At 44.0% G+C, this 112,573-nt stretch carries 116 protein-coding genes, 5 tRNA genes and 3 pseudogenes (1 of these 124 only partly in view); 88 read left to right on the forward strand and 36 right to left on the reverse strand.

Annotated elements, in window-relative coordinates:
• Positions 1-230: 230 nt before the first annotated feature.
• Entirely contained in the window at positions 231-1,757 is a 1,527-nt protein-coding gene (ilvA, locus tag EP181_RS04960; protein WP_127470673.1) for a threonine ammonia-lyase, biosynthetic, read from the forward strand.
• Positions 1,758-1,902: 145 nt separating this feature from the next.
• Here ilvA and EP181_RS04965 read toward each other — a convergent pair whose 3' ends face one another.
• Entirely contained in the window at positions 1,903-2,664 is a 762-nt protein-coding gene (locus tag EP181_RS04965) for a DUF4395 domain-containing protein (RefSeq protein ID WP_127470674.1), read from the reverse strand.
• A 404-nt stretch (positions 2,665-3,068) separates the two neighbouring features.
• Between EP181_RS04965 and arfB the strand changes: the two genes are divergently transcribed.
• The 5 genes from arfB to EP181_RS04990 all read left to right on the forward strand — a co-directional run bounded on the left by arfB (position 3,069) and on the right by EP181_RS04990 (position 8,227).
• Positions 3,069-3,482: an alternative ribosome rescue aminoacyl-tRNA hydrolase ArfB gene (arfB, locus tag EP181_RS04970; RefSeq protein ID WP_127470675.1), complete on the forward strand. Its 414-nt coding sequence runs from the start codon at positions 3,069-3,071 to the stop codon at positions 3,480-3,482.
• Between the two features lie 291 nt (positions 3,483-3,773).
• The gene (locus tag EP181_RS04975; protein WP_127470676.1) at positions 3,774-4,145 is read left to right on the forward strand and encodes a DUF6627 family protein; all 372 of its coding nucleotides are present in this window, start codon (positions 3,774-3,776) and stop codon (positions 4,143-4,145) included.
• 172 nt (positions 4,146-4,317) lie between these two features.
• Complete coding sequence (locus EP181_RS04980; protein WP_172959696.1) at positions 4,318-5,286, forward strand: PA2778 family cysteine peptidase; 969 nt, start codon at positions 4,318-4,320, stop codon at positions 5,284-5,286.
• Between the two features lie 183 nt (positions 5,287-5,469).
• On the forward strand, positions 5,470-7,752 hold the full coding sequence (locus tag EP181_RS04985) for a Tex family protein (RefSeq protein WP_127470678.1): 2,283 nt from the start codon (positions 5,470-5,472) through the stop codon (positions 7,750-7,752).
• Positions 7,753-7,882: 130 nt separating this feature from the next.
• A complete protein-coding gene (locus EP181_RS04990) occupies positions 7,883-8,227 on the forward strand; it encodes a DUF4156 domain-containing protein (protein ID WP_127470679.1) in 345 nt (114 codons plus the stop codon).
• A gap of 77 nt (positions 8,228-8,304) precedes the next feature.
• Here EP181_RS04990 and dcd read toward each other — a convergent pair whose 3' ends face one another.
• The 4 genes from dcd to purM all read right to left on the reverse strand — a co-directional run bounded on the left by dcd (position 8,305) and on the right by purM (position 11,744).
• On the reverse strand, positions 8,305-8,919 hold the full coding sequence (gene dcd, locus EP181_RS04995) for a dCTP deaminase (protein WP_127470680.1): 615 nt from the start codon (positions 8,917-8,919) through the stop codon (positions 8,305-8,307).
• Between the two features lie 251 nt (positions 8,920-9,170).
• Positions 9,171-9,914 (reverse strand): DUF3108 domain-containing protein, encoded by a 744-nt coding sequence (locus EP181_RS05000; protein ID WP_127470681.1) that lies wholly within the window; start codon positions 9,912-9,914, stop codon positions 9,171-9,173.
• A gap of 9 nt (positions 9,915-9,923) precedes the next feature.
• Complete coding sequence (purN, locus tag EP181_RS05005) at positions 9,924-10,595, reverse strand: phosphoribosylglycinamide formyltransferase (protein WP_127470682.1); 672 nt, start codon at positions 10,593-10,595, stop codon at positions 9,924-9,926.
• Between the two features lie 99 nt (positions 10,596-10,694).
• Entirely contained in the window at positions 10,695-11,744 is a 1,050-nt protein-coding gene (purM, locus tag EP181_RS05010) for a phosphoribosylformylglycinamidine cyclo-ligase (RefSeq protein WP_127470683.1), read from the reverse strand.
• Between the two features lie 282 nt (positions 11,745-12,026).
• Between purM and hda the strand changes: the two genes are divergently transcribed.
• The 8 genes from hda to EP181_RS05045 all read left to right on the forward strand — a co-directional run bounded on the left by hda (position 12,027) and on the right by EP181_RS05045 (position 17,116).
• On the forward strand, positions 12,027-12,734 hold the full coding sequence (gene hda / locus EP181_RS05015) for a DnaA regulatory inactivator Hda (RefSeq protein WP_127470684.1): 708 nt from the start codon (positions 12,027-12,029) through the stop codon (positions 12,732-12,734).
• A gap of 87 nt (positions 12,735-12,821) precedes the next feature.
• A complete protein-coding gene (locus EP181_RS05020; RefSeq protein WP_127470685.1) occupies positions 12,822-13,352 on the forward strand; it encodes a TlpA disulfide reductase family protein in 531 nt (176 codons plus the stop codon).
• A gap of 19 nt (positions 13,353-13,371) precedes the next feature.
• Complete coding sequence (locus EP181_RS05025; protein ID WP_127470686.1) at positions 13,372-13,932, forward strand: thioredoxin family protein; 561 nt, start codon at positions 13,372-13,374, stop codon at positions 13,930-13,932.
• A 41-nt stretch (positions 13,933-13,973) separates the two neighbouring features.
• Complete coding sequence (locus tag EP181_RS05030; protein ID WP_127470687.1) at positions 13,974-15,341, forward strand: TolC family protein; 1,368 nt, start codon at positions 13,974-13,976, stop codon at positions 15,339-15,341.
• 10 nt (positions 15,342-15,351) lie between these two features.
• Positions 15,352-15,927: an efflux RND transporter periplasmic adaptor subunit gene (locus EP181_RS05035; RefSeq protein ID WP_232023529.1), complete on the forward strand. Its 576-nt coding sequence runs from the start codon at positions 15,352-15,354 to the stop codon at positions 15,925-15,927.
• 40 nt (positions 15,928-15,967) lie between these two features.
• Positions 15,968-16,237, forward strand: a complete 270-nt coding sequence (locus EP181_RS05040) for a hypothetical protein (protein ID WP_127470688.1) — start codon at positions 15,968-15,970, stop codon at positions 16,235-16,237.
• Positions 16,238-16,268: 31 nt separating this feature from the next.
• The gene (locus EP181_RS12330; RefSeq protein WP_232023530.1) at positions 16,269-16,472 is read left to right on the forward strand and encodes a hypothetical protein; all 204 of its coding nucleotides are present in this window, start codon (positions 16,269-16,271) and stop codon (positions 16,470-16,472) included.
• Positions 16,445-17,116, forward strand: a complete 672-nt coding sequence (locus EP181_RS05045; RefSeq protein WP_232023531.1) for a PilZ domain-containing protein — start codon at positions 16,445-16,447, stop codon at positions 17,114-17,116. The genes EP181_RS12330 and EP181_RS05045 overlap by 28 nt, the downstream gene beginning before the upstream one ends.
• Positions 17,117-17,153: 37 nt before the next feature.
• Here the strand turns inward: EP181_RS05045 and EP181_RS05050 are convergent, their stop codons facing one another.
• The 5 genes from EP181_RS05050 to EP181_RS05070 form a co-directional block, all read right to left on the reverse strand.
• A complete protein-coding gene (locus tag EP181_RS05050) occupies positions 17,154-17,846 on the reverse strand; it encodes a dienelactone hydrolase family protein (protein ID WP_127470689.1) in 693 nt (230 codons plus the stop codon).
• Positions 17,847-17,859: 13 nt separating this feature from the next.
• Positions 17,860-18,552 (reverse strand): phosphoribosyltransferase, encoded by a 693-nt coding sequence (locus EP181_RS05055; protein ID WP_127470690.1) that lies wholly within the window; start codon positions 18,550-18,552, stop codon positions 17,860-17,862.
• Positions 18,553-18,811: 259 nt separating this feature from the next.
• The gene (gene ylqF, locus EP181_RS05060) at positions 18,812-19,756 is read right to left on the reverse strand and encodes a ribosome biogenesis GTPase YlqF (RefSeq protein WP_127470691.1); all 945 of its coding nucleotides are present in this window, start codon (positions 19,754-19,756) and stop codon (positions 18,812-18,814) included.
• Between the two features lie 90 nt (positions 19,757-19,846).
• On the reverse strand, positions 19,847-20,686 hold the full coding sequence (locus EP181_RS05065; protein WP_127470692.1) for a cobalamin-binding protein: 840 nt from the start codon (positions 20,684-20,686) through the stop codon (positions 19,847-19,849).
• Between the two features lie 103 nt (positions 20,687-20,789).
• Entirely contained in the window at positions 20,790-22,751 is a 1,962-nt protein-coding gene (locus EP181_RS05070; protein ID WP_127470693.1) for a glycoside hydrolase family 17 protein, read from the reverse strand.
• Positions 22,752-23,345: 594 nt separating this feature from the next.
• Here EP181_RS05070 and EP181_RS05075 point away from each other — a divergent pair.
• The 5 genes from EP181_RS05075 to EP181_RS05095 all read left to right on the forward strand — a co-directional run bounded on the left by EP181_RS05075 (position 23,346) and on the right by EP181_RS05095 (position 27,541).
• Positions 23,346-24,473 carry an MlaE family ABC transporter permease gene (locus tag EP181_RS05075; RefSeq protein WP_127470694.1) on the forward strand — a complete coding sequence of 376 codons (1,128 nt, stop codon included), beginning with the start codon at positions 23,346-23,348 and terminating at the stop codon, positions 24,471-24,473.
• A gap of 1 nt (position 24,474) precedes the next feature.
• On the forward strand, positions 24,475-25,260 hold the full coding sequence (locus EP181_RS05080; protein WP_127470695.1) for an ABC transporter ATP-binding protein: 786 nt from the start codon (positions 24,475-24,477) through the stop codon (positions 25,258-25,260).
• A gap of 51 nt (positions 25,261-25,311) precedes the next feature.
• Positions 25,312-26,250: an MlaD family protein gene (locus tag EP181_RS05085; protein WP_127470696.1), complete on the forward strand. Its 939-nt coding sequence runs from the start codon at positions 25,312-25,314 to the stop codon at positions 26,248-26,250.
• 1 nt (position 26,251) lies between these two features.
• Positions 26,252-26,890, forward strand: coding sequence for an ABC-type transport auxiliary lipoprotein family protein (locus tag EP181_RS05090; protein ID WP_127470697.1), 639 nt, complete (start codon positions 26,252-26,254; stop codon positions 26,888-26,890).
• A gap of 90 nt (positions 26,891-26,980) precedes the next feature.
• Entirely contained in the window at positions 26,981-27,541 is a 561-nt protein-coding gene (locus tag EP181_RS05095; protein WP_127470698.1) for a DUF2058 domain-containing protein, read from the forward strand.
• Positions 27,542-27,637: 96 nt separating this feature from the next.
• Here EP181_RS05095 and EP181_RS05100 read toward each other — a convergent pair whose 3' ends face one another.
• Positions 27,638-28,645, reverse strand: coding sequence for a S49 family peptidase (locus EP181_RS05100; RefSeq protein ID WP_127470699.1), 1,008 nt, complete (start codon positions 28,643-28,645; stop codon positions 27,638-27,640).
• A gap of 53 nt (positions 28,646-28,698) precedes the next feature.
• Here EP181_RS05100 and uvrC point away from each other — a divergent pair, with 53 nt between their 5' ends.
• The 5 genes from uvrC (at position 28,699) to EP181_RS05125 (ending at position 31,798) form a co-directional block, all read left to right on the forward strand.
• Positions 28,699-30,582, forward strand: coding sequence for an excinuclease ABC subunit UvrC (uvrC, locus tag EP181_RS05105; RefSeq protein WP_232023532.1), 1,884 nt, complete (start codon positions 28,699-28,701; stop codon positions 30,580-30,582).
• Between the two features lie 188 nt (positions 30,583-30,770).
• Positions 30,771-31,343, forward strand: coding sequence for a CDP-diacylglycerol--glycerol-3-phosphate 3-phosphatidyltransferase (pgsA, locus tag EP181_RS05110; RefSeq protein ID WP_232023533.1), 573 nt, complete (start codon positions 30,771-30,773; stop codon positions 31,341-31,343).
• 134 nt (positions 31,344-31,477) lie between these two features.
• Positions 31,478-31,552 (forward strand) — tRNA-Gly (locus EP181_RS05115).
• 2 nt (positions 31,553-31,554) lie between these two features.
• Positions 31,555-31,628, forward strand: a tRNA-Cys gene (locus EP181_RS05120).
• An 83-nt stretch (positions 31,629-31,711) separates the two neighbouring features.
• Positions 31,712-31,798: transfer RNA gene (locus EP181_RS05125), tRNA-Leu, on the forward strand.
• 243 nt (positions 31,799-32,041) lie between these two features.
• On the opposite strand, the gene EP181_RS05130 is transcribed toward EP181_RS05125, so the two are convergent.
• From EP181_RS05130 to EP181_RS05140, 3 genes are all read right to left on the reverse strand, one after another.
• Entirely contained in the window at positions 32,042-33,211 is a 1,170-nt protein-coding gene (locus tag EP181_RS05130; protein ID WP_127470700.1) for a cupin domain-containing protein, read from the reverse strand.
• Positions 33,212-33,329: 118 nt separating this feature from the next.
• Positions 33,330-34,730 carry an adenylosuccinate lyase gene (gene purB, locus EP181_RS05135; protein WP_127470701.1) on the reverse strand — a complete coding sequence of 467 codons (1,401 nt, stop codon included), beginning with the start codon at positions 34,728-34,730 and terminating at the stop codon, positions 33,330-33,332.
• Positions 34,731-34,828: 98 nt separating this feature from the next.
• On the reverse strand, positions 34,829-35,308 hold the full coding sequence (locus EP181_RS05140) for an FKBP-type peptidyl-prolyl cis-trans isomerase (RefSeq protein WP_127470702.1): 480 nt from the start codon (positions 35,306-35,308) through the stop codon (positions 34,829-34,831).
• A 106-nt stretch (positions 35,309-35,414) separates the two neighbouring features.
• Here EP181_RS05140 and EP181_RS05145 point away from each other — a divergent pair, with 106 nt between their 5' ends.
• From EP181_RS05145 to EP181_RS05225, 17 genes are all read left to right on the forward strand, one after another.
• Positions 35,415-35,837: a CopD family protein gene (locus EP181_RS05145; protein WP_127470703.1), complete on the forward strand. Its 423-nt coding sequence runs from the start codon at positions 35,415-35,417 to the stop codon at positions 35,835-35,837.
• 199 nt (positions 35,838-36,036) lie between these two features.
• Positions 36,037-36,297 carry a hypothetical protein gene (locus EP181_RS05150; RefSeq protein WP_127470704.1) on the forward strand — a complete coding sequence of 87 codons (261 nt, stop codon included), beginning with the start codon at positions 36,037-36,039 and terminating at the stop codon, positions 36,295-36,297.
• A 104-nt stretch (positions 36,298-36,401) separates the two neighbouring features.
• Positions 36,402-37,775: a 30S ribosomal protein S12 methylthiotransferase RimO gene (rimO, locus tag EP181_RS05155; RefSeq protein WP_127470705.1), complete on the forward strand. Its 1,374-nt coding sequence runs from the start codon at positions 36,402-36,404 to the stop codon at positions 37,773-37,775.
• A gap of 263 nt (positions 37,776-38,038) precedes the next feature.
• Positions 38,039-38,692 (forward strand): peroxiredoxin, encoded by a 654-nt coding sequence (locus EP181_RS05160; protein WP_127470706.1) that lies wholly within the window; start codon positions 38,039-38,041, stop codon positions 38,690-38,692.
• A gap of 86 nt (positions 38,693-38,778) precedes the next feature.
• Entirely contained in the window at positions 38,779-39,285 is a 507-nt protein-coding gene (locus tag EP181_RS05165) for a hypothetical protein (RefSeq protein WP_127470707.1), read from the forward strand.
• A 15-nt stretch (positions 39,286-39,300) separates the two neighbouring features.
• Complete coding sequence (locus EP181_RS05170) at positions 39,301-39,843, forward strand: DNA-deoxyinosine glycosylase (protein WP_127470708.1); 543 nt, start codon at positions 39,301-39,303, stop codon at positions 39,841-39,843.
• Positions 39,844-39,889: 46 nt separating this feature from the next.
• Positions 39,890-41,443, forward strand: a complete 1,554-nt coding sequence (trhP, locus tag EP181_RS05175) for a prephenate-dependent tRNA uridine(34) hydroxylase TrhP (RefSeq protein ID WP_127470709.1) — start codon at positions 39,890-39,892, stop codon at positions 41,441-41,443.
• Positions 41,444-41,453: 10 nt separating this feature from the next.
• On the forward strand, positions 41,454-41,711 hold the full coding sequence (locus tag EP181_RS05180; RefSeq protein WP_127470710.1) for a YfhL family 4Fe-4S dicluster ferredoxin: 258 nt from the start codon (positions 41,454-41,456) through the stop codon (positions 41,709-41,711).
• A 136-nt stretch (positions 41,712-41,847) separates the two neighbouring features.
• Positions 41,848-42,705: a hypothetical protein gene (locus tag EP181_RS05185; RefSeq protein ID WP_127470711.1), complete on the forward strand. Its 858-nt coding sequence runs from the start codon at positions 41,848-41,850 to the stop codon at positions 42,703-42,705.
• On the forward strand, positions 42,702-43,625 hold the full coding sequence (locus EP181_RS05190; protein ID WP_127470712.1) for a prenyltransferase: 924 nt from the start codon (positions 42,702-42,704) through the stop codon (positions 43,623-43,625). Before EP181_RS05185 ends, EP181_RS05190 begins: the two co-directional genes overlap by 4 nt.
• 82 nt (positions 43,626-43,707) lie before the next feature.
• Positions 43,708-44,601, forward strand: a complete 894-nt coding sequence (gene cysM / locus EP181_RS05195; RefSeq protein WP_127470713.1) for a cysteine synthase CysM — start codon at positions 43,708-43,710, stop codon at positions 44,599-44,601.
• 2 nt (positions 44,602-44,603) lie between these two features.
• Positions 44,604-45,104, forward strand: coding sequence for a CYTH domain-containing protein (locus tag EP181_RS05200; RefSeq protein WP_127470714.1), 501 nt, complete (start codon positions 44,604-44,606; stop codon positions 45,102-45,104).
• The gene (locus tag EP181_RS05205; RefSeq protein ID WP_232023534.1) at positions 45,088-46,473 is read left to right on the forward strand and encodes a TolC family outer membrane protein; all 1,386 of its coding nucleotides are present in this window, start codon (positions 45,088-45,090) and stop codon (positions 46,471-46,473) included. The genes EP181_RS05200 and EP181_RS05205 overlap by 17 nt, the downstream gene beginning before the upstream one ends.
• A 27-nt stretch (positions 46,474-46,500) precedes the next feature.
• Positions 46,501-48,057: an ABC transporter substrate-binding protein gene (locus EP181_RS05210; protein WP_127470715.1), complete on the forward strand. Its 1,557-nt coding sequence runs from the start codon at positions 46,501-46,503 to the stop codon at positions 48,055-48,057.
• Positions 48,057-48,581, forward strand: a complete 525-nt coding sequence (locus EP181_RS05215; protein WP_197723401.1) for a L,D-transpeptidase — start codon at positions 48,057-48,059, stop codon at positions 48,579-48,581. Before EP181_RS05210 ends, EP181_RS05215 begins: the two co-directional genes overlap by 1 nt.
• Entirely contained in the window at positions 48,578-49,501 is a 924-nt protein-coding gene (nikB, locus tag EP181_RS05220; RefSeq protein ID WP_127470716.1) for a nickel ABC transporter permease, read from the forward strand. Before EP181_RS05215 ends, nikB begins: the two co-directional genes overlap by 4 nt.
• A 57-nt stretch (positions 49,502-49,558) precedes the next feature.
• Positions 49,559-50,374, forward strand: coding sequence for an ABC transporter permease (locus EP181_RS05225; RefSeq protein ID WP_232023535.1), 816 nt, complete (start codon positions 49,559-49,561; stop codon positions 50,372-50,374).
• 93 nt (positions 50,375-50,467) lie between these two features.
• Here the strand turns inward: EP181_RS05225 and EP181_RS05230 are convergent, their stop codons facing one another.
• Positions 50,468-50,917 (reverse strand): MOSC domain-containing protein, encoded by a 450-nt coding sequence (locus tag EP181_RS05230; RefSeq protein WP_127470717.1) that lies wholly within the window; start codon positions 50,915-50,917, stop codon positions 50,468-50,470.
• Between the two features lie 288 nt (positions 50,918-51,205).
• On the opposite strand from EP181_RS05230, the gene nagZ reads away from it, so the two are divergent.
• Positions 51,206-52,279, forward strand: a complete 1,074-nt coding sequence (nagZ, locus tag EP181_RS05235) for a beta-N-acetylhexosaminidase (RefSeq protein WP_127470718.1) — start codon at positions 51,206-51,208, stop codon at positions 52,277-52,279.
• A gap of 124 nt (positions 52,280-52,403) precedes the next feature.
• On the opposite strand, the gene ykgO is transcribed toward nagZ, so the two are convergent.
• Positions 52,404-52,529: a type B 50S ribosomal protein L36 gene (gene ykgO, locus EP181_RS05240; protein WP_127470719.1), complete on the reverse strand. Its 126-nt coding sequence runs from the start codon at positions 52,527-52,529 to the stop codon at positions 52,404-52,406.
• Between the two features lie 316 nt (positions 52,530-52,845).
• Between ykgO and EP181_RS05245 the strand changes: the two genes are divergently transcribed.
• From EP181_RS05245 to EP181_RS05265, 4 genes and pseudogenes are all read left to right on the forward strand, one after another.
• Positions 52,846-54,882 (forward strand): DNA repair helicase YoaA, encoded by a 2,037-nt coding sequence (locus EP181_RS05245; protein ID WP_127470720.1) that lies wholly within the window; start codon positions 52,846-52,848, stop codon positions 54,880-54,882.
• Positions 54,866-55,675 (forward strand): tRNA (adenosine(37)-N6)-threonylcarbamoyltransferase complex dimerization subunit type 1 TsaB, encoded by an 810-nt coding sequence (gene tsaB, locus EP181_RS05250; protein WP_127470721.1) that lies wholly within the window; start codon positions 54,866-54,868, stop codon positions 55,673-55,675. Before EP181_RS05245 ends, tsaB begins: the two co-directional genes overlap by 17 nt.
• A gap of 216 nt (positions 55,676-55,891) precedes the next feature.
• Positions 55,892-56,280, forward strand: a pseudogene (locus EP181_RS11975) (universal stress protein).
• A gap of 33 nt (positions 56,281-56,313) precedes the next feature.
• Entirely contained in the window at positions 56,314-57,159 is an 846-nt protein-coding gene (locus EP181_RS05265) for a hypothetical protein (RefSeq protein WP_127470724.1), read from the forward strand.
• A gap of 230 nt (positions 57,160-57,389) precedes the next feature.
• Here EP181_RS05265 and EP181_RS11905 read toward each other — a convergent pair whose 3' ends face one another.
• Positions 57,390-57,554, reverse strand: coding sequence for a hypothetical protein (locus tag EP181_RS11905; protein WP_172959697.1), 165 nt, complete (start codon positions 57,552-57,554; stop codon positions 57,390-57,392).
• 184 nt (positions 57,555-57,738) lie between these two features.
• Between EP181_RS11905 and ycaO the strand changes: the two genes are divergently transcribed.
• A complete protein-coding gene (gene ycaO, locus EP181_RS05270; protein WP_127470725.1) occupies positions 57,739-59,463 on the forward strand; it encodes a 30S ribosomal protein S12 methylthiotransferase accessory factor YcaO in 1,725 nt (574 codons plus the stop codon).
• A 77-nt stretch (positions 59,464-59,540) separates the two neighbouring features.
• On the opposite strand, the gene EP181_RS05275 is transcribed toward ycaO, so the two are convergent.
• Positions 59,541-60,281 (reverse strand): DUF481 domain-containing protein, encoded by a 741-nt coding sequence (locus EP181_RS05275; protein WP_127470726.1) that lies wholly within the window; start codon positions 60,279-60,281, stop codon positions 59,541-59,543.
• 214 nt (positions 60,282-60,495) lie between these two features.
• On the opposite strand from EP181_RS05275, the gene EP181_RS05280 reads away from it, so the two are divergent.
• From EP181_RS05280 to EP181_RS05305, 6 genes and pseudogenes are all read left to right on the forward strand, one after another.
• Positions 60,496-61,449, forward strand: a complete 954-nt coding sequence (locus EP181_RS05280; RefSeq protein WP_127470727.1) for an acetyl-CoA carboxylase carboxyltransferase subunit alpha — start codon at positions 60,496-60,498, stop codon at positions 61,447-61,449.
• Between the two features lie 61 nt (positions 61,450-61,510).
• Positions 61,511-63,013, forward strand: a complete 1,503-nt coding sequence (gene tilS, locus EP181_RS05285; RefSeq protein WP_127470728.1) for a tRNA lysidine(34) synthetase TilS — start codon at positions 61,511-61,513, stop codon at positions 63,011-63,013.
• A gap of 160 nt (positions 63,014-63,173) precedes the next feature.
• Positions 63,174-64,811 (forward strand): CTP synthase, encoded by a 1,638-nt coding sequence (locus EP181_RS05290; RefSeq protein WP_127470729.1) that lies wholly within the window; start codon positions 63,174-63,176, stop codon positions 64,809-64,811.
• 1 nt (position 64,812) lies between these two features.
• Positions 64,813-65,648 (forward strand): annotated as a pseudogene (kdsA, locus tag EP181_RS05295) (3-deoxy-8-phosphooctulonate synthase).
• 106 nt (positions 65,649-65,754) lie between these two features.
• Positions 65,755-67,038: a phosphopyruvate hydratase gene (eno, locus tag EP181_RS05300; RefSeq protein ID WP_127470730.1), complete on the forward strand. Its 1,284-nt coding sequence runs from the start codon at positions 65,755-65,757 to the stop codon at positions 67,036-67,038.
• 68 nt (positions 67,039-67,106) lie between these two features.
• Complete coding sequence (locus tag EP181_RS05305; RefSeq protein WP_269471166.1) at positions 67,107-67,394, forward strand: FtsB family cell division protein; 288 nt, start codon at positions 67,107-67,109, stop codon at positions 67,392-67,394.
• Between the two features lie 70 nt (positions 67,395-67,464).
• On the opposite strand, the gene EP181_RS05310 is transcribed toward EP181_RS05305, so the two are convergent.
• Positions 67,465-67,959, reverse strand: a complete 495-nt coding sequence (locus EP181_RS05310; protein ID WP_172959698.1) for a Smr/MutS family protein — start codon at positions 67,957-67,959, stop codon at positions 67,465-67,467.
• A 170-nt stretch (positions 67,960-68,129) separates the two neighbouring features.
• Here EP181_RS05310 and surE point away from each other — a divergent pair, with 170 nt between their 5' ends.
• From surE to EP181_RS05330, 4 genes are all read left to right on the forward strand, one after another.
• Complete coding sequence (gene surE / locus EP181_RS05315; protein ID WP_127470733.1) at positions 68,130-68,918, forward strand: 5'/3'-nucleotidase SurE; 789 nt, start codon at positions 68,130-68,132, stop codon at positions 68,916-68,918.
• A 185-nt stretch (positions 68,919-69,103) separates the two neighbouring features.
• On the forward strand, positions 69,104-69,754 hold the full coding sequence (locus EP181_RS05320; protein WP_127470734.1) for a protein-L-isoaspartate(D-aspartate) O-methyltransferase: 651 nt from the start codon (positions 69,104-69,106) through the stop codon (positions 69,752-69,754).
• Positions 69,751-70,329 carry a YqaA family protein gene (locus tag EP181_RS05325; protein WP_127470735.1) on the forward strand — a complete coding sequence of 193 codons (579 nt, stop codon included), beginning with the start codon at positions 69,751-69,753 and terminating at the stop codon, positions 70,327-70,329. Before EP181_RS05320 ends, EP181_RS05325 begins: the two co-directional genes overlap by 4 nt.
• Positions 70,330-70,456: 127 nt before the next feature.
• The gene (locus tag EP181_RS05330) at positions 70,457-71,227 is read left to right on the forward strand and encodes a M23 family metallopeptidase (RefSeq protein WP_172959699.1); all 771 of its coding nucleotides are present in this window, start codon (positions 70,457-70,459) and stop codon (positions 71,225-71,227) included.
• On the opposite strand, the gene EP181_RS05335 is transcribed toward EP181_RS05330, so the two are convergent.
• The gene (locus EP181_RS05335) at positions 71,171-71,644 is read right to left on the reverse strand and encodes an Mth938-like domain-containing protein (RefSeq protein WP_127470737.1); all 474 of its coding nucleotides are present in this window, start codon (positions 71,642-71,644) and stop codon (positions 71,171-71,173) included. The two genes, EP181_RS05330 and EP181_RS05335, sit on opposite strands and share 57 nt — an antisense overlap.
• A 303-nt stretch (positions 71,645-71,947) precedes the next feature.
• Here EP181_RS05335 and alaC point away from each other — a divergent pair, with 303 nt between their 5' ends.
• The 7 genes from alaC to EP181_RS05370 all read left to right on the forward strand — a co-directional run bounded on the left by alaC (position 71,948) and on the right by EP181_RS05370 (position 79,293).
• Positions 71,948-73,156: an alanine transaminase gene (gene alaC, locus EP181_RS05340; RefSeq protein ID WP_197723402.1), complete on the forward strand. Its 1,209-nt coding sequence runs from the start codon at positions 71,948-71,950 to the stop codon at positions 73,154-73,156.
• On the forward strand, positions 73,153-74,457 hold the full coding sequence (locus EP181_RS05345; protein ID WP_127470739.1) for a homoserine dehydrogenase: 1,305 nt from the start codon (positions 73,153-73,155) through the stop codon (positions 74,455-74,457). The genes alaC and EP181_RS05345 overlap by 4 nt, the downstream gene beginning before the upstream one ends.
• A gap of 287 nt (positions 74,458-74,744) precedes the next feature.
• A complete protein-coding gene (locus EP181_RS05350) occupies positions 74,745-75,338 on the forward strand; it encodes an ANTAR domain-containing response regulator (RefSeq protein ID WP_172959700.1) in 594 nt (197 codons plus the stop codon).
• A gap of 108 nt (positions 75,339-75,446) precedes the next feature.
• The gene (locus EP181_RS05355; protein WP_127470741.1) at positions 75,447-76,889 is read left to right on the forward strand and encodes a circularly permuted type 2 ATP-grasp protein; all 1,443 of its coding nucleotides are present in this window, start codon (positions 75,447-75,449) and stop codon (positions 76,887-76,889) included.
• 54 nt (positions 76,890-76,943) lie between these two features.
• Positions 76,944-77,885 carry an alpha-E domain-containing protein gene (locus EP181_RS05360; RefSeq protein WP_127470742.1) on the forward strand — a complete coding sequence of 314 codons (942 nt, stop codon included), beginning with the start codon at positions 76,944-76,946 and terminating at the stop codon, positions 77,883-77,885.
• Between the two features lie 55 nt (positions 77,886-77,940).
• Positions 77,941-79,020: a zinc-binding metallopeptidase family protein gene (locus EP181_RS05365; protein WP_127470743.1), complete on the forward strand. Its 1,080-nt coding sequence runs from the start codon at positions 77,941-77,943 to the stop codon at positions 79,018-79,020.
• A gap of 30 nt (positions 79,021-79,050) precedes the next feature.
• Positions 79,051-79,293, forward strand: coding sequence for an NAD(P)-dependent oxidoreductase (locus EP181_RS05370; RefSeq protein ID WP_127470744.1), 243 nt, complete (start codon positions 79,051-79,053; stop codon positions 79,291-79,293).
• A 4-nt stretch (positions 79,294-79,297) separates the two neighbouring features.
• Here the strand turns inward: EP181_RS05370 and EP181_RS12335 are convergent, their stop codons facing one another.
• Entirely contained in the window at positions 79,298-79,588 is a 291-nt protein-coding gene (locus EP181_RS12335) for a DUF3087 family protein (RefSeq protein WP_232023537.1), read from the reverse strand.
• Positions 79,585-79,818: a DUF3087 family protein gene (locus EP181_RS12340; protein ID WP_232023538.1), complete on the reverse strand. Its 234-nt coding sequence runs from the start codon at positions 79,816-79,818 to the stop codon at positions 79,585-79,587. The genes EP181_RS12335 and EP181_RS12340 overlap by 4 nt, the downstream gene beginning before the upstream one ends.
• A gap of 125 nt (positions 79,819-79,943) precedes the next feature.
• Between EP181_RS12340 and phnN the strand changes: the two genes are divergently transcribed.
• A complete protein-coding gene (gene phnN / locus EP181_RS05380) occupies positions 79,944-80,558 on the forward strand; it encodes a phosphonate metabolism protein/1,5-bisphosphokinase (PRPP-forming) PhnN (protein ID WP_232023539.1) in 615 nt (204 codons plus the stop codon).
• Between the two features lie 27 nt (positions 80,559-80,585).
• On the opposite strand, the gene dnaQ is transcribed toward phnN, so the two are convergent.
• Positions 80,586-81,290, reverse strand: coding sequence for a DNA polymerase III subunit epsilon (dnaQ, locus tag EP181_RS05385; protein WP_127470745.1), 705 nt, complete (start codon positions 81,288-81,290; stop codon positions 80,586-80,588).
• 66 nt (positions 81,291-81,356) lie between these two features.
• On the opposite strand from dnaQ, the gene EP181_RS05390 reads away from it, so the two are divergent.
• Entirely contained in the window at positions 81,357-81,782 is a 426-nt protein-coding gene (locus EP181_RS05390) for an FKBP-type peptidyl-prolyl cis-trans isomerase (RefSeq protein ID WP_127470746.1), read from the forward strand.
• Positions 81,783-82,006: 224 nt separating this feature from the next.
• Here the strand turns inward: EP181_RS05390 and EP181_RS05395 are convergent, their stop codons facing one another.
• The 6 genes and pseudogenes from EP181_RS05395 to EP181_RS05420 form a co-directional block, all read right to left on the reverse strand.
• The gene (locus tag EP181_RS05395) at positions 82,007-83,293 is read right to left on the reverse strand and encodes an NAD(P)/FAD-dependent oxidoreductase (protein ID WP_127470747.1); all 1,287 of its coding nucleotides are present in this window, start codon (positions 83,291-83,293) and stop codon (positions 82,007-82,009) included.
• Positions 83,294-83,315: 22 nt separating this feature from the next.
• Positions 83,316-83,615 (reverse strand): c-type cytochrome, encoded by a 300-nt coding sequence (locus EP181_RS05400; RefSeq protein WP_127470748.1) that lies wholly within the window; start codon positions 83,613-83,615, stop codon positions 83,316-83,318.
• Positions 83,616-83,843: 228 nt separating this feature from the next.
• Positions 83,844-84,574, reverse strand: a pseudogene (locus tag EP181_RS12860) (LrgB family protein).
• Positions 84,571-84,954, reverse strand: coding sequence for a CidA/LrgA family protein (locus tag EP181_RS05410; protein ID WP_127470749.1), 384 nt, complete (start codon positions 84,952-84,954; stop codon positions 84,571-84,573). The pseudogene EP181_RS12860 and the gene EP181_RS05410 overlap by 4 nt, the downstream one beginning before the upstream one ends.
• A 150-nt stretch (positions 84,955-85,104) precedes the next feature.
• Positions 85,105-86,391: a 6-phosphofructokinase gene (locus EP181_RS05415; RefSeq protein ID WP_127470750.1), complete on the reverse strand. Its 1,287-nt coding sequence runs from the start codon at positions 86,389-86,391 to the stop codon at positions 85,105-85,107.
• Positions 86,392-86,463: 72 nt separating this feature from the next.
• Positions 86,464-87,681 carry a ribonuclease D gene (locus tag EP181_RS05420; protein ID WP_127470751.1) on the reverse strand — a complete coding sequence of 406 codons (1,218 nt, stop codon included), beginning with the start codon at positions 87,679-87,681 and terminating at the stop codon, positions 86,464-86,466.
• Here EP181_RS05420 and mpl point away from each other — a divergent pair.
• On the forward strand, positions 87,680-89,164 hold the full coding sequence (gene mpl, locus EP181_RS05425; protein ID WP_232023542.1) for a UDP-N-acetylmuramate:L-alanyl-gamma-D-glutamyl-meso-diaminopimelate ligase: 1,485 nt from the start codon (positions 87,680-87,682) through the stop codon (positions 89,162-89,164). The two genes, EP181_RS05420 and mpl, sit on opposite strands and share 2 nt — an antisense overlap.
• 83 nt (positions 89,165-89,247) lie before the next feature.
• Here mpl and EP181_RS05430 read toward each other — a convergent pair whose 3' ends face one another.
• On the reverse strand, positions 89,248-90,321 hold the full coding sequence (locus EP181_RS05430; RefSeq protein ID WP_127470752.1) for a 3-deoxy-7-phosphoheptulonate synthase: 1,074 nt from the start codon (positions 90,319-90,321) through the stop codon (positions 89,248-89,250).
• 242 nt (positions 90,322-90,563) lie between these two features.
• On the opposite strand from EP181_RS05430, the gene EP181_RS05435 reads away from it, so the two are divergent.
• Positions 90,564-90,872 carry a DUF3579 domain-containing protein gene (locus EP181_RS05435; protein ID WP_127470753.1) on the forward strand — a complete coding sequence of 103 codons (309 nt, stop codon included), beginning with the start codon at positions 90,564-90,566 and terminating at the stop codon, positions 90,870-90,872.
• A 177-nt stretch (positions 90,873-91,049) separates the two neighbouring features.
• On the opposite strand, the gene EP181_RS05440 is transcribed toward EP181_RS05435, so the two are convergent.
• The 3 genes from EP181_RS05440 to EP181_RS05450 form a co-directional block, all read right to left on the reverse strand.
• The gene (locus EP181_RS05440; RefSeq protein ID WP_127470754.1) at positions 91,050-91,868 is read right to left on the reverse strand and encodes a prepilin peptidase; all 819 of its coding nucleotides are present in this window, start codon (positions 91,866-91,868) and stop codon (positions 91,050-91,052) included.
• An 86-nt stretch (positions 91,869-91,954) separates the two neighbouring features.
• Entirely contained in the window at positions 91,955-92,332 is a 378-nt protein-coding gene (gene queD, locus EP181_RS05445) for a 6-carboxytetrahydropterin synthase QueD (RefSeq protein ID WP_127470755.1), read from the reverse strand.
• A 113-nt stretch (positions 92,333-92,445) separates the two neighbouring features.
• The gene (locus tag EP181_RS05450; RefSeq protein ID WP_127470756.1) at positions 92,446-93,339 is read right to left on the reverse strand and encodes a polyprenyl synthetase family protein; all 894 of its coding nucleotides are present in this window, start codon (positions 93,337-93,339) and stop codon (positions 92,446-92,448) included.
• A gap of 392 nt (positions 93,340-93,731) precedes the next feature.
• On the opposite strand from EP181_RS05450, the gene EP181_RS05455 reads away from it, so the two are divergent.
• From EP181_RS05455 to EP181_RS05530, 16 genes are all read left to right on the forward strand, one after another.
• Positions 93,732-94,364: a CBS domain-containing protein gene (locus EP181_RS05455; RefSeq protein ID WP_127470757.1), complete on the forward strand. Its 633-nt coding sequence runs from the start codon at positions 93,732-93,734 to the stop codon at positions 94,362-94,364.
• A 124-nt stretch (positions 94,365-94,488) separates the two neighbouring features.
• The gene (locus EP181_RS05460; RefSeq protein ID WP_127470758.1) at positions 94,489-95,205 is read left to right on the forward strand and encodes a DUF502 domain-containing protein; all 717 of its coding nucleotides are present in this window, start codon (positions 94,489-94,491) and stop codon (positions 95,203-95,205) included.
• 107 nt (positions 95,206-95,312) lie between these two features.
• Positions 95,313-97,100: an aspartate--tRNA ligase gene (gene aspS, locus EP181_RS05465; RefSeq protein WP_197723404.1), complete on the forward strand. Its 1,788-nt coding sequence runs from the start codon at positions 95,313-95,315 to the stop codon at positions 97,098-97,100.
• Between the two features lie 4 nt (positions 97,101-97,104).
• Positions 97,105-98,187 carry a quinolinate synthase NadA gene (gene nadA, locus EP181_RS05470; RefSeq protein WP_127470760.1) on the forward strand — a complete coding sequence of 361 codons (1,083 nt, stop codon included), beginning with the start codon at positions 97,105-97,107 and terminating at the stop codon, positions 98,185-98,187.
• Positions 98,188-98,238: 51 nt separating this feature from the next.
• Positions 98,239-98,757 carry a crossover junction endodeoxyribonuclease RuvC gene (ruvC, locus tag EP181_RS05475; protein WP_127470761.1) on the forward strand — a complete coding sequence of 173 codons (519 nt, stop codon included), beginning with the start codon at positions 98,239-98,241 and terminating at the stop codon, positions 98,755-98,757.
• Positions 98,758-98,767: 10 nt separating this feature from the next.
• Positions 98,768-99,406 carry a Holliday junction branch migration protein RuvA gene (ruvA, locus tag EP181_RS05480; protein WP_127470762.1) on the forward strand — a complete coding sequence of 213 codons (639 nt, stop codon included), beginning with the start codon at positions 98,768-98,770 and terminating at the stop codon, positions 99,404-99,406.
• Entirely contained in the window at positions 99,407-100,420 is a 1,014-nt protein-coding gene (gene ruvB / locus EP181_RS05485) for a Holliday junction branch migration DNA helicase RuvB (RefSeq protein ID WP_127470763.1), read from the forward strand.
• 200 nt (positions 100,421-100,620) lie between these two features.
• Positions 100,621-101,310: a protein TolQ gene (gene tolQ / locus EP181_RS05490; RefSeq protein ID WP_127470764.1), complete on the forward strand. Its 690-nt coding sequence runs from the start codon at positions 100,621-100,623 to the stop codon at positions 101,308-101,310.
• A gap of 108 nt (positions 101,311-101,418) precedes the next feature.
• Positions 101,419-101,880 carry an ExbD/TolR family protein gene (locus tag EP181_RS05495; RefSeq protein WP_127470765.1) on the forward strand — a complete coding sequence of 154 codons (462 nt, stop codon included), beginning with the start codon at positions 101,419-101,421 and terminating at the stop codon, positions 101,878-101,880.
• Positions 101,880-103,121, forward strand: coding sequence for a cell envelope integrity protein TolA (gene tolA / locus EP181_RS05500; protein ID WP_127470766.1), 1,242 nt, complete (start codon positions 101,880-101,882; stop codon positions 103,119-103,121). Before EP181_RS05495 ends, tolA begins: the two co-directional genes overlap by 1 nt.
• A gap of 11 nt (positions 103,122-103,132) precedes the next feature.
• Positions 103,133-104,488, forward strand: coding sequence for a Tol-Pal system beta propeller repeat protein TolB (gene tolB, locus EP181_RS05505; protein ID WP_338064747.1), 1,356 nt, complete (start codon positions 103,133-103,135; stop codon positions 104,486-104,488).
• Between the two features lie 188 nt (positions 104,489-104,676).
• Positions 104,677-105,237, forward strand: a complete 561-nt coding sequence (gene pal / locus EP181_RS05510) for a peptidoglycan-associated lipoprotein Pal (RefSeq protein ID WP_127470767.1) — start codon at positions 104,677-104,679, stop codon at positions 105,235-105,237.
• Positions 105,238-105,427: 190 nt separating this feature from the next.
• Positions 105,428-106,201 (forward strand): tetratricopeptide repeat protein, encoded by a 774-nt coding sequence (locus tag EP181_RS05515; protein WP_127470768.1) that lies wholly within the window; start codon positions 105,428-105,430, stop codon positions 106,199-106,201.
• Positions 106,202-106,924 (forward strand): 7-cyano-7-deazaguanine synthase QueC, encoded by a 723-nt coding sequence (gene queC, locus EP181_RS05520; protein WP_127470769.1) that lies wholly within the window; start codon positions 106,202-106,204, stop codon positions 106,922-106,924. It begins immediately after the preceding gene.
• Positions 106,925-107,013: 89 nt separating this feature from the next.
• Positions 107,014-107,089 (forward strand) — tRNA-Lys (locus tag EP181_RS05525).
• Positions 107,090-107,123: 34 nt separating this feature from the next.
• Positions 107,124-107,199, forward strand: a tRNA-Lys gene (locus tag EP181_RS05530).
• Between the two features lie 145 nt (positions 107,200-107,344).
• Here EP181_RS05530 and EP181_RS05535 read toward each other — a convergent pair.
• Positions 107,345-108,130 (reverse strand): hypothetical protein, encoded by a 786-nt coding sequence (locus tag EP181_RS05535; protein WP_127470770.1) that lies wholly within the window; start codon positions 108,128-108,130, stop codon positions 107,345-107,347.
• A 123-nt stretch (positions 108,131-108,253) separates the two neighbouring features.
• Between EP181_RS05535 and EP181_RS05540 the strand changes: the two genes are divergently transcribed.
• The 4 genes from EP181_RS05540 to EP181_RS05555 all read left to right on the forward strand — a co-directional run bounded on the left by EP181_RS05540 (position 108,254) and on the right by EP181_RS05555 (position 111,975).
• Positions 108,254-108,514: a hypothetical protein gene (locus EP181_RS05540; RefSeq protein WP_127470771.1), complete on the forward strand. Its 261-nt coding sequence runs from the start codon at positions 108,254-108,256 to the stop codon at positions 108,512-108,514.
• A 1-nt stretch (position 108,515) separates the two neighbouring features.
• A complete protein-coding gene (locus EP181_RS05545; protein WP_232023544.1) occupies positions 108,516-109,517 on the forward strand; it encodes a two-component system sensor histidine kinase NtrB in 1,002 nt (333 codons plus the stop codon).
• 117 nt (positions 109,518-109,634) lie between these two features.
• Entirely contained in the window at positions 109,635-111,068 is a 1,434-nt protein-coding gene (gene ntrC, locus EP181_RS05550; RefSeq protein ID WP_127470772.1) for a nitrogen regulation protein NR(I), read from the forward strand.
• Between the two features lie 136 nt (positions 111,069-111,204).
• Positions 111,205-111,975: a hypothetical protein gene (locus EP181_RS05555; RefSeq protein ID WP_127470773.1), complete on the forward strand. Its 771-nt coding sequence runs from the start codon at positions 111,205-111,207 to the stop codon at positions 111,973-111,975.
• Between the two features lie 108 nt (positions 111,976-112,083).
• Here the strand turns inward: EP181_RS05555 and EP181_RS05560 are convergent, their stop codons facing one another.
• Together EP181_RS05560 and asd are read right to left on the reverse strand one after the other, a co-directional pair.
• Positions 112,084-112,422, reverse strand: a complete 339-nt coding sequence (locus tag EP181_RS05560) for a P-II family nitrogen regulator (RefSeq protein ID WP_127470774.1) — start codon at positions 112,420-112,422, stop codon at positions 112,084-112,086.
• A 2-nt stretch (positions 112,423-112,424) separates the two neighbouring features.
• Positions 112,425-112,573: the 3' portion of an archaetidylserine decarboxylase gene (gene asd, locus EP181_RS05565; RefSeq protein ID WP_127470775.1), read on the reverse strand. The gene runs 796 nt beyond the window's last position; 149 of the gene's 945 nt are visible here — the last part of the coding sequence; its start codon lies beyond the right edge, outside the window; its stop codon occupies positions 112,425-112,427.

The following is a 112,573-nucleotide window of genomic DNA, read 5'->3' on the forward strand; positions in this document are numbered from 1 at the left end:
GTTTATTGTAGTGCGAGGTCTAAAAATTACCCTTAAGAAACAAGGGAGAATAATTAAATAATCGTAAGCTGTGTTGAGAAAGTGTGCAAAGAGTCTTAATAAAGGTTTAACAACACGTGTTTTTCTTGGCTCTAAAGCACACCCGAAGGATTATGGTCAAAAATCCAGGATTAGTAGAGCCGAATGTTATAATCCATTTTTGTCTAATTTAACCGTTGTAAGGATTTTGCATGCCCGAAGAGATTTTACGCCGTGTTTTAATTGCCCCGGTATACGACGTAGCCCAACAAACGCCGTTAGAATTAGCGCCGTTAATTTCTAAGCGTGTGCACAATAAAGTATGGCTAAAGCGCGAAGATTTGCAGCCGGTGTTTTCGTTTAAAATTCGTGGGGCGTACAACTGCATGGTTAATTTAAACGCAGAGCAACGTCAAGCCGGCGTGATTGCGGCTTCGGCCGGAAATCACGCACAAGGGGTGGCGTTGTCGGCCACCAAAATGGGGGTAAAATCCGTGATTGTGATGCCGCGCACCACGCCGCCCATTAAAGTAAACGCCGTTAAACGCTTGGGTGGACAAGTGGTTTTAGAGGGTGATTCGTATGATGAAGCGTCAAAATTTGCCAAAAAACTCGCGGCAGAACAAAAACTGACGTTTATTCATCCTTACGACGATTTGGACGTGATTGCCGGCCAAGGCACCATTGCATTAGAAATGTTACGCCAACACAGCGGCGCATTTGACGTGATTTTTGTGTGTGTGGGTGGTGGTGGACTCATTGCTGGTATTGCGGCCGTAATTAAACAAGTTTGGCCTAAAACTCGCATTATTGGAGTTGAATCGGCCGATGCAGCTTGTATGACCGAAGCGTTAAAAGCGGGTGAGCGCATTATTTTGCCGCAGGTGGGCATTTTTGCAGACGGTACGGCCGTGGCGCAAGTGGGAAAAATTCCGTTTAGAATCGCCCAAACGTGTGTGGACGAGATGATTACCGTCACCACGGATGAAATTTGTGCGGCCATTAAAGACGTCTTTGAAGACACCCGCGCCATTGCCGAGCCTTCGGGCGCATTAGCGGTGGCGGGAATGAAAAAATTTGTAGAACAAAATGGTGTGTCGGGCTTGGATATGGCCTGCATTGTCAGTGGCGCAAATGTTAACTTTGACCGCTTACGCCACATTGCCGAACGCACCGAATTAGGCGAAAAACGCGAAGCAATTTTTGCTGTGACCATTGCTGAAACACCTGGTAGTTTTAAACAATTTTGCGAACTTTTGGGCGCGCGTCGTGCCATTACCGAGTTTAATTACCGATACGCGGCCAGCGACCATGCCACCGTGTTTGTGGGTGTGCGTACTGAAGGTGGTCACCCTGAAAAAGAAGCAATTTTGAACGAGTTAAAAGCCAAAAACTACCCTGTGCAAGACATGACCGACAACGAAATGGCCAAGTTGCATTTGCGTTATATGGTGGGTGGGCACGCCAATGGCATTCAAAACGAACTATTGTATCGTTTTGAGTTTCCGGAGCGCCCGGGCGCGTTATTAAACTTTTTAATATTAATGAGTGAAGAGTGGAACATCAGCCTGTTTCATTATCGAAACCACGGCTCGGCTTATGGTCGGGTATTGGTTGGGGTGCAAGTACCCCCCGAACAGCATCATGCCTTTGAAGTGTATTTAACCCAGTTGGGCTATCCGTTTGTAAACGAACAAGATAACCCAGGATACGAATTGTTTTTAAAACCAACGCGTTAATGCTGTAATTTGTTAATTCGTTAATTCGTTAATTCGTTAATGCGAATTTCAAACAATAAAAAACCCATTTGACCAGGCCTGGTCAAATGGGTTTTTGGTTTAAATACGCGTTAAAGATGAATTAAATATGCGTTAAGAGTGTGTTTTAGTCTTTTTTGTTAAGTTCGGCCTGCGCTGACTCAGCTTGCGCCAACTTAGCTTGGTGTTTACGCGCAATTTCATCCCAGTCAATGTTGTTACAGTCGTGGCACTCTTCTTTTAAGATGCGCATCTTTACCAGCAGAGCATGAACTTTACAGCCTACACAGTAGCCTAAAATAGCCTCTAACCACATAAAGCCAATGCATACCCATACCATGTTGATGGGAATCCAATAGGGAATAAAATTTTCGGTTTCGGATAACAGTTGACTGCCCCATAAATTGTTTAACCAAACCGCAAAGGTGTCGGGGTTAAAAAACAAAATGCAGATGGTGATTAAGGTCGCCCCAATTGTCCAAGCAAAGCGCTTAGGCACCAAAGGTTTCCACACTGGCGGAGTTTTACGCGCTAAATAAGTGCTTAAAATAATGGTGGGTGAAAAACGCGAAGTAAAGACAAACATACCGGCTAACATTTCAAACAAACCGTAAAACAGCAGGGCGGTTTGTACGGGGTAATCGTAAGTGCGTTTAATGGCTTCAACGGCGTAAATAATGTGACCGTCCCAATCGGTATCGTAGGTGTCTACCGCCGTGTTTCCATCCACAATCCAGCTTGATGTGTAGACCACGTCAAAAAGGGTTAGCCCCATGTACAGCGGAATAAACAGTAAAATACCGGCTCTAATGCGTACAGCAACTTCGTTAATGTAGGTGACTGGCTCGTTAGGGTCTCTAAACCAGGCGTTTTTAAAAAACTCAAACATGTTTTTTCCTTTGCGTTATTAGAATACTTTAGATATCAGGCGGGTTAACACTAAGTAAAGTTAACAGGCAATATTAGAAGACGCTTAAGTATGGTGACTTGAGCCATAAAAATCAAAGTGTTTAAATTTGGTCGTGCAAAAATTATTTTTATAAAGATTCGCACACTCTTGTAAGCTTAAAAGAGTTGGGTTTCTTTGTGTTTTATTAACCTTTAGAGACCTTTGCACTAGTCAGGCGCGAAAGAAAAATGAGGGGAAATTGACCTGATTGCGGCGGAAAACGCCGTGAATAGCTGGCTATTCGCAAGTTTTTCAACAATAATCAGGTCAATTTTAACCATTTTTATTCGTGCATTGACTCGTGCAAAGGTCTCTTTAGTAAAGGTGTCCTAAAGTGAATTATCATGCTAACGCTCTCTAATGGCTTAACCATTGCCGATGAAGAAATTGAATTAAGCGCTATTCGTGCGCAAGGTGCGGGTGGACAAAACGTCAATAAAGTGTCGTCGGCCATTCATTTACGCTTTGCTATTAACGCCTCATCGTTACCCGAAAAGTTTAAACAACGTTTGTTGGCCTTAAAAGACCGCCGTCTAACCCAGGATGGAGTTTGGGTATTAAAAGCCCAAAAATTTCGCACTCAAGAAAAAAATCGCCAAGATGCCTTGGAGCGTTTACTAGCGTTTATTGAGCAGGCGCTGGTTGAGGTTGAAGTGCGTAGGCCTACTAAACCTACTAAAGGCTCGCAAAAAAGGCGCTTAGACAGAAAGTCAAAACGCAGTACTACCAAAGAGTTGCGTGGTAAGGTTGAATCTTAGTAGAGGTCTTTAATAGATGTCTTTAACAGTGGTCTTTTAAGGTCTAAATGGGTTGCAATTGAGCGTATGCAAGTTTTAAAGAGGAATTTTAGCGGTTTGAGTATTTGTAACTATTTTTATGGCACTTTGGTGTTATGCTCAATAATAGATACATCGGGTTAGTGTTTATAAAGCTGGTTTTTTAAGTTGGTTTCATAAGTTGGGTTTTATAGCAAAACTAACTCGTATTTTAAAGTGAAATACATTTAAAACCTTTGCTTCTGCACAGGTCTCATAAGGAGTATATGAATAATGAAAAAACAAATAACCATGATATTAAGCGGTTTGTTCTTGGCGATGGGTGTGCAAACGGCCAGTGCGGCTATGGTGTCTACTCAATCGTTACTTCAGGTTGAAAACAGTGTGGTTCAAGCACACGATTCTGCGGTTGATTTACGCGCAATGCTCACCCACGATTTAGTTGACTTGGGCGTGTCTGCCACCGATGCCGCGCATCGTGTAAGTTTGCTTACTAATGAGCAAATTGTGGCATTAAATGCCGAGCTTGAAAACATGCCGGCCGGCGGTGATATATTGGGCGTTGCCGTGCTTATTTTCTTAGTATTTATTTTTACCGATGCCGTGGGCGCTACGGATGTTTTTACCTTTGTTAAGCCAATTTAAGCAATTTAGTCACTGTAACCAATGTAATAGAGTGTTAAGGTTTAAAAATGGTCAGCTGTTAAAATTATTTTTATGGGTTGTTCCGGTTTTACTCGTTTTGCAGGTGGTGGGTCTTAGTGGTTGCACAACGCCGCCTCAGACTCGTCAACTGCAACACACGCTAAGCCAATCAATGTTAAGTCAGCCTGTGTTAAAGGAATCTGTTGACACTTATGAGGCTGGCAATAACCACGATAACGCTCAACTGCCGTTGCAAATGCCGTTGTCTACGCCCATTTACTCATCTACGACAGTGCAGTCTTTTTCAAATATTCAGTTAAATCAGGTGCCTTTCTGGCCGCAAACTGAGTACCAATGTGGCCCCGCAGCCTTGTCCATGGCGCTTAATGTTAAGGGTGTTGCGATAACCCCATCTGAATTAATTCCCCGCTTGTATATCCCTAATAAACAAGGAGCGATTACGCCAGAAATATTGGCGGTAACGCGCTTTTATCAAAAAATACCACTGACACTTAACGGCACTTTGACCGATATTATTCGTCAATTAACGTTGGGTCGTCCGGTGGTTATTTTGCAAAACTTGGGGTTGGATGTTTTGCCCAAATGGCATTTTTCAGTGGTGATTGGGGTGGATTTTGATGCCAAACAGTGGATTGTTCATAGCGGTGAAGATGCGTTTAGGCGAATGGACTTTAACGTATTTGAGCGTACTTGGGCACGCGCTGATTATTGGGCGATGGTGGTGTTGTCGCCAGAAGAGCTACCCACAATGGAAGAGTTAAAGGCATACGGTTTGGCCATGGTTGATTTTGAGCAATTAGGTCAGCTTGATATGGCCAAAAAAGGCTATGAGCAGATGCTCAAACGCCAGCCAAAGCAGTTGCTTGCTCAAATGGGTTTGGCCAATATCGAGTATCAACAAGGGCATTATCATGCGGCCAAAGAGCGTTTTGAAGCTTTGTCCAAAGAGTATGCGCAAGAGCCGCGTATTTGGAATAACTTGGCGTATACTTACGCGCAGCTTAATATGACCAAATTTGCGTTGGATGCCATAGACAGAGCGGTTGTTTTGTCTAATGCACAGCCGCAGTTTTTGCAAAGTCAGCAAGAGATTCTCTTGATGCTTAACGCGGATAAATAAATTATCTTAAACCTTTTATAAGCCCTTTGCTCAAGTGCATTTTAGGCTGGAGTAACTGGAATAAGGTAGCTTTTTAGGGTGCTAAGATGGGTCAACATTCTTTAACCTTTTTCAACCTTTTTTAAACATCATCAAACATCGTCATTTTTTTAATTGTTTTTAACCAATGTATGCCACTCAACTATGCCTATTCAAATAAACTCTAATGTACTGTCAAACGTTACCAATCCACTGGCTTATGCCGAGCGTATTGCCCAAGAACTGCAGGTTAAACCCGCGCAAGTGAGTGCGGCCATTGGTTTGTTGTCGCAGGGCGCTACCGTGCCGTTCATTGCCCGTTACCGAAAAGATATTACGCAAGGATTGGACGATATACAGTTGCGCGAATTAGAAACACGCCTAACGTATTTAACCGCATTGGGTGCGCGTAAGCTAACCGTGTTAGAAAGCTTGCAGGCGCAAGGTTTGCTTACCCCAGAGCGTCAAACGCAATTGGAGCAAATGCACAGTAAAACCGAGTTAGAAGACTGGTATAAACCGTTTAAACCGGTAAGAAACTCTAAAGTGAGCCAAGCCAAAGACGCTGGTTTAGAGCCTTTAGCATTGGCTCTTTGGAACAGCGTGACACATCCGCATGCTAACCTTAATCACATGGCTAAGCCGTTTGTAAATCCAGCCAAAAATATTGCCCATGAAAGTGATGCGTTGAATGGCGCACAAGCTATTTTAATAGAGCGTTTGACGAATGCACCAGGCCTGGTCAATCACTTGCGAGAAACGCTTTGGCGCGAAGGTGTGCTGGGCAGTAAGGCATTAAAAAATAAGGCAAATACACCAGCGAACACTCAAGCAAGCGCTTTTGAATTTGCAAACGACCTGAGTAAATTTAAAGATTATTTAGACTTTTCACAAGCCATTGGCAAAATTCCCTCGCATCGTGCGTTAGCGTTGTTTAGGGGCGAGCAAGCAGGCCTGCTTAAATTAAGTTTGGCGTTGCCAAGTGACCCGGCCAGTGCATTGCGTTTTTGGGTTGAGAAAATAGCCCGTTTTAATCATCTTAAGCTCAGTGATAAAGCACTCAAATCTCAAGGCGAGCTATTTTTAACCCAGACCATAGAGCAGGCCTGGAAAACCAAGTTGGCTAAAAGTCTGCAAACCGAACTGTTTAGCCGGTTGCGCGAACACGCTGAACAGGTCGCCATAGAGGTCTTTGCTCAAAACCTTAAAGCACTTTTGTTGGCCGCACCTGCGGGCAATAAAATAACCTTGGCGTTAGACCCTGGTTTTAAAAGTGGCGTTAAATTGGCCATTATTGACGCGACTGGAAAGTTTTTACACCATGATGTGCTGTATCCTCACGCCCCACAAAACCAGTGGAATCCGTCATTATTAAGTCTTAAACGCTGGGTTGAGCAGTACCAAGTACAGCTTATTAGTATTGGCAATGGAACGGCCTCACGTGAAACTGAGCAATGGGTAGACGAACTCTTGGTAAGCCTAAACCATGCTGAACAGGTTATTCCACAAAAAGTAGTGGTGTCAGAAGCCGGCGCTTCAGTGTATTCGGCCTCTCAAATTGCTCAAAAAGAGTTTCCACAATTAGACGTGACCATTCGCGGTGCGGTATCCATTGGAAGGCGTTTGCAAGACCCGTTGGCCGAGTTGGTTAAAATTGACCCCAAAGCCATTGGCGTGGGTCAGTATCAGCATGATGTTAATCAAGGTGCCTTGGCGCAAGCTTTGCATAATACGGTTGAGGATTGCGTTAATTTAGTGGGGGTCGATTTAAACATCGCCTCAAGCGCTTTATTAGGATATGTGTCGGGGTTATCGCCGCGCTTAGCCGATGAGATTGTGCATCATCGTGACCAATATGGCGCATTTACCAGTCGTCAACAACTCAAGAAAGTACCGCGTTTAGGGCCTAAAGCGTTTGAGCAGTGTGCGGGGTTTTTACGTATTCGCGGGGGCGTTCACCCCTTAGATCAATCGGCGGTGCACCCAGAATCGTATGAGGTAGTCGAAAATATGGCCAAGCGCATGCAGGTCTCGGTGCATGAGCTTATGGGGCAGGCTGAACTGATTAAACGCATTCCATTAGGCGATTTTGTACAAGAAACCATGGGCTTAGTGAGCCTTAAGGACATTGTGTCTGAACTTGAAAAACCCGGGCGAGATCCTCGACCAAGTTTTAAAGTAGTGAGTTTTGCCGCAAACATCACTAAAATAACCGACTTAACCCCTGGATTGAGTTTGGACGGTGTTGTGACCAACGTTACTCCTTTTGGGGCGTTTGTGGACATTGGCGTGCATCAAGATGGACTGGTACACATTTCGCAGTTGGCCAATGAGTTTATCAAGGATCCGCACGCACTGGTTAAAGCCGGTCAAATCGTGACGGTAAGGGTGCTTGAAGTAGACGCGGCGCGTAAGCGCATAAGTTTGACCATGAAAACACAGAGTTAGTAAATAATAACGGGCAAATTTACCAAATTTTAACCATTTGTGGCACATTACTCATAACGGTTTGTTGTTGTTTTATACGAGAAAAGACTTAAAATTAAGACTAAAAATTAAGATTAAAAAGGAAAATAACATGTTTAAAAAAATAAGCGGTTTAAAAATAGGTTTATTGGGATTGGCTTTTGTATCCCTGTCGGCGTGCAGTTGGGTAAAGCCCATTGAAGGCGCTAACCGAGTCGATATTAAGTACGCCTACGATGTGACCAATTGCCAAAAGATAGGCAGTACTACGTCAACAGCGCGCGATAAGGTAGGCTTTTTTGAACGTGATATTAATGCTATTAGAGGCGACTTAACTAAGTTAGCACAAAACGAAGCCGCTCGAATGGGCGGTGACACCATTGTAGCCACCACGCCACCCATTGACGGTCGTATGAGTTTTGATGTGTATCGTTGTAATACAGCACAACAACAATAATACCAGTAGGCATTGCGTTGTTAGTGGTTAGGGTTGTATGAGTTTATAAGCGCCTTAACAGCGCTTATAAAATACGTTTAACTTAACAAATCCAATTGGCGTTCATTGTCTTGGTCTTGGTTAATGCGACTGGATGTGGGGCCACTTTGGTTTTTGTATTTAGCGTCACTGCGCTTGTTGTACGGTTTTATAGAAGCGCTGGAAAGCGTTTCAAAATTAATGGCGCAAATGTCCATGCCTGGGCGCAATGCTAATGGCAATTTGCCGCTGTTAAAAATTTCTAATACAATTTGCCCGTGCCAGCCTGGATCAATGCGATGGGCAGTTACGTGAACCATTAAACCCAAACGCGCCAAACTTGAGCGTCCGTCTAACCACCCTACTAAATAGTCGGGCAAGGTAACCGATTCATACGTGGCCGCCAAAGCCAACTCACCTGGATGCAAAAAGAATGCTTTATCGTCGGCGATTAAAATTTCTTCGCCCATTACGGTGTCCATTATCTTTTGCATTTCGTCTTTTGGGCCGCTTAAATCAATGTAAGGTGCAGTGTGATCGTTAAACACTCTAAAGCGATTGTCTAAGCGTAAATCGACGCTTATGCCTTTAATTTTGTCGGCATGCGGTTGAGGTTCGATGGCAATTTTGCCCGCTTTTAAGTATTGAATAATGTCGCGATCGCTTAGTTTCATAGGGGGTGCTTTTTATTAAGAGTGCTATTGGTAAGTTGAACTGCATTCACGAGAGGGGATCACAATAAAAATCTGGCAAAACTTTACAGAATAGCGCTAAAACCCAGTTGCAGTTAATAACGCGTTATTGTCACATGATATCCCAACGAAAGTACTTTTGGGGTGTAACGAAATCTATAAAACTCGACCTATTTTTACATCGCCAAGAGGTAGTTGAGTGTCAATCCTGTCGTGCAAAGCGCTCATGTAGGTTATAAAAATGTCGGGTTTTGCAGTAAATTAAGGGTAATAGTGTGATTTTCTTTTTTATTTTCGACGCGTATTTTACCCGGAAAGTAGCGTAAGGTTGGTAATAACCAAACATCAATTTTGGCACCTTGTGTTTCAAATGCGTAATGCAGGCTGTTTACGGGAGATTTGCTAAAGTCTAAGTCGATAAAACTGGCCTGATCTAGGGTTTTAAATACGATTTTATCCTGGAAGTTGGTGTCTTGTACATAAAACTGCGTTAAAGGTTGCTGATTAAGTTTGGCATGTTGCATGGCATAAACCAGCGAGATAATGTCGTAAAGGGCGGTTTGTTCTGGCCATGTGCGGTTTTTTTCAGTGTACAAAATCCGCCCATTTTGGGCATCGCGTTGCAGTGTTACCCATTTTTTTTGCTCTATGCCGTCTTCGGTAAATACACCCATTTTTTGGTATTGTAACCAGGTTAACGTATTGTTTGTTTGGGTTAGCTTGATGGTTTCGACCGAATATTCGGACACGAATGCACGCGCCCAACCAGTAGGACGGGTGTCGCTTATTAGAGTGCATTGTTGCGCATTACAGCGAAGTGATTGGTTGGATTGTCCCAACGTTACGCCAAAGGCGTGCACGCTAAAAGTGGCGTTAAAATTGGTTAAGGGTTCTGCATAGGCTAATACGCTGTGCAAGCTTATAACGCTTACTAAAAAGGTATAAAAAAATTGCAACGTAAAAGTCGTTTTAGCCATGTTCTTAAACTACAGCTGTTGTGGGATTATTAAGGGTTTTTGATCTAACCAGGCCTGGTTGTCTTTGTATTGTAATCGGTTTTGGGCAAACCATTCAATTACCAATGGGTAGGCTAGATGTTCTTGAGTATGAACTTTTTGTTGTAAGCTTTCTGCGGTGTCATTAGGTTCAATGTTTACGGTGGCCTGTAAAATGACTGGGCCACTGTCCAACATGGGGGTTACAAAATGCACGCTTAAACCGTGCTGAGTGTCACCGGCTTGTAATGCGGCTTGATGAGTGTTGAGCCCTGGGTATTTGGGCAGTAAAGAGGGGTGAATGTTGAGCATTTTCCCTAAAAAATGCTGCGTAAAATGGGGCGTTAAAATACGCATAAAACCCGCTAACACCACTAAATCCAGATGCGCTTTGTCTAAAGCAAATTGCAACGATTCATCAAATAACTCACGACTGGCGTAGTCAGTGTGATTAATGGTAAGCGTTGGAATATTTGCCGCCGCCGCGCGGTTTAAGCCAAAGGCATTGGGTCGATTAGAGACCACCAAAACAATTTGATATAAATGGGCGTGATTTTTTTGATGCTCGATAATGGCTTGCAAGTTTGAGCCGCTGCCAGAAATAAGTACAGCAATACGTTTGGGGGTGAGGTGTGTGTGTGGGGTGTTTTGAACAGAAGTCATAGAAGTCACAATAAAAACCAGATATTTGATTGCGGCTGAACCGCGTTACAGCGCACCGCAATCAAAATGTTTAACGCCTAAAATTTAAGCTTTTAAGGTTTAACCTTTAACCAACTTAACCCAAGGTTGTGCTGTCTCAGAATGCTCAATTACGCCAATCACCGAGACACTTTCGCCCGAAGCGGTCAGTAGATCAATGGCTTTTTGTTGATCGTTGGGGTTTACCACCACGACCATGCCAATACCGCAGTTTAAGGTGCGGTGCATCTCTTCGTATTCAACATTGCCGGCGGCCTGAATCCAATCAAACACGGCAGGGCGTTTCCAGCTGTTGGTGTTGACCTGTGCCATGGTGTTTTGCGGCATAACGCGTGGAATGTTTTCTAATAAACCACCACCGGTAATGTGCGAAATAGCGTGAATATCAATCGCTTTCATTAACTCTAAAATGGATTTTACGTAAATCTTGGTGGGCGCCATGAGTGCGTCAATTAATGGCTGGCCGTCCATGTCCATTTGGACATCGGCGTTAGAGACTTCGATTATTTTACGAATTAACGAGTAACCGTTAGAGTGTGGTCCGCTGGACGCTAAGCCCAGTAATACGTCACCGGCTTGAACTTTGGTGCCGTCAATTAAATCGGTTTTTTCAACAATGCCGACGCAAAAACCAGCTAGGTCGTAATCACCGTCTGGATACATGCCAGGCATTTCGGCGGTTTCGCCGCCAATTAATGCACAACCAGACTGTAAGCAACCGTCGCCAATGCCTTTGATAACGCTGGTGGCTACGTCTAATTCAAGTTTACCGGTGGCGTAGTAGTCTAAAAAGAACAACGGCTCGGCACCTTGTACAATCAGGTCGTTAACGCACATGGCCACTAAATCAATGCCCACTTGGTCGTGCTTGCCGCTGTTGATGGCTAGGCGTAATTTAGTGCCAACACCGTCGGTACCCGATACCAGTAACGGGTTTTTGTATTTGCTCATGTCCAGCTCAAACAACGCACCAAAACCGCCCAAAGACGCAGATACTTCACGGCGTGCCGTGGCTTTTGCAATGGGTTTGATGGCGTCAACGAGTGCATTACCTGCATCAATATCAACACCGGCGTCTTTGTAACTAATGGATTGGGTATTTGTTGTCATAGTCTCTGTCTAAATCTAAGTCATTATTTAAAAGTGGGAGCGGCAACACATAAAAGAGCGCCAGAATGGGCGTTTTGCCCGGTAAAAGTCTGTACTAACTTTATTAAAAAACATTATTATATTGTAACGAAATTTTAAGATTGGGGTTAATAAGTTTACGTTTAATCGCTTGTTTAGCGTGGTTTGTGGGATGATTTGATGCGTTAGCTTTAAATATACCTACTTTAGACACATCGTCGTTTTAATCGCGGCTTGGTTTCACCAGGCCTGGAGAATGCTGTAATGCTAGTACAAATGCCTTTAAAAATAGGCTTAAGAGATGACGCGTGTTTTGCCACGTTTGTAACCGAAAAAGAGTCTTTGGCGTTAGCGTTAAACACCTTGCAGCAAAGTCTTAAAAAAGACGCCGGTGGCGCGTTTTATTTGGTGGGCGAAGGTGGCTCTGGTAAAACCCATTTATTGCAAGCCGCGTGTCGTTACGTGACCGAGCAAGGTTACACCAGTGTGTTTTTGCCTATGAGTGACGCCAGTTTGCCACTTATTCCCGATGTTCTTAACGGTCTTGAGCAAACGCCGTTGGTTTGTTTAGATGACATAAGTCGATTTATTGGCCAAAAACCGTGGGAATTAGCGCTGGCCAATTTAATCACCAAATCGAGCGTGCAGGGGCACTCTTTGTTGTTGGCCGGAGATGTGGCTATTTCTAAATGGCCCATTGCTACCACCGAACTGGCCAAAGCACTGATGACCGTTTTGCCCATTGAAATTGAGTCGTTAACCGAAAAAGACGAAGTGATTTTGGCCTTACAGCGTCACAGTTTACGTCTGGGTTTTGAGCTGCCACAAGAGGTGGGTAACTATTTGGTTAAACAGTTTTCGAGTGATTTACAAGAGTTGTTGGCGGTTCTTAAAATGTTAGAACAAGCCAGTTTGGTTGAAAAACGCCGTTTGACGTTGCCGTTTGTTAAAAAAGTTTTACAACAGGTTTAGCACAGCCTTAAGTTAATTTATTGAGACCTGCACAGGTCTCTATTACTTGAGATCTTTAAAGGTCTTTTATTTAAAATAGGAAATTACATGACGTTTAACTCATTTATTACTACGTTTAAAACCGCCACTAAAGTGGCCTTAATGTCGGTTAGTTTGGCTGGGCTTACCTTTGCGCCAACCGTGCACGCCGCTCCACCAGAAGAAGACATTAAATTTATTGGTTTAGACGGTAAAACCACAATGTTGTCGGACTATAAAGGCAAATGGGTTATTGTGAATTTATGGGCAACTTGGTGTCCGCCATGTTTGGTTGAAATTCCAGATTTGGTGCTGTTTCACGAAGCACATAAAGACAAAGATGCGATTGTGATTGGCGTAAACTATGAAGCCAACGAAATCAGCAAAGTAAAAGCCTTTGCAGAATCGCAGATGATTAACTTTCCAGTGGTGCGGTTTGAAGGCACTGTGGACGGGCGCACTACACCATTTGGTAAGTTGCAAGGTTTGCCCACCACTTACATGGTAGCGCCAGACGGCACGGTAGTCGCTGCCCGAACAGGCATGGTTGATCAAAAAATGCTTGAAGATTTTATGCAGTCCTACAACGCTAAAAAATAAAATGGTCAAAGGGGTTTATATGTTGTTATCAGTACCTAAGTCATCGTACCGTACTCGTTTTATATTAAATGGTTTTAGTGTGTTTAAAGCCTTATTAGTGGCAAGTTTGCTTACTATATCTAGCCAGGCCTGGTCAGCCAGTGCTTTTTTTGACGAAACATTTGGTAATCTTCAAGAAGAATTAGCCGCCGCGAAAGAACAGAATAAAAAAGGCATTTTTGTGTTTTTTCACATGGATGAATGTCCATTTTGTCATCGCATGCGTGAAACCATTATGACTGAGCCCGATGTAATCGAGCTGTTTAAAGGGCAATTTTTAACCTTTGAAGTGGACATTGAAGGCAGCAACGACATGGTTGATTTTGACGGCACCAAAGGCACTGCTCAAGAGTTGTCCGAGAAAAAATACCGCGTGCGTGCTACGCCCGTGATGATTGTGTTTGATTTAACCGGTAAGCCAATTTTAAAATACACCGGCCCGACACGCACCAAAGAAGAGTTTAAATTGCTGGCACAATATGTGGTGGACGGCAGTTATTTAACGCAGTCTTTTACGGCCTACAAGCGCCAGCAAAAGTAATCAGTCACCCATTAATCGTTGAACCTTAGAAAGGGTTGCTCATGTTATTTTCATTTTTTGGTCATGGGGTAAAAAACAGCACGTCAGTTGTTGCCATGTTTAAGTTTAAAAAAATACCCTTAACGGTGCTAACCTTTGCGTTGTTTAGCCATGCAGCACTTGCCGATGGAGTGGCTAAGCCAGTCATGGCAGCCGAATTACCTAATCCGTTAACCTTAGAGTTTGTTTTGGCGCAAACGTCTACGGCCGCACTGCCGTTGCACTTGCAAGCGGCTAAGTTGGCTTACGCACAAGCGCAAATTGAGCAACAAGCCGTCAACACAAATACCGTCATCGATGCACAAGGCCGTTTGGGTCGACGTGATTTTGCTTTTGAAAATCAACCGCATAATCTATTGGCATTGCATGTGGGCAAAGTGCTGTACGATTTTAATCAAAACCAATTTGCCATTGAAGCCGCCCAGCAATCGGCTTTGGCCGAACAAACACGTTTGACCATGGTTGAACACCAATACCGTTTAACGCTAATGCAACGTTTTTTTAACGTCTTGCTTGCTGATTTTCAATATCGAATCGACAACGAAGAGATGGCCGTGGCGTTTATTGGGTTTGATAAAGCCAAAGAATATCATGCGTTATCCAAGCTATCAGACGTAGACTTATTAGCCGAGCAAAATCGTTATGAGCAAATATTGGTTAAGCGTTCACAATCGGCCAATGCGCAACTGCAAAGTCGTTTGCAGTTGGCCAATGCTCTAAATTTGCCAACGGCACGACCAGACGAGTTGAGTTTTCCGGATTTAAAAGCTTATGCCAATCGTGATGTAAAAGATTTAAACCTAGACAAACTGCACGCAGAAGCGTTGTCGCAAAATGCTCAATTACAGGCGCTTACGCAGCACGTTGCAGCGCAACAATTAGCGTTGCAAAGCAGTCAAAGGCTGGGCAAGCCAACCGTGCGCGGTGATGCATGGGCAGGGCAGTTATCGAGCTACCCCGAAACGCGTGAAGGTGCTTGGCAAGTGGGAATAACCGTTGATGTTCCACTGTACGACGGTGGCGCACGTACAGCAGCGGTGGCGTTGTCGCAGGCGCAATTGCAGCAAGCACAGGCCAATGTTCAGCTGTATAGCCAACAATTGCGAGATGACATTACGCAGGTGTATTTTAACATTCAGTTATTGGCCGCCGAAAAAAATCAAAATACGGTGTTTGGTGATTACGCCGATTTGTATTTGGATTACAGTCGAGCGGTATACGAAAACGAAAGCAGTACCGATTTAGGCGATGCGATGGTGCGCTTATCACAGGCTAATTTTAATGACGTGGCGTGGCAGTTTAAGCAAGCACTGTTGTGGGCGCAGTTGGATTATTTATTGGGCAAGTCGATGCCAGTCAACCAAAATTAAGGAACAAAATATGAAATACACAGCAAGAAATACTCAAGTCCAATTGTTTTTAGTACGCCGTCGCCCGCGTTCAGTGTCGCGTATGTTGAGTGTCGCATTGGGTGGTTTATTAACCAGTGTTTTGAGCGCTTCGGTGTTCGCACAAACGGTGCATATTGGTGCTTTGGTGTCAGGCCAAGTGACCAAGGTTACCGTAAGTGAAGGTCAAGTGGTTAAAAAAGGTGATGCGCTTATGGAATTAGATTCAGAGCGCTTTCAAGCCAAGTTGGGCAGTTTACTGGCCGAACAAAAACGCCAAAAACTTGCTTTGACCGATGCTAAAATTGAGCTTGCGCAAGCACAAGATTTATTTGATCGCACGGTCACGGCCAAACGTACCTTAGACGCCGCTAAATTAACGCACGATATGGCGCAAGCCGCGTTTGAAAAAGCCAAAGCCGATGTGGCAATGCACCAGGCCTGGTCAAAGTATGTGTTTATAAAAGCCCCTGTGGATGGCAAAGTGCTTAAGATTAACGCGCCCCTTGGCAGCACAGTGTTTGAAGAAAACAGTCCATTGCTAGAGCTTGAAACCGCAACCCAATAAAAAAATATCACTAAAAATATTACTAAATTAAGGATTAAGCATGCTAAGCACACGTTTGCAATATGGGCTTAAATATTGGCGTTTGGCCATTCATTTGGTTTTTAAAACCAAGCATTTTGGGGTTAATAATTTGTGGTGGGCCAAACAGCCTTCGGCGATTGGCTGGCAGTGGTATGAAATTATATGGGGTATTTTGACGGTTATGCCCATTGTGCGTAATTATCAATCGCTTAAAGTGCGCAGTTGCTTAGGTTGGATGCCCGAAGCCGAATGCATCGCTTTAGGGTTTAAATCGGGCACTCGTTCATAGTGCTGTTGATGGTTTTAGATTGGGAGAAAGCATGATTCAAATGGAGTTAGAACAACGAGAGTCCTCACGTTTTGCGCGGCCATTTTGGGTAACAGACCACCAAGATGAAGCCTTTTCTGCGCCGTTTGAAGGCTTTGACGTTAATTTAACCGGCCTTAGTTTTTGGGTAGAGGAAGCTGACTTTTTTTACCAGGCCAGCATATTAGTTTGCGCGTTAAAAACTCTGAATCGTTAGAGGAGTACTGCTTAGAAGGTGTTGAAGTGGTGCACCAACGACAAGAGGGCGAACGCTTTTTATGTGGGTGCCACATTGCCCAAGTCACCAGTGGACAGCTTTTAGCGCATCACCGCATTGTAATGACCGATGCCTTTAGCGCCCAACTGTCCATGCAAAGTTCGCAGTTAAACGAGTTTGATTTTATCGAAGATGGGTCGGCTTTGTCTTTGGATCACGCTGATTTTCAAGAGGCCAGTATGGCGCTTAATTTGGCTGTAAGCCAATTGCAATCTAACCAGGCCTGGGGAAAAACTTTATTGCGTGAATTGGCTGTTGCACTAAATTCTTTGCCAAACAATCAAATCGATCAAAGTATGCTGCAGCCCCGTGCTGAGTTGCATAAGGTGTTTGGTCAATTTGAGGCGTATTACGCTCACATGAGCGATACGTCGGTAGCCTTAGCCATGTTGGCTAAATTGTTGGCTCACACTCCCGATTCACCAACTGAAAAGCAAGCCTGGAAAACTTTAATTGCCGACTTTGAAAGCCGTTTTTTAACCCCCGAGCAACAAATGGCCTACGATTTTATGCATCAAGGCTTAAACGCCGACGAGGCCTTAAGCATGGCACAATCGTATTTAAATCAGGTAGATGAAAAATAACTCTATTTATGGGCTGGTTGGCTGACTCACTGATTGGTTATTTTGTCACTTTAGACGGCTTTAAATAGCGTAAAAACCAATCACATGCTTCGTTCGCGGCTTGCATTAGCGTGTTATCTTCTTCAAATAGGTGACTAGCACCTTCTATAATGCTCAGTTTATGGTGTTTATTATTAGGCAACGCGGTTAAAGCGCGTTTATTAAGCGCCAAAATTTGAGTGTCTAAACTGCCCACCATCAATAAAGTGGGCGCTTTAACTTGTGGCAGTGACAGCATAGCCAAATCAGGACGACCGCCGCGTGACACCACGCACTCTACCTCGTTTGGGCGTAATCGCGCTGCATTTAGAGCCGCTGCCGCGCCAGTGCTGGCTCCAAACAGTCCAAGGTGCAGGGTGTCAATAGGACTGTGGGTTTGCAGCCAATCAATAACCGCGACTGTGCGCTGTGTGAGCAGTGAAATGTTAAAACGATATTCTTGAGTTACCTCGTCGAGTTTGCCTTCTGATTCGGTTAATAAATCAAACAAAATAGTGGCCAATCCTGCTTGATTTAGTCTTTGAGCAACTAGCTGATTACGTGGGCTAAAACGACTGCTGCCACTGCCGTGAATAAACAGGATTAACCCATTAATGGGCCTGTCACTGTAGGTATGATTGGGTAAGTTAAGCGTGCCTTCTAAACGTACTTTGCCAGCTTCGATAAGCAACGAATGGTGATGAATTGACATTGATGTATTCTCGTTAAGCGCGTGCTTGTAAAGAATCGTTGCACCAATATGCGTTTAGGCATTGAATCACTTGTTCATCGCTCACGGGTGAAAAATCGTCGTACCATTGACTTACCGATAAAAAGTGTTCACTGCTGTGTAAACAGACAACCTCATCGACGATGTGAGTAAATTTTTGCAAAGTGGCTTGTGCAGCAACGGCTACCGCAACGATAATTTTTTTGGGTTTCTGTAAACGTAAAGCTTCAATAGCGGCTTGTAAGCTGGCTCCGGTGGCAATGCCATCGTCTACCAAAATAACGGTTTTTTGACTAAGGTTGAGCAAAGGTCTGTGCGCGCGGTAGTATTGTTCGCGGCGTTCTAGTTCGGTTTGCTCATGGCGTGCAATCATCTCAATTTGCTGTGGTGTGATCCCGTATGTGTGAATTACTTCATGGTTAAACACTCGTATGTTACCGCTGGCAATAGCGCCCAGTGCCAGTTCTGGAAAAGCAGGTGCGCCGAGTTTTCGCACCACCATAACATCCAGTAAAGCACCTAATGCGCTGGCGATTTCGATTGCGACAGGGACACCTCCGCGCGGTAAAGCCAAAACCACTGTGTTTGGCTGGTTTTTATAGGCACTCAGTCTGCAAGCCAATGCTTGTCCAGCTACTGTGCGATTTAAAAGAGGAAGCGTCACTTCTGGGCATGAAATCGTGGGCATGGCTTAAACTCTTCTTAAGTTATTTTTTGGGTTAGGTATTGGTCAGCGTAATAAACGCAGTCAACGGTCTTAGCTTAAGAATAGAGCGGTAGGCATGTCAATGTTTGAGTATTGAGCAACAGCACTAATGCGTGCTTAGTTGTTTGGGGTCAATTGAGCGGGCGCATTGACCAGGCCTGGTGCGTTTAAAACGGTCGAAATAATGTGACCAGGCCTGGTAATGTCTTTTTTATATTAGTCGTGTAAAGGTTTCTAAATACTATTTTTGATTGCGTTTGTGACGGGTGCGACGGCGTTGTTTGTCTTCTTCTTTGGCCAGGCGTTTAAGTTCTTTGAGCTCGTTGAGACGCTCAACTTCTAAACGTTCGGCGTGCATCATTTCGGGGGTTTCAAGGCTGATGTCGCCAATGAGATGGTCACGGTATTCAACCACCAAAATGCGTGATACTTTGTCTAAATCAACCATGCCTCCGCCGCGTAAACATCCGCGCTTTCGGCCAATAACGTCAAGCAATTCCATGTCGGTACGCGGTATTTCGGTTAGTTCAAAACGGGTTTTTAAGTGTTGCGGATACGTTTTTAATAAATATTCGGCGGCGTAACTGGCCACGTCAGGTAACTCAAAAGCAGTTTCTTTAATGCCACCGCTTATCGCCAAGCGATAGCCACTGTTGGGGTTTTCAATGTTTGGCCAAAGCATGCCGGGCGTGTCAATTAAGGTAATGTGTTCTTCGAGTTTGATTCGCTGTTGGTTTTTGGTCACGGCGGGTTCGTTGCCAGTTTTGGCAATGGTGCGCCCCATGATGTTATTGATTAAGGTGGATTTTCCTACGTTGGGAATGCCAATGATTAAGGCTTGGATAACCCGTGTGCTGTCGCCTTTTTGCGGAACCATTTTTTTGATTAGGCTAATCATTTGCTCACGCTTATCGCCTTGTTGAGCATTAAAAGCCAGCGTTTTAACATTAAATTGAGTTTCAAAATAGGCCTGCCAAGCTTCGGTAACTAATGGATCGGCTAAGTCCGTTTTATTTAAAATTTTAATAGTGGGTTTGTCTTGACGAATTTGTGCAATCATTGGGTTTTCACTGCTAAACGGCAAGCGCGCGTCTAACACTTCAATAAATACATCCACTTGGTTAAAAATCTCACGCACCTCTTTTTGGGCTTTGTGCATGTGTCCGGGATACCATTGAATGCTCATTGTTGTTCTCAACTCGTTTTAAAAAAATGATTATAGCGTGTAAAGGTGTGTAACGTTTTAAGCGTTTTAGTGGCTTGAGGATGTCTTTATTCAATTTGGGTTTAATAAAGGTGCTTTTGAGTAGAGTACGTTGCAAAAGTCTTCAATTCCGTCAATTAAGCGGGCCGTGGGGCGTTGATACGTGTCCGAGTGCATAAGGTGAATGCGATGATGGGCAACGGCGTCTAAGGTGGGCCATTGTTGCCAGGCTTTAAGCCAATTAGCCTGCACTTCGCTTTGACCGCCCAATAAAATAACGTTGGGATTGCGGGCAATCACGCTTTCAATGCTGACCGTTGGGGTGAGGGTGGGCAAGTCGGCAAAGCTATTATGCGCGCCGCACAAGGTGATAATTTGACCGATAAATTGGCTTTGATTAATGGTCATGAGTGGCTCATTCCATATTTGATAAAATACAGTCAGTTTGAGTTGGTGCTTATTACGCAAGGCGTGTTGTTGCAGGATTGTTTCTAGACGTTGTGCAGTAGGTTCGCTAATAGAATTTGTATTGATAAGTTTTCCAAGTACCTTGATTTCTTTAGGAATATCATTTAGGTTTTTAAGCGTGCTGGTGTGGACTTTAAAGCCCAGTTGCTCTAAACGTTCGAGGTCTTTAGGCCGGTTGCCTGCGTCCCAGGCCAAAATAAGATCGGGCTGGAGTTGAATGATTTTTTCAAGATTAATGGCATCATAGCGCCCTATATTGGTCACGGCTTTGGCCGCTGGCGGATAGTCTGAATAATCCACTGCACCCACTAAAAGATGCCCCGCACCCGCCGAGAACAACAGCTCGGTAATATGAGGGGCTAAACTGATAATGCGCGTGGGACTTTGAGTTGTTTGAACAGGGTTTGACCAGGCCTGGTGCATTGGCAAAAGCAACCACCCCATGATGCCAAAAACTGCCAAAACGAGTGATTGCCTAGTTTTTAAAAGTAATTTGTCTCTTAGGATGTTGCCAAACAATGGGTCAAATAACCGAGCCAACAATGGCTTACGCCTTGGCCAGTGACGGTTGAGCGTTGACGCGATACCAGGCTAATAATGCTATAACAAAAGCGATAGAACCCAGTTGACTGTTGTACAAGGCCAATGCGCCTAAACTTACGGCCAAAGCAACTAAAGCCGGCCATTGCGATGCACGCCACAGTGCAAACACAGCAAATGCTAAGGCAACCCAGCCTAATACTCTGTGGTGTATGGCCAAACCAAGTTGACTTGAAAGATCGCACAGCAGTCCTTCTGCACCGGTTTGACAACTAAGGGTTAATGCCTGGTTTTGCAATAAATACACGCGCACTAACCACCAAAGTCCTAATACTAAGGCCATGATGAACCAAGGTTTTATAACAATGCTTAGCTTTACACTGCGTAAGGCGGGCAACAGTAGCCAAGCCAGTAGCGCCATCCAAACCACCCATTGATTTGCTTGCCAGTTGGTTAGCGTTTCAATCCACAGCACGATGCCTAGGCTGATAATAATGAGAACGCTTAAACTGGCTTCTAATCCTAATTGTGCGTGCTTGATGGCGTAAGTTCGAGTAGGCCAATATAACACCGCTAAACTGCCCACCAATAAAGCTACCGAGGCGTTATTAAAGTTGCCATAACGTCCGTCAAATACAAAACCTAATACCGATGTAATTAAAATCAGCAGGGCTAAAATAGTCATTAGGCTTGCGGATGTTACAAACGTCCACGAAGCTTGGGGTTTAACTTGAATTAAAAATGTGCTTAAGTCTAATGAGGTAGAAGGGCTACGGCTTATCAGTTTTTGCAGGGCATGAATGCTTAAAACCCCCGCCACAAACAAGACAAAACCAGCGCCAAGCCATTCAAATATATTGCGTTGCGCCAACCAATATACCTGCGCTTGGTAAATCCATAAAAACGCAATAATGCCCATAAAAGCGGTGATGGCAATCTGTTGGGCTGTGCTAAGGTGAGCGCGTTTAACGGGCTTTATGTTAGTAAGTAACAGCACTGCAAATAGCACGGTGCTCAGTCCGGCGTATAGTAACCAATTAGGGTGATTGGTTACCGCGCCGTGTAAAATGTCTTTGTTATTTCGGTCTGCGTCCCATAAGCCCCAGTAACCGCCAACGGTACCTTCGTTGGCGCGTTTCCAAGGTTGGTCAAACGCTTCTATTAAATTGTAATTCCAGTTTTTCTCAATGGCTAAGTTAATAAACTCACGCATAAATTGCGCTTGATTAGCGCGGCTTGGAATAGCCTCTTCACGCCAACGCCCTTGACTTGGCCATCCGGTTTCGCCAATTAGTAGTGGCTTATTGCCTAAAATATGCTCAACTTCTTGGCGAACATTGGCCAAGTGTTCAATGGCATGATGGACGTTGATTGGGTCATCTTCCCAATAAGGCAAAATATGAATGGTGACAAAGTCAACTTCTTGAGCCAGCTGTGGGTTTTTGAGCCAGTATTCCCATACATCGGCGTAGGTAATAGGCAGGTCAGGCAGTTGTTGTTTAACTTGGCGAATGTAGCCAATCAGTTGTTCGGCGGTTACTTCGCCACGTAACAAGGTTTCGTTGCCAATGACCAGACCTTTCACCACATCGGGATTGGCACGCGCTAGAGTAACTAACGCGTCCAATTCGGTTTGGGTGTTAATGGGGTCGCGACTAACCCACGCTCCTAAATAGACTTTGAGGCCATGTTGACGTGCTACTTGTGGAATCTCTTCTAGTCCAGTAACCGAATAAGTTCGTATGGTTTCAAAGTCTTGCGCCAATAAAGCCAGGTCTGTTTGAATGCGCCCAGGCGTTAGAACAAAATCGCCATTGAGAGGTGATTGATGTTTGTCAAACGGTGCATATGAAATGGATTGCATTTTGCCTGGTCGCTCTACCTCAATCACGGCGTGGGGCTGGCCGAGCCAAAACCAGACTAAAAACAGTCCTATACTCACAAACAGCAGGCTAACAAAATTTTTCACAGTGCGAATCCTAAAATGACAAACGTTAAAAGAGTGTTAAATATGGGTGATAAATTAAAGCAATTTTATTTAGTTTTAAATTAAGTCTTAAAGAGACCTTTCGCACCCACTCGTGCAGAGGCGCTATTTTATACGACAATCAGCAAAACAGTGTGCAGTAATAACCGATAGCGACCGCTTTTTAATTGACACAAACGCTAACTGCATTAGTTTGGGTTTTTTGCGTGCCATGCGAAGGGTTCTTTTTAAAAAAAATGAGCCTTAAAAACCAGGCCGGATAATACCAAAAAAGCCATTGCAAAAATATAAAGCACGCGCGGTTTCAGAGTAATAAGTGCATTTAAAATAGAATTTTTAGCCGACAATTCATTCGTGCAAAGGTTTAAATTAAATGTGTAGGAAAATGTAGAGTAATTTATCAGGCACTCTATCTTGGTCTTAAGTGAGTCTTAAGTTGGTTTAAAATTGCTTGACAGTCACTGTCAGTACATTAGTATGCGTGCAGTTTGGTTGTGTAAAATCGTGCACAAAATAGTAGAGGTTTTAAGATGAGTGATGTTCATGAGCGTGACGGTTTGTTAACTATGGGGCTGTATGCAGCCGCACATTGAATTTGAGCAAACCGCTCATGGGTTGCGCTGTGTATTAAGCGGTGATTGGACGCTGGCGCACTTAACGTCCATAACCGCTATTACTTGGCCAACGTTGAGCTCACCCATTGAGCTGAACGGTGCTAAATTGGAACGTTTAGACACCAGTGGCGCGTGGGCGTTATTGCGGGTTTTGGCTAATTTGTCTTGCTCATCCAGTCCATCAAGCGTGCTTGATTGCGTGCAATGGAAAAATGTTAGGCCGCAACATCAAGCTATTTTAGACTTGGTGCAAACTCATTTACCACAAAGCCAAATGACTCTTGAAGAGCCAAAGCATTACCCATTATATCGTTTGGGTCGTTGGACGCTTGAACGGTTACACGACTTAAAAGGCATGCTGTATTTTATTGGCAGTTTAACGCTTGAGTTTGGGCGTTTAATAGCCGCTCCCCATAGATTTAGAACCAAAGAATTTACCAATCAAGTAGAAGAAGTGCTTATATACGCGTTGCCTTTGGCGTTTTCTATGATGTTTTTACTGGGCATTGTGTTTAGTTATTTACTAGGATTACAAGCCAAACAGTATGGTGCCAATATTTTTGTGGTCGACGGCTCGGTCTTGGCCTTGTGCCGGGAACTTAGCCCGGTGATTGTGGCGATTTTGGTCGCAGGGCGTTCCGGAGCCGCTATGACCGCGCAATTGGGTACCATGAAAGTGTACGAAGAAATTGATGCTATGAGCGTACTGGGATTGTCGCCCATGGCCGTGTTAGTGATACCGCGTATTTTGGCACTGCTTATTGCTTTGCCATTATTGGTGTTTGTAGGTGACATAGCGGGTGTGCTAGGCAGTATGTTAGTGGCGGCTCAGCAGTTAGACATAACCCCCGTGGTGTTTCTTAATCGGTTAAGCGAAGTGTTTGAGATGAAAACCTTACTCATCGGTTTATTAAAAGCGCCAGTGTTTGCTATTTTTATTGCAGTTATTGCCTGTTACATGGGGCTAAATGTGGCTAAAGACGCACGCAGCATTGGCTTAAACACCACCGCCACCGTGGTACAAAGCATTGTGGCAGTGATTTTAATTAACGCAATTATTGCTATTACGCTTGTAAAGCTTGGAATTTAAGATGAACGAAGTTCATAACAGTCAATCCATCGACGATGCACTTACGTTAATTAACGTCAATCAATTAGTAACTCGTTTTGGCAAAAATACCGTTCATGAGAGTGTGAGTTTTACGGTAAAACGTGGCGAGGTCGTGGCGTTAATTGGTGGCAGTGGTACGGGTAAATCGGTGTTATTGCGCGAGATGGTGGGATTGCTTAGACCCACTCAAGGCACGGTATCTTTGTTTAACCAAGCTATTTGGCAAGCCAATTCTCAAGAGCTTAGCGCCTTACGTCAACGATTTGGTATGTTGTTTCAAGACGGAGCGCTGTTTTCTTCCATAAGTGTGGAACGCAACGTGGCTACACCCTTGTTTGAGCATACTCAAATCGGTCAAGAGGATTGTTTGCAGTTGGCGCGTTTAAAATTGGCGCTGGTAGGTTTACCCGCGTCAGCCGCGCAAAAAATGCCCAATGAATTGTCGGGAGGCATGCGCAAACGAGTTGCTTTGGCGCGCGCCATGGCGCTTGATCCAGAATTACTATTTTTAGATGAGCCTACCTCGGGGCTTGATCCTATTTCGGCGCGGGCATTTGATGACTTAGTGCGAACATTGGCTGACAACTTAGGTTTAACGGTGTTTTTAGTCACTCATGATTTAGATACTTTGTTGGGCATTGTCGATCGAGTGATTGTGTTGTCGGCCGGTAAGGTCTTGGGTGATGGCACTGTGGATGACATCAGACGCATATCTGACCCTTGGTTAACGCAATATTTTAATTCGCGCAGTGATTTAGAGCATTAAGCGTTTGGCGTAATAAACCGTGGTCTTTCAAAGTAATAAAAGGAAATTAACATGGAAAATGAAGCGCGTTACGCTGTTGTAGGCGGTATTGTGCTGTTACTATTGGCTTTGTTGGCTGGTACAGTGGTGTGGTTAATGGGCGGCACTGACAAAACAGAATATCGCTATTATTCAATTTATTTTCATAAACAGTCTATGGACGGTTTGGACGCCAAAAGTGCCGTTAAATTACGCGGGGTAAAAGTGGGCGATGTAACCGAGTTTACGTTTGTAAAAGGATCTAAAGAAGCCGTTAGAGTTAACATTAAAGTCGATGCGAATACGCCGGTTCACAGCGACACTACGGCGGTAATTAATCGCAATTTAATAACCGGCATTGCCATGGTAGAACTTAATAATACCGATGTTCAAAGCCCTTTGTTAACCAATGTGGCCGACGGTGAGCTCTATCCCTTAATTCAAGAAGGCAGTTCTGATTTAGAAAAAGTAGCCACAGACGCGACTAAGGTGGTGCAAAGCAGTTCGGAAATGTTGGATAAAATCAATCTTATGCTTAATGATCAAAATCGTGATGCAGTAACGCAAATTTTACTCAATACAGCCACGTTTTCTGGGCAGTTAGTGCAACAACAAGACGCATTGGCCAGTACGTTAAATAGTTTTGAACGCGCCGCCACTCAAATTAATCAAACCGCCATAAGCCTTAAAAATACTACGGAACGTTTAGAGTCCAAATTTACGCAAGTGGGAGTGCAAAGCCAGGCAACACTTCAACAAGTATCGAGCAGTTTTATGGAGATTCAGCAACAGTCCACCGCATTATCGCTTGAGTTGCAAACATTAAGTCGGAGCGCTCAATTTCAGTTAAAGCTGATGGCCACCGACGTTCATGATGTAAGCGATGCACTCACGACTACCGGACAGCGTTACGCTAATCCAAGGGCGTTATTGCTAGAGGCCGGTAAACCCGCTACGGCACCCGGAGAATAAGATGAAGTTTTTACCCACATTATTGGTTTTAAGTGTTTTGAGTGCAGCCACTTTATTAAATGGTTGCAGTGTCTTGGGTGGCATATCGGGCAGTGATAAACCCGTCACAACATTTGTACTTTCCCCTGAATTTTCTAAGGCAGATAAGCTTACTGGGCAAACACCTTTGCCATATGCTTTAGTGTTAGCACCCGTGCGAAGCAACAGTTTTGATAATCGCGAATTTTTAGTGTTTGCAAAGCAAGACAATACTCGCGGCACTTATCAATATGCACAGTGGAGCGAAAAACCCAGCCGCCGCTTAGATGAACTCATTTTTAGTACATTAGAGCACTCTAACGTGTACCAAACTCTTGCTCCACTGAGTGCCGATGTAGTAGCGCAGCATTTATTGGTCAGCGAACTATTAGAGTTTTACCATGATGCAACCAACTCACCAGGCCTGGTAACAATAAAAATGCGGTTTAGTGTATACGATCAAACACAACATGCTTTGCTGGCGCGCCAAACGTTTACCACGCAGCACGGCCTTGACCAATTTAACGCACAGGGTGCTGCCAAAGCATTTAATGTTGCCGTGGGGCAGCAGTTGTATCAGTTAACAAAGTGGTTAGGCGATTGGCAACCTAAGTCCAATTAAATACCTTTAAGCCTTTGAAAATTAATTATTATCAAAGGTCTTCTTTAATGTGTAAAAAGTTTTAACGATTTTAAAAGCGAGCGTAAAGTCATGGCGGGTTCTTTATTTGATCAACTTAAAAAAGCCGGTTTAGTGGATGCACAAAAAGCCAAAAATATAAAAAAACAAAAGTATCAACAGGTGAAACAAAGTAAAGGTAAAAGCGCTGAATCAAGCCTGAGTTTAGCGGCACAACAGGTGGCACAAGTTGAGCAGCAAAAAGCCGAGCGTGATCGTCAACTTAATCTTGAGCGTCAGCAAGTGCAGCTTAAAAAAGCCCAAGCGGCTGAGTTGCGACAAATTATTGAATCCAATCGTGTAACTCGTTATGAAGGTGAATTGCAGTACAGTTTTGCCGATGCACAAAGTGTTAAAACATTACAAGTAAGCACTAAGGTACGGCTACAATTGATTGCAGGTCAACTGCGCATTGCTAAATTTGACGAGGGATATGTTTTAATATCTGAAGAAGCGGCGCACAAAGTGCAGAGCCGAGATGAAACTGTGCTGATTGCCTTACCAAAAGATTCTGAAAGTGAGTTGCAAGGTGTAACACAAGAAGATCAGGAGTATTACGCGCGTTTTAAAATACCCGATGATTTGGTTTGGTAGGGTAATGTAAAAAAGCCTACTTGAGCGCGTCAATTAGGCTTAAGTAGGCTTGTTAAGTGGACTTATTGAGTAGGCTGTTAAAAAAGGACTCTGTTTCTAACGCATTGTGCTTAAGTAGAGTGATAATTTGGTGGCCGTTTCGCTGCTGATATCGCCCATAAGCTCTTCAATAAGTGATTTTTCGCCTTCATAATAACGTATGTTTTTAACACCAATAACATCACGTGCCACATGCCCTAAATCGCCTAAGCCATCAATCATGCCGTTGTCACGTGCTTCATCGCCCAGCCAAACCAGACCGGTATAAGTATTTTTATCTTCTTTAATTCGATCACCTCGTCCAGCGCGAACGGCGGCAATAAATTGTTGATGCGTACGTTCAAGGACTTTTTCTTGAAAGAATTTACGTCCTTCTTCGTCTTTTGGGCTAAAGGGATCAATAAAGGTTTTATGTGCGCCGGCATGCATGGAGCGGTTTTCAATGCCAATTTTTTGCATGAGTTCGGTCACGCCAAAGCTGTCCATGCGAACGCCAATTGAACCGATTAGAGAGCCTTCGTTGGCGTAAATAGTGTCTGCGGCCACCGCAATGTAATAGCAACCAGAGGCGCAAATATCTTCTACTACAACATAGACTGGTTTGTTGTGTAATGCTTTTAGGCGCTCAATTTCATCATTTATAAGGGCTGATTGAACAGGGCTGCCGCCGGGTGAGTTGGCTTGAATTACGACCGCTTTACTGTGTGGATGAGCAAATGCGTCTTGCAATAAAGGGTTTATCACCTCGGCACTGACTTTTGTGCCCGGCATAATGGCTCCTTCGAGCTTAACTACCGCAACATGATCTTTACCATGCTGTGCTTGCATGGCGTCACTGGGGCTCATGCTTTGAACCGCTAAGTAGACAAAGAAAACAACATAGGCAGCAATGGCTAATTTTAAAATATTGGCAAAACGACGAGACCAACGCTCTTGTTTGACGAGCGATTCAACGGCCAGTGCTAAACGGTCAAATCCATTGTTTTGAATCGAATTTTCGTTAATTGAATGGCTTAAACTACTTTTAGAGCTGTTTACTTCACCACTTTGAGGGTCATGTTCCATTGTGAATCCTTTATAATAAAAATCTAGCCCACCATTCTACTTGCTTTTAAATTATGACCCAAGAAAATATGCCTGATACTCCTCCATCTTTATCAAAATTTGCGTTTGACATAGAGGCTTTTTTAAAGCAATTGACGCAACGTCCTGGCGTGTATCAAATGCTTAACACACAAGGCGTAATTATTTACGTAGGTAAGGCTAAAAATCTTAAGCGTCGGGTGTCGAGTTATTTCAAAAAGAATCACGAAGAGCGCAAAACAACCGCCATGGTGGCGCAGGTAGCACGCATTGAAATAACCGTGACCGACACCGAAAGTGAAGCGCTTATTTTAGAAAATACGCTTATTAAACGCCATAAACCTAAATACAATATCTTGTTTAGAGATGATAAATCGTATCCGTATTTGTTTGTGTCCACGGGTAAGCCATTCCCATCCCTAAGTTATCATCGGGGCGCTAAGCGGCGAGTGGGCGAATATTTTGGCCCGTTTCCAAACGCGAATGCTGTGCATCAAACGCTTCAGTCACTTCAAAAACTTTTTCTGGTTAGGCAGTGTGCTGAAAGTGTGTTTAATCATCGTTCACGCCCATGCTTGCAATATCAAATAAAGCGATGCTCTGCACCCTGTGTAGACGGTTTGATAACTCAAGCGCAATACAGTGAAGACGTTAGACATACCATGATGTTTTTGGAAGGCAAAAGTTTTAACGTGATTGACGAGTTAGCGCATAAGATGGAGCGCTCAGCCGAGTCGTTGGAGTTTGAGCAGGCGGCTCTTTATCGCGATAAAATTGGTGCTTTGCGAACAGTACAAAATCAGCATTTAATCAATCAGCCTGGCGTTAAAGACTTGGACGTTATTGTCAGTACGGAGCAGGCCAATCAAATTTGCGTGTGTTTGATGATGTATCGAGGTGGAAACTTATGGGGTAGCGAGCATTTTTACCCTAAATACCTCGAATCTGCGACAGAATCGGAGGTGCTGTCTGCATTTATTGCCCAACATTATCAATCGCATACTGTACCAGCCGAAATTTTATTGCCACTAAAGCTCCATGAGCAGTCTGTTTTGCAGGCATGGTTAACGCACGAGCGTCAAACCGCCTTTAAGCAAGGCAGTTCTGTTGCACTAAAACAACCCACGCACGCAACAGCCAAAGGTTTAGTGCAATTGGCACTTACCAATGCATTGTCAGGTTTAAAACAGCATCTTATGCAAAAAGCCACCCAAGCAGATCGCGTTGAAGCTCTGCAAGAATCACTGTCATTGGCGTGCAAACCCAATTACATTGAGTGTTTTGATATCAGTCACACTCAAGGTGATCACACGATTGCCAGTTGCGTAGTGTTTACAGACGGTGTTCCCAACTCTCAGGCGTATCGAAAATTTAATATTAATGGCATAACGCCAGGAGACGATTATGCCGCCATGTTTCAGGCTATGTCTCGCCGTTACAGCCGTTTAAAAAACGAGCAGGCTACTTTGCCCGATTTAATTGTTGTCGATGGCGGCAAAGGCCAGCTGAATAAAGCCATTGAAGTGCTTAAACTGCTTGAACTGGAGCACGTGCCGTTGGTTTCGGTGGCAAAAGGTGAGGGACGCAAAGCGGGTCTAGAAATTTTGTACACGCCCCATGACGAAGAGGGTATTGATTTGCAAGCCGATGATATTGCGTTGCATCTAATTAATCATATTCGTGATGAGGCTCACCGTTTTGCTATTACTTCGCATCGCGCTAAACGCACTAAAGTACAAACGCACTCATCACTAGAGGCGATTGAAGGTATTGGTCCTAAAACACGAAAAACTTTATTATTGCATTTTGGCGGGCTGGGCGAGGTCAAAGAAGCATCCGTGTCTGAGTTGTCAAAAGTAAAAGGCATTAGCCGAGACAAAGCCGAACGGATTTATGATTTTTTTCATGGTGCACTATAAATTGGTATTTGTAATGAATCTAAATAATGAATTCAAATAATGAACCCAAGCAGTTAGCATAACCAACAGTTTATATTTTATACAGCCTATAAGTCGTAGCCATAGGTTGTGTTAATATGAGAAAAATTTTTTTAATACATTTTGTACACACTATCGTAAAACCACACATAACCTTAAAAGCCCCGTTTATGAACTTAAAATCCTTACCCATGATGATGACGTGGTCACGCGTTGTTTTAATACCTGTTTTTATCATTCTTTATTATTCGCCACTTGAAGAAGCTCGTTTTTGGGCAGGCCTGGTCTTTATGATTGCCGCCATTACCGACTGGTTTGATGGCTACCTTGCGCGTAAATTGGGCTCTGACAGCAAGTTAGGCGCATTTTTAGACCCTGTTGCCGACAAGTTGATAGTGGCCGCCGCGTTAATTGTAGTGGCGGCAGAGTACCATGATAATTTATGGGTAATTGTTTCGGCGATAATTATTATGATGCGCGAAATTGGCATTTCTGCATTACGAGAGTGGATGGCTGAAAATAATGCTCGTGAAGTCGTGGCGGTTTCTAAACTAGGTAAAATTAAAACAGCCTCACAGTTGGCCGCACTAACGTGGTTGTTGTACGGTGGCGAGCTTTGGGGCATTAATTGGGGTGCGTTAGGGTTTCCAATGCTCTACTTTGCCGCCACACTGACTTTGATTACCTGGATACAATACACTAAGGCCGCTATGCCTGAGTTAATTCGATCAACAAAATCATAATATTAATCATAAGGTTAATGTTTAAGTTGAAAAGTAGCACTTTACATGGGCAACAAGCTCTGCTGATTTGTTTTAAATTTTTTCTAAAAACTGCTTGACGTTTAAAGGCTAATCCCTATAATACGCAACATCAAGCGGGAATAGCTCAGCGGTAGAGCACAACCTTGCCAAGGTTGGGGTCGCGAGTTCGATCCTCGTTTCCCGCTCCAAAGGCGGAATAGCAAAATGGTTATGCAGTGGATTGCAAATCCATCCATCCCGGTTCGATTCCGGGTTCCGCCTCCATTTTTGCTACGCAAAGATAATTGCATTACTGCAAAACCGTATTTTAAATTGCAAACTGTAATTTTAAATACAAATCCATGTATGCCCAGGTGACGAAATAGGTAGACGTAGGGGACTTAAAATCCCCCGCCCGAAAGGGCGTGCCGGTTCGACTCCGGCCCTGGGCACCATTTCTTGTTTTTATTCTGTACAATCCAGTATTAATTTAACCTCTGAAACCCACTGTCTAAAACTACTTTAAGATATTAATCTGAATCAGTGTTATCTGTTCTCACTCTAATCCCGCTATTTTTTACTGTAATCCCTCCATTTATAACCTCAGTTAAAAGTAGAGGGTTAAGCCACGTCCAGTAAATACCTTGGCGGCGCACGACCAAAGGCTGAATTTAGTCGCACCAAGGTTTCTATTAAAACTATTCTATAAATACAATGTATTGTAGCTTCCATAGGTCAAATAGCAGTTTGATATTTCCTTCGTCATCACCGTTAAGCATAATCTGTTCTTGGGTTAAAAAAGATTGATTGGCTAAAAGTGTTATAAATGCATCCGTTGCTCCAAAGCTGTCCCAAATGGCGCCGTTAACATACAGTAAAGTGTTTTGGTCAACCTTAGCGAACGCAAAGCGGCAGACGGGGTCTTTAATTAAACCTGGTTCTACTTGCAACGCGCCCATAAAATCTTCTATGTCGGGGGTTTCTTCTTCGGTGAGTGGTTCTGGCAGTTGTTGAGCCGCCACCGAATCGAGCTGGGTGGCAAAACGCCCAAACCAGGTTTTTAGTAAGGTTTTGTCGGTTAAGATGTTGGCTAATAAAGCCTGCGCTTGTTCGGCGGCGGCATCGGTAATTTCACCTGGGTTTAAGCCAACGGGCCAAATTGGGTCACGATATAAGGTTTTAAAGCCGGCCATTTCACTTAAATGGTCGCCAAAACTGTCCCACAACTCTTGGCCACGGTAACTGCGGTAGCCGATTGAATAGGTCATGCATTGATCGTCTAGGGCGATGCCGTGATGACCCCATTTTGGCGGTAGGTATAAAATATCGCCTTTTTCAAACACGTAATCTTCTTCAACTTTAAAGGTTTGCATTAGGCGTAAATCGACACCCTGAATGTAATTGCTTTCAAGGCAGTCTTGTGCGGTTAACAGCCATTGACGTGAGCCGGCGGCTTGCAGTAAAAAAACGTCATAATGGTCAAAATGCGGGCCAACATTGCCGCCTTTGGTGGCGTAGCTAATCATAATGTCGTCAATGCGCCAGCGTGGTAAAAAGTCAAAGTCGTTTAACAGATCGGTGACTTCGGGAATGAGTCGGTCGACACCTTGAATGAGTAACGTCCAGTCTTGTTCGGGCAATGTTTGGTAGGTGTTTTCATCAAATGGGCCTTTAAGAAGCTGATAATCTTGCTCGCCTTTTTGGATGACGATGCGGCTTTCCACTTCGTCTTCAAGCGATAAACCGGCCAGTTCTTCGGGTGAAACCGGCGATTCAAAATTGGGCAGGGCGTTGCGAATAACAAGGGGCTTTTGTTGCCAGTAGTCTTTTAAAAACGTTGCTAAATCAATGTCTTGAAACTTAATCATAATATGGCCTTTGTATTTAATTTAAAACCCTGCAAACTAAAAAACCCACTCGGTCTTACCAGGCCTGGTGGGTTTGATTAACTGGTACAGCGACGTTTAAACGACGTTTAACGAGGTTTTAACGCCCTTTTAACAGGGTAATCGCCAGCTCGATGTTGCCAGCTTGTTGCGCGGCATTACCAATGTAGGTGGCGGGTGTTAAGTTGCGTAGGTATTCTTTGGCGTCTGCCGGCAAGCCTTCAAGTCCGTCAACAAAGTTTTGCATAATTTCTTTGTTTACGCGTTGGCCGCGTGTTAACTCTTTTAAACGCTCGTAGGGTTTTTCAAAACCGTGGCGACGCATAACCGTTTGAATCGCTTCTGATAAGACTTCCCAGTTGTTGTTTAAATCATCGCTCATGGCTTGCGCATTGACCTCTAATTTACTTAACCCTTTTAATGTGGCTTGTAACGAGATAATGGTGTGCGCAATGCCCACGCCCAAGTTACGTAACACGGTTGAGTCGGTTAGGTCACGCTGCCAGCGTGAAATGGGCAGTTTTTGACTTAAATGCTCAAAAATGGCGTTGGCCAGGCCTAGGTTGCCCTCTGAATTTTCAAAGTCAATTGGGTTAACCTTGTGCGGCATGGCCGATGAACCGATTTCGCCCGCGATGGTTTTTTGTTTAAAAAAGCCAATCGAAATGTAGCTCCAAACGTCGCGGTCAAAGTCGATTAAAATCGTATTAAAACGTTGCATGGCTTGAAAGTATTCGGCAATAAAGTCGTGCGGTTCAATTTGTGTGGTGTAAGGGTTCCAAGCCAGTCCAAGACTTAACACAAATTGTTCAGACAATTCGTACCAGTTTACGTCGGGGTAGGCTGCAAAATGGGCGTTGAAGTTGCCGGTCGCACCGTTAATTTTGCCCATGATTTGCACGTTCATTAATTGCTTAATTTGACGTTGCAAGCGGTAGGCGACATTGGCCCACTCTTTACCTGCCGTGGTGGGCGAAGCGGGTTGGCCGTGGGTGCGCGCCATCATAGGGATGTGCGCCATGTCGCTGGCCATTTCAACCAGTTTAGACACCAATTTATCCATTTGGGGCACAATGGTGGTTTCACGCGCTTCTTTTAACATTAAGGCATACGCTAGGTTGTTAATGTCTTCCGAGGTGCAGGCAAAATGCACAAACTCGCTGAGCGCATCCAACTCGCTGTTGTGCGCGCAATGTTCTTTAATAAGGTATTCAACCGCTTTAACATCGTGGTTGGTGGTGCGTTCTATCTCTTTTACGCGTTGCGCCATGTCTAAAGAGAATTCGTCGACTAATTTCATTAAATGTTCTAGCGCCGCTGGGCTTAATTTAGGCACTTCGGCAATGGCAGGGTGATTGGCCAGCATGCGCAACCAAAACACCTCAACTTTTACGCGGTTTTTAATTAAACCAAATTCGCTAAAAATTTCTTTTAAAGGGTCTAAACGTGCGCCATAGCGGCCATCAATGGGAGAAACAGCGGTGAGTTCTGAAAGTAGCATGCCAAACAATCCTTTTGGTCAGGTTTACGGGTGTAAGTTTAAGCGTTGCGGTGCCGTTACTTGACGACACAACGCTAATGAGAGCGAGCGTTAAAGGTTTAGTGGTGATGTCCACCTGCGCCATGAGCATGTCCGTGGCTTATTTCTTCGTCCGATGCGTCGCGCAATCCAACCACTTCTACTTCAAACGTCAATGCCATACCTGCCAAAGCGTGATTGCCGTCCACCGTCACTTGATCGCCTTCGATGGCGGTGATTTCAACCGAATGCATGCCTTGCTCTGATTGCGCTTCAAAACGCATCCCCACTTCTAAATTGTCTACACCTTGAAACATTTGGGTGGATACAGTTTGCACCAATTCATCCACGCGTTCGCCATAGGCTAAGGCGGCCGGTACGATGGTGGTAAATTTATCACCGACTTTTTTGCCTAATAGTTCAGCTTCTAGGCCGGGAATTAAATTGCCATGACCGTGCAAATACGCCAGTGGATTGCCGCTAGAGGCGTCAAGGGTTTCGCCCTCGGCATTGGTTAGGGTGTATTCAATTAGGGCGACTTTATCGTTTTGTATGGTCATGTTAAATTTCCGTATTAGCGTTTTAATTATTTTTAAAACCGCTATGATACCTATTCAAAATTAAATCTGCCAATTTTTGCCTGTTTTTAGGCTCGGAGCGTGTTCTATGTTGTGGTTAAAAATGTTTCATATCTTGTTTATGATGTCTTGGATGGCGGGGCTGTTTTATTTGCCGCGTATTTTTGTGCACTTTGTTGAAGGTCAAGCCGCGGGGCAAGACGTAAACCGCTTGGCCATTATGGCTAAAAAACTGTACGGCTTTATGACCATTATGATGATGCTGGCGATTGGCTCGGGCATTTGGTTATGGTTGCAGTTTTGGCCGATTGCTGCGGGCATGGGGTGGTTGCACGCCAAAATTGTTTTTGTTGTTTTATTGCTGGTGTACCATTTGTGGACTAAACGTCGCATGAAAGAGATGCAAGAAGGACATTTAAATCACAGCGGCGTTTACTACCGCTGGGCCAATGAAATTCCATTGGTGTTGGTCACTGTTATTCTGATTTTAGTGGTCGTTAAACCGTTTTAAACTGTTTTAAATCGTTTTAAGTTGTTTTAAACGTTACCTAAAACCACCCGCGCCTAATGACCAGGCCTGGTGGTTTTTTTGTGCTCATTTTTAAGTTTATAAATCTTAGTGAGAATGATTTTTATTTAATTATAGATTTAGCTTTGTTATTATAACGATCAATATATTATCTTTTATCCCTTATCCTTGGAGTGCCGCTATGAAGCGTTTAAATATTAGCTTAAGCCCAGAACAGTTGATTGTATTGTTTGAAGCCAACATTTTGCACCCTAGTCAAGTGCATTGTTTAGACGGAGCAACCCGCGATGCAATTAAACAGATGTGCTTAGAGTTGTGCCAGCCTCACAATTGCCAGGCGTGCTTGCATCATGCGCATTGCGCTAAAACGCTTTATTCTGCGCCAGTAAGCGCACCAGTGGGTGTTTCAATCCCATCGCTTGTGGGTCAAACTCTTAATTGAAGCCGATATTAAAGGGTATCGCTGTTCAATCAGGGGTTAATAAACGTTAGCAATATCAGTTACAATATCGCCCATTAAAAATGCAACTGGGTGAGAGTAACGTTATGTCAATTAAACAACCAACCGTCGGCGTGATTAGTTTAGGGTGTCCAAAAGCCACCGTAGATACCGAGCGCATTCTCACGCAATTGCGCATCGAAGGCTATCAGCTTACCAATTCGTACCACGACGCCGACACGGTCATCGTTAACACCTGCGGATTCATTGACAGCGCGGTGCAAGAGTCTTTGGATACCATAGGTGAAGCACTTGCCGAAAACGGCAAAGTGATTGTGACGGGTTGTTTGGGCGCGCGTGCAGAAGAAATTACCAATGTGCATCCAAAAGTTTTAGCGGTCTCAGGGCCTGCGGCGTACAGCGAGGTTATTCAGGCGGTGCATGATGTGATTGCTCCGCCGGCACACAATCCATTTTTAGATTTGGTGCCGCCACAAGGCATTAAACTCACGCCAAAACATTACGCCTATTTAAAAATTTCTGAAGGGTGTAATCACCGTTGTACCTTTTGCATTATTCCGTCGATGCGCGGTGATTTAATCAGTCGCCCGGTAAGCGAAGTGCTTAACGAGGCTAAACGTTTGCAAGAGGCAGGTGTTAAAGAGTTATTGGTGGTGTCGCAAGACACCGCTGCTTACGGCGTAGACGTTAAATACCGTACCGATTTTGCTGAAGGTCGTCCCACTAAAACCTCTATGGTTGGGTTGTCAGAAGCCTTGGGCGAAATGGGTGGCGTAGATAAATTTTGGGTGCGGTTACACTATGTATACCCATACCCCAATGTGGAAGAGGTGATTCCGTTGATGGCCGAAGGTAAAATTTTACCTTACCTAGATATGCCTTTGCAGCACGCCAATCCACGGGTTTTAAAAGCGATGAAACGCCCTGGAACCGCCGAAAAAACCCTTGAACGCATTAAGAAATGGCGTGAAGCCGTGCCCGATTTAACCATTCGCTCAACCTTTATTGTCGGATTTCCGGGTGAAACGGATGCAGAATTTGAAGATTTGTTGACCTTTTTAGAAGAGGCGCAATTGGATCGCGTTGGCTGTTTTCAATATTCGCCCGTGACCGGTGCAGTGGCCAACGATTTGGCCGAGCCTGTGCCTGATGAGGTTAAGCAAGCCCGTTATGATCGGTTTATGCAAACTCAGCAAGTGATTAGCACCGCTAAGATGCAAGCCAAAATTGGTAAAATAATGCAGGTTTTGGTCGATGAAGTGGACGATGAAGGTGCTGTAGCACGTTCGATGGCCGATGCCCCTGATATTGACGGCTTGGTATACATCGAAGGCGGCCAGCACTTAATGCCAGGGCAGTTTGTGCGCGTAGAGATTACCGATGCGGACGAATACGATTTGTGGGCGCGTCCCGTGGCCGAATTTGTTGAGCAAGTCGGTTCGGCCATTGAGTTGGGTTAGGTTTAAAATCTAACCGATTGATTTTGATTAATAATCGGTTTGATTCTGTAATAGCCATCTTATTTTCAGGCAGTATTGCCTGGCAAGTAAGGTGGCTTTTTTATGGGTTGAGAGAGGCATAAACGCCTTCTAATAGTTAAAAGCTATTAAAGCTTAATAAATATTTAATTAGATTAATGAGTCTTGGTGGGCTAAAGTACGTTTTGACATTAAATCTGTTAGTGCATTGAAAAGTATAATTAATGATTCTTAGGAGAATTAAGATGGAAAATCAAGCAACTCAAGTAATATCTTTACCACGTTTAAACGAAGCGGCACCTGATTTTGATGCGGTGACCACATACGGTCGTAAAAAGTTGGCCGACTACAAAGGCAAGTGGCTGATTCTTTTTTCACATCCTGCTGACTTTACTCCGGTATGTACAACAGAATTTATGGCGTTTCAGGCACGTAAACCGCAATTTGATGCTTTAAACTGCGAGCTATTGGGTCTGTCGATTGATTCGCATCACTCACACAACGCTTGGGTGCTTAACATTAAAGAAAAGTTTAATGTTGATATTGAATTTCCCATTATCGCTGACCTTGATATGAAAGTAGCCACCACTTACGGGATGGTTCATCCAGGTGCGGCGGATACCTCTGCGGTGCGTGCTACGTTTATTATTGATGATAAAGGCGTGTTGCGCGCCATGATGTACTACCCAATGAGCAACGGCCGTTCAATGGATGAGTTTGTGCGTTTGGTCACCGCTATGCAAGTGTCGGACGCTAACGCGTGTGCTACGCCAGAAGGTTGGCAACCTGGTGATAAAGTCATTGTGCCACCACCGTCTACCATTGAACAAGCGCGCGCACGTTTGGCTTCAAATGAATACGAGTGTGTCGATTTTTACTTCTGTACAAAATCGATTTAAATTTTAACTAATCTTTGCACGCGCGCTTTTTTATCTACGGGTAAAAAGGCACGCGTGCTTTGTTGTTTGTATTGTGGAGAAAATAAATGACGTTTCAAATAGTCAAAAAAATGTTAATCGCAGCGGCATTATTGGGTGGTTCTTGGAGTAGTGTGCAAGCACAACCTGTTTTGCCAATGAGCGAGTTTGTGGATCAGTTTGAACAACCGCAAACGCTTAATGAAAAAACCACACTAGTGATTTTTTCAGCCGACAAAGAGCCTGGGCGCTGGGTAAAAGAGAGTTTAACGCAGCTTAATATCACTGATTTAAACGCCATTAACTGGCTCTATGTGGCCGATGTATCGGCCATGCCAAGCTTTATTACCAATATGATGGCGATTCCAAAAATGAAAGACTTTCCGTTTGCCATTGCGTTAGATAAATCGGGTGACGTTACCCGTGATTGGCCGCGTAAAGCCGATCAAGTATCGGTGTATAAAATGAATAAGTTAGACGTGGCTGAAATGCTCTATTTTGACAGTGCAGAAGCTTTACTGGTGTTTTTAACCGACTTTAAAGCAAAGTCTAGCACGCCTGTGGCGGTCAACTAAAAACCAGGTGCGTTAATGAATAATCACTTTGAGCCCAAACATGCTGTGTTTACTGAATGCATTAAGGGCTTTGAGCCAGTTATTCCACCCAGTCCTAAAGTTTTGTTATTGGGGACCATGCCTAGCGTGGCCTCATTGCAACAAGACTTTTATTACGCGCATCCGCGTAATGCCTTTTGGCCTATTATGGCCGCGCTGTTTAATCAATCAACTCCTTTGGTTCATCAAGCGGATAAAGTGGCCGTTTTACAGCATGCGGGCATTTTACTGTGGGATGTGTTGGCGGCTTGCCAGCGTCACGGCAGTTTAGACAGCGCCATTCAACAACCGGTTGCCAATGATTTTAGTGCGCTTTTTACGCGGTTTTTAACGCTTAAAACAGTCGTATTTAATGGCCAAAAAGCCCAGCAATTGTTTTATAAACACGCTTTAAAACAGCAAAACCTACCTAATGACTTGGTTTTTATCACCTTGCCGTCGAGCAGTCCGGCGCACGCCAGTTTAACCCTTGACGATAAACGCTTGTTATGGCAAGAAAAGCTGGCTTTTTTGGGGTAGAATAGCGCTCTTATTTTTGACCACTCATTATGTTAGGAGCTTTGCCTTGAAAGCAGACACCCATCAAACTACGTTTACCTCTGAACTATTGTCCCCCGCTGGCACCATTAAAAACATGGAGTACGCCTTTGCTTACGGCGCAGACGCTGTGTACGCTGGTCAACCACGATACAGTTTACGGGTGCGTAATAATGAGTTTGATGAAGAAACCCTAGAAAAAGGCATTAAGCGCGCCCACGCCTTAGGCAAAAAATTCTACGTGGTGAGCAATATCGCCGCCCACAATTCCAAAATTAAAACCTACATGAAAGACATCGCGCCCATTATTGCGATGCAGCCTGACGCGTTAATTATGTCTGATCCTGGGCTGATTTCGATGGTGCACGAAGCCTATCCCGAGCAAGAGATTCATCTTTCGGTGCAATCCAACGCAGTAAACTGGGCAACGGTTAAGTTTTGGTATAAGCAGGGCGTAAGCCGCGTGGTGTTGTCGCGTGAATTGTCGATGCAAGAAATTCGCGAAATTCGCGACGCCGTGCCCGAAATGGAAATTGAAGTTTTTGTGCACGGTGCTTTGTGCATTGCCTATTCTGGGCGCTGCTTATTGTCGGGCTACATTAATAAGCGTGACGCTAACCAAGGCACGTGCACCAACGCCTGTCGTTGGAATTACAACACTTATGATGCTAAAGAGGACGTTTCGGGTGATATTGTCGGGGTTGAAAAAATCACCGTGGCCAATATCAGCAACATCACCGATTTAACCGAGTTGACGGGATCGGCCTTTGCGGCGAGTTTTGAAGACGATATTGAGCCTACATTAGGGGTGGGCAAACCCACCGATAAAATGATGTTGCTGGAAGAAGAGGGCAGGCCTGGTGAGTTTATGCCGGCGTTTGAAGATGAGCATGGCACGTACATTATGAACTCAAAAGATTTACGCGCGGTTGAGTTGATTCCCGAAATGGTGCAAATGGGCATTCACTCGCTAAAGATTGAAGGGCGCACAAAATCACATTACTACGTAGCACGCACCGCGCAAGTCTATCGCAAAGCCATTGACGATGCGGCGGCCGGCAAGCCGTTTGACACCAATTTATTAGCCGACCTAGAAAGCTTGGCCAGTCGTGGCTACACCGAAGGCTTTTTGCGTCGCCATGTGCATTCCGAATACCAAAACTACGAGTACGGTGTATCCAAATCCGATCGCCAGCGTTTTGTGGGTGAAGTGGTGGCCGTGGGTGAGCGCGATGGTCAAGAGTATTTGGAAATTGATGTTAAAAACAAGTTTTGTGTGGGCGACTCCATTGAGATTATGAGCCCGGTGGGCAATATAACGCTTGTATTGCCCGAAATGCGCGATAAACACGATGCTCCAGTAGATTGCGCGTTGGGTTCTGGCTGGTTCGTGCGCATTCCCAATCCATTTAAAAATGTGGCGCCAGAGGTATTAATGTTTGGATTGGTGATGCGAAACGAGTCGTGGGGTGGCGATGTAAAACGCGATGCGGCCGCTAAAAAAGTCAAAGTCGAGCAAGACGCCAAAGACCTAGAAATTAGAGCGGCGGCCAAGCAACAGCCCAACGCGTTGCACTCTTAGGCACACCAAAATGGCGCTTAAAATTATAAAAGGCTGTATTAATTGCGACATGTGCGAGCCAGAATGCCCAAATAAAGCCATTTATATGGGCGATAAAATCTATGAGATTAATCCCGATTTGTGTACTGAATGTGTGGGGTTTTACGACAAACCCACCTGCATCAGCGTCTGCCCGTTGGATTGCATTATTACCGATCCGGAGCGGGTTGAGGACACGCAAACGTTGTATCAAAAATTTGAACAATTAGTGCGTGACGATAAAATTTAACACGCGCAGGTTGTTTAGGGCATTCTTTTAAACGGCTTACGTTCTTAGCTTGAAAGCGATTCTAACCAATCGCTTTTTTTATGTAGTAAACCACGGTACTTAGGTTAAAAGAGTATTAAGCAGAGTATTAAACAGTATGACCCAAACCCTTAAACTGGCACTCGCCAGTGTGCTAACCGGCTGTTTATGGCTGTTACCTAGCATGGCGCAGAGCAGTGCATTCCTTCAGAGCAGTCCATTAACTCAGTCCGACTATCAGTGGATGGGGCAGCGAATTTATCAAAATGAGTGCGCCGGCAAGCCCGAATATTTAACCCATTGGGGCGCGCGGGAGGATTTTCCATCGTTTGGTATTGGGCACTTTATTTGGTATCCCGCGCAGGTTCCGCAAACCTTTGTGGCCACGTTTGAACCCATGGTGCGTTTTGTGGCGCAAGAAGTTGCCCCACCCGCGTGGTTGCATACACAATTACAAAACGGTCAACTGTTTGCGCCTTGGAACAGTAAAAAGCAGTTTGACCAGGCCTGGTCAGGTGTGCAAATGCAACAATTGCGCGATTGGTTAGCACGTACGCACGCACCGCAAGCGCGTTTTATCGTAGAGCAGTTTTTTGTACGCTGGCAGGCGGCGTTGCAGGGGTTAAGCAATCAAGAACAGTTGCGTTTAAACGCCCGTTTAACAACGCTTATGGCGTTTAAACAAGGGCAGTTTGCGGTGATTGATTATTTTAACTTTAAGGGTGTGGGGCAAAACCCGCAAGAGCAGTATCAGGGACAAAGTTGGGGATTGATTTCGGTGATTAACGATCTCCCAGAAACGGTTTTTACACCCATTTCAGGTCAATCAGCCAATCAAACGGCGCTGGTGAATGCATTCATAACGTCGGCTAAAGCGCGTTTGGCACTTCGAGCGTCGTTAGCACCTCCGGCTCGTCAAGAAGCCAAGTGGCTAAAAGGCTGGTACAGTCGCCTGGATGGATACGCGCAACCATGACAGAGCATTCTAAAACTATGACCGCATTTAAAACCTTTAAAACGGTGGTGCAAACGGCTCGGCCTGCTTTTTTATGGTTAACGGTAGCGGTGGTTTGTTTGGGTACCGCCATTGCGCTGTTCCAGGGGGCTGTGTGGTCAGCCAGTTGGTTTGCGGTGCTTTTAGTGACAGCTCTGTTGGCGCATGTGTTGGTGAATATGCTCAACGAATATCAAGACTTTCAGTCGGGGTTGGATGATCTTACCCAAAAAACGCCGTTTAGTGGTGGCAGTGGCGCTTTGCCGCAGCATCCGCAAGCCGCTCCAGTGGTGCGTAACACATTGTGGGCTCTTGGCCTGGTGTTTATGGCGTTGGGCGCTTACATTGTGGCTCACATTGGCTGGGCTATTTTGCCGTTTGGGTTATTGGGCGTTGCGCTGATTGTGACCTATACGGCGTTTATTACCCGACAACCCTGGCTGTGTTTGCTGGCTCCGGGTTTGGCGTTTGGGCCTTTAATGGTGATGGGGACGGCTTACGCTTGGAGTGGTGTTTTTTCCGGTTTGGCGTTGGCGCTGTCGATGGTGCCATTTTTTTTAGTCAATAATCTGTTATTGCTTAATCAGTTTCCCGATAGGGAAGCTGATCAAAAAGTAGGTCGTTTTAATATTTTAATGTTGCTGGGCTTGCCCTTTGCCAGTCGTTTATTTGTGGTTTTTTTGGGGCTTGCCTATCTTAGTTTAGGCTTAAGCGTTGCAGTCTACTCGTTGCCAATGGGTGTTTATTTTGGGTTTTTAACGGCATTGCTGGCTCTGCCTATGGCTTGGTTGGTGCTAAAGTTTTATGCAAACCTAGAGAAAATGCTGCCCGCGATGGCAATGAATGTCATAATTAATATTTTTTTACCGTTAGTTATTTCAGCAGGCCTGGTTTGGCAATAATTAAAAATAGTTAGAGACCTTTGCACGAGTGGATGTACGGTCAAAAATGGTTAAAACAGCGCGCTTAATTTAGGACACCTCAATGCAATTTAAAACTCTAATGGATTTTGTTGGCAATACGCCACTGGTAAAATTACAGCGCATGGTGCACGCCCAAACCGGCAGTGTGGTGTTGGCTAAGTTAGAAGGCAACAACCCGGCGGGTTCGGTCAAAGATCGCCCCGCGTTAAACATGATTAAGCAGGCGCAATTGCGCGGCGAGATTAAACCGGGCGACACCTTAATTGAAGCCACCAGCGGCAATACCGGTATTGCATTGGCGATGGCGGCCGCCATTATGGGCTATAAAATGAAATTAATTATGCCCAATAACATGAGCATGGAGCGCAAAGCGTCCATGGCCGCTTACGGTGCCGAGCTGATTGAAGTGAACGTGAGCCAAGGCATGGAAGGCGCGCGTGATTTGGCCATGCAGATGGCCGCCGATGGGCAAGGGTTTGTATTAGACCAATTTTCTAATCCCGATAATCCCATGGCGCACTACCTAACCACCGGCCCTGAAATTTGGCGTGACACCCAACAAACAGTAACGCATTTTGTCAGCGCGATGGGCACAACGGGCACCATTATGGGCACATCCATGTATTTAAAAGAACAGAATCCTCAAGTGCAAATTGTAGGGGTGCAACCTGAAGAAGGTGCGGCGATTCCCGGCATTCGTCGTTGGCCTGCGGCTTATTTACCTAAAATTTACCAAGCCAATCGAGTCGATAGAATCATCGACATGTCGCAAAATCGTGCCGAACAAACCATGCGTGAGCTGGCCAAACAGGAAGGTATTTTTGGTGGAGTTTCGTCGGGTGGTGGGGTGGCTGCCGCCATACAATTAGCCAGTGAAGTGCATAATGCGGTGATTGTGTGCATTGTGTGCGATCGGGGTGACCGTTATCTTTCAACCGGGGTGTATGGACAATAAGTATGGCCAGAGAAATTGAACGCAAATTTTTGCTTAAAAGTGACGCATGGCGCGCTTTGGCCTACCAGCAAACGCATTTTGCCCAAGGTTATTTAAATGACATTGGCGCTGGCGGAGCCAAAAGTTCGGTACGTGTGCGTATTGAGGGCAGCCAAGCGAATCTAAACATAAAAAGCTTAGAAATCGGTTTGAGCCGCGACGAATACGAATACCCCATTCCGCTAGAAGACGGGGCGCGTATCCTAGCCACTTTGGCAGTTGGGCCGGTGATTGAAAAAATTCGTTATTTGGTCAAACATCAACAGCATGTTTGGGAGATTGACGAGTTTTTAGGTGAAAACTTAGGCTTAATTGTGGCCGAAGTGGAGTTAAGCTCAGAAACCGAAACGTTAACATTGCCCGAATGGGCTGGGTTAGAAGTCACCAATATAGCGCGTTATTACAATGTCAGTTTAAGCAAGACCCCTTATGGCTTATGGAGTTCGCATGAAAAAAATCACTAATGGTTTAAAAACCCCTTTAATGGCCGCATTGTGTGCCGCGTTGGCGTTGCCGGGTTACGTATTGGCGGCGGAGTTGCCAACCTCGGTGGTCAATAGCGGCAAAGCCACGGGCTTAATGCAGGTGTATCAATTAGCTGTATTGCATGACGCCACCTTGGCGCAGGCTCGGGCTCAGTTTGAGTCGGATCAACAAATTGTCACGACCGCACGCGCCAGTTTACTGCCGCAAGTAAAAGCCGACGCCAGTTATTTTATGACCGACAGCAGTATTGACACGTCGGACGTTAATACCCGAGATGCGTCCATTACGCTTAACCAATCGCTCTATCAACATGAAAGCTGGGCCAATTATGAAAAAGCGCAGTTTGGCTTTGAAGCGGCTCAAACTACTTTGCAAACGGCCGAACAAACGTTAATTTTAAGCGTTACTGAACGCTATTTTGATGTGTTACTGGCCAATGAAAACTTAATTTTAGCGCGCACCAAAGAGACCGCCGATAAAACTCAGTTAGAGCGCGCCGAGGCTTCGGCCGAAGTCGGATTAGCCAGTAAAACCGAAGTGCTGCAAGCCAAGTCCAGTTACGATTTGTCGCGCTCGGATCGCATTAGCGCCGAAAATCGTGTGGACGAAACCCATGAAAATTTAATGAAACTCACCGGACAGGCGCCCACGGAGCTTAAAAAATTACCCGTAGCGGTTAATCTTCCCAGTGTGCCTTACTCTTTAGCTTCAATTGAGGCTGTGGCGGAGCGCGATAATTTAAGCGTTAAATTGGCCAACGCCAATTTGGCGTCGTCGCAACAAGAAGTTGAAGTCCAAAAGGGAGGTTATTGGCCTACTGTGGGTTTACAAGCCAAATATTCAGACACCGCGTTTAGCGACTATTCCACCTCGGCGTCGGTCTTAACCACGCGCGATCGCAGTGCCGCAAGTGTTGGGGTAACGGTTTCTATGCCGCTCTATTCGGGCGGTGGCACCGATTCTAAAGTGAGTGCGGCGCGCGCACAAGCCAGCGCCAGCCAACAAGGGTTGCGCAATGCACGTGAACAAGCGCGTATTGACGCACGCGTGCAGTTGCGCAATGTGCAACGTGGTGCCGATTTGGTGGCCGCCTTGCGTGAGGCGGTGAACTCAAACGACGCCTTTTTAGAAGCCGCCGAAGAGGGCTATAAAGTGGGGTTGCAAAACCTATTGGATGTGCTTACCGCGCGGACTAATCAATATAATGCGCGTAAAAACTTGGTTGAAGCCATGCATTCACAAGTAATTACCCGCTTAAAACTTGAGGCCACTTTGGGTGATTTAACCACCGAAGATTTGGTGGCGTTTGACGGCTTACTCACGCAAGCCCCTATGTTTGCAAAATAAACGCACACCGCATTTGAACGCACTCTCTTGAAAAGACGCACTTTATTACAAGCAGGCCTGGTAAGTTTAACCAGCGCATCTTGGTTGGGCTTAAACGGCTGCAGTAATTCGGCCGATCGCTTAGACCCCAAAGTCATTCGCGCGGGTGTTACCACCCGCGTGCAAATGCTGGATCCTCGCAAAGCCACCGACGCATTGTCCAGTCGCATTAATCGCTTAATGTATCGCCAATTGATTGATTTTGATGCGGCGTTTCAACCCGTGCCCGATTTGGCGACGTGGGAGACTATCAGCCCGATTCATTATCGGTTTAGTTTGCAAAGCTTGCCCCTGTTTCATCACGGTAAACCCTTAAGTGCCACGGATGTGGCGGCCACCTATTTAAGTGTGCTTGATCCGGCGTTTGGTTCGGCACATTACGGCTCGCTCAACAACATTAGCCGCATTGACGTGGTGGATGAACGCACCCTAGATTTTTATTTGCATAAGCCCGATGCGCTGTTTGTCGGGCGTTTGGTGATGGGTATTTTACCGGCCGATTTAATCGCCGCAGGGCACCTGTTTCAACAGCAGCCGATTGGTTGTGGTGCGTGCCAATTTGTGTCAATGAACGAACAAAAGTTGGTGCTAAAACGGCGCAATGATGAGGTTTTACTGGAGTTTATACCGGTAAAAGACGCCACCACACGGGTGCTTAAACTGCAAAAAGGCGAGCTGGATTGGGTGCAGAATGATTTGTCGCCTGAATTGGTGCAGTATTGCCAACGCCAAGCTAATTTGGCGGTGCAATGGCAAGTGGGCACCAGTTTTGGCTATTTAGGTTTTAATTTTGAAGACCCCTTATTGGCTCAACTTCCATTACGTCAGGCTTTGGCCTTGGGCATTGATCGTCAAGCCATTGTCAATGCGCTGTTTGATGGTCACGCGCGTTTGGCCGGTGGGTTATTGGTGCCCGAACACTGGAGTGGTGCGCCCAGTTTACGCGGGTTTGCTTATGATTCAGAGCGGGCTAAGGCGTTGCTAAAGCAGGTAGTGATTCCACCAGGCCTGGTTAAGTTAAATCAACAAAATCAACCGATTATTGAACTAAGTTATAAAACATCCAACGACCCCACACGAATTCGTTTGGCGACGATTTACCAGTCGCAACTTAAAAAAATTGGCATTCATTTAAACATTCAAAGCTACGATTGGGGCACGTTTTACAACGACATTAAACAAGGGCGTTTTCAGCTTTTTAGTCTGGCGTGGGTGGGCATTAAAAGCCCCGATATTTTTCAATATGCGTTTGATTCTAATGCGATTCCACCGTTGGGCGCTAATCGTGGGCGTTACCGTGATGCGGTGACCGACCAGTTAATTTTGCAGGCCACGCAAACCCAAGACTTGTCGGAACAAGCGGCACTTTATCAGCAACTGCAAGCGCGGTTACAAGACAATTTGGCGCATTTGCCCTTGTGGTTTGAAGACCAGTATTGTGTAACACGCCATGGTGTTACGGGCTACACGGTGTATTCGGACGGCCGTATGGATGGACTGTTGCAAGTGCAAAAACAGCCCGCGCCTGTTAAGAGTTCAGCGTAATGTTAAATTCCCTAAGTGCTGGATCACCAGGCCTGGTCAATGCCGTAATCGGTTTGGACATCTCTCTTTCGCAACAAATGCTTAGCGTGTATCAAGCGGGTCAGTTAATTAAAACTTATTCGGTGAGTACGGCTAAAAATGGCGCAGGCTCGCAAAAAAACTCTTATAAAACGCCGCTGGGCAGGCACATTGTGCGCGCTAAAATTGGTGGCGGTTTACCCATAAACAGTGTGTTAGTAGGGCGGCGACCCACCGGCGAACTGTACAGCCCACAACTGGCGCAACATGCGCCGCAGCGCGATTGGATTTTAACGCGCATTTTATGGCTGTCGGGCAAAGAACCGGGTTTAAATCGCTTGGGAGAGGTCGATACCATGCAACGCTATATTTACGTGCACGGCACGCCCGATTCCGAACCCCTGGGGGTGGCCTTATCGCACGGCTGTGTGCGCATGCGCAACGCCGATATTATTGAGCTGTTTGAGCTTACGCCGCTGTTTACCGAGGTAAATATCACCGTATGATGAGCTATTTTTTTAAATTATTAGGGTCGATTGCCCTCACCTCATGGGTGGTGGGCAGCTTGGTGTTTTTTTTAATTCACCTGGTGCCGGGTGATCCGGTGGCGGTGATGCTGGGCGACTGGGCCAGTCCCGCCGATGAAAATGCCTTGCGCCAACAATTGGGCTTGCACCTGCCTATTTGGACACAATACATTCATTATTTAAGCGGTCTTGTGCAATTCGATTTAGGCCAATCGCTGTTTTTTCAGCAGTCGGTGAGCAGTCTAATTTCCGAACGTTTTCCCATGACCTTAAAGTTGGCGGTCGTGGCGCTGTTGGTAGCGGTGTTGATTGCGTTTCCGTTGGGATTTTGGGCGGCCATGCGCGCCGGGCAGTGGCCTGATCATTTAGCCATGACGGTTTCACTGATGGGCGTATCGATTCCAAATTTTTGGTTTGGCCCCATGCTGATTTTACTGTTTTCGCTGGGCTTGGGTTGGTTGCCGGTAAGTGGTGCGGCGCAAGATTTTTCTTGGATTTTACCCGCCATCACATTAGGCACCGCCTTGGCGGCTATTTTAGCGCGCATGTTACGTGCTTCTTTGTTAGAAGTTTTGCACGAAGATTACATTCGTACCGCTCGTGCTAAAGGCTTGCCATCACGTTGGGTGTATGGCAAACACGCGTTGTTAAATGCGCTGTTACCGGTGGTGACCATTTTGGGGTTGCAATTGGGCACATTGCTGGGTGGGGCGGTGATTACCGAGGTAGTCTTTGATTGGCCAGGCCTGGGGCAGTTGTTGGTGGAGTCGATTCAACGGCGCGACTATCCCGTGGTGCAAGGCTGTATTTTGGTGATTAGCGTGGCCTTCATTACGATTAATGGGTTAACTGAATTGGTTTACGCCTGGATTGATCCGCGCATTAGGATGGGACGATGATGCTAATGTTATCCACGTTATCCATGTTAACTTCCCGCGTAAAGAAGGTTTTCTAAGGTGTTGAAATATTTAAGTTACAGCATTGTTGTCGTCTGGTTGTTAATGGCCATTATGGGGAGCTTTATTAACGAGGCCAGTGACACTGTTGTGCTCACACAATTTTTACAATCGCCTTCTTACCAGGCCTGGTTAGGTACCGATGAATTGGGACGACCTGTATTTGAACGCCTCATTTTAGGCGCGCAAACGTCGTTGTTGGTGGCGTTGGGGGTGGTGTTTTTTTCGGCGATGATTGGCGTCAGTATTGGGGTATACAGTGGGTATATGGGCGGCTGGACTGACCGCGTGATTACCAAAGTGATTGATGTGTTTTTAGCGTTTCCGGGGTTGTTGTTGGCGATTGCTTTAGCCGCCATTTTAGGCCCAGGAATTGAAAATGTAGTCTTTGCGTTGGTGGTGGTAGGTTGGGTGGGCTATGCGCGTTTGGCGCGTGCTCAAACCTTAAGTTTACGCCACCGCGAACACATCTTGGCTGCGCGCGCGATGGCGGTTCCACAACCGTTGATATTGTTTAGGCATGTTTTGCCTTTAATTTTAGCGCCACTGGGCGTAGAGGCGACGTTTGGGATTGCTGGAGCGGTGATTTCTGAAGCGGGCTTATCGTTTTTAGGGTTGGGCGTGCAACCGCCCGATGCCTCATGGGGCAACATGATTAAAGAAGGCACGCGTTATTTATTGGTGGCTCCACATTTAGTGTTAGCACCCGGTTTAGCCATGTTGTTGGTAGTCTTGGCGGTAAACTTGTTGGGTGACCAGTGGCGTGATTATTTGGACGTTAAACAGCGTGCTAACCAAAACTCTCGTTTGTCTTAATTTGGTATGAACAAACCGTGTTTTGACCAGGCCTGGTTAAGTTTTTAAACGTCTGTACGTGGTATATAAACGTTTAAAGGCGTTTAAAGGCAGTTATAAGCGTTTAAGAATGTGAACAGGATCACCAATTTTAATTTCACCCTCTCTTAATACTTTGCAACGTGCACCACCGCGCCAGTCGGGGGTTAACGCGTCTTTTAATTTTGGATTTAGCGCCAGCATTCTTGAACATGGATCGGTTTCGCAGGTGATTTCTAATAACACTGCACCAATTTGCACTTGTTGACCAATGAGTGCCTCGCTAAAATCCATGTCGTCAATCAATAAATTAGCACGTCTTTGCGTCCAATCTAATGGTTCACCAATCAAGGCGGTAACGGCGTCCCACGTGGCTTTAGACAATAACGTTACCTGCTTTTTAGGGTCTTTTTGACCGCGATAATCGCCGGTTAATCCGGTGGTAAGCCCTATTAAAATACGTTCATGCGTGATTATGTCGCTTTTTGATTGTGCGTGGGTGGCGATGCCGAGTAATTTTGCCATGGCGTTTTCTCCTGTAAATTTGCGCCATATTATCGCTGTTGAGTGTGACAATATTGTGAATTAACGGCTGTGTGCGGCTACTTTGGTATGATACTTACCTTAAAATAGACCTTGGCACGAGTAGATGTTTAATCAAAAATAGTTAAAGTTATCCTGCTTGTCGATGAAAAACTTGTCAATGTCTCACTGTTCACTGCATTTAATCGCTGCAATTAATTAAGTTTAACCCTATTTTTTCTTTTGCATCGCGCTCGTGCAAAGGTCTAATTAAGAATAAAAAGGAACTCTATGCACAAAGTTGAAGGTAAAGCGCTTTCATTAGGCTCTATTATGATTGACGTTGCCGGCACCGAGCTTACGCATACAGAATGCGAGCGCTTATTGGATCCGTTAGTGGCGGGTGTTATTTTATTTAGTCGAAATTTTGAATCGATTGAGCAGTTAACACAGCTTACTCAACACATACACGCGCTACGTCACCCACGGTTGTTAATTGGCGTAGACCATGAAGGTGGTCGGGTTCAGCGTTTTAAAACAGGTTTTACTCGCTTGCCGCCCATGCGTCTACTGGGGGAATTGTACGACCAAGACCCTAAGCACAGTTTAGAAGTGGCACAAAAAATAGGTTGGCTTTTGGCCAGTGAGCTTTTAGCGGTTGGTGTTGATTTTAGTTTTGCCCCCGTGGTCGATTTAGATTATGGAGAAAGTACCGTGATTGGCGATCGCGCGTTGCATCGCGACCCGTTGGTGGTAGGTAATTTGGCGTTTCACCTTATGCTGGGCATGCGCAAAGCGGGCATGGCTTCGGTGGCCAAACATTTTCCTGGTCACGGCTTTATCAGTGCCGACACACACACTCATGTAGCGGTAGACGAACGACCCTTAAACGACATTGTGCAACACGATGTTCAGCCTTTTTTGCGCTTAATTGAAAACGGCTTAGATGCAGTAATGCCAGCACATGTAGTGTATTCAAACGTTGACCGTTTGCCTGCTGGTTTTTCAAACTACTGGCTGCAAACGGTATTGCGCAAGCAATGTCATTTTGAAGGGGCTATTATCAGCGATGACATGAGTATGCAGGCCGCAGTAGCTTTTGGCGGTGCAACGCAACGAGTGCTAACCGCATTGCAAGCTGGGTGTGATTTGGTGCTGGTGTGTAATCAGCCCAACGCGGTAGATGAAGTGTTGGCCAATTTAAATTGGCATGGCAGTGTGTTATCACATGCGCGACTGATTCGGTTGCACGCCCACAATAAAGTCTTATTTGCATCATTAAAGTACGACCCACTTTGGCAAGCGGCGGTGACGGTGGTTAACCAACTTAATAATGAGTATGAGCAAAAATCACTCTTAGTATAATTCGTGAATTAAAAGGTGATTGAACGGTAATTAAGGAAGGTCTTTTATAAAATGTAGACCAAAAAAAAGCGCCTGATCAGGGCGCTTTTTAGTATTTGAAACCAGTCAAATAAAGAACGACAAATTAACGTTGACGCGCTTTGAATTTAGGGTTGGTTTTGCAAATAACATATACTTTTCCACGACGTTTAACGATTTGACAATCTTTGTGGCGTGTTTTGGCTGATTTTAACGAAGATAAAATTTTCATAGGATAGATCCATCTATTGGGCCGAATATTAATAACCAATTCGGTTTAAGTTCAAATTTGAAGTCGCGGATTATACGGTTTTAATTTACCCATGTCTAGCAAACTGTTTAATTTATGCTTAATTAGGCTGGTTTACGGCTCTTAATGCAGTTTTTATAAGGTTTTTTATAAGAGTAGCTGGCCTTTGGGGGTGTTTTAGTCTGTTTTAATAAAATACCGTATAATTTGGCGCTTATAATTAAACGGTTTTATTAGGTTTGATTGAGTTCTTTAGATTCAATCAAAGCCCATTGACCAAACCTTGAGTGTTGTGACGATGCTAAAAAAAGATAATTTAGATACAAAAGGCCGTGCAGAGCCTTCCCAATCAAAGCCTGGGGTCATTTCGCTTGATGTGGACACGGTAATGGGTCAAGACGGAACACTGGCCAAATTAGTGAGCGGGTACGGTGCGCGTCAATCGCAACTGGACATGGCGCACGAGGTTAAAGCACTTATTGATCAAGACAGCACGTTGCTGGCTGAGGCCGGCACGGGCACGGGTAAAACCTTTGCGTATTTGGTACCGGCTTTGCTGTCGGGTAAAAAAGTGATTGTTTCAACTGCAACCAAAACGTTGCAAGAACAATTGGTTAGCAAAGATTTACCTATTTTACTTAAAGCTTGCGGCGTAACCGGCAAGGCACGCTTGTTTAAAGGCCGCGAAAATTATGTTTGTCCGCAACGCTTAGAAATTACCGAAACCGCCGAACAGCACAGTCGTGAAGATTGGAAAAAACTGGCTTTAATTCGCGCTTGGAGTGAGCACAAAACTAAAACAGGTGACCGCGTAGAATGCGAGTCTGTGCCTGAAGACGATCCTATTTGGCGTAAAGTCTGCGCGCGCATGGAGTTTTGCCAAGCGGCCGAGTGCAGTGCCGAGTCGGGCTGTTTTTACCCTAAAGTAAAACAGCAAGCCGCCGATGCGCAGGTTCTGGTGGTAAATCATCACCTGTTTTGTGCCGATTTATCGTTGCGTGAGCAAGGGTTTGGCGAATTACTGCCCGAGGCTGAAGTGTATATTTTTGACGAAGCGCATCGTCTGCCCGACATTGCGGCGCAGTTTTTGGGGTTTGCCATTACTCGCGCCCAGCTAGACGAGTTGGTGCGCGACATTAAACAAGCGCAAAAACTTGAAGCTCCTGAATCGAAAGAACTTTCTGACCAGGCCAGTAAACTGGATGAACAAGTTAAACTGCTTAATGAGTCATTAGGCAAATGGGAGCGCCGTTGGACCTGGGAGCAGCTGCAAGACGAAAAAGTTTTTCAGCAGGCCATTAAACGGTTAATGGATGTATTAAGTTTTTTAACGGAGTCGCTTAAAGCGGTGGCCGAACGGGGTAAGCAAATTGGAGCCGTGCACAAGCGCGCCAAAGATTTGGAGGCTCAATTTAAAGATTGGATTACCAGTAAAAGTGAAAACAAAATAAGGTGGATTGAGTCTTCACAAGCGCGTTTTAAACTCAACTTAACGCCATTAAGTGTTGCAGGTCCATTTAGTCGTCAGCGTGAGCAAATGGGCGGTGCTTGGTTGTTTACATCGGCCACCTTAAGTGTGCGCAATAATTTTGATTATTTTGCCAAACGACTCGGCTTGGATGAGGCCAAAACCAGTCACTGGGACAGCCCATTTAATTACGCAATCCAAGGAGTGGTGTATCACCCGATTGGTCTGCCTGAGCCGCGTCACGAGTCGTATATTAAAGTGTGCTTGCGGGCAGCATGGCCTTTGTTAAAGGCCAGTGAAGGTCGGGCATTTATGTTGTTTACCAGTCATAAAGCTATGCAAGAAGCCAAAGCTATTTTAGAAACTCATTGGGACGGTGCGTTGTTAGTGCAGGGTGATTTGCCCAAACTTACGTTGCTTAAAAAATTTAAAGAAACTCCTATGGCCATTTTATTAGGCACCAGCAGTTTTTGGGAGGGCGTAGACGTTAAGGGCAATGCGTTAAAGTTGGTGGTGATTGACCGTATTCCATTTGCACCGCCGGACGATCCTATTGTGCAAGCGCGAGAGGCGTATTTAAAAGAAAAAGGTTTAAATGGTTTTGTGCATTTTCAATTGCCCGAAGCTGTAATGGCCATGAAACAAGGTGCAGGGCGACTTATTCGAGATATTACGGATACCGGTGTGCTCATGCTGTGCGACCCTAGGTTGTCGTCCAAAGGCTATGGCAAAACCATACGCGACAGCTTGCCGCCGTTTCCGTGGGTGTATTCGCCCGATGAGGCCATCGAGCGTTTGCTAGAGCCGGCATCTACTTTAGAATCAAATTTAGACAGTAAGGAAATCCTTGATGAAGCCCCAAAATAATGTAACGGTGCCATCGTTTACTCTGCTTGCCGTAGAAACCTCAACCGAGGCATGTTCGGCCGCATTGTATTTTGACGGAAGCTACTATGAAGTGTTTGAACGCCAACCGCAAAAACACGCCCATCGTATTTTAGAAATGGTTGATGAGGTATTAAACCAAGCGGGTATTAGCGGTTTTAATGTGGACTATTTGGCTTTTGGAGAAGGCCCCGGTGCGTTTACCGGCACGCGGATTGCCGCAGGGGTGATTCAAGGTTTAGCGTTGGGTTGGCAAAAACCAGTCATTAATATTTCGTCATTAGAGGCGATTGCCGAGGCAACGGTTAAACAGGTGGCCGCGGCATTGGTAACAACTAATCTAACGCTATCAGAGCAGACGATTACGTGGTGTGCGTTAATGGACGCGCGCATGCAAGAAGTGTATTACCTTCAAGGACAATATCATCCGCACAGTGGTCTTTGGCAAGTGCAAGATGCACAATTGCTACCACCCGATTGCGCCTTAGAGCAAATTAAAGTTCTAAATCAAGAGCACTATGTTCATCAAGGCCTTTTAATAGGCGTGGGGGATGTAAAATCAAGTTACCCAGGCCTGGTGAATGCCTTTAAATCATGGCATGATGCACTGCCTAGTGCATTGTCTGTGGTGCGTTTAGCGCAGGTAAAATTAGCCGATACCACGTATCGTGACTCTTTGTCAGACCATGATGTTCCTATGCCAGTGTATTTGCGCAATCACGTCGCGGATACCATTATTGAGCGTGCACTTAAAAATCAACTTAATACGCGATAAGCGTTATGTTGAGTGTGTTTGCTTAAAAATTAATCAATGTCACAAAACTGTAAGACTTCATTAGACTTTTTGACTTTTAAAGTTTATTACACACAATTTTATCCACAGGAAATGTGCATAAACCAGGAGTGAGCTTATGGAAACCCTTCAAACCCAATACACGTCGCCTTACCAGTTGGTAATGGTGGCTATTGATTTTCAGCTCAAAGCCAAAAGGTGTTAGAGCGTGCAACTGACCTTGCCTTACAAAATAAGGCACAAATAGAGTTAATTCATGTGGTTGAGATGCCAAGCTTTCCCGTGTTAGAAGACGTAGCCGTCATGGGCTTGCCAAGTATGTTAGATGCACAATTGCAGCAAACGCTCACCGATAAAGCCCTTACTCAATTAGCTAAGTTTGCTCAAGGGCATCAAATTCAGCAAACAACAGTATTGGTTGGTGTCCCAAGCGATGAAATTGTTCGATTTGCCCAACAAAAAATGTCGATGTAATTGTCTTAGGCATGCACGGTCGCTCAGGATGGAAAGCTTTATTAGGATCGACGGTCAATGACGTTTTACATACGGCACCCTGTGACGTGTTGGCGGTTAAATTAGCACCATAAAATTAATTTAAAAATTTAAAAAGAGGCGATGAGATGAAGCAGTTAAAGAAAATAATCACACTTAGTGCATTCGCCATGGTGTTAAGTTTTTACAACTTAGCCGGCTTTGCTAAAGATTTTAAAGTAGGCGAAACCGTGTTTGTGGCTTTTCCAGAAGCCAATATAAAAGACGATGCTTTCATTATAGGTAAGGTCACTCAGATTACCCCTAAAGGAGATTATCAAATTTCGGTTATCGATTACGTTAAGGGGCATGATTACGGTGTGTCTTGTGTACCTATGGTTAAAAACCAGGGCAACCAAGGGTATGGCGAGGGCTGGAGTGTCTGGACAGACACTAAAAATCTTGACAATAAGGCTATTGAATACAGAGTCGCTAAAGAAAATGTTTTAAATTTAATTTATGGCAAACAGTATTTCATCGAACGCAATAATTTATACATTGTGTTTGGGCGCTGGAAGTCGGATGCTCCAATGTTAACGATTGAACGTCTGGAACGCGCTAAAAGCGAAGCTGTTAGTATTCAAATGAGCGATTTAAACGATGCGTTTGATATAGCCATGTTGCACCGCGCCAGTTTTTACGGGGACTTTGGCCGGCCATTTTTACAGTTTGAAACCATTGAGCCACTTAATAAACTGCTTGAAACTGTTGGGGCTTTGTTGGCCAGTGATCCGGTGTTAAAAGATTTATGGCAAGAAAAATCTCGTGATTGGCCAACTATTTCAAAAAATACTCGGCACTATTTTTTAATTGAAGCCATTGACAAGTCACTTGCCGACGCTCAATCACAGCTATATAAAGAAGGGGTTGAACAAGCCGATGCGGCGCAGTTGGCGGCACTTAAAGCAAAATTAACAGGCCTACAAAGAAAGTAGAAAGAAAATAAAAATAAAAAATAAAAATAAAGAAGATAGTTTGGTCAATAGTGAGCTTAAAAAGGCCTTAAGGCACCTCTATTAAAAGGCCTTTTTGCGACATTGCCAAAGGTGTGTTTAAGGTTTGGGGTGTTTGTAATAAGTGTTGTTTAAATAATCTGATAATTGGGCAATTTCATCTTCAAACATACCCGTGTTTAAGTTGTCGCTGCAAAATTGAACTGTTTTTTCTAACTTAGCATACGAATTCGATTTTTAGGATCGTACGGTTGAGCGGCATGGCATTTCATGCAGTCGGCTTTCTTATGCAAAACTTCACCAGGATGAGGCTCGGCAAAACTTGCTTGGCTAAAAAGTAATGTACTAAAAGTAATCAACATCGCGCGTTTTTTCATGTGAAACTCCAGAGTTGTTTAGGGTTAGATAGGGCAGATGACCATTCACGTTTAAACCAAACTTTATTCTACTGAGTTTATGGTAAAGCGCGCACCAAAAAAATTGTGGCATGGCTTAAGTAAATTTATCACGATGCGAAAATTCCAGGTTTTAACTGGTTCGCACGCTATTTAAGGAAGTTTGATGAGTGAATTAACGTTTATTAAAGGCAAAGACGCCTGTTTAGAAATTTCAATTGCAAATATGCATCGTATTTTAAAAGACGCTGGGTTTCAAATTGTGGAGGCTTCTTGGTTAAATCCTGTGCCCAATATTCACTCGGTGCATATTTATGATGCGCGTTGCCCAGGCCTGTTTACCAATGGTAAAGGTACCAGCGCAAAATCTACTTTAGCCAGTGCGTTGGGTGAGTATTTAGAGCGTCTTTCAACTAATTATTTTTTCTCTGATTATTGGCTCGAAAACCCCAGTAAACCATCGAGCTTTTCTTGGTTGTATTATCCCAACGAAAAATCATTTACTCCCAGTCAGATTGAGTCGTGTTTAACCCCCAAATTGTGGCGTTTTTACGATGATAATAACGGTTTACAAGCCAATGAATTACTGAGTTTTAATGATTCGCAAGCCAATATTAGAGCTGTTGCCATGCAGGGCGTTTTTTCGGGAGATACTGTGTATTTTCCAATGAATTTGTTCAGTAATTTATACGCCAGTAATGGGCTATCTGCAGGTAATAATGCATTAGAGGCTAGGGTTCAGGGATTGTCTGAAGTGTTTGAACGCTGGGTAAAAAACAAAATATTACGTGAAAACCTGTGTTTGCCTGTGGTGCCCGAAGCGGTGGTGCAAAATTATCCTGCGGTGGTTGAGGCAATGGCGGCTTTACAAGAAGAAGGCATTAGTTTGTCCATTCGTGATGCCTCGCTAGGCGGGCAATTTCCGGTGATAAATGTAACTTTGTTCGAGCAGAAAACGGGGCGTTGCTTCGCCTCGTTTGGCGCGCATCCATTGTTTGAAGTGGCTCTAGAACGAACCTTGACCGAGTCATTGCAAGGCCGAAAACTAGGCGATTTAGATGGTTTTCAGGTGCCTGTTTTTGACGCTTTCGCCGTGGCTGAAGACGAAAATATAGAAAATCATTTTATTGATTCGAGCGGTTTGATTCATGCTCACTTTGTTTCAAATGATTTTGATTTTGAATTTACGCCTTGGGATTTTGCCGGTACCACCGAAGAACAGTGGCAAGCCTTGTGCGCCATGGTAAAAGCGCAAGGTGCCGAAATTTATTTGGCTGATTACAATCATTATGATTTTGCCGCTTGTCGTCTTGTGGTGCCCGGCATGTCCGAAATTTATCCACGCACAGAGCTTCTTGATAGCAATCAAAACACGGGTAGAGAAGTGCGCGAAGCATTACTAAACTTACCACACAGCCAAGATTACTCTGGCTTGGTCGATTTGCTAGACGATTTAGGTTTGAGTGACCATCAGGGCGTGGCTTCTATTATTGGGTTAATGCCTGATCCTGGAACATTTTGGGCGCAGGTGAAAGTGATAGAGTTAAAGTTTTGGTGCTATTTAGCTTCGAAGCAATCAGAGTTGGCCCTAGAATCGGTGCAAGATGCACTCTATTTTATAGGTGAAAGTAGTGCGTTTATAAAACGATACCGAGCATTGCAGTTTTGTTTAGAAATGCATTTGGAAGGTGGTGAGGTTAATTACTTCTCAACCGAACAGCTGTTTGGCAAGTCTGATTCTGACCAGGCCTGGTCTAATATTGCAGGACAGCAGTTGTTTTGGGGTGAAGTGGTGGGCTTGGATATTTTTGAGACCAGTCAACGTCACCAGGCGTTGCTGTCTATTTATGAAAGCACTCAAGCCGTAAAAGCGGCCAGCATTGCAGTCTGATTGTGCGAAGGTTTTTTGTTGAAACCTTTGCACGTGTTAATAGTTGGCCGCAGTCTCTTTTGAGGCTGTAAATTTGCTTAAAAGTCGTATAAAACCGTCATGATGGTTTGGCCATCGGTTTTTTTATTGCCTTCAGCGGGTTGATCGTTGTGACGGTATTTGTACGCTAATTTAAGTTTTAAATGGTCGGCTAATTTCACTTTAAAACCCGTGTTGGTTTCGAGTTTGTTTTGTTCCTGACCCGCAAAATATAATGCGTCTTGAGCAAATGAGATTTGTTGATTGATTTGATGGTTAAAGTCTATTTTGAGTCGGCCAATGGTTTGAGTTAAATCTTTTTCGCCCGAACGTTGGCTGTAATCAGTCGTTTGCTGTCCCAAACCCGCTTCAGCTGACAGTTGAGTGGTGGGCGTGTTAATAAATAAGCGCCCTAAACCAAATGTGACCAAGGCGTTTAAATCTATTTCTTCAAAACGGTCTTGTTCAAGACGGGATTGTGCAAAGCTGTAATAGCTACGCGCTTCGTTGTAAAAATGGTTGTATTGCGCATCGGCAATGTAGCGCTCTTGGGTTTGTAAGCTGTTTTCGGATTTATACGCGCCTTCAAATAACGATTTTATTTCATACACTTTTTGCACATAATTGAGTTTTAAAGCACCGTAAATGGCTGTGCTGGTGGTGTTGCCTGTGCTGTCGGTTAGACCAAATTCACCCGAACCGTTAAAGCCTGTTTGAGTGGTACTGGCCATAACCGAGGCTGAGCCAGTCAGCAGTGCAATAGATGAAAATGCGCATAACACGCGGTGTTTAATGAGCATAATAAAAGCCTAAAAAGTGAATAATTGGGCACCATGGTAACAATCTACCGCAAAATATCAACCCACCTTACTCGGCTTACGTGTAGGTTGCCATGTGTCTTACAACGTCATTTAATCGCTTTAAAAGACAAAAACATGGCTAATCCATACACATAAAGTCTAAGTTTGCTAAAATAAGCATAATTTGTAATTTAACGGATAAGACGGTAAACGTATGAAACTGGATTTTTTAGATTTTGAACAGCCTATTGCTGAGCTTGAGGCAAAAATAGAAGAGTTACGCCACATGGATGGTGGTGACATGAATATTTTGCAAGAAGTGTCTGCGCTTGAGCAAAAAAGTAAGACGCTGACTCAAACCATTTTTAAAAAGCTCACAGATGTGCAAATTGCTAAGATTTCACGCCATCCACAACGTCCTTATGCGCTGGATTACATTAACGCCATTTTTACCGACTTTAAAGAGTTGCACGGCGATCGAGCGTTTGCTGATGACGAAGCCATTGTCGGTGGTTTAGCTCGTTTAGACGGTCAAAGTATCGTAATCATTGCCCAAGAAAAAGGCCGTGACACTAAAGAAAAAATTAGACGTAACTTTGGCATGCCACGCCCTGAGGGTTATCGCAAAGCATTACGCTTAATGAAAATGGCCGAACGTTTTCATCTGCCTTTGCTTACTTTTATTGATACACCCGGTGCATACCCAGGTATAAACGCAGAAGAGCGCGGTCAAAGTGAAGCGATAGCGCGTAACTTAATTGAAATGGCCGAATTAAAAGTGCCTATTATTTGTACTGTAATTGGTGAAGGCGGTTCTGGCGGTGCATTGGCTATTGGGGTAGGGGACGTCACTATGATGATGGAGTTTAGCACCTATTCGGTCATTTCTCCTGAGGGGTGTGCTTCTATTTTGTGGAAAAACGCCGCCAATGCACCCGACGCCGCAGAGGCTTTAGGCATTACCGCACCGCGTTTAAAAACCTTGGGTTTGGTTGATCAAATTATTCCAGAGCCTTTGGGTGGGGCGCATCGAGATCATGCTATGTCTGCGCAAAACCTCAAAACTGCACTATTAGCTCAATTAAATGGCATTAAAACCAAGCCAATTGACGCATTGCTAGAACAGCGCTATCAGCGCTACATGAATTATGGCAATTTTGAAGTTTAAATTTGTTTAAAGCGTGCTTAAATATCGTTTAAACACGCTTTGACCAGGCCTGGTGAACACGTTGCTTTCAAAATTTATTCGTGACTTTATCCAAGACACAGTCCAACAACTTCCAATAGATGCACGTGTGTGCGTTGGGTTTAGCGGTGGGCTAGACTCCACTGTTTTATTGCACTTGCTAAGTCAGGAACCCGAAATAAAACAGCGGTTGTACGCTTGCTATATTCACCATGGATTGCATGTTGAAGCGTCGGTTTGGCAAGCGCATTGTTACCAAGTGTGTAAAACCCTTAATGTGCCGTTTAGTGCTGTCGCAATTCAGCTGGAAGCGCAGCCAAAAATGGGCATTGAGGCGGCGGCTCGCACTTTGCGTTACAGAGCCTTGGTTGAGCAATTAAGCGGTGAGCACGATGTGCTTTTAACCGGTCATCACCAAAGAGATCAAGCTGAAACCGTGTTGCTTAATATGCTGCGCGGCAGTGGCGTAAAAGGTTTGGCGGGGATGGCATTGTCTCGAAATCTTACCATTGGCACGCGCACCGTTAAGTTACATCGTCCTTTATTAAATGCACCTTTTAGCGCGCTGCAAGAGTTTGCACAAGCCCATAAGCTAACTTGGGTTGAAGACTCTTCTAACCAGTCCAATGATTTTAAGCGTAATTTTGTGCGAAACCAGGTGTTGCCTTTGTTGCATCAACAATGGCCAAGCTCTCAAAATACCCTGGCGCGAACGGCGCAAAACTTGCAAGAAAGTAGCGCATTATTAGACCGTTTAGCCAAAATTGATTTAAACCAGGCCTGGTCAAATCCTTTTTATATTGATTTAAGCGTCTTGTCACAGGCTGAAACTGCTAATGGCACTCTAGACTGGGCTGGACAAAAAAACGCTCTTCGGTTTTGGTTTTGGACGCATCACCGTATTATTTTGCTGTCGCATCATTATGAGTGGATTAACCGTGTGATGAGTGCTCAAGGGGATGGAAAAAAGAACGCGTTTAGCTGCGTTTTATCTCAAGGTGAATTGCGATTTTATCAAACTCGATTGTATTTTTTGTCAACTGCAAGACTGTCGAGCAACAAATTAAGTTTAAGCTTAGCGCAAGCGTTACAGCGATTAAATCGTCCTGTTTTTTTACAAAACCACGAGAGTGATGTGCTTACCGGAGATATTGTTGAAAATGAGTATGCGTTTTACCTAAGCAAATCACAGTGGTTAGCTGGGAATGAATCATCTGATGAGTTAATGACAAATTTGTCTATTCTCGATTTAGACAGTGTTCGCGCCCAGCCTGATTTAGCAGAGCAGTTAAATACGCACAGATTAAAGCGATTTTTTCAAACACAGTGCATTCCAGTATGGGAACGTTCGGCTTGGCCTGTTTTGGTTATGAATCAATGCGTTATATCGGTTTTAGGATGTAAAAAGTCGCTTAAATCAGGTAGCTTTAAGTGTACAGACCCCAATTTTAAAGTGTTAAACGAGGGTTTTTTGCATGATCAGACCCAACGCGTAATCCTTAAATTAAATCAACATGAGCGTTTGCAATTGCTGACGATTGATTGACGTTCAATTGGTTTTAGGGTCGTTTGCGGCTAATTTGACGTTCAAATTGGGCGGCAACGCGGTAAATAGCGTTGCCCAAAAGGTCGTTTTCAGCTATAATTTTTTTCCATTCTGATCAATCAAATCCTTGATTTCAAAACCTTCAAATAAGTGTGACTAGATGACTAAATTTATTTTTGTAACAGGCGGCGTGGTTTCTTCTTTGGGTAAAGGAATAGCAGCGGCTTCTTTAGGTGCTTTGCTTGAGGCAAGGGGTTTAAAAGTCAGCATGCTAAAAATGGATCCTTATATTAACGTTGATCCAGGTACCATGAGCCCTTTGCAGCACGGTGAGGTGTTTGTAACCGATGACGGCGCAGAAACTGATTTAGATTTAGGTCACTATGAACGTTTTGTGCAACGCTATTTTACGCGCAGCAATAGTTTTTCGACTGGCCAAGTGTATGAAAGCGTGATTCGTAATGAGCGTCGTGGCGATTATTTAGGTGGCACGGTGCAGGTTATTCCGCACATCACCGACGAGATTAAACGCCGTATTTTGGCCGCCGCTGGTGGTTATGACATTGTATTGGTCGAAGTGGGTGGTACGGTAGGAGACATTGAGTCTTTGCCGTTTTTAGAAGCCATTCGTCAATTAAGTTTAGAAGTAGGGCGTGACCGTTCAGTGTTTATGCACCTTACGTTACTGCCTTACATTGCCGCCGCCGGCGAAGTCAAAACCAAACCTACCCAGCATTCTGTTAAAGAGTTGCGCTCCATTGGAATTCAGCCTGACATTTTAATTTGCCGTTCAGAAAAAGCGTTAGAACTCTCTGAAAAACGCAAAATTGCGCTGTTTACCAATGTTGAAGAAAAAGCCGTTATTAGCTCATTAGACGCCAATACCATTTACGCGGTGCCGCGTATGTTGCACGAGCAAGGTTTGGACGATATTATTTTGAAACGTTTTGGTATTCAAGCCAAAGAAGTTGACTTATCTGATTGGGATGCCGTGGTGCATGCGCAGCTTAACCCTCAGTACCTTGTAAACATTGCTATGGTGGGTAAATACACTGATTTAACCGAAGCTTATAAGTCATTGATTGAGTCGTTAATTCACGCAGGAATTCACACCAACACCCGCGTCAATATTGATTACATTGATTCTGAAGAGTTAGAAACCGCCGGTTTAGCTCGTTTAGAGCACAAAGACGCTATTTTAGTGCCCGGTGGTTTTGGTGAGCGTGGTGTAGAGGGTAAAATTGCGGCCATTCGTTTTGCACGAGAAAACAAGGTTCCGTACTTGGGTATTTGCTTAGGCATGCAAATGGCCGTAGTTGAATACGCTCGTAACGTCGCGGGCTTAGCTAACGCGCACAGCAGTGAGCTTAATCGCAATACGCCGCACCCTGTGGTGGCCTTAATCACCGAATGGACGGATGAAGCAGGTCATACTGTGTTGCGCGATGAGGCGGCTGATTTAGGTGGAACAATGCGTTTAGGCGGTCAAAATTGTGTGCTTGAAGCCGGCTCAAAAATTCACAAAATTTATGGCAAGACGGTGATTCGTGAACGTCATCGTCATCGTTACGAAGTGAACGAAGGCTATGTGGCACGTCTTGAAAGTGCTGGTTTGCATTTTGCGGGGCATTCGCAAGATGGTAACTTGGTTGAAACCATCGAACTTGCTGACCATCCTTGGTTTGTGGCCTGTCAGTTTCACCCAGAGTTTACTTCTACGCCGCGTAATGGACACCCCTTATTTAGCGCCTTTGTTGAAGCCGCCAACCAATATAAACGCAGTCTAGGAGCGGTTTAAGATGAAATTATGTGGGTTTGATGTTGGCATTGACCAACCATTTTTTTGATTGCTGGACCTTGTGTCATTGAATCAGAGCAGTTGGCTATTGACACCGCAGGTCAGTTAAAAGAGATGGCTGCGGCACTTGGGATACCGTTTATTTTTAAGTCGTCTTACGATAAAGCCAATCGTTCGTCTACCGCCAGTTTTCGTGGATTAGGCATTGACGAAGGGTTACGAATTTTGCAAAAGGTCAAAGATGAAATTGGTGTGCCGGTATTAACCGATGTGCATGAAGATACTCCGTTGGCTGAAGTGGCCTCGGTAGTGGATGTTATGCAAACCCCGGCTTTTTTAGTGCGCCAAACTAATTTTATTCAAAATGTATGTCGCCAAGGCATTCCGGTAAACATCAAAAAAGGCCAGTTTCAAGCGCCATGGGACATGGATCAAGTGGTGGCGAAAGCCCGTGAAGTGGGTAATGAGCACATTATGGTCTGTGATCGTGGCACTTCGTTTGGTTACAACACCTTGGTGTCGGACATGCGCGGTTTAGCGTCTATGCGCAGCACAGGTTGCCCCGTGGTATTTGATGCAACGCATTCTGTGCAACAACCGGGTGGACAAGGTACCACTTCGGGTGGTCAGCGTGAAATGGTTCCGGTGTTAGCGCGTGCAGCATTAGCGGCTGGCGTGGCCGGAATTTTTATGGAAACCCATCCCAATCCGCAAAAGGCGTTAAGCGATGGCCCTAATATGTGGCCCTTAAATAACCTTAAGCCGTTGTTAGAAACCTTAAAAATGATTGATGACGTGGTTAAAAAGCAAGGCTTTATTGAAAGCAGTTTGCTTTAGTTTTGTTTATGGCGCACTTTAGCGCCTTTGCGTTAATCGTCACCCCTTTGTCATGCAACGTATTGTATTATCATCAAACTTAAATTATTAAAAATAGGAACGCGTAATGTCATTAATTAAAGAGATTAAAGCCCGTCAAGTGATTGATTCACGAGGCAATCCAACGGTAGAAGCCGAAGTGTTTTTAGAAGACGGTTCTTGGGGTCGAGGGATTTCTCCTTCTGGTGCTTCAACTGGCTCACGTGAGGCTATTGAATTACGTGATGGTGATAAGTCTAAATTTGGTGGTAAAGGGGTTTTGGTTGCTGTTAACAACATTAAAACCGAAATTAAAGCGGCTTTAGTGGGTCAAGATGCCACCAATCAATCTGCAATTGATCACATTATGATTGATTTAGACGGTACCGAAAATAAAGCTCGCTTGGGTGCTAACGCTATTTTGGCGGTGTCTATTGCCACAGCGCAAGCGGCGGCTATGTCTAAAGGGTTACCTTTATACGCCTACTTAAAAACCGACGATTACAAAATGCCCGTACCGATGATGAACATCATCAACGGCGGTGAGCACGCCGACAACAGCGTGGATTTTCAGGAATTTATGATTATGCCGGTGGGCGCGCCCAGTATTTCTGAGGCCATTCGTTACGGTTCTGAAGTGTTTCATGCGCTTAAAAAGGTATTGCACGACAAGGGCTACAACACCGCTGTGGGTGACGAAGGTGGTTTTGCCCCCGATTTGAAATCAAACGAAGAAGCCATTACGGTAATCTTAGAAGCGATTGAAATTGCAGGTTACAAAGCCGGCGAAGACATTATGATTGCTATGGACGCAGCCTCTTCAGAATTGTACAAAGATGGTATGTACACTTTAGCATCGGAAAACAAAGTATTAACCTCTAAAGAGATGGTTGATTTGTTGTCAAGCTGGGTCACTAAATACCCTATTATTTCGATTGAAGACGGTTTGGATGAGTCGGATTGGGATGGTTTTAAATACCAAACTGAATTAGACGGCCACCGTTTGCAAATTGTGGGTGACGACTTGTTTGTAACCAACCCTAAAATCTTAAAAGAAGGGATTGATAAAGGCATTGCTAACTCAATTTTAATTAAGATTAATCAAATTGGTACTTTAACCGAGACGTTTGAAGCGATTGCCATGGCTAAAAAAGCTGGCTACACTGCGGTGGTTTCGCATCGTTCTGGTGAAACAGAAGATACTGTTATTGCTGATATTGCTGTGGCAACAGGTTGTGGCCAGATTAAGACAGGTTCTTTATCGCGTACCGATCGTATTGCAAAATACAATCAGTTGATTCGTATTGAAGAGGCCTTGGGCAGTGAAGCTGTTTACCCAGGTATGTCGGCTTTTTACAATCTTAAAAAGTAATACAATGCATGACGGATTGGAGTGGCTAGTGTGAAAAAATTTACGTTGCACTGGCAATTCTAATTCTAATTTTACAGGTTCGCTTACTTTCGTCGGATGGCGGGGTAGGTGAACTTTTGGCTCTACAAGAGCAGCTTAAAAGGCTAGAAACATCGTTAGAAAACCAACGTTTGGTGAATGCTCAATTAGAGATTCATGTTAAAGATTTGCAAACACAAACGGCTGCGGTTGAAACTATTGCCCGTCAAACCCTTGGCATGGTCAAAAAAAATGAAGTGTTTATTAATGTTATAGAACTTCAAGCCGGTTCTAATGAACTAAGTGAAACACCTTCTTCTGCTGAAACAATTGATTAATTAAATTTCCTTTCTTTTCTTTCTGTATTTACTCAATTTGTTATTGGTGATGCCTCTATTTTTCGTTTTATTATTTTCCTGGTGCTTTTAAAAAAACATTTACTGCGCCAACGCCGCCGTCTTTTTCGGGTGCACTGCAAAAAGCCAGTACGTTTTTAAGGCTTCTTAACTCTCGGTTTACACAATTTTTAAGGGCTGGAAAAGTGTCGTTTGAATTGTATCCTTTTCCGTGAATAAGTCGCACGTAGCGAAGTTGTTGCTGTGAGGCTTGTTTTATAAAATCATGAATAATTTCAACAGACTCTTCAACTATACAGCCATGCAAGTCCAAACTGCCTTGACAATTAAAGTCGCCTTTTCTTAGTTTGTTAAGTTCTTGCGTACGTACGCCTTTTTGCTGAAATAGCATGCAGTCAGCGGCTGTTAATGCAGGCAGATTGAGTAAATAGCTGTTTTTAGTATGTCGATTGTCTATCGATTCAGGGTTTAATAAGGCTTGACGATTACGTGCCTTAATCTTTTTTAAGGTAGCTTGCGTGGTGAGTTGCGTGTTTGGCGCGTTCACTTGTGCACTATTTGGGCGAGACTGATTTTGTTTAACTCCGGCCATTGCGCTCAAAATAAGGATTTATCTTCATCTGACTTCATGTAGGCTATATAATTCTGCTGGTTATTAACGTTATTAAATAAGATAGACCTTTGCACGAGTGGAGGTCCTTAAGAGTATTCTACCCGATGAAAATTTTACTCTCCAATGATGATGGTTATTTTGCACCAGGCATTCAAACTTTATTTACCGCGATTAAAGACCATGCGGTATTTGATCGCATGGTGTTGATTGCGCCAGAGCGTAATCGCAGTGCGGCCAGTAATTCATTAACGTTAACCGAGCCATTACGCATACAAGAACATTCACTGGCCTACGCGCATGCATCTTCAAGCCCTATTTGTCAGGTATTTAGTGTTAATGGCACGCCGACGGATTGCGTACATTTGGGCATTAATGGCGCGTTAGAGTATGAACCCGATATTGTGATTTCGGGGATTAACGCCGGTGCTAACATGGGTGACGATGTATTGTATTCGGGAACTGTAGCGGCAGCGACCGAAGGGCGTTTTTTAGGCCGACCCTCGGTGGCAATCTCTTTGTGTGGTCATCGGTATTTTGACACAGCCGCACAGGTTTTGCTGACAGTTTTGGCTGATCTGCCCAGCATGAATTTAAGAGCAGACACTATTTTAAATATTAATGTCCCCGATGTGCCGTTGTCGGAATTAAAAGGCCTTAAAATTACTCGTTTAGGGCGTCGTCATGTTTCAGAGCCGGTCGTAAAACAGCAGGATCCGCGTGGATTACCCATTTTTTGGATAGGTCCGGCCGGAATAGCCGCTGATGCAGGTGAGGGAACGGATTTTTTTGCGATTGAACAAGGTTATGCCTCGATCACGCCATTAAAAATTGATTTAACCTGTTATGAAATGATGAATACTTTGCAGCAATGGCTGCCTAAAATTCACAGTTGATCTTTATAATCGATTTACAGTCGATTTACATTCGATTGTCTGGTAACTATATTTGTTAAATCCTTATGTTGAATGCCTATGCTAAAGCCTATTGACCCGTTGTTTCAATTAACCAATTCTGCGCCAGTGTCTGCCTGGGCGTTGCCTACGATTCCGGATGCTTTTTGCAGTTTCAAGGAATGGGTATGACATCGCAACGAACTCGCAATCGTTTTGTTGAGCGTTTGATTGAAAAAGGCATTTCACACCCAAGGTTATTGGAGGTGATGCGTTGTGTGCCACGGCATATTTTTTTAGACGAAGCCTTAGCTTCTCGGGCTTATGAAGATACGGCTTTGCCGATTGGTTTTGGTCAAACTATTTCTCAACCATGGGTGGTCGCTAAAATGACTCAGTGGTTGTTAAATGGACAAGATGACCAGGCCTGGTCAGGCTTTAAAAAAGTGCTAGAGATTGGAACGGGGTCGGGTTATCAAACGGCTATTTTGTCGCTGTTGTCAGATCAGGTGTTTAGCCTTGAGCGCATTCCGTTGTTGTCGACTAAGGCACAGGGCGTGTTAGAGAAACTAACGCTCGATAATATTACTTTTGGTATTAGTGATGGTCATTGGGGCTGGAATGATTATGCCCCTTTTGATGCTATTATTTCGGCCGCAGCGCCCGAGCAATTACCGGCTTCGTTGATTACACAGTTGAAAATAGGGGGGCGTTTAATTATCCCCATTGGTCAACAACAACAACGATTATACGGTTACCAAAAAACGCTCACGGGTTTGCAAGAAACCTGTTTAGCCGAGGTGCTATTTGTGCCCATGAAATCTGGAGTAGAAGTGTGAAGATATTTACCTGGTTATACGATAAGACTCTCAATTGGTCACGGCACCCTAAAGCGCCATGGTATTTAAGTGCAATGAGCTTTGCTGAGTCGTCTTTTTTTCCGATTCCTCCAGATGTAATGCTCATGCCTATGAGTTTAGCCACACCCAAAAAAGCGTTTTATTACGCTTGGTTAACCACTGTATTTTCGTTGTTGGGCGGGTTGTTAGGTTATGCCATTGGGTATTGGTTAATAGATGCGGTCATGCCTTGGATAGAGTCTATCGGGTATGCCGATAAATTTACACTTGCACAAGGTTTTTTTGCTGAGTACGGTGTTTGGATAGTCTTTATTGCTGGTTTTAGCCCTATTCCTTATAAAGTATTTACGTTGAGTGCTGGGGCGGCCAGCATGGCTTTATTGCCATTTATTGTGGCGTCTTTTTTAGGCCGTGGCGCACGTTTCTTTTTGGTGGCGGCGTTGATGAAGTGGGGCGGTGCCCGCCTAGAACCGTACATTCGTAAGTGGGTTGATTGGATGGGATGGGCGGTTGTGGTGATTATTATTGTCTTGTTGGTGGTGAAAAATACATGACACGTCACCCGTGCAAAGGTCTCTATTTTAATAATTTTAATATGCCTCTTTTTAAAGGCCTTTTACCATGTTAATAAATGGTTTAAACCATACAGTCTGGTTGCGATTGGTTGTGTACTGTGTTGCGGTGTCCTGGTTAGTCGGCTGTACTTCGGCGACCAAATACCCAAACCGAACTAACAATGTAACGGTCAATAAAGCGACTGCTGCAAAACTCACGTTGGTTAAGGGCGCTAGTTACCCATGCAAATCGCCTTACACAGTAGTGCCTGGTGACACGTTGAGCAGCATTGCTTATCGATGTAAGGTGGACATGGGGCAGTTAGCCAAAGTTAACGAATTAAGCTCACCTTACTTGCTTTATGCAAAGCAAGAGTTGGACATGCCTTTGAACGAGCCTATTAGCCGATTAGAGACATTGTCAAAAAATCAGCAAGCGACTTCTGTGCGCTCAAGCAATCCAGAGGCAAGTCATTCTGCTCAGGGTTCCGTAAAGAATTCATCGGTACGGGCAGAGTCAACCCATTCGTCTAAATGGTTGTGGCCAACCGACGGCGCAATAAAATCGGCTTTTGTGCGTGATGCGGCAGGATTGTCGGTGCTTGAAGTGTATGGGCAAATAGGTTTGCCAATAAGAGCCGTAGCCTCTGGTAAAGTTGTCTACGCGGGCGATGGAATTGTTAACTTTGGTTGGATGGCGGTCTTAAAACACGATGATGGTTACATGTCGATTTATGCTCACAACAGTCAGCTTAACGTTAAAGAGGGTGATGCGGTTAAAGCAGGGGATACTATCGCAACCTTGGGGCGTTCTGGCTCTACCAAAACGCCCAAGCTGTATTTAGAAGCGCGTTATCAAGGGCGAAAAGTGTCTATTAACACCCTGCTTAAAAAGTAGCCTCTTCTTCTTTTCGCGATTATCTATCGGAGCTGCGCCCAAGTTTTGCGGCATAATCAGCGCCAATACAACATCTCGATCTTCTGATGTGAGTACATTATAGGTTCGACAAGCGGCATCGTTGGCCATTACTTCTAAACCACACTGGTTCTGTGCGCAATAGGCAAATAATTGAGGTGCAGGAAATGTTTGTTTATCGCCTGTTCCTAAAATAATTACTTCGGGTTTTTGTGCTAAGAGCGGGTCTAATAGTTGAGGGGTAAGTTGCTCAATGGCAGTACACGGCCAATCGTCATGCGTAGTGTGTTGAGTAATAAAAAAAGAGTTATAAAACGTTAGGTTATTTACTTTAACCAGGCCTGGTTGATAGTGTTTAACTGCAAATACATTTGAATCACGGTGTTCGGTAAATTTCATTAGACACGCTCTTGTTTAATAGGTTTTGGGCAATCAATACGCCGGATAAAACGTGCTGGATTAAGCGTGTATTAAAGCCGATATAATGTTTTTTTTCAATTGACGAAAAAAAATCATACTGTATCATTGTGCCTTTACAAAAATCCCCCTAGATTAGGTGGCATTTTTAAAGGGTATGAGACTCAGAAACAGCCAAAAAACTTAACATAAAAAAGTCTCGAACAAGAATTGTAAACAACCGTTCCAATTAATCCGTATTGTGCAATCGCCCAACAGTTTTGGGCATATAAAGGGCAAACCATCGTGGCAGACGATTTTCAAAGAATAAAAAGACTTCCTCCCTATGTATTTAATATTGTGGGCGAGCTTAAAGCCGAAGCCCGTCGTAGAGGAGAGGACATAATTGATTTTGGTATGGGTAACCCAGACCAAGATACGCCCAAGCACATTGTCGATAAATTGATTGAAGTGGTGCAACGTGAAGGCACCCACCGTTATTCGGTGTCGCAAGGTATTCCGCGTTTGCGTAAAGCGATTTGTAACTGGTATAAAACCAAGTTTAACGTCGACTTAGACCCTGACTCAGAAGCCGTGGTAACCATTGGTTCTAAAGAAGGTTTGGCGCATTTGGCTTTGGCAACGGTGGATAAAGGCGACACCATATTGGTGCCTAATCCAGCTTACCCGATTCACCCGTACGGTTTTGTGATTGCCGGTGCGGACATTCGTCATGTTCGTATGACGCCTGATGTCGATTTTTTTGAAGAGCTTGAAAAAGCCATCAAAGATTCTTGGCCAAAGCCCAAAATGTTGGTTTTAAACTTTCCGGGTAACCCCACCACACAAACGGTTGAGCTCGACTTTTTTGTGAAAGTCATTGCCATTGCCAAAGAACACAATATTTGGGTAATTCACGATTTAGCTTACGCCGACATTGCGTTTGATGGCTATGTTGCACCGTCTATTATGCAAGTACCGGGCGCTAAAGACATTGCCGTGGAATTCTACACCTTGTCTAAAAGCTACAACATGCCAGGTTGGCGTGTGGGCTTTATGGTGGGCAATCCTACTTTAGTGCATGCGTTAAAGCGCATGAAGTCGTACTTGGATTACGGCACGTTTACGCCTATTCAAGTTGCGGCCATTACCGCCTTAGAAGGGCCGCAAGAGTGTGTGCAAGAAATTTCAGACATGTACAAGGCACGCCGTGATGTGTTGTGCAGCGGCTTAAACGCAATTGGCTGGCCGGTAACCCCGCCCAAAGCTACCATGTTCTTATGGGCACCGATTCCAGAGGCTTATAAAGCGTTGGGCTCCATTGAATTCTCTAAAAAATTGTTGGTTGAAGCTAAAGTAGCGGTCTCTCCCGGAATTGGTTTTGGCGATTACGGTGATGATCACGTGCGTTTTGGTTTAATTGAAAACGAACACCGCACACGTCAAGCCATTCGTGGTATTAGAGATATGTTTAAAAAAGACGGTTTAATCAACCCAGTAGGACAGGCAGGATGAGCACAGTAAAAATTGGTTTATTGGGGTTTGGTACCGTCGGTGGTGGAGCAGTTGATATTTTACAAACCACCTTGCCCGAAATTGAACGTCGTTTAGGGCACAGCATTGAGATTGTGGCTGTGGCCGTTCGCGATTTAAATCGTCCGCGTAACGTAAAATTAAATGGGATTACTTTAACAGACGACCCCATGAGCGTGGTTACACACCCAGACGTTGAAATTGTGGTTGAGCTTATGGGTGGCACCACTTTGGCAAAAACTCTGTTAGAAACCGCCATAAAAGCTGGTAAACACGTGGTTACAGCCAACAAAGCGCTTATTGCTGAGCACGGCAATGGTTTGTTTGCTTTGGCGCAGCAGCATAATGTCATGGTTCAATACGAAGCGGCCGTGGCCGGTGGTGTGCCCATTATTAAGGCGTTGCGTGAAGGCTTGGCCGCTAATAAAATTGAGTGGTTGGCCGGTATTATTAATGGCACCGGAAACTACATTTTAACCGAAATGAAAAAGCCTGGAGCTGACTTTGCCAAAGTGCTTAACGTGGCGCAAGAGTTAGGGTATGCAGAAGCAGACCCAACCTTTGATGTAGAGGGTATTGATGCGGCGCATAAGTTAACCATTTTAGCCTCAATTGCTTTTGGTATAGAGCTGCAATTTAACAAAGTTTATACAGAGGGAATAAGTAAAATCAGTGCAAACGATATTCGCTTTGCACAGCAGATGGGCTATGAAATCAAACACTTAGGATTAGCCAGTCGAACCTCTGATGGCTTCGCTTTGCGCGTGCATCCCGCCATGGTGCCCAAATCGGTTTTGTTAGCGCAAGTAGACGGAGTAATGAACGCGGTGATGGTTCACGGCAGTCATGTTGGCTCAACAATGTATTACGGACCAGGCGCTGGGGCTGGGCCTACAGCAAGTGCAGTGGTCGCCGACCTTATTGATGTTATTCGTGCGCGCCATCAACCTATTGTTGACCGAGTGCCTGCTTTAGGGTTTAACACTCTGCAATCTGCGTCGGTCGTGAGCATTGAAGCGACTAATTCGGCCTTTTATGTGCGTTGCACTGTGCTAGATCACTCTGGTGCACTGGCTAAAATTACCAGTGTATTTGCCGATTTTGATATTAGCATTGAGCACGTGCATCAAGAGCCTTCAACCGATAACGCTGACCAGGCCTGGTTAGCTGTGACGACCGATGTGGTAAGTGAAGCCAAGTTTAACCAAGCGTTGGCAAGTTTGCAAAGCTTGGCAGACATAAGCGGGGATGTAATGCGCATTCGTATTGCCTCTGTGCATTAAGGGCAGGCAAGGTTTTAGCTTAAGTTTGTAAGAATACTTTTTTATAAAACAGCACCCAATCTTTGACGTTTTGGTCAACAGATTTGGGTGCTTTTTTTGTCTTAATTTTAGAGCGCACTTATTAAGTGATTTTTACATCCAAAATGGTGCGTTACGGATTGGTTGATATGTTAATTTAAATGTTATTTTACTTAAGTATATGTATTTATTGTTTTATATTTTAATGGCACTTAAAAAGCTAAATGTAAATGGAGCACATAAAAGTGATAGAAACGGAGAGAAATTGCATGCTTGACGCGTTTAATGTACTGCTGGTACGCGATGAAAAAAACCATTCTGCTGTAGTTGAGTTGGGATTGCGTGCTTGTGGTGCGCGAGATATTCATTACTTAACGTGTGGAGAAAATATTTTAAGCGTATTAAACGAGCGTGTATTTGATTTGATTGTACTTGATGTTGAAAAACCCAGTACTAAGTTGTTTGAGCAGTTTGCTATTGTGCATGAGTTTTGCCCAAAGCCCGTGGTGTGTTTTAGCAACGATGGGGATTCAGAAGTTATTAAACAATCGGTTAATGTTGGCATTACATCCTACATTGTCGGGGGTAAAGAGCTAGGGCGCATCAAGCCCATTATAGAAGTCGCTATGCTGCGCTTTAAAACCTGCTATTCGCTTAAAAAAGAGCTTACCGATGTAAAACATAAATTAACAGAGCGTGGCTTAATCGAAAAAGCCAAAGGATTGTTGATGGAGCATAAAGCCATGTCGGAAGATGAGGCATATCAAACCTTACGAAAAATGGCGATGGATCAAGGTAAAAAAATAACCATTATTGCCAGAGAGGTGAGTGGTGTGTTAGCAGGCTTATCCAGTGTTGAATAAGCTTTTTTAGAGTGACCAAGTTTGGTCTGCGTTACAACAAAAAAGATCTTTAAAGAGAGGTGCCCTAAAGAATGCACCTCTTTAAAAAAGGATCTAAGAGGTGTAGATATGGAAACCGCGCTGTTAAATTACTCTGTAAAAGGAGTGTACGATGAAGCCATGCAAACCGGCACTGCGCCCCGTTGGGCGGCTAAACAGTTGTATGACTATTTACAACCTTTTAGTCTCAAAGATTTTGCTGATTTGCAAAAAAACTCCGACAACACCATAGCTCAAATGGGTATATCGTTTACGGTGTACAGCGACAAAGGCAACATAGATCGACTTTGGCCTTTTGATGTGTTTCCGCGAACCATTGCCGAAACTGAATGGCAAACCATTTCGAAAGGGTTGGTACAACGTTTAAAAGCACTTAACTTATTTATAGAAGATGTTTACAACGAACAAGCTATTTTTAAAGCCGGCATTATACCCCTTGATGTAGTGCTGTCGTCAAAAGACTATCGGCCCGAGTGCAAAGGCATGAAACTAAAACACGGTTCTTGGGCGTGCATATGTGGTTCGGATTTAGTACGCGGTGATGATGGCAAGATGTATGTGCTAGAAGACAATTTACGCGTGCCTTCCGGCGTATCGTACATGTTAGAAAATCGCGCGGTGATGAAACAAGTTATGCCCGAGGTGTTTAACGATATTAACATTATGCCTGTGGATCAATACCCAACCAATTTATTAGCCATGTTATGTTCTTTAGCCGCCGATGGCGTAACGCAGCCCGAAGTGGTGGTGCTTACTCCAGGAGTGTATAACTCGGCTTACTACGAGCACGCGTATTTGGCGCACGAAATGGGTACAGAGTTGGTTGAAGGCAGTGATTTGGTGGTGTTAGACGACGATTGTGTGTATATGCGCCACATCGACGGATTAAAAAAAGTCGATGTAATTTATCGCCGTATTGACGATGCGTTTATTGACCCAGAGGTGTTTAATTCTGATTCAACTTTGGGAGTAAACGGTTTGATGCGCGTTTGGCGTGCCGGCAATGTCGCCATTGCCAACGCACCCGGATGCGGTGTGGCCGACGATAAAGTGGTGTATTCGTTTGTGCCCGATATGATTCGCTTTTATTTAAATCAAGAGCCGTTGGTTGAAAATGTTCCTAGCTATCTGTGCAGTGTTGAGGTTGATCGTGACTATGTGTTAGCGCATTTAGCTGAATTGGTGGTAAAGCCTGCTAATGAATCGGGTGGTTATGGCTTAATGATTGGACCTTGCGCGTGTGCCGAGGAAATAGAAGCCTTTAGGCAGTTAATTATTGAAAACCCACGCAATTACATCGCCCAACCCACCTTGAATTTATCGACCGTACCCACGGTATGCGAACAAGGGGTTGAGCCACGGCATGTCGATTTGCGACCGTTTATTTTACAAGGTAAACACAGTTATGTTACGGCCGGTGGTTTAACACGAGTCGCGTTACGTAAGGGTTCTTTGGTCGTTAATTCATCACAAGGTGGCGGCAGTAAAGACACCTGGATTGTTAGAGAATAATTACCTTGAAGCCTTTTTAGGTAAAAGGTTTCACATTAGTATTAGGTGAGCAGTATGTTATCAAGAGTAGCCGAAAGAGTTTACTGGTTAGCACGTTATATAGAACGAGTTGAAAACACCGCACGGTTAGCGCGAGTGCAGTCGCAATTAATGTTTGATTTGCCAAGAGCGGTAAAATTAAGTTGGTTTACGCTGGTAGAAATCACCAGCAGTGAGACGTATTTTGAAGAGAATTACGACGCCAAAACCGAAAAAAACTGCATGGCCATGTTATTAAGTGACCGAAACAATGGCAATTCATTAATGAGCTCACTTTGGTGGGCGCGCGAAAACACGCGAACCACCCGCGATATTTTACCGCGTGAAGCGTGGTTACACATTAACGAGCTTTACTTGCATGTTAAAACGCATCAAGACGATTTTTTAACCCGCTCTAAACGCAATCAGCTGCTAGAGTACATTATTAAATCCTGCCAGGCCTGGTCAGGCATGTTGTCGAGCACTATGAGCCAAAACTATACTTATCGCTTTATAAAGTTGGGCATGAGTATCGAAAGAGCGGACATGACCTCACGCATTTTGGATGTGGGTGGTCTATTTTTGGCTCAAGACGATGTGGTGGACGATGAATATCAAACTCACAGTATTTTATGGGCAAATCTTCTAAAGTCGGCCAGCGGGTATTTTATGTATCGACAGCACGTGCAAACTGAAATAAATGGCCAGCAAGTGGTGGACTTTTTAATTCACGACCCAGAATTTGCGCGCTCTATTCGTTTTTGCGTAAATGTTATGAAGCAAGTTACCGAGCGTTTACCAGCCAGTCAGCCTATAAACAGCGCGTTAGAGCAGTTTTTAATACGCTTAGAAGACACAGAACGTTTTGATGTGGGCTCGATTGCATTGCACGACTATTTAGATCAGTTACAACAGGATTTTTCGGTCTTACACAATTTGTGTTATGAGCTGTGGTTTAATCCCAAATTGGTGGCGTAACGCTGAGGTTACGCAACGCCAATTTAATTGGGTTTTAAAAACAAAGAGGTCTTCTATGAAGCGTTTTTTTTGTCAATGTCGGCAAGAAATTTTTTTCAATGACCTATCCTGCGGGATATGTGGTCGTGATTTAGTGTACGATCCCGTGGCAAAAACCATGTGGAGTGGTGAGGTTCGAAGTGATTTTAAGTTTTATACTAAAACAGAAACATCGGCCGAATACATGAATTTTAGGGTTTGTCAGCTGCGCGAATCGGTGGTGAAGTGTAACTGGGTTATAGGCAACAACGAACCGCAATCCGAATGTCAGTGTGTGTCGTGCCGTACCACGCATATTATTCCAGATATGGGATTGGATAAAAATCCGCGGCGCTGGCATTTACTTGAACGTTCTAAGCGAAGAATGCTTTATAACCTATTGGATTTAAAGCTTTTTTGTGGAGAAGGGCGTTTAAGCGATAATTTACGTTTTGACTTTTTAGAAGATCGGCGCAGCCACCCACACATTGAACTTGAGTTTGTATTGACCGGCCACAATAATGGCTTAATTACCATTAATGCCGCCGAGGCAGACGAAAGTTTTTTACACACCATGAAAGAGCAGTTGGGCGAGCGTTACCGAACTTTATTGGGGCATTTTAGACATGAAATAGCCCATTATTACTGGTGTTTGCTCATTGAAAAACCAGGTTTGCAAACGCGTTTTAGAGAAGTGTTTGGCGATGAGCGTCAAGATTACGCACTGGCGCTTGAAAAGCATTACCAAAAAATGGCCACCAAGCGTTGGACGTTTCGCTACATAACGCCATACGCCAGCAGTCATCCTCACGAAGATTGGGCCGAAACTTGGGCGCATTATTTGCACATGGTCGATACGCTAGAAACCGCCGTAAGCTATGGCTTAAGTGTGTATGAACCCAAAAAGAACGATTTTGATCATTGGTTTAAAGAGTGGGCGCAAGTCTCGCAAATTATGAATGCGCTCAATCGAAGCATGGGAATGGCCGATCCTTATCCATTTTTTTTATCGCCCATTGTCGAAGGAAAAATGCGTTTTATTGATGAAATTGTCGATTCGGCGCATTTGTTTGATGCTGATCTAGGAAGTTATTTTCAAGAGAGTCGTCAAACTTAAGTTACTTAAAAATCTCTCAAGGAGCACTTCATGGCGAATTTAAGGGCTCAAACAACTCAATTTAATCAAAATCCCTTACATTGCGTTGTTGTGGGGGGCGAAATGCTGGCCGCTTTAGCGGTCAAAAAATGGATTGAAGCCGGTGCTCTGGTAACCGTTTTGGCACCCCATAAAGTGATTGCCGCGTCTAGTGATTTATATGTAAATCAGGCGGTTGAGCGTTATTGTCAACATCATTCCCTGCAACTAGAGCAAGTTTATGATGCCTTGTAAATCGTTACAGTGTCTTATAAGCCTCAATCCATGCCGGATCAAAACTAATCTGTTCAAGCGATAATCCTAACGCCCCCATTTGTGTTTCAGTAGCGTGCTTTTCAGCCATTAAATCTACCAATGCGTGATTGTTGTCATCGAGCTTATGCATTTGCTCTAGTCCTAGATGATAAAACCTCAATATTTGTAAAGCCTCCGTATTATTGACCTCGGCTTGTTCTTTAACTTGACGTAATACATTGCTAATATGCATTAAATTGCGTTTTAATTGCCAGCCATAGATGGCTTCTTTCATCCAAGGTTTGTTAGCAAAAATTGTTTAACAATAAATCCGGTGAGAGCCAAGCCTAATATTGCTCCCATTAAATTTAGTACCAATGGGCTGTTTGAATATTCGCCTAAATAAGTTACAAAGCCGTATGAAAACACAAAACCAATTACGATGAAAATTCCCATCATTATGAGTGTGGCTTTACGCGTTTGGCGACGATAATGTTTGGGGTCGATGGCTTGAATAGTAAACATAATGAGCAACTCACTTTTAAAAATTTTTAAAAAAACTATTTTACGGGGTTGCTGGCGCAATTACCATATTGATACGATCTTTGAACGTGCAAAGGTCTCTGATATAAACACAAAGAGCATAACGTATGAATACTACCAGGCCTGGTCATAATGAAATGATATTAAAATCGTCCGTAAATAGTTTTAAAAAAGGACGGTTGTTTTACGTACTAGGCGCCTCTGGGGTGGGTAAAGACAGTTTATTACGCTATGCACGGCCTTTTTTAAGTCAAAGCAACGTGTTATTTGCGCATCGTTACATTACCAGGGCTGTTCAAATAAACGATGAAAATCATGTTTCACTTAGCGAAGATGAGTTTTTAAATCGTCAACAGAAAGGTTGTTTTATGTTTGCCTGGCACAGTCATAATTTACATTACGGCATTGGCATTGAGGTACAAGATTGGCTAAATTTAGGCTGTGATGTGGTCATAAATGGATCGCGAGAATATTTTAACCACGCCATTGAGCGTTATCCAGAGTTAATTCCTGTACTCATCAGCGCTTCTTTAACTATTTTGGAGCAACGACTTATTGCACGAGGCCGCGAATCATTAGAACAAATACATCAGCGGCTACAAGGCGCATTATCCTATCAAAATCTAAGCCATCCTAAATTGATCACCATCAACAATAACAATTTACTGGAGCAGGCGGGTAAGCAATTGGTTGAAGTGTTGCTAGGCAAATGTGAGTCTTAATTTGCGATTTAGACGCGTTTATTAAAATTACCAGGCCAAGCTTAAACCACTTTTCTTTGAAATTTCGGTTAACTTGTTGTGATGTTCTTGCAACTCAATGTCGTTGGCGTAGAGCACCTTTAAAAGACCACTAGGACGTTGTGCTTTAAGAGCATTTTGCTCTCGTGACTCTTCCGAGCTGGGGGTTTCGCTGTTAAGCAACAAGTGAGTTTGCCCACCGGTCATAGCCAAATACACGTCGGCTAAAATTTCTGAGTCGAGCAATGCGCCGTGTAATGTGCGGTTGCTGTTGTCAATGTAGAGTCGTTTGCACAAAGCGTCTAATGAGTTGCGTTGTCCGGGATAGGTTTTACGCGCCATTTTTAACGAATCGGTGATGGTGCAATGGTCTTCAATTTTGCCCCAACGATTGTTTTTTAAGCGCGCTAATTCGTGGTTAATAAAACCTACGTCAAACGGTGCATTGTGAATAATCAGCTCGGCACCGCTTACAAAGGCCATGAAGTCGTCTACAATGAGCGAAAAAATCGGTTTATCAAGCAAAAACTTATCAGTAATGCCGTGCACCGCAATGGCGTCAAGCGGAACTGAGCGCTCAGGTTGAATGTACTGGTGGTAGGTATTTTGGGTTAAACGGCGTTTAAACAGTTCTACCGCACCAATTTCAATAATACGATCACCTGTTTTTGGGTCAAATCCGGTGGTTTCGGTGTCTAAGATTATCTGGCGCATTTCGTTTTTCTTTGCTGTAAAATAAGCTAATTATTTTAAAGCAAAAACCGTCATCAAGGGGCAATTATGAGAATTAAAAAAGGCAGTCGCGTTACATTTCACTACGAACTACGCGACGAAAGCGGTGAAGTGATTGATTCAACATTCGACAGCGAACCGGTTATTTACATTCAAGGCGAAGGTGAAATTATTGAAGGTCTTGAAGAGTTTTTAGAAGGCGAAGAGCCAGGCTTTAGTGCCAAAGTCACCATCCAGCCCGAAAAAGGTTACGGCGTTTCGGATGAAAGCTTGGTGGTATTTGCTGGACCTGAAAATTTTGAAGACGATGTTGAACTTGAAGTGGGTTCAACCGTTGAAACAGAAGACCCAGACGGTGAAGTGATAGTGTTTAGAATCATTAGCGTAACCGAAGAAAAAGTGTATTTAGACGGCAATCATCCGCTAGCCGATCAAGTGCTTAACTACAAAGTAGAAGTGCTGGAAGTACATTAATTAAGTGCGGCTATTCACACTTAAGGTTAAAACCTTAGACACAAAAAAGCCTCATTCATGTGAGGCTTTTTTGTGTCTGCAGCATTACGTTCTTTTTAGCTTAAAGCCGCTTGACGATTAGATTTGTAAAGCCTTTTAGCTAAGCTTTTAAAAAGCTAAAAAGCTAAAAAGCTAAAAAGCTAAAAAGCTAAAAAGCTAAAAAGCTAAACTAAGATAAGGATAAATTATCCCCAAACCTCGTCTGTAATGCTCTTATACCAACCGCGAGTGTAAAGTGCTTCCATTTTTCTGTCTTGTGCCGACGCTTTAGCATCAGAAACTCCACCAGCACCTTTAACGTCAGCAATTTTGCCATCGATTACGTCATAAACCGCCGCCACCGAAATTGCATAATCGTTAGTGATTAATGAATAACAGGTGTTAACGTGTTTAGCACTCATTGGCGCTTGTCCTGCCAATGAAAGTACTACGTTAGCCGCCACAATTTTACCTTGGCTGGTTGCTGAATGGCCTGATTTTGGCATGCTACCGGCATTGGATGCATCGCCAATTACGTGAATATTTTTGTGAATGGTCGATTCAAACGTCACAGGGTCAATTGGGCAGAAGCCTTTGGCATCGGTAAGACCCATAGTTGCAGCTAATACGCCGGCTTTTTGGGGTGGAATGTAGTTAATTACGTCGGCTTTTACCAACCCGTATTCAGCGTCAATGGCTTTGTTGGCCACATCAATGCTGTTAAGTTTTCCACCATCAGTTGCTGACACCCATTCAATCATTTGGCCATAATTGGTTTCCCAGCCAGACATAAACAAACCTTGTTTAGAGAATTTGTCTTTTTGATCTAAAATTAAAATCTTAGCGGTTTTGTTATGCTTTGAAAAGTAATTGGCTACCATAGCCGCGCGCTCGTAAGGTCCAGGAGGGCAGCGGAATGGATTTGGCGGGGCAATCATTGCAAACGTTCCACCTTGTGGCATGGCGCGAAGCTGATCACGCAATAACAGAGTTTGTGCGCCTGCTTTGTAAGCGTGCGGCAGTACGTCTGCGGTAGCGCTGTTAACACCCGCGTGTATGTCCCATTTAAAATCAATCCCAGGAGAAACCACTAAACGGTCATAAGATAAAGTTTTACCACTGGCTAACGTAATAGTTTGTTTTGCAGGATCGGCACTTTTTACCATGTCATGAATAACATTAACGCCACGCTTATTTAAGCCATCGTACGTTTGAGTAATTTCATTCATTTCTGCAAGACCACCAATCACCCAGTTTGAGCCAGGGCACGTTACATAGGTTTTGCTGGGTTCAATTAGTGTGACGTTTAGATCAGGGCTATAACGTTTTAAATATTTTGCTGTGCTACTACCACCAAAGCCACCGCCAATAACGATAACCTCGCCAGCGCCTTTGCGCGATGCTGTGGCACAACCTGTTAAGCTCAAACCTGCCGGTAGTGCAACGCCTGCGGCCACTAGTTTTAGTGCTTGTCTGCGTGTTAAAGAATTCATAGTATGTTCCATCGTAAGCTCCTTATTTGCCTTGTACGCCAATGTATTTTGCCATTAGCACAATTTCTTCGTCCGTGTAGCCTTTAGCGTGACGAGGCATGATTGTTCCCTTACGAGTACCATCGCGGTAAGCCTTCATTTGGCTCACAATTAAAGAGGCTGGATAATTGCCCAAAGGGGGGATTGTAGCGCCGGTGGCTTTGCCATCATAACCGTGGCAAGAGAAGCAGCTGTTTGCTAGCATTTCACCACGTTCTACGGCAAAGCTAGACAGGCTGGTTAACATTAATGCGCCGGCAAAGGCTATTGATGTTTTTTTCATGAGTCATCCTTTTTAAAGAGTTAAGCGTTTTTCTTTTTATTGATCTATATCAATTAGCATAAAAAATTATAGTACAAGTCAAATGTCATAAACACTGAGATTTAACCATTATAAAAAAAATTTATATAAGGATTGAATTTTATGGCGTGCGATTTGTCTAAGTTGGCGGGCATCTAGGGGGTTTTGTTAAGAGATTTTACGCATCTTTTTAGAGCATTGCACCATTGGCTAACCATTGTCTATTAATGATAAAAGTAACGGTAAAATCAGTGCAGAAATCGACGCTGAAAGCGCCATGGCCAGACCCGCAAATGCACCCATCTGAGCACTCACTTGAAAACCACGAGCGGTGCCTAAACCGTGCGCTGTAACCCCAAGCGCGACCCCTTGAACTGCGTGATCTTTAATTTTAAAGAGTTTAAAAAGAGCGGTTCCAAGCACCGCACCCAAGATACCCGTTATGACCACAAAAACGGCCGTTAACGTGGGCAGGCCACCGTTTTTTCGGCAATGCCCATGGCCACGGGAGCGGTAACGGACTTGGGGATTAGGGAGAGCATGGTTTGCTCGCTTGCCCCTAATAAAGACGCAATGTAATACGCACTAAATCCAGATACACTAATGCCAAACACCAGTGCAATGGACAGCGAAAGCCAAACGGTTTTAAGTTTGCTGAGTTGTGAGTAAAGTGGAATCGCTAGGGCAACGGTAGCGGGTCCCAATAAAAAATGAATAAATTGTGCCCCAGAAAAGTAGGCTTCATACGATATATTAAATAAACTCAGTGTGCCCACAATCATTAAAATAGAGAGTAATACTGGATTAAGCAGGGAGTTAGAGTGTGCTTGATGGTAAATCTTTACTGCCATTAGGTAACACACAAGAGTAAGCACCAAGCCTAAAAGTGGACTGGCTGACAGGTAAACCCAAACAGCTGAAGCTTGAGTCATTGGGGTCATAAAGGTTTTTTTGGGGTTTTAAAGCGTTTAACAAGGTTAGGCAGTTTTAAAATGGCCATCATGCTCCACGCGGTAACGAGTAAGCCCAGTATAGTGCTTACAACTAAGGCTACACTAATCGCAAGCCATTCTTCTTTTAAACGCCCTAAATGAATCATTAAACCGACACCTGCTGGTACAAACAATAGGGACAGGTGTGCTAATAGCATTTGTGCTGGTTTTTCGACCTGTTGCATAAGCGGTTTTTTAATAATGAGCGTCAGTAAGAACAATAACATGCCCACCACCGGACCGGGTATGGGCAAGTTTAAGCCCAGCACGATTAGTTCTCCGGCCAATTGATAAAGTAATAGCAATGTAATAACCGCTAGAAAAGTCATGTTTTTTTCTCAACAACCATCATTCATAAACAACCAGGCCTGGTTAAAACCCCTAGAGACCTTTGCACGCGTGATGCTAACAATAGGTTTAAATACCGCTTGATGGTAAGTGTTAACTATTTTGGCGACACACGCGTGTAAACGTCTATTTTAATATTTGACTGCAATAAATTCAGGCAACTGTTTACTTAGTTTTTTAAAGTTAAGCGGAGCAATGTCGGGTAAACCATTTTTAAATTTAACAGGGCGCTCACCTTGAACCAATGGGCGTAAATAATCTAGTGCGGCGGGGGTAATGTCCATGCCGTCTGCCGTGATAAATTCGTCTGGAACGGTTTTTTCAAGGTCGGCCACAGCCACTAGGTTAACGCTTTCAAACTGCCAGTTAAAGGGCGTGCATGAGCACATTTTTACCACCGGTAATACCCCGTGCTCGCCATTTATAGCCGCGTTAACCGATGCAACCCCTGCATCGTAAGCCATTTGCCAATCGGTCAGTGACACAATGTGACTGGCCGAGCGTTGCAAATAATCGGGAACGGCACAATGTGTTTTGCTGTTAAGGTGCTCGCTTACCAGGTGTGATAGTTGAGCGCCAACACCGCCTAATTGGGTGTAATCACGTTCGTGAGTGTGCTCTACGCTGGCAATGCTAAGGTATTGACCATGCTCATCGCGTAATCCTTCAGACACGCAACATACGCAATATCCGTGTTGGGCAATTAAGGTTTCGATGCGTGCAATAAATGCTGTTTGATTAAATGCTCGCTCGGCCGGCAAAATAATAATAGGTACGTCTGGAATGACGTCTTTGACCAGGCCTGCTGCAATGGTTAACCAGCCAGTATTGCGACCCATAGCTTCTAAAATAAAAAACTTGGACGAGGTTTGATACATAGACTGAATATCGAGCGTGGCTTCTAAAAAGCTGCTGGCTAAATATTTTGCGGCACTGCCAAAGCCCGGGCTGCAATGCGATAAATCCATGTCATTGTCGATGGTTTTGGCCACACCTACGCAAATTACTTTATGACCACGCTCTCCACAATAGTCGGCCACTTTTTGCGCAGTAACCATTGAACCATTTCCGCCATTGTAAAAAAAGTAGCCAATGTTGTACGCTTTAAAGACCTCAAGCACTCGGTCGTATTGCGCGGTATTGTGCTCGATTGGGTCAAGGTCAAATCGACAAGCCTTAAAGACTGCGCCAGGCTGGCGCTTTAAGTGTTCTAAGGTTTCTGTATCCATATTGGTAACGTCTACCATGTCTTCTTCTAACACACCTTTAATGCCATTGATGGCGGCGTAGCACCGGCCAAAAATGTGTGGGTTTGCTTGAACGGTTTCAATTACCCCAGCCGCACTGGTGTTTATAACCGCCGTTACGCCGCCGGCTTGGGCATAAAGTACATTGTTGTTTTGTGATGTGTTGTTCAAAGGGAATATTCCTTGCAAGATGAACTAGATTGAATAATTAAAGGTGCTTAGAGTCTATTGCTTATATTATCGTTAAAGCGGGTGCAATAATAAAACAGAATTATGAAATTTAATCGCTTGTTTGCCTTGCAACAGTGCTTGTAGTGGTTGACCTATGAGCAATTGTCGCCACCCCTTTAAGACAGGTTGATAAGGGTCGCACATTAAACGCTGAATATCGTCTTTATGAATTAAACTTTGTATATTTAGACCGTATTCCAGACTGACTTGTTGTGCGTAGCTAAAACAAAAGTCCACTACCGCCGATTGTTGCAGGTTAAGAGCGGGTTTTTTGGCCGGAAGTTGGGGCCAGGTTTCAGGTGCTTGAGCAAATACATCATCAATTTGTTTAATCCATTGAGCACCATAAAGTTTAACCGAGGAGGCTTTAATAAGAGGTACTTTGTAGAGTGCTTCTAAGGTTTGCGGTGGACGTTTGGCAATATCAATAATTACTTCATCGCTCATTACCCACTTTTTGGGTTGATTTTCGGTTATTGCAAAGTGTTCTCGCCACGTGGCTAGGCGCTCGACAATGGCCAATTGTTTAGGTTTTAACGATTGAGTTCCTTTGATTTTATCTCCGGCCTTAGAGGGATTAGGCTTGTAGAGGGTTTCGTCTAAAAGTGCTTGGCAATCTTCGGTTAACGCCTTACGTTGTTCTGGAGTAAGGGTGTGTATAAATTTTTGATACAAAGGCGATAAAAATCGCACATCGTCCAACGCGTATTCAATTTGCTGTTGCGTTAAAGGGCGGCTGTGCCAATTAGTGCGAGTTTGACTTTTGTCTAATAAGTGGCCTAATTCGGCTTCAATAACTCGTGCAAATCCAGCCATTTCGCCGTGTTTAAAAAATAGAGCGGCCAGTTGAGTGTCAAAAATTGAAGCGGGCATCTTATTGGCAAGTTGGTACAATACCTCGATGTCTTGGCGCGCTGAGTGAAACACTTTTAAGGTGTTGGGGTCGGTCAATAAATCGACCAAGCTGCTTAGGGGTGTTTGCCCAATAAGCTCATCGGGTTTATTATTGGATGCAGTGGCATTTTGCATAATGGCAATGGGGTCAATTAAAGCCGCTTGCCCCAAGCAGTCTTGTATTTGTACCAGGCTTAGTTCTGGAAAGTAAGTGTCAACCCGAATAAATTCAGTGTCAATGGCAATCCAGTCAATCTCGGGGTTGTGGATGATGTCGTGGCAATATGCATCCAGTTCGGCTTGGGTTTCAATCGTTAGGTAGGGTTCTTTTTTCATGAGTGAGAGTTTAAAAGTTCGTATGAGTCAGAGCAAGGATAATTGCACTAAAGCACAAAAAATTCACATATTAGGCATTGCCGGCACGTTTATGGGCGGTATTGCACAAATTGCTCAAGCCATGAGCTTTGACGTGAGCGGATCGGATAAAGCTATTTACCCACCCATGAGCACTCAATTGGCGCAAGCAGGTATAACGGTCAGCGACGAACAAAGCCTTGAATTTTTAAACGCATGCCCAAACAGTGTTGTTATTGGTAACGCCTTAAGTCGAGGTCATATTGCGGTTGAGGCCACTTTAAATGCACAGCAATTGTACACTTCAGGCCCGCAATGGTTAGCCGAAAATGTTTTAAAAGACTGTTGGGTAATCGCGGTTGCGGGCACTCATGGTAAAACCACCACAGCCTCCATGGTGGCTTGGATTTTAGAGTATGTTGGATTAAATCCTGGTTTTTTAATTGGCGGTGTTCCTGCTAACTTTGGTGTGTCAGCGCGTTTGGGTGCAAAGCCTTTTTTTGTAGTAGAGGCCGATGAATACGACACGGCTTTTTTTGATAAACGCTCAAAATTTGTGCATTATCGACCACGTACCTTGGTGATAAATAACTTGGAGTTTGATCACGCTGATATTTTTGAAAATTTAGCCGCTATTCAGACTCAGTTTCATCATTGTGTGCGCACGGTACCAGGCAATGGTTTGATTGTGTTGCCGGTAGACGACCCCAATGTTGACGCCGTGATTGCCAAAGGCTGTTGGACGGCGTTGCAAACGCAGAGCCTTGCTCATAAAGAGGAGGGTGGCAAAGCTGATTGGCACGCTAATGTCGTGCGCGCGGATGGCTCAGAGTTTGAGGTGTTTTATCGCGGACAACTGGTGGGAACGGTAGCCTGGCCCATGACAGGTTTACACAATGTACGCAATGCGATAAGCGCGTTGGCTGCGGCACAACACGCTGGCGTTCCTATTAAAGAAGGTCTTGTTGCGTTAAGTCTTTTTAAGGGTGTGGCGCGGCGCATGAGTTGGGTAGGTGAGGTGAATGGAATTACGGTATTTGATGATTTTGCACATCATCCCACTGCTATTGCAACCACGTTAGAAGGAGCCAAGCAGCGTTTAATGCAGAATAATCAAATTAATAAACTCACCAGGCCTGGTCGTTTAATTGCAGTATTTGAACCACGTTCAAATACCATGCGCATGGGTATTCATGCCAAAACTTTGCCGGCATCGTTTGCCTGTGCGGATGCGGTGTATGCATTTATTGACCCTGTGTGGCAGTGGAATTTACCCACCAAACAATTTAGTCAACCTGTGCGTGTGCTGAATGCTTATGAAGATTTGTTGCAGTGTTTGTTAAATGATTTAGAGCCAGGCGATACCGTGGTGGTGATGAGCAATGGAAGTTTTGGTGAGATTCATCAAAAATTAGTGGCGGGATTGAAAAACAAATATAAACTCTCTGCAGTTGCCGAGAGTTAAATAAATTTAAGTACTTGGATTTAAGTGCATAAATCTACACGCACCCATTAATGAAGTTTAGTGGTGCGTGATCTAGAAAGGTCTCAATGTTTATTTCTAAAGTGACGACGTGCTAGAACCCCATTAGAAAGGGTTGCCAATAAACTCACGCTATCTGACCAGCCTAAGCAAGCGTCGGTAATGCTTTGGCCATAGGTTAAAGGTTTGTTAGTTTCAACATCTTGACGACCACCGACTAAATGACTTTCAGCCATTACGCCCATAATATGCGATTCGCCTTGGGTTAATTGTTGGGCAATAGAGTCCGCAACAGACAATTGTTTTTCATGCTGTTTTTCGCTGTTGGCGTGACTGCAATCAATCATTAATTTGTCTTCAACACCGGCCGCTTTAAGCTGGCTAACAGCCTCAGCCACAAACGGAGCGGCGTAATTAGGTCCAGAGCTTCCGCCGCGTAAAATAACGTGACAATCTGGGTTGCCGGTGGTTTCAAAAATGGCAGAATGACCTGCTTTTGTCAGTGACATAAAAATGTGCGAATTATTGGCGGCACGAATAGCGTCCACCGCTACTTTAAAACTGCCATCGGTACCATTCTTAAAGCCCACTGGACAGGATAGTCCAGAGGCTAATTCACGATGTCCTTGGCTTTCAGTGGTGCGCGCACCAATAGCGCCCCATGCAATTAAGTCAGCCACATATTGTGGAGAAATAAGGTCTAAAAATTCGGTGGCCGCTGGTACGCCCATTTCATTAATGTCACGCAGTAATGAGCGTGCTAAATGCAATCCCTTGTTTATTTCAAATGATTCGTTTAACTCAGGATCGTTAATTAAGCCTTTCCAACCCACCGTTGTACGCGGCTTTTCAAAGTAAACGCGCATCACAATTAATAAAGTGTCTTGGTATTGGTCAATTTGTGTTTTTAATTGACGAGCATAGTCGCGCGCAGCTACGGGATCGTGAATGGAGCAAGGGCCAATAACCACCAAGAGCCTGTCGTCAAGACCGACTAAAATATTGTGTATTTGTTGACGAGTATCGTGCACAGTTTTAGCCGCTGCTTCGGTGAGTGGAAACAGATTGTGCAACTCTTGAGGCGCAAGAACTTCTGTGATGTTTTTGATGCGTAAATCATCGGTTTGATACTGCGTCATAGTGAACCTTGTGTTGCTTAAGTGAGCTTTTACAGCTCTGTAAATTTGAGGCGAAAGGCCGGAGCCATTTTTACAATTCACCCCGTAAATAAGGCGTGATATTATGCCACCATCCATCAAAAATTGCTTAAACAATTGCGGCAAATGAATAAAAAGCACTGAAAAATGTGTTATTAATGTATGATTACTGGCTGGTTATCTCATTCGAATATGTTAGAATTTAACCTGTTTTAAAAATAAATATGGCTGAAGCTAACGTGCATTGTAAATTTATTATAGAAGGTGTTACCGAAGACGGTGGTAAGTTTAGACCCAGTGATTGGATTGATCGTGTTGCATCAATGATGGCCAGCTATGGGACTTCGCACCGTTTAGTGTATTCTGAGCTTATGCACCCAGAGTTGTATCAAGGTCAAAAGTGTCTCATGATTGATACCGAACTTGAGGTTAAAGACCCCAGTATGTTTCAGTATGTAATGAACTTTGCGAAAAGTAATCGTCTTAAAATGACTAAAGTATGTGATTTAGACGAAACTCAGCTTGGAACCTAATGTTGCTGTGAGCTTGTAGTCATTTTGTATTAGTTTTAAATTAAAAGCGCCTTTAAGGCGCTTTTTGTGTTTTTAAGGGTTGGGCTATTATTTTTTTGACAGACTTATCGTGCAATGATGGGCGGTTTTAAATGGATTGTGAGCTTAACAAGTTTTGGTAAGTGGCTTTATAAAGTTTTATAAAATCGTTGGACCTAAAAATAATGTAACCCAGCCACCCAATGCTAAAAAAGGACCAAATGCCATGGGTGTGTCCATGTTACGTTGTTTTAAGGCTATGCCGACCATGCCTAATGCGATGCTGGCTAAGGCTGCAATCAGTATAATTTGCGCAATCGCAGCAATACCAAACCAGGCGCCAAGTGCGGCTAATAGCTTAAAGTCTCCGTATCCCATGCCTTCTTTGCCGGTAAAAAATTTAAAACTGTGAAACACCATCCAAAGTAAAGCATACCCCAATACAGCCCCCCAAATAGCCTCTGTTGGCGAGGTAAAAACACTTTGAGTGTTAATAATGAGCCCCAGCCAAAGCAGTGGTAGGCTTAAATTGTCTAAAATTAAATGGTGTTCAAAATCAATTACACAAATCGTAATTAAAATCCAGCTAAAGACAAGCGCGGCTAACGCTATAAACGTTGGGCCAAAATACCACACAATGTAAGCGGTGGTGATAGCGGTAGTGAGTTCAATAATAGGGTAGCGCGGTGAGATTTTAACTTTGCAATGATGGCATGTGCCGCGACTGGCTAGCCAGCTTAAAACAGGAATAAGCCGATACCAAGGCAGGCGTGTTGAGCAGTGTGGGCATTTTGACCCACCCACGCTAATAGATTTTAGTGTTGATTCTTCATCCAATAATAGTATGCGCGGTAAGCGCCAGCTTAACATCGAAATAAAGCTGCCAATTATGAGGCCTAATAGACCGCTAAAAAAAAGAAGTTGTGGGATGCTGATGTGACTAAAGTAGCCCAAGGTATCAACAGAAAGGTTTGTCATGAAAAAAGCCTGTATGCAAACAAAATGCGATTCTACCAGGCCTGGTCAAGCCTATAAACCAAATTTAATTTGTGCAGCAAAGAGTTTTACTCTGAGTAGGTCACGCAATTGCGGTCGTTTTCCCACACGGTAATGCTGTGCAGTGTCACTTCGTTGGTGGCTATGCGTGAATGAATGGTTTTATACAGATACATAGCAATGTTTTCGGCCGTAGGGTTGATGTGCTCAAAGTGTGGGTGATCGTTTAAAAACGTGTGATCAAGCTCCTTTATAACCTCTTTTGCATGGCGTTTAATTTCTTTAAAATCAATCACCATACCAATGTTGTTGAGTTGATTTCCGGCGACATTAACTTCAATTTTCCAGTTGTGTCCATGAAGTTTTGCACAGTCGCCCGGGTAACCTCGTAAGCTGTGCGCTGAGGCAAAATCCAAAAGGGTTTTAAGTACAAACTGTTGAGCCATGATGGGTGTGTCTACGTTAACCATAAAGTCAAAATTATAACGAAAACCCAGGCCGATTGAAAGGCACGTTTTTGTTAAAATCTTTTGCTGCAACGGCTTAAAGCTTTGTTAGTTTAATGTTTGCGTTGTGCAATATAGAGGGTTAATTGTTGCAAAAAAGAGCTGTCTATGGGCAGACGCTCAAGAGTTTGAAGGGCGTGAGAAATTAAGGTGTCACGATGATTTTTGGAGGCCTCTAAGCCCATTAAGCGTGGGTAAGTCGACTTTTGTGCTCGTTCATCACTGCCTTGTGGTTTGCCCAAGGTTTGGGTATCGCCTTCTATGTCTAAAATGTCGTCATGCACTTGAAATGCCAGTCCAATTAATTCACCAAAACGTTCAATAGCCTCTGTTAATTCACTGTATTGTGGACTTTGGCACGCTCCCATAAGCAATGCGGTTTTAAGCAATGCACCGGTTTTGAGTTGGTGCAAGGTTTGCAGTTGTGCAACAGTTAAGGTTTTGTTTTCAGATTCAATGTCAATGACTTGGCCGCCAATCATGCCCGCTGTTCCGCTGGCTTTGCTTAATAATTGTATTAAAGTAATTTTATGGCGGTCGCTTACGTGTGTATCGTGACTTAAAAGATAAAACGCTAAAGTTTGTTGGGCATCGCCCGCTAATATAGCCATGGCCTCATTAAAATGTATGTGGCACGTGGGCAGGCCACGGCGCAAGCTGTCGTTGTCCATAGCGGGCAAGTCATCGTGCACCAGCGAGTAGCTGTGAATTAACTCGATGGCACACGCGGCACTGTCTAGTTGTTCTAGCGGAATGTTTAAGGCCTCGCCCATGGCGTACACCAGCGCTGGGCGTAAGCGTTTACCCGGGTTGAGTGTGGCATAGTGCAACGCTAAAAACAGGGTGTTTGGCGTATCAGGCTGTTGGGTTTGTTGGAAGGTTAAATGCGTTAGCAAAGCCTTGTTTACTCGGTCTTGATACAGTTTTAAGTTGGTGTGCAAGCCCATTCTCCCGCTGGTGTAATGTCTTTGTTATGTGTGTTGATGGTCAAGCAATTTGCAATTCAATTGAATCAGCTCTGTGTTCATTTTTAAATTATAGTGAGTACAATAAAAATTGAATAGCATTAAGGGTGTTTAAACGCAAAAATTTTTAACAGGTTGTTTAAGAGGTTTTTGCACGAGTGAGTGTAGGGATTAAATAGGCCTAAATTCTACCTGAATTTTTTACTCCCCATGGCTCTACAGTTGGGGGTTGCTTGTGAGTAGATTAGTTTTCACGGGGTGTCCGTCGCAAACGAAGAACGTAACGATTGGCTAAGAGTCAGGCCATTTTTCCTTATTTTTTGCGCCTCACTCGCGCAAAGGTCTCTAAATGTTATCGCAGGATTGGAGTCAGTATGTTTATTGTTTACAGCCCAGAAGGGCAACGCATCATAGGAGCCAGTTTGATACCGCCGTTAAAAGTGGATCCTGCCTCACGCATCAATCCAGTTGAGCAGGCTGGATTTGGAGCGGTAAACGTTGAAGAGCACGAACGCGAAAACCCCGCAAAACGAGCGCAAAGTCCATTAAATGCTTACGAGCTTATGCAAAAACAAGAACAAGGTAGGCGTTTGGTGGTTAAGGTCGCCGATATTATGTCCTATCCGGTTATTCACGTGTCGTCTGAATGGACTATTGAACAGGCCTGGTTGCTTATGCAGCAACATAAAATTAAGCATTTGCCTGTGTTAATGCACGATCGTTTAGTGGGTATTTGTTCACAAGATGATTTATTGGCGCGCATAATTTTATCCAAAAAAGGCGATATTGAAGGGGTAAAAGCCGAGCAAGTGGCCGATGTTATGCACGCCAATGTCATTACCACTGTGCCCGAGACTGATATTAGACGGGTTGCACAAGTGTTTGATGATTATTCGATTGGCGCGTTGCTGGTGATGAGTACACAAGGTGTGATGCTGGGAATTGTGACTAAAATGGATTTAATTCATCGACTCTCACAAGAGCCTCCTTTGGAGCTTTATGTTTAAACGTCTGTCTCTCTTTAGAGTCGATGGGTTAATCGTTAAAACGAACCACTTTACTTTTCAAAAGCCGTTGGCTTTCATTTATAATACGCGACTTAATAGGTTTTGCTAACAGGGTTGTGTTTGAGTGGTGTATTTTAAGCGTTATTTAATTGCCGGCGTATTGGTGTGGTTGCCTTTAGGCGTAACCATCGCCGTGCTGATGTTTTTGGTTAATTTGTTTGATCAAAGTCTACTGCTTATTCCTGAAGCCTACCGACCCAGTGAACTGTTGGGTATGGACATTCCCGGTTTTGGAATCTTGCTTTCTGTGAGCATTATTTTTGTAACCGGCATGCTGGTGGCTAATTTTTTGGGTTCACGCTTAATTGCTTTGTGGGAAAAGTTGTTATCTCGAATCCCGCTGGTTCGCTCAATTTATACTGCGGTTAAGCAGATATCAGAAGCGGTGTTTGGCGCTGGCGAGCAAACTTTTCAAAAGGTCTATTTAATTCAGTATCCTCGCCAAGGGTTATGGACGTTGGCGTTTCAAACTAGCTCAAAACAGGGCGAGGCACAAATTAAAACAGGCATGGTTAATGTGGTTAATTTGTTTGTACCCACTACACCCAACCCAACTTCTGGATTCTTTTTAATGGCCTCTAAAACTGAAATCATCGAACTTGATTTGAACGTGGATGATGCCTTAAAAATGGTTATTTCTGGAGGCGTGGTAGTTCCTGCCTGGGTCAATAAAATTAATATAGACACCGAGTTGCCGCCCAATAAAGAGGTATTGTCGGTTCAGAGTTTAGAGCATCCCATTGTGTTGGATGTAGGCACCTCGGCGGTGTCCGAGAAATAGCCATGTTGATTGGCTTTATTCTGTTTTATAAAATAAATAACTTGCAGCATAAAGCTGCGGGATCGTTTTAAATTTGATAAGCACGTAAGTGAAAGGTAATAAAGATTATGCGCACGCATTATTGTGGACAAGTTACAGAATCCTTAATTGAACAAACGGTTACAGTGGCCGGTTGGATTCATCGTCGTCGAGATCACGGCGGAGTTATTTTTATTGACCTACGTGATCGAGAAGGACTTGTGCAAATTGTGGTTAATCCGGATACCGTTGATACCTTTGCAAAAGCAGAGCGTTTGCGCTCAGAGTGCGTCTTAAAAATTACTGGTTTAGTCATTGCTCGCAGCGCAGGCACGGTTAACCCCAATATGACCACCGGTCAAATTGAAATTGTGGCCACCGATCTTGAAATTTTAAGCATGGCTGAGCCGATTCCATTTCAGTTGGACGAAAAAAACGTCAGCGAAGAAGTCCGTTTAAAATACCGTTATTTGGATTTACGTCGTCAAGAGATGCAAGACATTATGATGTTGCGCTACAAAGTAACGCGCGCCATGCGACGTTATTTAGACGATAAAAACTTTATGGACATTGAAACACCCATATTAACCAAATCAACCCCCGAAGGCGCGCGCGACTATTTGGTGCCCAGTCGTACCCATCAAAACAAGTTTTTTGCGTTGCCGCAATCGCCGCAACTGTTTAAGCAGTTGTTGATGATGTCAGGCTTTGACCGTTACTATCAAATTACCCGCTGTTTCCGTGACGAAGATTTGCGCGCCGATCGTCAACCCGAATTTACGCAGTTGGATATTGAAACCTCGTTTATGGAAGAAGACGCGGTAATGGACTTAATGGAAGGGCTGTTTAAAACCTTGTTTAGAGAGTGTATTGGGGTTGATTTTGATTACCCATTTGAGCGCATGCCGTATTCAGAAGCCATACAAAAATACGGTATTGACCGTCCCGATTTGCGTTTTGATATGCAGTTGGTGGATGTAGCCGATTTATTACAAGATATTGATTTTAAAGTGTTTGCCGCACCCGCTAAAGACCCTAAAGGTCGGGTTGCAGCGTTGCGCGTGCCCGGTGCGGGCGCAATGTCGCGCAAAGAGATTGACGATTACACCAAGTTTGTGGGCATTTACGGTGCTAAGGGCTTGGCCTATATTAAGGTCAATGATTTGGCGGCCGGCATTGACGGTTTGCAGTCGCCGATTGTTAAGTTTTTTCCAGATCAAGTCATTGAAATTATGCAACGTGTTGGCGCGGTCGATGGCGATATTGTGTTTTTTGGTGCCGACAAAGCCAAAGTGGTCAACGAAGCTTTAGGGGCGTTGCGCGTTAAAATTGGCGAAGATTTAAAATTACACAATGGTCCATGGCGTCCATTGTGGGTAGTGGACTTTCCTATGTTTGAAGCCGATGACAAAACCGCCCGTGTGGCTGCGGTGCACCATCCGTTTACCCAGCCTAAAGCGACCACTGAAGAGATTTTAAACCACCCTGAGCCGTCACAACTGTTGTCAAAAGCGTACGACTTGGTGCTAAACGGTATTGAATTGGGCGGCGGTTCGGTGCGTATTCACGATACCCACATGCAAGCGGCTATTTTTAAAATATTGGGTATTTCTGACGAAGACGCGCAAGAGAAATTTGGCTTTTTATTGGACGCTTTAAAATACGGTTGCCCACCGCACGCTGGGATGGCATTTGGTCTAGATCGTTTAATTATGTTGATGGCTGGTCGTGAATCGATTCGCGACGTTATTGCGTTTCCAAAAACACAATCGGCGGCGTGTTTATTAACCGAGGCACCAGGCCTGGTTGATAATGCTCAGTTGCTTGAGTTGGGTTTAAAGTTTAGAAAGCCAGCTGTTGAGAGCGTGCAAGGTTAAAAACATGGTAAAGACAGTGCAGCAAGTCTATGAAATACCTATGCAATTAGAGGCACGTATTCAAAGTTTGGCGACCATGGCGACACCCCAGCCGTTGTTGACGGTCACTGAGAAAACCGTTTTAAAAGATAAGATTAAAGCGTTGCTTAAACAGCGTAATGCCCAAATAGTGGCGCATTATTATGTGGATGCGCAACTGCAAGCCTTAGCTGAAGAAACCGGTGGTGTAGTGGCCGATTCATTAGAGATGGCCAATTTTGGTGCGCAGTCTTCAGCTGACACGCTGGTGGTGTGCGGGGTGCGTTTTATGGGTGAAACCGCCAAAATGCTCAGCCCACAAAAAACCGTGTTAATGCCCGATTTACAGGCTAATTGTTCGCTTGATTTAGGCTGTCCGGCCAAAGAGTTTGGTGAGTTTTGTGCGCAATATCCCGACCACACGGTTGTGGTGTATGCCAACACCAGTGCTGAGGTTAAGGCGATTGCTGATTGGGTGGTTACTTCTGGTAATGCCTTGCAAATTGTCAAGCATTTGGCTGAGCAAGGTCAAAAAATTATTTGGGCACCCGATCGCCATTTAGGACGATGGATTGAGCAAGAAACCGGCATAGAGATGATTCGCTGGCAAGGTCACTGCATTGTGCACGAGGAGTTTAAAGCTTACGAGCTTGAGCTGCTTAAGGCGCAACACCCTACCGCAAAGGTATTGGTACACCCCGAATCGCCAGCCGATGTGGTGGCGCTGGCGGATGTGGTGGGTTCGACCAAAGTCTTGTTAAATGCGGTAACCAATCTTCCCGATGACACCTTTATTGTGGCCACCGACTACGGTATTTTTTACAAAATGCAGCAAGCCGCTCCGCATAAAAAGTTGTTGGTCGCACCGACGGGAAGCCAAAGCAATGCCTGCCACAGTTGCGCACATTGTCCGTGGATGGCCATGAACAGCCTGGTTAATTTAGCCAGTTGTTTAGAACAGCAAACCGGTGAAATTTTAATCGAAGAGTCGGTTCGGCTTAAAGCGTTGCAGTCGGTTAATAAAATGCTCGAATTTTCTCGTCAAACGGGTTTAATCAAAGCCAATTGATTTGGTTTTAATACAAACTGACCAGGCCTGGTCAGTTTAAATGGAGTGTTTTTGGCCAATTTAAAACGCATACTCGGCATTGACCCGGGTTCTCGTAAAACCGGTTTTGGCTTAATTGAATCGGGTCGTTACCATGCCAGCTATTTGGTCAGTGGGGTAATCCGAGTTGAGAAATATTCAGGTGCTGATCGACTTAAATACATTTTTGAATCTATGTGTCAAATCTTAGAGCAATATCAACCCGATGTTATGGCGGTTGAAAAAGTCTTTGTCTATAAAAATCCGCAATCGGCCATCACCTTGGGTCAAGCACGCGGAGTCATTTTGTGCGCTGCAGCACTGCGCAATATCCCTATAATGGAATACACGCCAACCCAAATAAAAAGTACCATTGTGGGTAAAGGCCACGCCAATAAATCTCAGGTGCAATATATGGTGCAAACCATTCTTAAACTGACAGATACACCGCAAGAAGACGCCGCCGACGCATTAGCGTGCGCGTTATGCCACGACCGCTATATGTCGCTGGGGATTGATCCGCAGTTGATATCAAAAGGCACTAAATTTTAAGGAACACAGCATGATTGGTTTTTTACGCGGCACCCTGGTGCACAAACAACCGCCTTTATTGGTGTTGGATGTGCACGGTGTGGGTTATGAAATAGAAGCGCCCATGTCAACATTTTATACCTTAGAGCAGCATTCAGACGACGTCACCATCCTAACCCACATGCATGTTCGTGAAGACGCTATGTTGTTGTATGGTTTTGCTACGGAAGCCGAGCGGATTTTGTTTAAAACTCTGTTAAAGGTTAATGGCGTGGGGGCGAAGATGGCGTTGGCCATTTTATCGTCCTTGTCTGTAAATGAGTTTTGCTCGTACGTGGACAGCGGAGATATTACCGCCTTAACCCGCGTGCCTGGTGTGGGCAAAAAAACGGCCGAACGTTTGCAAATCGAGATGCGCGATCGGTTAAAAGTCATTGTTGGCTCAGGTCAGCTTAAGTATGAGCCGGTAGCTACTAAGCTCAATGTAAAAGGCGATTTGTTTGCCGCTATGCCGGTGTTTGGCAGCCAAACTCAGCAACTCGCTTGCGATGCCTTGATGACATTGGGCTATCGCGCGGCCGAAGCACAAAAAATGGTCGACAGTGTGTTTGACGAAACGCTCACGCTTGAGGCCATTATTAAACGCGCCTTGCAAGGGGTTAAGCTTTAAATGATAGAAACCGATCGTATTATTGGCAATCAACAAACCGCAGACGACATGTACGTCGCTCCATCAGTGCGCCCCAAACAAATTACTGAGTACATTGGCCAAACGGCCGTGCGTGAGCAATTGCAGTTGTCGATGGACGCAGCACGCATGCGCAATGAGCAACTGGATCATGTGCTGTTATACGGTCCACCAGGCCTGGGAAAAACCACGTTAGCCAATATTATTGCCCAAGAAATGGGGGTGACATTACGACAAACATCGGGTCCAGTGATTGAAAAACCGGGCGATTTGGCCGCGATATTAACGCGTCTAGAACCGTTTGATGTGTTGTTTGTCGATGAGATTCACCGATTAAGCCCCATTGTTGAAGAGATTTTATATCCTGCTATGGAAGATTTTCAGATTGACATTGTGATTGGCGAAGGCCCCGCCGCGCAAAGTGTCAAAATTGATCTACCGCCGTTTACCTTGGTGGGTGCGACCACGCGTGCCGGTCTATTAACCTCACCGTTACGGGATCGCTTTGGTTTGGTACAACGGTTGGAGTTTTACAGTGACGAAGAGCTTACCCAAATTATTGCGCGGTCGGCCAATATTTTGGGTATTGCATGTGAACCTATGGGAGCGGCCGAAGTGGCCAAACGTTCGCGCGGCACTCCACGGATTGCAAACCGTCTACTGCGTCGGGTACGTGACTATGCGCAAGTGCGTGGACAAGGTGTTATTACCGCTAATATGGCTGACTTAGCCCTAAATTTATTAGAGGTTGACCCCATGGGCTTAGATAAAATGGACAGGCGATTTTTAGAAACCTTAATTCAAAAATTTGATGGAGGGCCTGTTGGTATTGACAGCATGGCTACGGCATTAGGTGAAGAACGTGGCACCATTGAAGATGTAATTGAGCCTTTTTTAGTGCAACAAGGTTTTTTAATACGAACTCCGCGCGGCCGAATGGCGACTCGGCATGCGTATCAACACTTAGGTGAGGAGTTGCCCGCCTCAATGAAGTAACTTATTTATGTACTGCACCCTCAGAAAAGCCAATAAATAGTTTTTATAGGCTATGGCAAACGGTCATTTATTTCAGGATAATAGCAGATTTAAATCAACTACAATAATTAAGACATTTGTTTGCGCGAACTGCTTTATCGCAACGCAGAATAAAGCAAATGTTTCTCATGGTAAACGTGCCAAAGGCTAGGAATAAAATAATGAACGATAGCAATTTAATAGAACTTATATTACACGCCAGCCCAGTGGTTCAGGCGGTTATATTGATTTTGCTCTTCATGTCCGTGGCCGTTTGGTCTGTGGCGTTTGCAAAATCCAATCAACTGCGTAAAGCCCGTCGTGATGCAGAAATTTTTGAAAAGAATTTTTGGGACACGCAAGAGCTTACCAATTTGTATCACCATGTCGAAGCGGTTCGCTACCAAAGTCAAGGTATGGCGATTATCTTTGCAGAAGGCTTTAAAGAATTTGTACGATTAAAAAATCAAGGCGTGCAAGATGTTTCCGATTTAATGGCCGGCACACAACGTGCCATGAAAGTAGCTTTTTCTAAAGAAGCCGAGGCGTTAGAAGAACGTCTTTCAATGTTAGCAACCATTGCTTCATCGGCACCTTATATTGGGCTTTTTGGAACTGTTTGGGGGGTTATGCACGCCTTTCAGGGTTTAAGCGATGCACAAAACTCAACGTTAGCCGCCGTTGCCCCCGGAATTTCAGAGGCTCTAGTGGCCACCGCCATTGGTTTGTTTGCCGCCATTCCTGCGGTCATTGCCTATAATCGCATGACCACTAAAACAGAAAACTTATTAACGCGTTATGAAAATTTTGCAGAAGGATTTTTGAGTATTTTGCAACGACAAGCGCACACACTAGAACAAAAGAAAGATTAAATCTAATTGGGTTCACTAAACGCACAGAAGATTTAACCAGCCATATCTTTTATTAACTGTGCAGACACGCTAGATAAAAAGATTTGATAACACACATTGAGAAAAAATATGCAAAATGGATTTAGCGGATCAAGGCACAAAAAGCGCCTAGTAGCCGAGATTAACGTAGTACCTTATGTTGACGTCACTTTGATTCTTTTAATTATTTTTATGGTGACATCCCCTGTTGTGCAGCAAGCGGTATCGGTTGCTTTACCTAAGACACCACAAGTAATAGAAAAACAAGGTGCTTCAAAAAAAGAGCAAACCACACCTTTTGTCATTACAGTTAACAAAGATGGCATGTACAATACATCTGAACAACCTGATATTACTCTTAGTAACAAAGAGTTAGATGGTCTAGTGGCTGAAGTTATTGCGCGCGGTCAACTGGATAAATCACAACCTATTTACATTCAAGGCGATCGTGATGCGCCTTATGGAAAAGTAGTGCATTTATTTGTGACATTAAAGTCAAATGGGGTTGAAAATGTATCTTTAATGACTCAGCCCGATGAGGAAACGCCTTAATGTTGGATTTTATTCGCAAGCATCCGTGGTCAGTTACTCTGGCAGGCGTATTGCATATTGTTCTTGCGGTGTTAATTACACATCAATGGCGGGATAAAACGCAGGTATTTGAAATGTCAGGTGGCCAGCCACCAATGGCACAAATTAACCCTAATGTCCCCGTGATGGAGCAGCTTGAAACATCAACTGTCGATTCGGCGTTGGTGTATGAGCAGTTTGAAAAACTTAAATTACAGCAAGAGTCTCGATTGGCTGAACAAGCACGTGCAGACGCGCAAGCCATTCAGGCAGTTGAAGATCAAAAACAAGCGGAACAGGCCAAATTACAAGCGGCGCAACTTGCATCAAAAGCAGAAGAAGCTTTAAAGCAAGCAGAAGCAGAACGTAAAAAGGCAGAGGACATTAAACAACAAGTCATGCTTGAAAAGCAGCAAGCCGAAGCCGTTCAAAAACAAGCTGAAATAGATAAAAAGCAAGCAGAGCTAGAAAAAGCAGAAGTGGCTAAAAAGCAAGCCGAGTTAGAAAAACAAAAAAATGAGGCTCAAAAGAAAATAGCCGAAGCAGAAAAGCAGAAAGTTGATGCTGAAAAACAAGCTCTAAAAGCGGAACAGGATGCTGAAAAGAAAAAAACTGAATTGGCTAAGCAAAAGCTAGAGGCCGAAAAGAAACAAGCTGAACTTGAAAAGCAAAAACTTGATGCCGAAAAACAAAAAGCTGAATTAGAAAAGAAAAAGTTAGAAGAGCAAAAGTTAGCTGAAAAAGAAGCACAAAAGCAAAAAGCAGAAGCCGAACAGAAAAAAGTGGAATTGGCTCAGCAAAAAGCAGAAGCTGAAAAGAAAAAAGCACAAGAAATAGCGGCGCAAAAAGCTAAGCAGCAAAAAGAAGCTGCGGCTTCAGCTTTACAAAGTCAGTTAGCAGAAGAGGCGGCTGAACAAAAAGCCGCTGAGCGCCGAAAGCAAATGGCAGCAATGAAAGACAGTTACATCTCGTCCATCAGTGCTAAAGTAAAGGACAACTGGCGTACACCCAGTCAAATTGACCCAAGTGCCAAATGCCAGCTTAAGATTACGCAATCACCCAGTGGGTACATTACCAGTGTAAAAGTTTTAAACTGTAATGCGGCGGCCACTAAACAGTTTCAAGAAGCCGCTGAAAAAGCGGTATATCGATCCGAACCTTTACCCGCTGCGCCGTCTGCAGATGTATTTGAGCGTGAAATAACTTTTGAATTTAAACCTTAAAAATGAGTCAAATGATGTCGTTAAAACGTATTAAAAATTTTTTTGTAAAACCTGCCAAGATTACCTTGGCCTGTTTGTTTCTTGCGGCCGTTAATGTAAGCACGTCCGTGCATGCAGGTTTGACAATCGAAATCAGTGACAGTTTTGAAAATGCGCTGCCTATTGCCATTGTACCTTTTGGATACGATACACCGCAGGGCCCAACGGGATTGAAGGTGCCAATCCCGGTTGACTTAGCCGAGGTGATTCGCAGTGATTTGCGACGTAGCGGGCGTTTTAAACCCCTTGAGGCTTCACGTATGCCTGCCCAACCTACTGAAGTTGAGCAGTTAGTATTTGAACAATGGCGTGGTTTGGATATTGATAATTTGTTAATGGGTAAAGTAGTCGATCAAGGGAATGGTTTTTATCAGATTGATATTCGTTTGATGGACGTTTTGCGAAAAAATCAGTTGATTGGTAAGCGCTGGACGCAAATTCCACAAGCTAATCTTCGTCAGGTCGCGCATCAAATTAGCGATTTAATTTATAAAGAGCTTACCGGTGTTCGCGGTGCTTTTAATACTCAAATTGCTTATGTAATGCTTCGAAAAAACAATGGCAAGCGTTTGTTTACCCTTGAAATTGCAGATGCCGATGGCTTTAACCCTCAGGCTATTTTAAAGTCTAATCAGCCTATAATGTCGCCTACTTGGTCGCCTGACGGAAAAAAATTAGCCTATGTGAGTTTTGAAAAAGGGCGCTCTATGATTGTTGTGCAGAGTTTAGATGGCTCGAGCCGTAAAATTGTCGCGCAATACAAAGGCATTAACGGTGCACCGGCTTGGTCGCCAGATGGTCAAAAAATGGCGCTAACTTTGTCAAAAGATGGCAGTGCTGATATCTATATTTTGGATTTAAACACACAAAATCTTCGTAGAGTAACCAATCATGGTGCGATTGAAACCGAATCGGTTTGGGCTCCTGATGGACGTTCACTGTATTTTAATTCGGATAGACGTGGTCAGCCGCAAATTTTCCAGGTGTTTTTAGACAGCGGTGAAGTAAATAGAGTTTCGTATGAAGGGCGTTATAATTCAAACCCTGATGTATCGCCCGATGGTCGCTATGTGGCGATGGTACATGGTAATGGTGGGTTTAATATTGCATTACTTGATACGGTAAATAACAGATTTAATATTTTAACCGATACATTTTTAGATGAATCACCCAGCTTTGCACCTAATGCAGAAATGATTTTGTATGCGGCAAATAAAGGCGGAAAAGGAATTTTAGCAGTGGTTTCAATTGATGGAAAAGCGTCACAAACCTTAAAAGTCAATGACGGTGAAGTACGTGAACCTGCTTGGGGACCATTTTTAAATTAAAGTTTTTTTTATTTAATTTTATTTAATAAATGAGACATTTGTACGTGTGAAGTGTGCAAGAAAATTGGGTTAAATTTACCAAGTTTTTCAATAAATTTAAGGTGGATTTAAACTATTTTTATTTGTGTATTCACTCATGCAAAGCTCTCAACTAGTGCTTAATAGGCGCAACTAACAGGAAATATACAATGACAAAGTTAAAATTAGTTTTTTCAGCCGCACTTTTATTAGGTTTGGTTGCGTGTAGCAGTACTCCAGATACATTAGAGGGTGAGGGTGGCGCTGGTGTTGATACGGCGCCTGGTTTAAATGGTATTGAAGTGATGCCTGCAGGCGGAACACGTATAGGCGGTGAAACATTGTCTGATGCTGAGTTGGATAAAATGAATATGTCTAATGTTGATGATGAGTTCTTTGGCAAGCTTGGCCCCGTTATTTACTTTGGGTTAGATCAGTTTACTTTAAGTGATGACAGCACCGCGATTGTTAAGCATTACTCACAAATTTTAAGCGCTAATCCGGCTCAAAAAGTAACTCTTAAAGGGCATACTGACGAACGTGGTTCGCCTGAGTACAATATTGCGTTAGGAGAGCGTCGTGGCAAGGCCGTTGCTCAGGCAATGATGCTGTTTGGCGTGAGCGAAAGCCGTATTGAAGTGGTTAGCTATGGTGAAGAGCAGCCAGCGGTAGCACAAAGTAATGAAGAGGCCTGGGCAAAAAACCGCCGTGTCGAAATTTACATTCGTTAAATAGCAACTTTTGCACATGTGGGGCTTGATAAAAATAAGTGTAATTACATCCTAAACGTAACGCGTTTTGTGGATTTAAGCTAGAAATGCAGCTTGTGCGTAATGCTTAAATTGGGTGAATATTAACCATTTTTATTCGTGCGCTCACTCGTGCAAAGGTCTATTTTAGTAAAATATAAGGATTTAATAAGTGAATGCATTACTACGTTATGCTTTAGTGAGTGCCATTGGATCAACTTTGATCATGCCTTTAAGCGCGTTGCAAGCTTCTGAAGCTAATTTAGAACAGCGCATTATGCGCTTAGAACAAATGGCCAGCAATCCTGTTATGCTCCAGTTAACCCAGCGCATAAACGAACAGCAAGCTGAAATACAGCGGTTACAAGACCGTGTAGATCATTTGGTTCGTGATCAACAACTATCACAAGAAACGGCTAACAAACGCTATCAGGAAACTGATGAGCGACTAAATGTTTTGGAAACTAATCCTGCGCGTGCGCCGGGTTCGGCTGAGGCGGGTTCTGAAGCTTCTGGTTTAACCGACGAAGCACCATCTAAAAGTAACGTTGTGGTGACTCGTGAATCAACTGAAGCTGAAAAGCAGGTTTATCAAAAAGCATTTGCTCTTATGAAAGCGGCTAAATATAAAGAGTCTATCACTGCCTTTGAAGCGTTTATTGCAGCTTCTGGCGACAGTGATTTAGCTGGTAATGCCGCTTACTGGGCGGGTGAGGGGTATTTCATTTTACAGAAATATCCTGAAGCGTTAGCCGCATTTAAAAAAGTGATTCAAAGCTATCCTGCATCTCCTAAATTTGATGACTCGCAACTTAGGGCGGGGGATACTTTAGACAATCTAAAAAAACCTGCAGAAGCTAAAGCGATGTATCAAGGTTTGGTGACAACTTCTCCAGACAGTAAAGCTGGACAAAATGCCGCTAAGCGTTTAGAAAAGTTGCGCTAAATGCAAGAAAGTGTTCATAGTGTTTTGACTCGCCAAGTCGAAAAAAATGCAAAAGCCATTATATTGTTGTCGGGTGGGTTAGATTCTGCCACTGTATTGGCGATAGCTGTTTCTCAGGGTTTTGAATGCCATACGATTAGTTTTGATTACGGTCAGCGCCACTTGGTTGAGTTGCATTTTGCTCGCGATTTGTCCAAGCAGCTTGGCGCCAAAACTCATCGTGTAGTGTCGGTAGACATGAATCCTATTGGAGGCTCTGCCCTAACAGATTGGTCTATTGATGTACCTGTGTCGGGGGTAGACACTAACGCCATTCCTGTAACGTATGTGCCGGCACGAAATACCGTGTTTTTGTCTTATGCTTTAGCTTTAGCAGAGGTTTTGGGGGCAGATGATATTTTTATTGGTGTCAATTCGGTCGATTATTCTGGTTACCCAGATTGTCGTCCTGAATACATTGCAGCATTTGAAAAAATGGCTAATCTGGCTACCAAGGTTGGGGTTGAGGGTCATAAGCTTTGCATTAAAACACCCTTAATGACGCTAAGTAAGGCACAAATTATTAAATTAGGTCAGTCATTAGGGGTCAATTACGCCCTCACCGTATCGTGTTATCAAGCGGATGAGCATGGTTTAGCGTGTGGTGTGTGCGATTCATGTCGCTTAAGAAAGCAGGGCTTTGTGGATGCAAATGTGCCCGATCCCACGCAATATAAGGCTTAAAGAACACCTAATACTTAAAATAATTGAGTTTTTTGGTAAAAAGGTTGCGCCAAAGATTAAGACTTGTATAATACGCTCCATTCCAGAGGGGGTCGTTAGCTCAGCCGGTAGAGCAGTTGGCTTTTAACCAATTGGTCGTGCGTTCGAATCGCACACGACCCACCATTTACTTTGTTGTTTTATTTTGGAATACCTATCGGGGTCGTTAGCTCAGCCGGTAGAGCAGTTGGCTTTTAACCAATTGGTCGTGCGTTCGAATCGCACACGACCCACCATATTTTAACCCCGTTCTTAACATTAAGAACGGGGTTTTTTTATGCTTAAAATTTATGATGCATTTTGACGCTAAGCGTATTTTTGTGTGATTCTTTAACCATATGTACCAGGCCTGGTCATGTGTAAAATGACTTTTTTAGTATTTTAAATTACGGCATGTTTTTGAGCAATGTCCTTAAGCGTGCTTACAGCTAAATTAGCCTGCTGAGCACGCTCTAGCGCACGTTTTAAGCGCATAGGCGCTGAACGTCCCATGCATTGATGCTTGGGGTCTCCTTTAATAGCTTCTTGCAAGCCATCAAGTAAACGATCTCTAAGCGATGTGCTATTAACAACGCCGTCTGTAAGCCAGTTTTGAATGTCTAACACATCGTTGGCAATCGCTTCCATTAGCTTGGCGTGGTGTATTGCCAACTCTTCTACATTGCCCCCGACTTCTAATCCGGCTACATTAGTGGTGATGATGTATAAGTTTTTACGCACGAGCTCAAACAGTAATTCTTCAGGTGTGTCTAAAATTAAACAAGGCAAGTCAATTTGCGACAGTGCGTTAAACACCAGTTTAGCGTGTGGGCCAAATACAGGTGAGGGCAGCACCACTTTGCTGTCATTACCTTTTTTCTTTTCAAACCATACCGAGATTACAGTAGGTTGAATGATGGCTATACTTTGCCAATCGCGCGGTAAAAGCTCGTTTTGCAATAAAATTAATTTATCTTGCCACTCTGAAGGTATATTTTTAAGAACTTGGGTTATGTCCGATTCACCTACGGCGACTAATACAGCGGTTGGGCTGGGTATGTCTTTCGCCAAAGATTGTGGGTTTATATCACGTGTTAGAGTTTGTACTGGGTACCCTAAACGTAAAAATCCGCGTGCAAATACACTGCCAAGTTCGCCAAGGCCAATAATAATTATGGGTTGTTTCATGAATGTTTCTCGTTTGTGATGAATAATTAACAGTGCAAGCTTGCACCAAAATGAATTTTTGGCGTGAACACGGGTATTTTCGAGTAATATAAGCGCACCGTATTTATAAATAGGATAGTAACAATGAATGAGCAAAAAGCAAAATTTACCTGGCATTATTATGTTATGGCGGTAGGCGCACTTATGGCGATGTTGGCCGCTACGGTAGGCTCGGTAGGGGGTATTGTTTCGGGTTTGGCATTTGCCATTGTGAGTCACCCAAAACTGCCGTTTCAAGGTATTGGGCGTTTTGTGTTTTTAATACTGTTTTTAATTTTATACGTCTTTGCCTTTCCCGACCCCGCCGTGATTCGCGATATGATGGCGGATAAAGCGTTATCTTAAAATGAGTTTAAATAAAGATAACCCACATCAAAAACATTTACGCAAACAAGATTTGTTGCTCGCATCCAAAGATGACTGTGCTTTTTTTAAAGAAGTGCTTGAAGGCTTATCCACAGCGGTGGTGTGGGTAGATGCAAATGAAAAAATTCGTTTTATGAATGTTGCAGCTGGGGAGATTTTTCAAACCAGTACTACGCGAATCTTGGGTCGTAACTGGAGTTTTATCTTACCAGGCCTGTTAGACAATATTTATTTGGCGCAAGAAAAGAAACTTACCATTCACGAATATACCGTGGAGTTGGCTGATTTTAATAAAGTGCGCGTCAGCTGTACTATTTCACCCTATGAAATGAACGGTCAAACAGGCTGGTTAATTGAAATTTTTAACACCGAACGCCATCACCGTATTGTAGAAGAAGATGAGCGTTGGCACCAATATGAAGCGGGTAATTTACTGGTGCGCACTTTAGCGCATGAGGTTAAAAATCCATTAGCAGGCATTTTGGGTGCTACGCAACTACTGCAAAAACGACACCAGCCAGGTGATAAAGATTTGGCATTTTTAGAGATTATCTCTAAAGAGGTGCTGCGCCTAAAAAATTTAGTCGACCGTATGCTAGGGCCTAAATTAAGCGCGACTAAGGACTATCACAATATTCACGAACTGATTCGCTATGTTTTGCAGATTATAGAAGGTGAAAAACCAGCCAACGTTTACGTTAAGCTTGATTATGATCCTAGTATTCCTGAGATTATGATGGATTTTGAAGCCATGGTGCAAGCATTACTTAATTTGCTTAAAAACGCCATTCAAGCAATGGAGGCGCACGGTGGCTTGTTGACCATTAAAACTCGTGTAGAGCATAAGTTTACTTTAGGGGCGTTTACTTACCCATTGGTAGCCGTGCTCAGCATAATGGATGAAGGAGAGGGCATTCCAGAAGAGGTCTTTGACTCTATATTTTACCCCATGGTCAGCTCAAAAAAGAAGGTTCAGGCTTAGGTTTGCCAGTGTCTCAAAATGTATTACGCCAGCATGATGGCTTGATTGTGGCTGAAAGTAAACCGGGTAAAACCGTGTTTAACGTCTATTTACCGTTAAAGCAAAAGGAGCGCTAAGGTGTCCAATGATGCAGAAAATTTACCCATTGTTTGGTTGGTGGACGACGACGCTTCGATTCGTTGGGTGCTCGAAACCGCATTAGAAGACAAGCCCTATTTGGTTAAAGTGTTTGATTCGCCCTTAACCGCTTTAAAGGCTTATGACGAGTTTCCCCCTACGGCCGTTTTAAGTGACGTTAGAATGCCTGACATGGACGGTTTAACGTTTATGGAGGCGCTGCACGAAAAAGATAAAGACATCCCCGTTATTATTATGACAGCGCATTCGGATTTAAACACCGCAGTCAAATCATTTCAAAGCAAAGCGTTTGAATACTTGCCCAAACCTTTTGATATTGATGAGGCCATTGGCTTGATTGACCGAGCGGTTAAACGTCATTTATCTGGCGGGGCGATTAGAGCTCCGCGTAAACCCAAAGTCGAAAAGCAATCGCTTAACATTGTGGGTGCGGCGCCGGCCATGCAAGAGGTGTTTCGTATTTTAGGCCGGGTATCGCAGCTGGATGTAACGGTATTGATTAACGGTGAAACCGGAACAGGTAAAGAGTTGATTGCTCAAGCCTTGCACGAGCTTAGTCCCCGCGCTGAAGGGCCATTTGTGGCCTTAAACACAGCCGCTATTCCAAGAGAGTTACTTGAGTCTGAGCTGTTTGGACACGAAAAAGGCTCATTTACCGGTGCACACTCACAACGAGTAGGACGCTTTGAGCAGGCTCATGGCGGGACGCTGTTTTTAGATGAAATTGGGGACATGCCCGTTGATTTACAAACGCGTTTATTACGTGTTTTAAACGATGGCAGTATTTACCGAGTGGGTGGACGAAACCCCATTAAAACCGATGTTAGAATTGTGGCAGCCACTCATCAAAATATGGAAAAAATGGTGCGTGAAGGACGCTTTAGGGAAGATCTACTTTATCGTTTAAACATTATTCGTATTAAAGTTCCTGCTCTTAGAGAACGTCGTGAAGACATACCTTTGCTATTAAGGTTTTACATGGAGCAAGAATCTAAAGCGTTAGGCTTAGAAGAAAAACAATTTAGCAAAGAAGTTGAACGGTTTTTATCATCCTTACACTGGCCTGGCAATGTGCGGCAGTTACGCAGTTTGTGTACGTGGCTTACCATCATGGCGCCTGATAAAGTGGTTTATTTAGAAGATTTGCCTTTAGAGCTACAACACTCAGCCGAGCACCTTGATGAAGCGGTTGAAGGCGATAATTGGCAAGTTCCACTGCAAAAATGGTCTGAACAATTTTTGGCCAGTGGTAAAGAGGGTTTGCATACGGCGGCTGAAGCTCTGTTTGAAAAAGTATTGATTGAAGCGGCGCTTAAAGCCAGTAACAATCATCGCCAAAAAGCGGCTATTTTATTAGGCTGGGGTCGCAATACCCTAACGCGAAAGTCGCAGGCTCTTGGTTTTGAAGAATAGATATTAAAAAACTAGCGTTCTTAATGCGATTAACCAGGCCTGGTGAGTTTTTAAAAAATACACATGAGAATATTGAGTAATTCGGCATACAATCTCATGTTATTAACAATACAATTTAAGTGTGCGTGAGTACTTTATGATTTGGGAATATTGGCAACATCTAACAACGCCAACGGCTATTGTGCTGGCGAAAGAGATGGGATTTTTAAAAGAATCGATTGCATTAGCGTCTCGTGCCAAGCGCTGTAAAGCCACCTGGAATCCACATTACCAAAATTGTCAGGCAAGCATCGTCCAAGCGGTGCAACGTTCGGTAGGGCGACGCAGTGTGCTTATTTTTGGCGCAGGTTCGTTACGCGATATTCCGTTAGCGTACTTGGCTCAACAGTTTCATCAGGTAATATTGGTTGATTTGGTATTTTTAAAATCGGCTAGAGCTCAAGCGCAGTCTTTTGATAATGTGGTTTTAATTGAACATGATGTTACTGAATCGCTGCAAGGTTTTTACACACAGCAAACCCATGTTGAACAGCCCCAAGCCTGGTTAAACGATGCGTCTATTGATTTGGTTATTTCTTTAAATTTAATAACGCAACTGCCGCTTATTCCCGTTCGTTGGTTGTTAAGCCATGGCGCATTAACCGAATTGCAAGCGGATAAATTGGCCAAAAAAATTATTTATGGGCATTTGCATTATTTAAAACAGTTTGCCGGTGAGGTGTGTTTAATTGCCGATGAATATGGCGTTGAATACGATAAGGCTGGAAAAGAAACGGATAAAGTTGACCCGTGGTGGGGAATAGAACCACCCAAAGCAGTACAAAATTGGTCGTGGGAGTTAATGCCATTAGGCGAGCAAACAACGCAGATTAGGCAGGTAAATCATGTGGGTGTAACGTTTTTTTAAACGTCTTACCCACTGTGATTTAGTATGAATGGTTTACTTGCTGTTAAGGTTTAAGACCTTTAACTTTGCACGAACGAGTAGGGGTTCAAGCTATATTATTGCAAACTATTACAACGCTTCTTTACCGGTTTCACCGGTACGAATGCGAACAGTTTGTTCTATGTTGGTTACAAAAATTTTACCATCACCTATTTTGCCAGTTTGAGCCGCATTAATAATCGCTTCAATAGCGGTGTCTACCATAGTGCTGTCAATGGCAATTTCTAGTTTTAGTTTTGGTAGAAAATCCACCACATATTCAGCACCGCGATACATTTCGGTGTGGCCTTTTTGACGGCCATAGCCCTTTACTTCGGTTACGGTCATGCCGTGAATATCAATTTCATGCAATGCATCGCGTACATCGTCTAATTTAAAAGGTTTAATAACGGCAGTAATCATTTTCATATTTAATCCTCTGTGTAAACAGTCGCTTCAATAGGGTTTAAGGTATCGGCCTTACTGGGTTCATGGGTTTGTGGAATGCTGGTGCTATGAGGGATTTGAGCAATTTTCTCCCCCATCTTAACGTGAGTATTGGCTGCAATCTGACCTAACT

Origin of the sequence: Thiomicrorhabdus aquaedulcis (assembly GCF_004001325.1) — a bacterium.
GTDB lineage: Bacteria > Pseudomonadota > Gammaproteobacteria > Thiomicrospirales > Thiomicrospiraceae > Thiomicrorhabdus > Thiomicrorhabdus aquaedulcis.

What these genes read in the sequence shown, in the direction of transcription:
- ilvA (WP_127470673.1), top strand. Translation starts at nt 231, where the DNA reads ATGCCCGAAGAGATTTTACGCCGTGTTTTAATTGCCCCGGTATACGAC.
- EP181_RS04965 (WP_127470674.1), bottom strand. Translation starts at nt 2,664, where the DNA reads ATGTTTGAGTTTTTTAAAAACGCCTGGTTTAGAGACCCTAACGAGCCA.
- arfB (WP_127470675.1), top strand. Translation starts at nt 3,069, where the DNA reads ATGCTAACGCTCTCTAATGGCTTAACCATTGCCGATGAAGAAATTGAA.
- EP181_RS04975 (WP_127470676.1), top strand. Translation starts at nt 3,774, where the DNA reads ATGAAAAAACAAATAACCATGATATTAAGCGGTTTGTTCTTGGCGATG.
- EP181_RS04980 (WP_172959696.1), top strand. Translation starts at nt 4,318, where the DNA reads ATGTTAAGTCAGCCTGTGTTAAAGGAATCTGTTGACACTTATGAGGCT.
- EP181_RS04985 (WP_127470678.1), top strand. Translation starts at nt 5,470, where the DNA reads ATGCCTATTCAAATAAACTCTAATGTACTGTCAAACGTTACCAATCCA.
- EP181_RS04990 (WP_127470679.1), top strand. Translation starts at nt 7,883, where the DNA reads ATGTTTAAAAAAATAAGCGGTTTAAAAATAGGTTTATTGGGATTGGCT.
- dcd (WP_127470680.1), bottom strand. Translation starts at nt 8,919, where the DNA reads ATGAAACTAAGCGATCGCGACATTATTCAATACTTAAAAGCGGGCAAA.
- EP181_RS05000 (WP_127470681.1), bottom strand. Translation starts at nt 9,914, where the DNA reads ATGGCTAAAACGACTTTTACGTTGCAATTTTTTTATACCTTTTTAGTA.
- purN (WP_127470682.1), bottom strand. Translation starts at nt 10,595, where the DNA reads ATGACTTCTGTTCAAAACACCCCACACACACACCTCACCCCCAAACGT.
- purM (WP_127470683.1), bottom strand. Translation starts at nt 11,744, where the DNA reads ATGACAACAAATACCCAATCCATTAGTTACAAAGACGCCGGTGTTGAT.
- hda (WP_127470684.1), top strand. Translation starts at nt 12,027, where the DNA reads ATGCTAGTACAAATGCCTTTAAAAATAGGCTTAAGAGATGACGCGTGT.
- EP181_RS05020 (WP_127470685.1), top strand. Translation starts at nt 12,822, where the DNA reads ATGACGTTTAACTCATTTATTACTACGTTTAAAACCGCCACTAAAGTG.
- EP181_RS05025 (WP_127470686.1), top strand. Translation starts at nt 13,372, where the DNA reads ATGTTGTTATCAGTACCTAAGTCATCGTACCGTACTCGTTTTATATTA.
- EP181_RS05030 (WP_127470687.1), top strand. Translation starts at nt 13,974, where the DNA reads ATGTTATTTTCATTTTTTGGTCATGGGGTAAAAAACAGCACGTCAGTT.
- EP181_RS05035 (WP_232023529.1), top strand. Translation starts at nt 15,352, where the DNA reads ATGAAATACACAGCAAGAAATACTCAAGTCCAATTGTTTTTAGTACGC.
- EP181_RS05040 (WP_127470688.1), top strand. Translation starts at nt 15,968, where the DNA reads ATGCTAAGCACACGTTTGCAATATGGGCTTAAATATTGGCGTTTGGCC.
- EP181_RS12330 (WP_232023530.1), top strand. Translation starts at nt 16,269, where the DNA reads ATGATTCAAATGGAGTTAGAACAACGAGAGTCCTCACGTTTTGCGCGG.
- EP181_RS05050 (WP_127470689.1), bottom strand. Translation starts at nt 17,846, where the DNA reads ATGTCAATTCATCACCATTCGTTGCTTATCGAAGCTGGCAAAGTACGT.
- EP181_RS05055 (WP_127470690.1), bottom strand. Translation starts at nt 18,552, where the DNA reads ATGCCCACGATTTCATGCCCAGAAGTGACGCTTCCTCTTTTAAATCGC.
- ylqF (WP_127470691.1), bottom strand. Translation starts at nt 19,756, where the DNA reads ATGAGCATTCAATGGTATCCCGGACACATGCACAAAGCCCAAAAAGAG.
- EP181_RS05065 (WP_127470692.1), bottom strand. Translation starts at nt 20,686, where the DNA reads ATGGGGTGGTTGCTTTTGCCAATGCACCAGGCCTGGTCAAACCCTGTT.
- EP181_RS05075 (WP_127470694.1), top strand. Translation starts at nt 23,346, where the DNA reads ATGCAGCCGCACATTGAATTTGAGCAAACCGCTCATGGGTTGCGCTGT.
- EP181_RS05080 (WP_127470695.1), top strand. Translation starts at nt 24,475, where the DNA reads ATGAACGAAGTTCATAACAGTCAATCCATCGACGATGCACTTACGTTA.
- EP181_RS05085 (WP_127470696.1), top strand. Translation starts at nt 25,312, where the DNA reads ATGGAAAATGAAGCGCGTTACGCTGTTGTAGGCGGTATTGTGCTGTTA.
- EP181_RS05090 (WP_127470697.1), top strand. Translation starts at nt 26,252, where the DNA reads ATGAAGTTTTTACCCACATTATTGGTTTTAAGTGTTTTGAGTGCAGCC.
- EP181_RS05095 (WP_127470698.1), top strand. Translation starts at nt 26,981, where the DNA reads ATGGCGGGTTCTTTATTTGATCAACTTAAAAAAGCCGGTTTAGTGGAT.
- EP181_RS05100 (WP_127470699.1), bottom strand. Translation starts at nt 28,645, where the DNA reads ATGGAACATGACCCTCAAAGTGGTGAAGTAAACAGCTCTAAAAGTAGT.
- uvrC (WP_232023532.1), top strand. Translation starts at nt 28,699, where the DNA reads ATGACCCAAGAAAATATGCCTGATACTCCTCCATCTTTATCAAAATTT.
- pgsA (WP_232023533.1), top strand. Translation starts at nt 30,771, where the DNA reads ATGAACTTAAAATCCTTACCCATGATGATGACGTGGTCACGCGTTGTT.
- EP181_RS05130 (WP_127470700.1), bottom strand. Translation starts at nt 33,211, where the DNA reads ATGATTAAGTTTCAAGACATTGATTTAGCAACGTTTTTAAAAGACTAC.
- purB (WP_127470701.1), bottom strand. Translation starts at nt 34,730, where the DNA reads ATGCTACTTTCAGAACTCACCGCTGTTTCTCCCATTGATGGCCGCTAT.
- EP181_RS05140 (WP_127470702.1), bottom strand. Translation starts at nt 35,308, where the DNA reads ATGACCATACAAAACGATAAAGTCGCCCTAATTGAATACACCCTAACC.
- EP181_RS05145 (WP_127470703.1), top strand. Translation starts at nt 35,415, where the DNA reads ATGTTGTGGTTAAAAATGTTTCATATCTTGTTTATGATGTCTTGGATG.
- EP181_RS05150 (WP_127470704.1), top strand. Translation starts at nt 36,037, where the DNA reads ATGAAGCGTTTAAATATTAGCTTAAGCCCAGAACAGTTGATTGTATTG.
- rimO (WP_127470705.1), top strand. Translation starts at nt 36,402, where the DNA reads ATGTCAATTAAACAACCAACCGTCGGCGTGATTAGTTTAGGGTGTCCA.
- EP181_RS05160 (WP_127470706.1), top strand. Translation starts at nt 38,039, where the DNA reads ATGGAAAATCAAGCAACTCAAGTAATATCTTTACCACGTTTAAACGAA.
- EP181_RS05165 (WP_127470707.1), top strand. Translation starts at nt 38,779, where the DNA reads ATGACGTTTCAAATAGTCAAAAAAATGTTAATCGCAGCGGCATTATTG.
- EP181_RS05170 (WP_127470708.1), top strand. Translation starts at nt 39,301, where the DNA reads ATGAATAATCACTTTGAGCCCAAACATGCTGTGTTTACTGAATGCATT.
- EP181_RS05180 (WP_127470710.1), top strand. Translation starts at nt 41,454, where the DNA reads ATGGCGCTTAAAATTATAAAAGGCTGTATTAATTGCGACATGTGCGAG.
- EP181_RS05185 (WP_127470711.1), top strand. Translation starts at nt 41,848, where the DNA reads ATGACCCAAACCCTTAAACTGGCACTCGCCAGTGTGCTAACCGGCTGT.
- EP181_RS05190 (WP_127470712.1), top strand. Translation starts at nt 42,702, where the DNA reads ATGACAGAGCATTCTAAAACTATGACCGCATTTAAAACCTTTAAAACG.
- cysM (WP_127470713.1), top strand. Translation starts at nt 43,708, where the DNA reads ATGCAATTTAAAACTCTAATGGATTTTGTTGGCAATACGCCACTGGTA.
- EP181_RS05200 (WP_127470714.1), top strand. Translation starts at nt 44,604, where the DNA reads ATGGCCAGAGAAATTGAACGCAAATTTTTGCTTAAAAGTGACGCATGG.
- EP181_RS05205 (WP_232023534.1), top strand. Translation starts at nt 45,088, where the DNA reads ATGAAAAAAATCACTAATGGTTTAAAAACCCCTTTAATGGCCGCATTG.
- EP181_RS05215 (WP_197723401.1), top strand. Translation starts at nt 48,057, where the DNA reads ATGTTAAATTCCCTAAGTGCTGGATCACCAGGCCTGGTCAATGCCGTA.
- nikB (WP_127470716.1), top strand. Translation starts at nt 48,578, where the DNA reads ATGATGAGCTATTTTTTTAAATTATTAGGGTCGATTGCCCTCACCTCA.
- EP181_RS05230 (WP_127470717.1), bottom strand. Translation starts at nt 50,917, where the DNA reads ATGGCAAAATTACTCGGCATCGCCACCCACGCACAATCAAAAAGCGAC.
- nagZ (WP_127470718.1), top strand. Translation starts at nt 51,206, where the DNA reads ATGCACAAAGTTGAAGGTAAAGCGCTTTCATTAGGCTCTATTATGATT.
- ykgO (WP_127470719.1), bottom strand. Translation starts at nt 52,529, where the DNA reads ATGAAAATTTTATCTTCGTTAAAATCAGCCAAAACACGCCACAAAGAT.
- EP181_RS05245 (WP_127470720.1), top strand. Translation starts at nt 52,846, where the DNA reads ATGCTAAAAAAAGATAATTTAGATACAAAAGGCCGTGCAGAGCCTTCC.
- tsaB (WP_127470721.1), top strand. Translation starts at nt 54,866, where the DNA reads ATGAAGCCCCAAAATAATGTAACGGTGCCATCGTTTACTCTGCTTGCC.
- EP181_RS05265 (WP_127470724.1), top strand. Translation starts at nt 56,314, where the DNA reads ATGAAGCAGTTAAAGAAAATAATCACACTTAGTGCATTCGCCATGGTG.
- EP181_RS11905 (WP_172959697.1), bottom strand. Translation starts at nt 57,554, where the DNA reads ATGAAAAAACGCGCGATGTTGATTACTTTTAGTACATTACTTTTTAGC.
- ycaO (WP_127470725.1), top strand. Translation starts at nt 57,739, where the DNA reads ATGAGTGAATTAACGTTTATTAAAGGCAAAGACGCCTGTTTAGAAATT.
- EP181_RS05275 (WP_127470726.1), bottom strand. Translation starts at nt 60,281, where the DNA reads ATGCTCATTAAACACCGCGTGTTATGCGCATTTTCATCTATTGCACTG.
- EP181_RS05280 (WP_127470727.1), top strand. Translation starts at nt 60,496, where the DNA reads ATGAAACTGGATTTTTTAGATTTTGAACAGCCTATTGCTGAGCTTGAG.
- EP181_RS05290 (WP_127470729.1), top strand. Translation starts at nt 63,174, where the DNA reads ATGACTAAATTTATTTTTGTAACAGGCGGCGTGGTTTCTTCTTTGGGT.
- eno (WP_127470730.1), top strand. Translation starts at nt 65,755, where the DNA reads ATGTCATTAATTAAAGAGATTAAAGCCCGTCAAGTGATTGATTCACGA.
- surE (WP_127470733.1), top strand. Translation starts at nt 68,130, where the DNA reads ATGAAAATTTTACTCTCCAATGATGATGGTTATTTTGCACCAGGCATT.
- EP181_RS05320 (WP_127470734.1), top strand. Translation starts at nt 69,104, where the DNA reads ATGACATCGCAACGAACTCGCAATCGTTTTGTTGAGCGTTTGATTGAA.
- EP181_RS05335 (WP_127470737.1), bottom strand. Translation starts at nt 71,644, where the DNA reads ATGAAATTTACCGAACACCGTGATTCAAATGTATTTGCAGTTAAACAC.
- EP181_RS05345 (WP_127470739.1), top strand. Translation starts at nt 73,153, where the DNA reads ATGAGCACAGTAAAAATTGGTTTATTGGGGTTTGGTACCGTCGGTGGT.
- EP181_RS05350 (WP_172959700.1), top strand. Translation starts at nt 74,745, where the DNA reads ATGCTTGACGCGTTTAATGTACTGCTGGTACGCGATGAAAAAAACCAT.
- EP181_RS05355 (WP_127470741.1), top strand. Translation starts at nt 75,447, where the DNA reads ATGGAAACCGCGCTGTTAAATTACTCTGTAAAAGGAGTGTACGATGAA.
- EP181_RS05360 (WP_127470742.1), top strand. Translation starts at nt 76,944, where the DNA reads ATGTTATCAAGAGTAGCCGAAAGAGTTTACTGGTTAGCACGTTATATA.
- EP181_RS05365 (WP_127470743.1), top strand. Translation starts at nt 77,941, where the DNA reads ATGAAGCGTTTTTTTTGTCAATGTCGGCAAGAAATTTTTTTCAATGAC.
- EP181_RS05370 (WP_127470744.1), top strand. Translation starts at nt 79,051, where the DNA reads ATGGCGAATTTAAGGGCTCAAACAACTCAATTTAATCAAAATCCCTTA.
- EP181_RS12335 (WP_232023537.1), bottom strand. Translation starts at nt 79,588, where the DNA reads ATGAAAGAAGCCATCTATGGCTGGCAATTAAAACGCAATTTAATGCAT.
- EP181_RS12340 (WP_232023538.1), bottom strand. Translation starts at nt 79,818, where the DNA reads ATGTTTACTATTCAAGCCATCGACCCCAAACATTATCGTCGCCAAACG.
- phnN (WP_232023539.1), top strand. Translation starts at nt 79,944, where the DNA reads ATGAATACTACCAGGCCTGGTCATAATGAAATGATATTAAAATCGTCC.
- dnaQ (WP_127470745.1), bottom strand. Translation starts at nt 81,290, where the DNA reads ATGCGCCAGATAATCTTAGACACCGAAACCACCGGATTTGACCCAAAA.
- EP181_RS05390 (WP_127470746.1), top strand. Translation starts at nt 81,357, where the DNA reads ATGAGAATTAAAAAAGGCAGTCGCGTTACATTTCACTACGAACTACGC.
- EP181_RS05395 (WP_127470747.1), bottom strand. Translation starts at nt 83,293, where the DNA reads ATGAATTCTTTAACACGCAGACAAGCACTAAAACTAGTGGCCGCAGGC.
- EP181_RS05400 (WP_127470748.1), bottom strand. Translation starts at nt 83,615, where the DNA reads ATGAAAAAAACATCAATAGCCTTTGCCGGCGCATTAATGTTAACCAGC.
- EP181_RS05410 (WP_127470749.1), bottom strand. Translation starts at nt 84,954, where the DNA reads ATGACTTTTCTAGCGGTTATTACATTGCTATTACTTTATCAATTGGCC.
- mpl (WP_232023542.1), top strand. Translation starts at nt 87,680, where the DNA reads ATGAGTGAGAGTTTAAAAGTTCGTATGAGTCAGAGCAAGGATAATTGC.
- EP181_RS05420 (WP_127470751.1), bottom strand. Translation starts at nt 87,681, where the DNA reads ATGAAAAAAGAACCCTACCTAACGATTGAAACCCAAGCCGAACTGGAT.
- EP181_RS05430 (WP_127470752.1), bottom strand. Translation starts at nt 90,321, where the DNA reads ATGACGCAGTATCAAACCGATGATTTACGCATCAAAAACATCACAGAA.
- EP181_RS05435 (WP_127470753.1), top strand. Translation starts at nt 90,564, where the DNA reads ATGGCTGAAGCTAACGTGCATTGTAAATTTATTATAGAAGGTGTTACC.
- EP181_RS05440 (WP_127470754.1), bottom strand. Translation starts at nt 91,868, where the DNA reads ATGACAAACCTTTCTGTTGATACCTTGGGCTACTTTAGTCACATCAGC.
- queD (WP_127470755.1), bottom strand. Translation starts at nt 92,332, where the DNA reads ATGGCTCAACAGTTTGTACTTAAAACCCTTTTGGATTTTGCCTCAGCG.
- EP181_RS05450 (WP_127470756.1), bottom strand. Translation starts at nt 93,339, where the DNA reads ATGGGCTTGCACACCAACTTAAAACTGTATCAAGACCGAGTAAACAAG.
- EP181_RS05455 (WP_127470757.1), top strand. Translation starts at nt 93,732, where the DNA reads ATGTTTATTGTTTACAGCCCAGAAGGGCAACGCATCATAGGAGCCAGT.
- aspS (WP_197723404.1), top strand. Translation starts at nt 95,313, where the DNA reads ATGCGCACGCATTATTGTGGACAAGTTACAGAATCCTTAATTGAACAA.
- nadA (WP_127470760.1), top strand. Translation starts at nt 97,105, where the DNA reads ATGGTAAAGACAGTGCAGCAAGTCTATGAAATACCTATGCAATTAGAG.
- ruvA (WP_127470762.1), top strand. Translation starts at nt 98,768, where the DNA reads ATGATTGGTTTTTTACGCGGCACCCTGGTGCACAAACAACCGCCTTTA.
- ruvB (WP_127470763.1), top strand. Translation starts at nt 99,407, where the DNA reads ATGATAGAAACCGATCGTATTATTGGCAATCAACAAACCGCAGACGAC.
- tolQ (WP_127470764.1), top strand. Translation starts at nt 100,621, where the DNA reads ATGAACGATAGCAATTTAATAGAACTTATATTACACGCCAGCCCAGTG.
- EP181_RS05495 (WP_127470765.1), top strand. Translation starts at nt 101,419, where the DNA reads ATGCAAAATGGATTTAGCGGATCAAGGCACAAAAAGCGCCTAGTAGCC.
- tolA (WP_127470766.1), top strand. Translation starts at nt 101,880, where the DNA reads ATGTTGGATTTTATTCGCAAGCATCCGTGGTCAGTTACTCTGGCAGGC.
- tolB (WP_338064747.1), top strand. Translation starts at nt 103,133, where the DNA reads ATGATGTCGTTAAAACGTATTAAAAATTTTTTTGTAAAACCTGCCAAG.
- pal (WP_127470767.1), top strand. Translation starts at nt 104,677, where the DNA reads ATGACAAAGTTAAAATTAGTTTTTTCAGCCGCACTTTTATTAGGTTTG.
- queC (WP_127470769.1), top strand. Translation starts at nt 106,202, where the DNA reads ATGCAAGAAAGTGTTCATAGTGTTTTGACTCGCCAAGTCGAAAAAAAT.
- EP181_RS05535 (WP_127470770.1), bottom strand. Translation starts at nt 108,130, where the DNA reads ATGAAACAACCCATAATTATTATTGGCCTTGGCGAACTTGGCAGTGTA.
- EP181_RS05540 (WP_127470771.1), top strand. Translation starts at nt 108,254, where the DNA reads ATGAATGAGCAAAAAGCAAAATTTACCTGGCATTATTATGTTATGGCG.
- EP181_RS05545 (WP_232023544.1), top strand. Translation starts at nt 108,516, where the DNA reads ATGAGTTTAAATAAAGATAACCCACATCAAAAACATTTACGCAAACAA.
- EP181_RS05555 (WP_127470773.1), top strand. Translation starts at nt 111,205, where the DNA reads ATGATTTGGGAATATTGGCAACATCTAACAACGCCAACGGCTATTGTG.
- EP181_RS05560 (WP_127470774.1), bottom strand. Translation starts at nt 112,422, where the DNA reads ATGAAAATGATTACTGCCGTTATTAAACCTTTTAAATTAGACGATGTA.